This is a genomic window from Solibacillus sp. iso_87 (assembly GCF_056173085.1).
Genome location: NZ_CM149656.1, coordinates 1,475,584 through 1,590,926 on the forward strand (window position 1 = coordinate 1,475,584; position 115,343 = coordinate 1,590,926).

General features: G+C 36.8%; 107 protein-coding genes, 5 pseudogenes and 1 other annotated feature (2 of these 113 only partly in view). Of the genes and pseudogenes, 81 read left to right on the top strand and 31 right to left on the bottom strand.

Annotation, left to right across the window (positions count from 1 at the left end; all coding sequences use genetic code 11):
* From ltaS to argS, 8 genes and pseudogenes are all read left to right on the top strand, one after another.
* Window positions 1-1,467: the 3' portion of a lipoteichoic acid synthase gene (gene ltaS, locus AC0VXV_RS07240; protein ID WP_475530938.1), read on the top strand. It extends 435 nt beyond the left edge of the window; the window shows 1,467 of its 1,902 coding nt (coding positions 436-1,902); its start codon lies off the left edge, out of view; its stop codon occupies window positions 1,465-1,467.
* A 542-nt stretch (window positions 1,468-2,009) separates the two neighbouring features.
* Window positions 2,010-3,128 (top strand): thiolase family protein, encoded by a 1,119-nt coding sequence (locus AC0VXV_RS07245; protein ID WP_475530939.1) that lies wholly within the window; start codon window positions 2,010-2,012, stop codon window positions 3,126-3,128.
* Window positions 3,129-3,223: 95 nt separating this feature from the next.
* Window positions 3,224-4,398: pseudogene (locus tag AC0VXV_RS07250) on the top strand (acyl-CoA dehydrogenase family protein).
* A 176-nt stretch (window positions 4,399-4,574) separates the two neighbouring features.
* The gene (locus AC0VXV_RS07255; protein WP_475531414.1) at window positions 4,575-4,832 is read left to right on the top strand and encodes an AMP-binding enzyme; all 258 of its coding nucleotides are present in this window, start codon (window positions 4,575-4,577) and stop codon (window positions 4,830-4,832) included.
* 141 nt (window positions 4,833-4,973) lie between these two features.
* A complete protein-coding gene (locus AC0VXV_RS07260) occupies window positions 4,974-5,735 on the top strand; it encodes a 3-hydroxyacyl-CoA dehydrogenase (RefSeq protein ID WP_475530940.1) in 762 nt (253 codons plus the stop codon).
* Between the two features lie 12 nt (window positions 5,736-5,747).
* A complete protein-coding gene (locus AC0VXV_RS07265; RefSeq protein ID WP_475530941.1) occupies window positions 5,748-5,927 on the top strand; it encodes a hypothetical protein in 180 nt (59 codons plus the stop codon).
* Between the two features lie 169 nt (window positions 5,928-6,096).
* Complete coding sequence (yidC, locus tag AC0VXV_RS07270; protein WP_475530942.1) at window positions 6,097-6,858, top strand: membrane protein insertase YidC; 762 nt, start codon at window positions 6,097-6,099, stop codon at window positions 6,856-6,858.
* 423 nt (window positions 6,859-7,281) lie between these two features.
* Window positions 7,282-7,501, top strand: a binding site (T-box leader).
* A gap of 38 nt (window positions 7,502-7,539) precedes the next feature.
* Window positions 7,540-9,219 carry an arginine--tRNA ligase gene (gene argS, locus AC0VXV_RS07275; RefSeq protein WP_475530943.1) on the top strand — a complete coding sequence of 560 codons (1,680 nt, stop codon included), beginning with the start codon at window positions 7,540-7,542 and terminating at the stop codon, window positions 9,217-9,219.
* Window positions 9,220-9,314: 95 nt separating this feature from the next.
* Here argS and AC0VXV_RS07280 read toward each other — a convergent pair whose 3' ends face one another.
* The gene (locus tag AC0VXV_RS07280; RefSeq protein WP_475530944.1) at window positions 9,315-10,094 is read right to left on the bottom strand and encodes an alpha/beta fold hydrolase; all 780 of its coding nucleotides are present in this window, start codon (window positions 10,092-10,094) and stop codon (window positions 9,315-9,317) included.
* A gap of 207 nt (window positions 10,095-10,301) precedes the next feature.
* Between AC0VXV_RS07280 and AC0VXV_RS07285 the strand changes: the two genes are divergently transcribed.
* The 6 genes from AC0VXV_RS07285 to AC0VXV_RS07310 all read left to right on the top strand — a co-directional run bounded on the left by AC0VXV_RS07285 (window position 10,302) and on the right by AC0VXV_RS07310 (window position 15,741).
* A complete protein-coding gene (locus AC0VXV_RS07285) occupies window positions 10,302-11,156 on the top strand; it encodes an alpha/beta fold hydrolase (protein WP_475530945.1) in 855 nt (284 codons plus the stop codon).
* 68 nt (window positions 11,157-11,224) lie between these two features.
* Window positions 11,225-11,806 carry a GNAT family N-acetyltransferase gene (locus AC0VXV_RS07290; RefSeq protein ID WP_475530946.1) on the top strand — a complete coding sequence of 194 codons (582 nt, stop codon included), beginning with the start codon at window positions 11,225-11,227 and terminating at the stop codon, window positions 11,804-11,806.
* A 191-nt stretch (window positions 11,807-11,997) separates the two neighbouring features.
* Window positions 11,998-13,068 (top strand): 3'-5' exonuclease, encoded by a 1,071-nt coding sequence (locus AC0VXV_RS07295; protein ID WP_475530947.1) that lies wholly within the window; start codon window positions 11,998-12,000, stop codon window positions 13,066-13,068.
* A gap of 103 nt (window positions 13,069-13,171) precedes the next feature.
* The gene (gene coaW / locus AC0VXV_RS07300) at window positions 13,172-14,008 is read left to right on the top strand and encodes a type II pantothenate kinase (protein ID WP_475530948.1); all 837 of its coding nucleotides are present in this window, start codon (window positions 13,172-13,174) and stop codon (window positions 14,006-14,008) included.
* 138 nt (window positions 14,009-14,146) lie between these two features.
* Window positions 14,147-14,545 (top strand): MarR family winged helix-turn-helix transcriptional regulator, encoded by a 399-nt coding sequence (locus tag AC0VXV_RS07305; RefSeq protein WP_475530949.1) that lies wholly within the window; start codon window positions 14,147-14,149, stop codon window positions 14,543-14,545.
* A 5-nt stretch (window positions 14,546-14,550) separates the two neighbouring features.
* Complete coding sequence (locus tag AC0VXV_RS07310; protein ID WP_475530950.1) at window positions 14,551-15,741, top strand: MFS transporter; 1,191 nt, start codon at window positions 14,551-14,553, stop codon at window positions 15,739-15,741.
* Between the two features lie 153 nt (window positions 15,742-15,894).
* Here AC0VXV_RS07310 and AC0VXV_RS07315 read toward each other — a convergent pair whose 3' ends face one another.
* The gene (locus AC0VXV_RS07315; RefSeq protein ID WP_475530951.1) at window positions 15,895-16,284 is read right to left on the bottom strand and encodes a reverse transcriptase-like protein; all 390 of its coding nucleotides are present in this window, start codon (window positions 16,282-16,284) and stop codon (window positions 15,895-15,897) included.
* 111 nt (window positions 16,285-16,395) lie between these two features.
* On the opposite strand from AC0VXV_RS07315, the gene AC0VXV_RS07320 reads away from it, so the two are divergent.
* Window positions 16,396-16,590, top strand: a complete 195-nt coding sequence (locus AC0VXV_RS07320) for a zinc-finger domain-containing protein (protein WP_475530952.1) — start codon at window positions 16,396-16,398, stop codon at window positions 16,588-16,590.
* A 307-nt stretch (window positions 16,591-16,897) separates the two neighbouring features.
* On the opposite strand, the gene AC0VXV_RS07325 is transcribed toward AC0VXV_RS07320, so the two are convergent.
* Together AC0VXV_RS07325 and AC0VXV_RS07330 are read right to left on the bottom strand one after the other, a co-directional pair.
* Window positions 16,898-17,893, bottom strand: a complete 996-nt coding sequence (locus tag AC0VXV_RS07325) for a YecA family protein (RefSeq protein WP_475530953.1) — start codon at window positions 17,891-17,893, stop codon at window positions 16,898-16,900.
* 235 nt (window positions 17,894-18,128) lie between these two features.
* A complete protein-coding gene (locus AC0VXV_RS07330; protein ID WP_475530954.1) occupies window positions 18,129-19,028 on the bottom strand; it encodes a DMT family transporter in 900 nt (299 codons plus the stop codon).
* Between the two features lie 226 nt (window positions 19,029-19,254).
* On the opposite strand from AC0VXV_RS07330, the gene AC0VXV_RS07335 reads away from it, so the two are divergent.
* The 3 genes from AC0VXV_RS07335 to AC0VXV_RS07345 all read left to right on the top strand — a co-directional run bounded on the left by AC0VXV_RS07335 (window position 19,255) and on the right by AC0VXV_RS07345 (window position 21,695).
* Complete coding sequence (locus tag AC0VXV_RS07335) at window positions 19,255-20,127, top strand: LysR family transcriptional regulator (RefSeq protein ID WP_475530955.1); 873 nt, start codon at window positions 19,255-19,257, stop codon at window positions 20,125-20,127.
* Between the two features lie 14 nt (window positions 20,128-20,141).
* A complete protein-coding gene (locus AC0VXV_RS07340) occupies window positions 20,142-20,804 on the top strand; it encodes a phosphopantothenoylcysteine decarboxylase domain-containing protein (RefSeq protein ID WP_475530956.1) in 663 nt (220 codons plus the stop codon).
* A gap of 84 nt (window positions 20,805-20,888) precedes the next feature.
* Entirely contained in the window at window positions 20,889-21,695 is an 807-nt protein-coding gene (locus tag AC0VXV_RS07345) for a VOC family protein (protein WP_475530957.1), read from the top strand.
* Between the two features lie 43 nt (window positions 21,696-21,738).
* Here AC0VXV_RS07345 and AC0VXV_RS07350 read toward each other — a convergent pair whose 3' ends face one another.
* Entirely contained in the window at window positions 21,739-21,939 is a 201-nt protein-coding gene (locus tag AC0VXV_RS07350) for a cold-shock protein (RefSeq protein ID WP_340800858.1), read from the bottom strand.
* Window positions 21,940-22,129: 190 nt separating this feature from the next.
* Here AC0VXV_RS07350 and AC0VXV_RS07355 point away from each other — a divergent pair, with 190 nt between their 5' ends.
* Window positions 22,130-23,809 (top strand): formate--tetrahydrofolate ligase, encoded by a 1,680-nt coding sequence (locus tag AC0VXV_RS07355; protein ID WP_475530958.1) that lies wholly within the window; start codon window positions 22,130-22,132, stop codon window positions 23,807-23,809.
* 155 nt (window positions 23,810-23,964) lie between these two features.
* Here AC0VXV_RS07355 and AC0VXV_RS07360 read toward each other — a convergent pair whose 3' ends face one another.
* Complete coding sequence (locus tag AC0VXV_RS07360; protein ID WP_176142076.1) at window positions 23,965-24,117, bottom strand: hypothetical protein; 153 nt, start codon at window positions 24,115-24,117, stop codon at window positions 23,965-23,967.
* Window positions 24,118-24,395: 278 nt separating this feature from the next.
* Between AC0VXV_RS07360 and AC0VXV_RS07365 the strand changes: the two genes are divergently transcribed.
* The 4 genes from AC0VXV_RS07365 (at window position 24,396) to AC0VXV_RS07380 (ending at window position 29,379) form a co-directional block, all read left to right on the top strand.
* Window positions 24,396-25,028, top strand: coding sequence for an HD domain-containing protein (locus AC0VXV_RS07365; RefSeq protein ID WP_475530959.1), 633 nt, complete (start codon window positions 24,396-24,398; stop codon window positions 25,026-25,028).
* Window positions 25,025-26,911: an ABC-F family ATP-binding cassette domain-containing protein gene (locus AC0VXV_RS07370; protein ID WP_475530960.1), complete on the top strand. Its 1,887-nt coding sequence runs from the start codon at window positions 25,025-25,027 to the stop codon at window positions 26,909-26,911. Before AC0VXV_RS07365 ends, AC0VXV_RS07370 begins: the two co-directional genes overlap by 4 nt.
* A gap of 10 nt (window positions 26,912-26,921) precedes the next feature.
* Window positions 26,922-28,043 carry a virulence factor gene (locus AC0VXV_RS07375; protein ID WP_475530961.1) on the top strand — a complete coding sequence of 374 codons (1,122 nt, stop codon included), beginning with the start codon at window positions 26,922-26,924 and terminating at the stop codon, window positions 28,041-28,043.
* Between the two features lie 139 nt (window positions 28,044-28,182).
* Window positions 28,183-29,379: an aldehyde dehydrogenase gene (locus AC0VXV_RS07380; RefSeq protein ID WP_475530962.1), complete on the top strand. Its 1,197-nt coding sequence runs from the start codon at window positions 28,183-28,185 to the stop codon at window positions 29,377-29,379.
* A gap of 68 nt (window positions 29,380-29,447) precedes the next feature.
* Here AC0VXV_RS07380 and AC0VXV_RS07385 read toward each other — a convergent pair whose 3' ends face one another.
* The 3 genes from AC0VXV_RS07385 to proB form a co-directional block, all read right to left on the bottom strand.
* On the bottom strand, window positions 29,448-30,341 hold the full coding sequence (locus AC0VXV_RS07385; RefSeq protein ID WP_475530963.1) for a DMT family transporter: 894 nt from the start codon (window positions 30,339-30,341) through the stop codon (window positions 29,448-29,450).
* A gap of 172 nt (window positions 30,342-30,513) precedes the next feature.
* Window positions 30,514-31,779, bottom strand: coding sequence for a glutamate-5-semialdehyde dehydrogenase (locus AC0VXV_RS07390; RefSeq protein WP_475530964.1), 1,266 nt, complete (start codon window positions 31,777-31,779; stop codon window positions 30,514-30,516).
* Between the two features lie 13 nt (window positions 31,780-31,792).
* Window positions 31,793-32,875, bottom strand: coding sequence for a glutamate 5-kinase (gene proB, locus AC0VXV_RS07395; protein ID WP_475530965.1), 1,083 nt, complete (start codon window positions 32,873-32,875; stop codon window positions 31,793-31,795).
* Between the two features lie 625 nt (window positions 32,876-33,500).
* Between proB and AC0VXV_RS07400 the strand changes: the two genes are divergently transcribed.
* Window positions 33,501-33,977, top strand: a complete 477-nt coding sequence (locus tag AC0VXV_RS07400; RefSeq protein ID WP_475530966.1) for a sigma-70 family RNA polymerase sigma factor — start codon at window positions 33,501-33,503, stop codon at window positions 33,975-33,977.
* Between the two features lie 60 nt (window positions 33,978-34,037).
* Here the strand turns inward: AC0VXV_RS07400 and AC0VXV_RS07405 are convergent, their stop codons facing one another.
* Entirely contained in the window at window positions 34,038-34,430 is a 393-nt protein-coding gene (locus AC0VXV_RS07405) for a glucosamine 6-phosphate synthetase (protein ID WP_475530967.1), read from the bottom strand.
* 262 nt (window positions 34,431-34,692) lie between these two features.
* Here AC0VXV_RS07405 and AC0VXV_RS07410 point away from each other — a divergent pair, with 262 nt between their 5' ends.
* From AC0VXV_RS07410 to AC0VXV_RS07425, 4 genes and pseudogenes are all read left to right on the top strand, one after another.
* The gene (locus AC0VXV_RS07410; protein ID WP_475531415.1) at window positions 34,693-35,388 is read left to right on the top strand and encodes a Type 1 glutamine amidotransferase-like domain-containing protein; all 696 of its coding nucleotides are present in this window, start codon (window positions 34,693-34,695) and stop codon (window positions 35,386-35,388) included.
* A gap of 43 nt (window positions 35,389-35,431) precedes the next feature.
* Window positions 35,432-35,956 (top strand): annotated as a pseudogene (locus tag AC0VXV_RS07415) (P-loop nucleotide/nucleoside kinase family protein).
* Window positions 35,957-35,992: 36 nt separating this feature from the next.
* Window positions 35,993-36,355 carry a hypothetical protein gene (locus AC0VXV_RS07420; protein WP_475530968.1) on the top strand — a complete coding sequence of 121 codons (363 nt, stop codon included), beginning with the start codon at window positions 35,993-35,995 and terminating at the stop codon, window positions 36,353-36,355.
* Window positions 36,356-36,427: 72 nt separating this feature from the next.
* On the top strand, window positions 36,428-36,787 hold the full coding sequence (locus tag AC0VXV_RS07425) for a Clp protease ClpB (protein WP_475530969.1): 360 nt from the start codon (window positions 36,428-36,430) through the stop codon (window positions 36,785-36,787).
* A gap of 73 nt (window positions 36,788-36,860) precedes the next feature.
* Here the strand turns inward: AC0VXV_RS07425 and AC0VXV_RS07430 are convergent, their stop codons facing one another.
* Complete coding sequence (locus AC0VXV_RS07430; RefSeq protein ID WP_475530970.1) at window positions 36,861-39,035, bottom strand: DNA topoisomerase III; 2,175 nt, start codon at window positions 39,033-39,035, stop codon at window positions 36,861-36,863.
* Window positions 39,036-39,421: 386 nt separating this feature from the next.
* Here AC0VXV_RS07430 and AC0VXV_RS07435 point away from each other — a divergent pair, with 386 nt between their 5' ends.
* From AC0VXV_RS07435 to AC0VXV_RS07460, 6 genes are all read left to right on the top strand, one after another.
* Window positions 39,422-40,783, top strand: a complete 1,362-nt coding sequence (locus AC0VXV_RS07435; RefSeq protein ID WP_475530971.1) for an aspartate kinase — start codon at window positions 39,422-39,424, stop codon at window positions 40,781-40,783.
* A gap of 115 nt (window positions 40,784-40,898) precedes the next feature.
* Window positions 40,899-41,549, top strand: a complete 651-nt coding sequence (locus AC0VXV_RS07440) for a DsbA family oxidoreductase (RefSeq protein ID WP_475530972.1) — start codon at window positions 40,899-40,901, stop codon at window positions 41,547-41,549.
* A 30-nt stretch (window positions 41,550-41,579) separates the two neighbouring features.
* Window positions 41,580-43,358 carry a glycerophosphoryl diester phosphodiesterase membrane domain-containing protein gene (locus AC0VXV_RS07445; protein ID WP_475530973.1) on the top strand — a complete coding sequence of 593 codons (1,779 nt, stop codon included), beginning with the start codon at window positions 41,580-41,582 and terminating at the stop codon, window positions 43,356-43,358.
* A gap of 10 nt (window positions 43,359-43,368) precedes the next feature.
* Window positions 43,369-43,899, top strand: a complete 531-nt coding sequence (locus AC0VXV_RS07450; RefSeq protein WP_475530974.1) for a tubby C-terminal domain-like protein — start codon at window positions 43,369-43,371, stop codon at window positions 43,897-43,899.
* Window positions 43,900-43,911: 12 nt separating this feature from the next.
* Entirely contained in the window at window positions 43,912-44,166 is a 255-nt protein-coding gene (locus AC0VXV_RS07455; RefSeq protein WP_079526108.1) for a thymidylate synthase, read from the top strand.
* Window positions 44,167-44,270: 104 nt separating this feature from the next.
* Window positions 44,271-44,528 carry a hypothetical protein gene (locus AC0VXV_RS07460; protein ID WP_475530975.1) on the top strand — a complete coding sequence of 86 codons (258 nt, stop codon included), beginning with the start codon at window positions 44,271-44,273 and terminating at the stop codon, window positions 44,526-44,528.
* A 56-nt stretch (window positions 44,529-44,584) separates the two neighbouring features.
* Here the strand turns inward: AC0VXV_RS07460 and AC0VXV_RS07465 are convergent, their stop codons facing one another.
* The gene (locus AC0VXV_RS07465) at window positions 44,585-44,776 is read right to left on the bottom strand and encodes a hypothetical protein (protein ID WP_475530976.1); all 192 of its coding nucleotides are present in this window, start codon (window positions 44,774-44,776) and stop codon (window positions 44,585-44,587) included.
* A gap of 160 nt (window positions 44,777-44,936) precedes the next feature.
* Between AC0VXV_RS07465 and AC0VXV_RS07470 the strand changes: the two genes are divergently transcribed.
* From AC0VXV_RS07470 to AC0VXV_RS07480, 3 genes are all read left to right on the top strand, one after another.
* A complete protein-coding gene (locus tag AC0VXV_RS07470) occupies window positions 44,937-47,153 on the top strand; it encodes a YcdB/YcdC domain-containing protein (RefSeq protein ID WP_475530977.1) in 2,217 nt (738 codons plus the stop codon).
* A gap of 182 nt (window positions 47,154-47,335) precedes the next feature.
* Window positions 47,336-47,809: an IS200/IS605 family transposase gene (gene tnpA / locus AC0VXV_RS07475; protein WP_475529517.1), complete on the top strand. Its 474-nt coding sequence runs from the start codon at window positions 47,336-47,338 to the stop codon at window positions 47,807-47,809.
* Window positions 47,810-48,117: 308 nt separating this feature from the next.
* On the top strand, window positions 48,118-48,546 hold the full coding sequence (locus tag AC0VXV_RS07480; RefSeq protein ID WP_475530978.1) for a homoserine dehydrogenase: 429 nt from the start codon (window positions 48,118-48,120) through the stop codon (window positions 48,544-48,546).
* 135 nt (window positions 48,547-48,681) lie between these two features.
* Here the strand turns inward: AC0VXV_RS07480 and AC0VXV_RS07485 are convergent, their stop codons facing one another.
* Entirely contained in the window at window positions 48,682-50,028 is a 1,347-nt protein-coding gene (locus tag AC0VXV_RS07485) for an MATE family efflux transporter (protein ID WP_475530979.1), read from the bottom strand.
* 323 nt (window positions 50,029-50,351) lie between these two features.
* On the opposite strand from AC0VXV_RS07485, the gene AC0VXV_RS07490 reads away from it, so the two are divergent.
* A complete protein-coding gene (locus AC0VXV_RS07490; RefSeq protein ID WP_475530980.1) occupies window positions 50,352-50,942 on the top strand; it encodes a 3D domain-containing protein in 591 nt (196 codons plus the stop codon).
* 265 nt (window positions 50,943-51,207) lie between these two features.
* Here the strand turns inward: AC0VXV_RS07490 and AC0VXV_RS07495 are convergent, their stop codons facing one another.
* On the bottom strand, window positions 51,208-51,468 hold the full coding sequence (locus AC0VXV_RS07495; RefSeq protein ID WP_475530981.1) for a hypothetical protein: 261 nt from the start codon (window positions 51,466-51,468) through the stop codon (window positions 51,208-51,210).
* A 112-nt stretch (window positions 51,469-51,580) separates the two neighbouring features.
* On the opposite strand from AC0VXV_RS07495, the gene AC0VXV_RS07500 reads away from it, so the two are divergent.
* On the top strand, window positions 51,581-51,913 hold the full coding sequence (locus AC0VXV_RS07500; RefSeq protein ID WP_475530982.1) for a redox protein: 333 nt from the start codon (window positions 51,581-51,583) through the stop codon (window positions 51,911-51,913).
* 51 nt (window positions 51,914-51,964) lie between these two features.
* Window positions 51,965-52,174 carry a hypothetical protein gene (locus AC0VXV_RS07505; RefSeq protein WP_350480999.1) on the top strand — a complete coding sequence of 70 codons (210 nt, stop codon included), beginning with the start codon at window positions 51,965-51,967 and terminating at the stop codon, window positions 52,172-52,174.
* 113 nt (window positions 52,175-52,287) lie between these two features.
* Here AC0VXV_RS07505 and AC0VXV_RS07510 read toward each other — a convergent pair whose 3' ends face one another.
* On the bottom strand, window positions 52,288-53,580 hold the full coding sequence (locus AC0VXV_RS07510) for an MFS transporter (protein ID WP_475530983.1): 1,293 nt from the start codon (window positions 53,578-53,580) through the stop codon (window positions 52,288-52,290).
* A gap of 190 nt (window positions 53,581-53,770) precedes the next feature.
* On the opposite strand from AC0VXV_RS07510, the gene AC0VXV_RS07515 reads away from it, so the two are divergent.
* The gene (locus AC0VXV_RS07515) at window positions 53,771-55,021 is read left to right on the top strand and encodes a helix-turn-helix domain-containing protein (RefSeq protein ID WP_475530984.1); all 1,251 of its coding nucleotides are present in this window, start codon (window positions 53,771-53,773) and stop codon (window positions 55,019-55,021) included.
* Window positions 55,022-55,078: 57 nt separating this feature from the next.
* Here the strand turns inward: AC0VXV_RS07515 and AC0VXV_RS07520 are convergent, their stop codons facing one another.
* On the bottom strand, window positions 55,079-55,498 hold the full coding sequence (locus tag AC0VXV_RS07520) for a hypothetical protein (protein WP_475530985.1): 420 nt from the start codon (window positions 55,496-55,498) through the stop codon (window positions 55,079-55,081).
* Between the two features lie 164 nt (window positions 55,499-55,662).
* Between AC0VXV_RS07520 and AC0VXV_RS07525 the strand changes: the two genes are divergently transcribed.
* Window positions 55,663-56,637 (top strand): alpha/beta hydrolase, encoded by a 975-nt coding sequence (locus AC0VXV_RS07525; protein ID WP_475530986.1) that lies wholly within the window; start codon window positions 55,663-55,665, stop codon window positions 56,635-56,637.
* Window positions 56,638-56,718: 81 nt separating this feature from the next.
* Here AC0VXV_RS07525 and AC0VXV_RS07530 read toward each other — a convergent pair.
* Window positions 56,719-57,917: pseudogene (locus tag AC0VXV_RS07530) on the bottom strand (aminotransferase-like domain-containing protein).
* A 145-nt stretch (window positions 57,918-58,062) separates the two neighbouring features.
* Here AC0VXV_RS07530 and AC0VXV_RS07535 point away from each other — a divergent pair.
* From AC0VXV_RS07535 to AC0VXV_RS07560, 6 genes and pseudogenes are all read left to right on the top strand, one after another.
* A pseudogene (locus tag AC0VXV_RS07535) lies at window positions 58,063-58,936 on the top strand (DMT family transporter).
* Window positions 58,937-59,146: 210 nt separating this feature from the next.
* Window positions 59,147-59,815, top strand: a complete 669-nt coding sequence (locus AC0VXV_RS07540) for a response regulator transcription factor (RefSeq protein ID WP_475530987.1) — start codon at window positions 59,147-59,149, stop codon at window positions 59,813-59,815.
* On the top strand, window positions 59,812-60,825 hold the full coding sequence (locus AC0VXV_RS07545; protein WP_475530988.1) for a sensor histidine kinase: 1,014 nt from the start codon (window positions 59,812-59,814) through the stop codon (window positions 60,823-60,825). Before AC0VXV_RS07540 ends, AC0VXV_RS07545 begins: the two co-directional genes overlap by 4 nt.
* Window positions 60,826-61,169: 344 nt before the next feature.
* On the top strand, window positions 61,170-61,586 hold the full coding sequence (locus AC0VXV_RS07550; RefSeq protein ID WP_475530989.1) for a hypothetical protein: 417 nt from the start codon (window positions 61,170-61,172) through the stop codon (window positions 61,584-61,586).
* A gap of 20 nt (window positions 61,587-61,606) precedes the next feature.
* Window positions 61,607-62,374, top strand: a complete 768-nt coding sequence (locus AC0VXV_RS07555) for an ABC transporter ATP-binding protein (protein WP_475530990.1) — start codon at window positions 61,607-61,609, stop codon at window positions 62,372-62,374.
* Window positions 62,364-64,373, top strand: a complete 2,010-nt coding sequence (locus tag AC0VXV_RS07560) for an ABC transporter permease (RefSeq protein ID WP_475530991.1) — start codon at window positions 62,364-62,366, stop codon at window positions 64,371-64,373. Before AC0VXV_RS07555 ends, AC0VXV_RS07560 begins: the two co-directional genes overlap by 11 nt.
* Before the next feature lie 79 nt (window positions 64,374-64,452).
* Here the strand turns inward: AC0VXV_RS07560 and AC0VXV_RS07565 are convergent, their stop codons facing one another.
* A complete protein-coding gene (locus AC0VXV_RS07565; protein WP_475530992.1) occupies window positions 64,453-66,153 on the bottom strand; it encodes a M3 family oligoendopeptidase in 1,701 nt (566 codons plus the stop codon).
* A gap of 188 nt (window positions 66,154-66,341) precedes the next feature.
* Between AC0VXV_RS07565 and AC0VXV_RS07570 the strand changes: the two genes are divergently transcribed.
* The 5 genes and pseudogenes from AC0VXV_RS07570 to epsC all read left to right on the top strand — a co-directional run bounded on the left by AC0VXV_RS07570 (window position 66,342) and on the right by epsC (window position 69,476).
* Window positions 66,342-66,656, top strand: a complete 315-nt coding sequence (locus tag AC0VXV_RS07570; protein WP_475530993.1) for an ArsR/SmtB family transcription factor — start codon at window positions 66,342-66,344, stop codon at window positions 66,654-66,656.
* 67 nt (window positions 66,657-66,723) lie between these two features.
* Window positions 66,724-66,978 (top strand): annotated as a pseudogene (locus tag AC0VXV_RS07575) (ArsB/NhaD family transporter); the annotation flags it as partial.
* 14 nt (window positions 66,979-66,992) lie between these two features.
* Complete coding sequence (arsC, locus tag AC0VXV_RS07580; RefSeq protein WP_475530994.1) at window positions 66,993-67,418, top strand: arsenate reductase (thioredoxin); 426 nt, start codon at window positions 66,993-66,995, stop codon at window positions 67,416-67,418.
* Window positions 67,419-67,460: 42 nt separating this feature from the next.
* Complete coding sequence (locus tag AC0VXV_RS07585) at window positions 67,461-68,417, top strand: arsenic resistance protein (RefSeq protein WP_475530995.1); 957 nt, start codon at window positions 67,461-67,463, stop codon at window positions 68,415-68,417.
* A 129-nt stretch (window positions 68,418-68,546) separates the two neighbouring features.
* Window positions 68,547-69,476, top strand: a complete 930-nt coding sequence (gene epsC / locus AC0VXV_RS07590; protein WP_475530996.1) for a serine O-acetyltransferase EpsC — start codon at window positions 68,547-68,549, stop codon at window positions 69,474-69,476.
* A 155-nt stretch (window positions 69,477-69,631) separates the two neighbouring features.
* Here epsC and rsiV read toward each other — a convergent pair whose 3' ends face one another.
* Both rsiV and AC0VXV_RS07600 read right to left on the bottom strand, forming a co-directional pair.
* Entirely contained in the window at window positions 69,632-70,504 is an 873-nt protein-coding gene (gene rsiV / locus AC0VXV_RS07595; protein WP_475530997.1) for an anti-sigma-V factor RsiV, read from the bottom strand.
* Window positions 70,497-70,994, bottom strand: coding sequence for a sigma-70 family RNA polymerase sigma factor (locus AC0VXV_RS07600; RefSeq protein WP_475530998.1), 498 nt, complete (start codon window positions 70,992-70,994; stop codon window positions 70,497-70,499). Before AC0VXV_RS07600 ends, rsiV begins: the two co-directional genes overlap by 8 nt.
* Before the next feature lie 281 nt (window positions 70,995-71,275).
* On the opposite strand from AC0VXV_RS07600, the gene AC0VXV_RS07605 reads away from it, so the two are divergent.
* The 3 genes from AC0VXV_RS07605 to AC0VXV_RS07615 all read left to right on the top strand — a co-directional run bounded on the left by AC0VXV_RS07605 (window position 71,276) and on the right by AC0VXV_RS07615 (window position 73,644).
* Complete coding sequence (locus tag AC0VXV_RS07605; protein ID WP_475530999.1) at window positions 71,276-71,803, top strand: YceI family protein; 528 nt, start codon at window positions 71,276-71,278, stop codon at window positions 71,801-71,803.
* Window positions 71,804-71,992: 189 nt separating this feature from the next.
* A complete protein-coding gene (locus AC0VXV_RS07610; RefSeq protein ID WP_475531000.1) occupies window positions 71,993-72,586 on the top strand; it encodes an NADPH-dependent FMN reductase in 594 nt (197 codons plus the stop codon).
* 119 nt (window positions 72,587-72,705) lie between these two features.
* Window positions 72,706-73,644, top strand: coding sequence for a ring-cleaving dioxygenase (locus AC0VXV_RS07615; RefSeq protein ID WP_475531001.1), 939 nt, complete (start codon window positions 72,706-72,708; stop codon window positions 73,642-73,644).
* Window positions 73,645-73,699: 55 nt separating this feature from the next.
* On the opposite strand, the gene AC0VXV_RS07620 is transcribed toward AC0VXV_RS07615, so the two are convergent.
* A complete protein-coding gene (locus tag AC0VXV_RS07620) occupies window positions 73,700-74,215 on the bottom strand; it encodes an N-acetyltransferase family protein (RefSeq protein ID WP_475531002.1) in 516 nt (171 codons plus the stop codon).
* A 100-nt stretch (window positions 74,216-74,315) separates the two neighbouring features.
* Here AC0VXV_RS07620 and AC0VXV_RS07625 point away from each other — a divergent pair, with 100 nt between their 5' ends.
* The 3 genes from AC0VXV_RS07625 to AC0VXV_RS07635 all read left to right on the top strand — a co-directional run bounded on the left by AC0VXV_RS07625 (window position 74,316) and on the right by AC0VXV_RS07635 (window position 77,073).
* Entirely contained in the window at window positions 74,316-75,644 is a 1,329-nt protein-coding gene (locus AC0VXV_RS07625) for an amidohydrolase family protein (protein ID WP_475531003.1), read from the top strand.
* 105 nt (window positions 75,645-75,749) lie between these two features.
* Complete coding sequence (locus AC0VXV_RS07630; RefSeq protein WP_475531004.1) at window positions 75,750-76,229, top strand: DUF2243 domain-containing protein; 480 nt, start codon at window positions 75,750-75,752, stop codon at window positions 76,227-76,229.
* Complete coding sequence (locus AC0VXV_RS07635; protein WP_475531005.1) at window positions 76,222-77,073, top strand: cytochrome c oxidase assembly protein; 852 nt, start codon at window positions 76,222-76,224, stop codon at window positions 77,071-77,073. The genes AC0VXV_RS07630 and AC0VXV_RS07635 overlap by 8 nt, the downstream gene beginning before the upstream one ends.
* A 94-nt stretch (window positions 77,074-77,167) precedes the next feature.
* Here the strand turns inward: AC0VXV_RS07635 and AC0VXV_RS07640 are convergent, their stop codons facing one another.
* Window positions 77,168-78,706 carry a glycine betaine uptake BCCT transporter gene (locus AC0VXV_RS07640; RefSeq protein WP_475531006.1) on the bottom strand — a complete coding sequence of 513 codons (1,539 nt, stop codon included), beginning with the start codon at window positions 78,704-78,706 and terminating at the stop codon, window positions 77,168-77,170.
* 254 nt (window positions 78,707-78,960) lie between these two features.
* On the opposite strand from AC0VXV_RS07640, the gene AC0VXV_RS07645 reads away from it, so the two are divergent.
* The 4 genes from AC0VXV_RS07645 to AC0VXV_RS07660 are packed head-to-tail and all read left to right on the top strand — an operon-like array spanning window position 78,961 to window position 83,465.
* Window positions 78,961-80,499, top strand: coding sequence for a spore germination protein (locus AC0VXV_RS07645; RefSeq protein ID WP_475531007.1), 1,539 nt, complete (start codon window positions 78,961-78,963; stop codon window positions 80,497-80,499).
* Complete coding sequence (locus AC0VXV_RS07650; RefSeq protein ID WP_475531008.1) at window positions 80,496-81,542, top strand: GerAB/ArcD/ProY family transporter; 1,047 nt, start codon at window positions 80,496-80,498, stop codon at window positions 81,540-81,542. The genes AC0VXV_RS07645 and AC0VXV_RS07650 overlap by 4 nt, the downstream gene beginning before the upstream one ends.
* A complete protein-coding gene (locus tag AC0VXV_RS07655; protein WP_475531416.1) occupies window positions 81,542-82,582 on the top strand; it encodes a Ger(x)C family spore germination protein in 1,041 nt (346 codons plus the stop codon). The genes AC0VXV_RS07650 and AC0VXV_RS07655 overlap by 1 nt, the downstream gene beginning before the upstream one ends.
* Window positions 82,583-82,628: 46 nt before the next feature.
* On the top strand, window positions 82,629-83,465 hold the full coding sequence (locus AC0VXV_RS07660; RefSeq protein ID WP_475531009.1) for an MBL fold metallo-hydrolase: 837 nt from the start codon (window positions 82,629-82,631) through the stop codon (window positions 83,463-83,465).
* A gap of 100 nt (window positions 83,466-83,565) precedes the next feature.
* Here the strand turns inward: AC0VXV_RS07660 and AC0VXV_RS07665 are convergent, their stop codons facing one another.
* The gene (locus tag AC0VXV_RS07665) at window positions 83,566-84,423 is read right to left on the bottom strand and encodes a manganese catalase family protein (RefSeq protein ID WP_350480114.1); all 858 of its coding nucleotides are present in this window, start codon (window positions 84,421-84,423) and stop codon (window positions 83,566-83,568) included.
* Between the two features lie 253 nt (window positions 84,424-84,676).
* On the opposite strand from AC0VXV_RS07665, the gene AC0VXV_RS07670 reads away from it, so the two are divergent.
* Together AC0VXV_RS07670 and AC0VXV_RS07675 are read left to right on the top strand one after the other, a co-directional pair.
* The gene (locus tag AC0VXV_RS07670) at window positions 84,677-86,671 is read left to right on the top strand and encodes a catalase (protein ID WP_475531010.1); all 1,995 of its coding nucleotides are present in this window, start codon (window positions 84,677-84,679) and stop codon (window positions 86,669-86,671) included.
* Between the two features lie 330 nt (window positions 86,672-87,001).
* A complete protein-coding gene (locus AC0VXV_RS07675; protein ID WP_475531011.1) occupies window positions 87,002-88,057 on the top strand; it encodes a YkvI family membrane protein in 1,056 nt (351 codons plus the stop codon).
* 79 nt (window positions 88,058-88,136) lie between these two features.
* On the opposite strand, the gene AC0VXV_RS07680 is transcribed toward AC0VXV_RS07675, so the two are convergent.
* The 3 genes from AC0VXV_RS07680 to AC0VXV_RS07690 are packed head-to-tail and all read right to left on the bottom strand — an operon-like array spanning window position 88,137 to window position 91,183.
* A complete protein-coding gene (locus AC0VXV_RS07680) occupies window positions 88,137-89,696 on the bottom strand; it encodes a YndJ family protein (protein WP_475531012.1) in 1,560 nt (519 codons plus the stop codon).
* The gene (locus AC0VXV_RS07685; protein ID WP_475531013.1) at window positions 89,665-90,273 is read right to left on the bottom strand and encodes a DUF4166 domain-containing protein; all 609 of its coding nucleotides are present in this window, start codon (window positions 90,271-90,273) and stop codon (window positions 89,665-89,667) included. Before AC0VXV_RS07685 ends, AC0VXV_RS07680 begins: the two co-directional genes overlap by 32 nt.
* Before the next feature lies 1 nt (window position 90,274).
* Window positions 90,275-91,183 (bottom strand): DoxX-like family protein, encoded by a 909-nt coding sequence (locus AC0VXV_RS07690; RefSeq protein ID WP_475531014.1) that lies wholly within the window; start codon window positions 91,181-91,183, stop codon window positions 90,275-90,277.
* A 183-nt stretch (window positions 91,184-91,366) separates the two neighbouring features.
* On the opposite strand from AC0VXV_RS07690, the gene AC0VXV_RS07695 reads away from it, so the two are divergent.
* The 4 genes from AC0VXV_RS07695 to AC0VXV_RS07710 all read left to right on the top strand — a co-directional run bounded on the left by AC0VXV_RS07695 (window position 91,367) and on the right by AC0VXV_RS07710 (window position 93,586).
* Entirely contained in the window at window positions 91,367-91,999 is a 633-nt protein-coding gene (locus AC0VXV_RS07695; protein WP_475531015.1) for a hypothetical protein, read from the top strand.
* Between the two features lie 101 nt (window positions 92,000-92,100).
* Window positions 92,101-92,748, top strand: coding sequence for a DNA alkylation repair protein (locus AC0VXV_RS07700; protein WP_475531016.1), 648 nt, complete (start codon window positions 92,101-92,103; stop codon window positions 92,746-92,748).
* A 29-nt stretch (window positions 92,749-92,777) separates the two neighbouring features.
* Window positions 92,778-93,155, top strand: coding sequence for a peptidylprolyl isomerase (locus AC0VXV_RS07705; protein WP_475531017.1), 378 nt, complete (start codon window positions 92,778-92,780; stop codon window positions 93,153-93,155).
* A 29-nt stretch (window positions 93,156-93,184) separates the two neighbouring features.
* Window positions 93,185-93,586, top strand: a complete 402-nt coding sequence (locus AC0VXV_RS07710) for a hypothetical protein (RefSeq protein ID WP_475531018.1) — start codon at window positions 93,185-93,187, stop codon at window positions 93,584-93,586.
* A gap of 124 nt (window positions 93,587-93,710) precedes the next feature.
* Here the strand turns inward: AC0VXV_RS07710 and AC0VXV_RS07715 are convergent, their stop codons facing one another.
* On the bottom strand, window positions 93,711-94,997 hold the full coding sequence (locus AC0VXV_RS07715) for an alkaline phosphatase family protein (protein ID WP_475531019.1): 1,287 nt from the start codon (window positions 94,995-94,997) through the stop codon (window positions 93,711-93,713).
* A 4-nt stretch (window positions 94,998-95,001) separates the two neighbouring features.
* A complete protein-coding gene (locus AC0VXV_RS07720; protein WP_475531020.1) occupies window positions 95,002-96,249 on the bottom strand; it encodes an MFS transporter in 1,248 nt (415 codons plus the stop codon).
* A 155-nt stretch (window positions 96,250-96,404) separates the two neighbouring features.
* On the opposite strand from AC0VXV_RS07720, the gene AC0VXV_RS07725 reads away from it, so the two are divergent.
* From AC0VXV_RS07725 to AC0VXV_RS07735, 3 genes are all read left to right on the top strand, one after another.
* The gene (locus AC0VXV_RS07725; protein WP_475531021.1) at window positions 96,405-97,577 is read left to right on the top strand and encodes an MDR family MFS transporter; all 1,173 of its coding nucleotides are present in this window, start codon (window positions 96,405-96,407) and stop codon (window positions 97,575-97,577) included.
* A gap of 174 nt (window positions 97,578-97,751) precedes the next feature.
* Window positions 97,752-98,417 (top strand): metal-dependent hydrolase, encoded by a 666-nt coding sequence (locus AC0VXV_RS07730; RefSeq protein ID WP_475531022.1) that lies wholly within the window; start codon window positions 97,752-97,754, stop codon window positions 98,415-98,417.
* A 164-nt stretch (window positions 98,418-98,581) separates the two neighbouring features.
* Window positions 98,582-99,577 (top strand): diguanylate cyclase domain-containing protein, encoded by a 996-nt coding sequence (locus AC0VXV_RS07735; RefSeq protein WP_475531023.1) that lies wholly within the window; start codon window positions 98,582-98,584, stop codon window positions 99,575-99,577.
* Window positions 99,578-99,816: 239 nt separating this feature from the next.
* Here the strand turns inward: AC0VXV_RS07735 and AC0VXV_RS07740 are convergent, their stop codons facing one another.
* Window positions 99,817-100,674 carry an XRE family transcriptional regulator gene (locus tag AC0VXV_RS07740; RefSeq protein WP_475531024.1) on the bottom strand — a complete coding sequence of 286 codons (858 nt, stop codon included), beginning with the start codon at window positions 100,672-100,674 and terminating at the stop codon, window positions 99,817-99,819.
* A 440-nt stretch (window positions 100,675-101,114) separates the two neighbouring features.
* On the opposite strand from AC0VXV_RS07740, the gene AC0VXV_RS07745 reads away from it, so the two are divergent.
* The 4 genes from AC0VXV_RS07745 (at window position 101,115) to AC0VXV_RS07760 (ending at window position 103,234) form a co-directional block, all read left to right on the top strand.
* Entirely contained in the window at window positions 101,115-101,666 is a 552-nt protein-coding gene (locus AC0VXV_RS07745; RefSeq protein WP_475531025.1) for a sigma factor-like helix-turn-helix DNA-binding protein, read from the top strand.
* Window positions 101,659-101,826: a YvrJ family protein gene (locus AC0VXV_RS07750; protein ID WP_475531026.1), complete on the top strand. Its 168-nt coding sequence runs from the start codon at window positions 101,659-101,661 to the stop codon at window positions 101,824-101,826. The genes AC0VXV_RS07745 and AC0VXV_RS07750 overlap by 8 nt, the downstream gene beginning before the upstream one ends.
* Window positions 101,827-101,840: 14 nt before the next feature.
* Window positions 101,841-102,026 (top strand): hypothetical protein, encoded by a 186-nt coding sequence (locus tag AC0VXV_RS07755; RefSeq protein WP_475531027.1) that lies wholly within the window; start codon window positions 101,841-101,843, stop codon window positions 102,024-102,026.
* A 626-nt stretch (window positions 102,027-102,652) separates the two neighbouring features.
* Window positions 102,653-103,234: a hypothetical protein gene (locus AC0VXV_RS07760; RefSeq protein WP_475531028.1), complete on the top strand. Its 582-nt coding sequence runs from the start codon at window positions 102,653-102,655 to the stop codon at window positions 103,232-103,234.
* Between the two features lie 578 nt (window positions 103,235-103,812).
* Here the strand turns inward: AC0VXV_RS07760 and AC0VXV_RS07765 are convergent.
* Window positions 103,813-105,654: a sensor domain-containing protein gene (locus AC0VXV_RS07765; protein WP_475531029.1), complete on the bottom strand. Its 1,842-nt coding sequence runs from the start codon at window positions 105,652-105,654 to the stop codon at window positions 103,813-103,815.
* A gap of 752 nt (window positions 105,655-106,406) precedes the next feature.
* On the opposite strand from AC0VXV_RS07765, the gene AC0VXV_RS07770 reads away from it, so the two are divergent.
* From AC0VXV_RS07770 to AC0VXV_RS07790, 5 genes are all read left to right on the top strand, one after another.
* Window positions 106,407-108,395, top strand: coding sequence for a methyl-accepting chemotaxis protein (locus AC0VXV_RS07770; protein ID WP_475531030.1), 1,989 nt, complete (start codon window positions 106,407-106,409; stop codon window positions 108,393-108,395).
* Between the two features lie 229 nt (window positions 108,396-108,624).
* The gene (locus AC0VXV_RS07775; protein ID WP_475531031.1) at window positions 108,625-109,107 is read left to right on the top strand and encodes a DUF2975 domain-containing protein; all 483 of its coding nucleotides are present in this window, start codon (window positions 108,625-108,627) and stop codon (window positions 109,105-109,107) included.
* Window positions 109,108-109,118: 11 nt separating this feature from the next.
* A complete protein-coding gene (locus tag AC0VXV_RS07780) occupies window positions 109,119-109,334 on the top strand; it encodes a helix-turn-helix domain-containing protein (RefSeq protein WP_475531032.1) in 216 nt (71 codons plus the stop codon).
* A gap of 48 nt (window positions 109,335-109,382) precedes the next feature.
* Window positions 109,383-110,630: a DUF4153 domain-containing protein gene (locus AC0VXV_RS07785; protein ID WP_475531033.1), complete on the top strand. Its 1,248-nt coding sequence runs from the start codon at window positions 109,383-109,385 to the stop codon at window positions 110,628-110,630.
* Between the two features lie 228 nt (window positions 110,631-110,858).
* Window positions 110,859-114,026 carry an ATP-binding cassette domain-containing protein gene (locus tag AC0VXV_RS07790; RefSeq protein ID WP_475531034.1) on the top strand — a complete coding sequence of 1,056 codons (3,168 nt, stop codon included), beginning with the start codon at window positions 110,859-110,861 and terminating at the stop codon, window positions 114,024-114,026.
* 75 nt (window positions 114,027-114,101) lie between these two features.
* Here AC0VXV_RS07790 and AC0VXV_RS07795 read toward each other — a convergent pair whose 3' ends face one another.
* A protein-coding gene (locus tag AC0VXV_RS07795) for a serine hydrolase domain-containing protein (protein WP_475531035.1) crosses the window boundary here: on the bottom strand, window positions 114,102-115,343 show its 3' portion. It continues 576 nt past the right edge of the window; 1,242 of the gene's 1,818 nt are visible here — the last part of the coding sequence; its start codon lies off the right edge, out of view; it ends in the stop codon at window positions 114,102-114,104.

Genomic DNA, 115,343 nt, shown 5'->3' on the forward strand with positions numbered 1-115,343 from the left:
AAAATTAATTTCCAATCCGGCAAAGTCGGATTTAAAATGCCAGCAGCTGTTATAGCAGCAGCAATTGTATTATCAATTGTCAACTTGCAATTAGCGGAAGCTGACCGCCCGGATTTATTGAGCCGTGGCTTTGACCGCAGTTATATCGTGAAATATTTAGGTATGTACAATTATACAATTTATGATTCTGTTAAAACGTTTGAAGCATCTTCAGAACGTGCTTCAGCAGACAGCAGTGATATTGCGGAAATTATTAACTTTACAAATTCATTTTCAGCCCAGCCAAACGAGAAGTACTTTGGTAAAGCAAAAGATATGAATGTGATTTATTTGCATCTGGAATCCATGCAATCATTTTTAATCGATTATGAGCTTGAAGGCGAAGAAGTAACACCGTTTTTAAATTCATTAGTTAAAAATGAAAACACAATGTATTTCGATAACTTTTATCATCAAACAGCGCAGGGGAAAACTTCTGATGCTGAATTTATGTTAGAGAATTCATTATTCGGTTTGCCACAAGGTTCAGCCTTTATAACGAAAGGTCAAAATACGTTTGAAGCCGCACCATCGTTATTAAAAGACTATGGCTATACGTCAGCAGTGTTCCACGGAAATAACGGCAGCTTCTGGAACCGAAATATTATTTACAACCAATTTGGCTATGACGAATTTTTTGACGAAGCTTCGTATGATACTTCTGATTCGAAAAATATGGCAGAGTACGGTTTAATGGATAAACCATTTTTCGAGCAGTCGGAAAGCTTGCTGGAAACATTGCCGCAACCATTCTATACAAAATTCATTACGGTTGCCCATCACTTCCCATATAAGATTGACCAGGATTTAGCGACGATCGGTAAGGCGACAACAGGTGATGCGAGTGTCGATAATTATTTCCAGACAGCTCGATATGCCGACGAAGCGATTGAACAGTTCTTTTCATATTTAAAAGAATCCGGTCTTTATGAAAATACAATGATTGTGATGTACGGAGACCATTACGGAATTTCTGATAACCACAATAAAGCGATGGAACAAATTATTGGTGAAGAAGTTACACCTGTTGTAAATGCAGATTTACAGCGTGTGCCGTTATTTATTCATGTACCGGGAATGGAAGGCGGCGTTAACCATACGTACGGTGGCCAAATAGACCTCCTTCCGACAGTACTGCATTTACTTGGTGTTGAAACGAAAAACAATATCCATTTTGGGACAGACCTGCTTTCTGAGGAGCATAGCGAAATCGTTCCGTTTAGAAACGGTAACTTTGTCAGCCCGACGATCTATTCATTGGATGGCAAATACTATGATCAGAAAACTGGCGAAGAGCTTGATGAATCAAAAGTGGAAACAGCAGATAAATTAAAAGCGTTGGTAGAAGAAAAACTTCATTATTCCGATAAAGTTGTAAATGGAGATTTATTGCGCTTCCATTCCAAAGACGGAAGCATAAAAGAGTAAGTAGAACAGTTTAAAAATGGATATATTTTCTCAGGCATCAGGCATCATCTAATTTGATTATTTCAAATGGATGATGCCTTTTTATTATGGCTTGAAAAATAATTAACAAGGATCCAGATGAAGAAAATACTTTTCAAAATACACCGAAATAGTCAAGGAACTCTTTCTCTTTCATAATAAATTTCTAACAGGTATGGAAATCGGTTTATATATACAACCGTGCATTTATCCTGTTGATTATCTTCTGAAGTGATGTATTAATTTATACTGATATTTTTAATGAAAACGTAGATTGCTATTAAAGCAATAACAATTAAAGTAGTGAGGGTGAATTTTACTATTTAAAAGTACTAATTTGGTGAGAATATTTTCACTGCATTATCTATATAAATTATGAGACAGATAAATAACTGCTTAATAAGTTGTAATCTTTTTGTATAAGCAACATATAGTGTTTTTTGGGAAAGCGAAGTGTTTTAGAGTTTTTAGTAGGCGATCTAAATGATTCGCCAACACCCAATTTATTAAGGGGGAATGAGTGAATGAGAGAAGCCGTAATCGTCGCTGCAACACGAACACCAGTAGGCAGAAGAAATGGTGTATTAGCAGAAGTACGGGCAGATGATTTAGCTGCAGATGTACTGGAGGATGTAGTAAAACGCGCGGGAATAGAAAAGGCCCTTGTGGAGGATGTTATTTTTGGCTGTGTTACCCAAACATTGGAGCAAGGTGGAAATATCGCACGTATTGCTGCATTGATGGCAGGCTTTCCGATCGAAGTGCCCGGTGTAACGATTGACCGGCAGTGCGGCTCGAGTTTACAGGCAGTTCATTTTGCGGCACAAGCGATTATAGCAGGCGACATGGATATTGTTATCGCAGGTGGTATTGAAAGCATGAGCCGTGTACCGATGGCAGCAAATATGGAGGGCACGCGCGAAAGTGACCGTATTAAAAAATACGAGTTGATTCACCAAGGGTTATCCGCAGAGCGTATTGCTGAACAATGGCAGCTAACAGAGCAGGAAGTTAATGAATATTCTGTGCTGAGCCAGCAACGCGCCATTCAGGCAATTGAAGCAGGCTATTTTGATGATGAGATTGTAGCAATCGGTGATGTAGATACAGATGAAGGCCCAAGACCGGGAACAACCGTCGAAGTTCTGCAAGGCTTACGAAAGCTGTTTAAAGAAGACGGATTTATTTCTGCAGGAACTTCATCACAAATGAGCGATGGTGCATCAGCAGTACTCATTATGTCGAGTGAAAAAGCGCAGGAACTTGGTTTGAAACCTATGGCGAAAATCATCGCGCGTACTGTCGTAGGTTCTGACCCGACACTTATGCTGACAGGTCCAATTGAAGCGACAAAACGTGTTCTTGAAAAGGCAAATTTAACGATTGATGATATGGATACGTATGAAGTGAATGAAGCCTTTGCACCTGTACCGATTGTTTGGGCAAAAGAGCTTGGCGCGGATTTGGAAAAACTGAATCCTGACGGTGGTGCGATTGCGTTAGGTCATCCGCTTGGCGCAACGGGAACAAAATTATTAACTACGATGATTTACCGCATGGAGCGTAATAACCAGCGCTATGGCTTGCTTGCGATTTGTGAAGGAATGGGCATGGCTAATGCAACAATTATTGAGAGACTTTAAATAGAACTCTATTCATATTTTATAAAATTACGAAAAGATGTAATCGCTTTCAATTTGTAAGATGTTGAAAATATGACGAAGAGAGAGTGAAATAAATGAATAAAACATTGGCGAAATCTAGAAAAGGGTCCCGTACGTTATTTAATAATGATCATATTATGTTCCGGGAATCTCTAAGAAAATTTGTGGAAAAAGAGATTGAACCTTATTTTACACAATGGGAGCATGACCGCATCGTTCCGCGTGAACTATGGACAAAGTTAGGCAGCCAAGGATTTTTATGTCCGAGTGTAGAGGAAAAGTACGGCGGAATGGGCCTGGACTTTATTTTTAATATTGTTTTATCTGAAGAATTATCAAAAGTCGGTGGGGTTTAAGTGGCATTGGACTGCATAGTAATGTCGTAACGCCGTATATCACTTCATTTGGAACAGAAGAACAGAAGCTGAAGTATCTTCCGAAGTTTGTAAGCGGTGAATGGATTTCAGCCATTGCAATGACAGAACCGGGTGCTGGTTCTGATTTACAGATAATGACGACAACTGCAATTAAAGATGGCTCCGACTACATTGTGAACGGCCAAAAAACCTTCATTACGAACGGAATTCTTTCCGATGTCATCATCATCGCATGTAAAACAGATCCAAAAGCGGTACCTGCACATAACGGGGTAAGCTTACTGATTGTTGAAAGAGGAATGGAAGGTTTCTCCCGCGGCAGAAAATTAGACAAGGTTGGCATGCATAGCCAGGATACAGCAGAACTTATTTTTGAAAATGTACGAGTACCTGCTGAAAATCTTCTTGGTGAAGAAGGAAAAGGTTTCTTGTATTTAATGCAAAAATTGCAGCAAGAACGTCTTCTTACAGCAGTAGGGGCTATTACCGCTGCAAAAGATATGCTCGACTTAACGCTACAATATGTAAAAGAGAGGGAAGCGTTTGGTAAACCGATTGGTAAATTCCAAAATACACAATTTACACTGGCTGAAATAGCGACACAAGTAAAAATCGGCCAAACATTTGTGGATGATTTGATCATACGTCATATAGAAGGACAGGATATTGTGACGGAAGTATCAATGGCCAAATGGTGGATAACAGATATGGCGCGGAAAATTTCGGTTGAATGTATGCAATTGCATGGCGGCTATGGTTATATGGAAGAATAGAAGATTGCGAGACGTTTCCGCGATATTGCAGTTACACCAATTTTTTCCGGTTCCAATGAAATTATGAAAGTCATTATTGCCAAAAATTTAGGATTGTAATGAATCCGAAATTACTCATCAAGTTAAAGCACATGATTCGTACTATGAATTTCGGCTGGTTGTATAAAGGGGACATGGCGTACCGCGATGAAGAAGGCTATCACTTTATCGTTGACTGAAATAAATACATTATCATTCGGGGCGGATTTAATATTTACCCAAGGGAAATAGAGGAACTGCTGTATCAGCATCCGGCTATCGTAGAATGCTCTGTGATCGGCAGACCGGATCCGGTTTTTGGTGAAAAGACGGTTGCGTATGTCGTAACGAAAGACGTCGAACTTACAGATATCCGAGACTACTGCAAAGTAAAACTTGCCGAATACAAAGTACCGGATTATGTAAGTTTTATCGAAGAAATTCCGAAGTCGGGAACAGGTAAGATTTTAAAGACAGCACTGAAAAACTTGGATAAGAATGCACTGCCTAAATAAGAAGCGGTCGGTTGGTCGGAGTTCTTAAACTTCAGTACATGAACTAGAACTCAGATCATGCCGGTATGGACGGGTCGCGAATTGCTTATCCAAAAATGGCAAATAGGTTAAAGATTGAACACGAATAAGGAGAGATTAATAATGAATTTTGACCAAAAGGCAATTATCGTTACGGGTGGAGGATCAGGGTTAGGTGAAGCGACTGCACGAAAGATTGCAGCTGCTGGAGGCTATCCGATCATTTTGGACTTAAATGAAGAAAAGGGTCAAGCGGTTGCTGATGAAATAAATGGCCTATTTTATAAAACGAATGTTGTGAAGGAAGAAGACGTACAGGCAGCGATTAACGGTGCTGTAGAAAAGTACGGTTCGATCCAAGGTGTTGTAAACTGTGCCGGTCTTGGTACTTCGACACGTGTAGTAGGCAGAAAAGGTATATTTCCATTAGATGAATTTAACTTTATTATTCAAGTTAATTTAGTCGGTACATTTAATGTCATCCGTTTAGCGGCAGCTGCCATAACGACAAATGAACCGAATGAACACGGGGAACGCGGGGTTATTGTAAATACAGCTTCTGTAGCGGCATTCGATGGGCAAATCGGTCAGGCTGCCTATTCTGCATCTAAAAGTGGAATTGTAGGGATGACATTGCCGATCGCAAGGGATCTGGCAAGCTATGGCATCCGAGTTATGACGATTGCACCGGGGATTTTCGATACACCTTTAATGAACAGTGCACCTCAAGCGCTTAAGGAAGCGTTAGGAAAACAAATTCCATTCCCATCCCGTTTAGGTGAAGCGGATGAATATGCGCATTTAGTAAAGGCCATTTTTGAAAATCCAATGTTAAACGGTGAAACGATTCGGCTCGATGGTGCGATTCGCATGGCCCCACGATAAAGAGGATAACGGATGAACCTTGAAACAATGACGATAGAAAAGTTAGATTACGGAATACACGTTGTAACACTTAATAACCCGCCAGCCAATACATTAAATGCGGGAATTCAACAGGACTCATTGCAACTGATTGAAGTAGTCGAGAAACATCAGGCAATCCGGGCCATAGGGAGCCTGTTAAAGAAATCATAGGGAAGGGTGACTTCCTGAAACAGGGGAATAGATTGAAATATGTAAATAAAATTAAGTTTTATTACGTTCATATTAAAAAAACTTAACTTTTATAAGAGTAATTACTGTTCTTTTTTTGAAAAATATTTTAAGATATAAACGAATTACAAGATTGTTGAGCAGGTGAACTATGAAAAACTTAAAACTTAGCGTTTTCCTTCTAACTGTTCCACTTTTACTGGCAGGCTGTGAAAGTGTTGAAAACAAAGAAGGCTTCTTCTATTCAACATTTGTACGTCCGATGGATTGGACGTTAAACACATTTGGTGAATTATTTAACGGCAGTTATGGTTTAGCTATTATTGCTATTATTTTAATTATTCGTCTCGTACTAATGCCGTTTATGCTTAAAACTTACCGCAGTCAAGCTACAATGAAAGTGAAAATGGATTTAGTCCGTCCGCAAATGGAGGATATCCAGACACGTTTAAAAGCAGCAAAAACTCCGGAAGAAAGAATGACGGTTCAGCAGGAAATGATGTCGCTCTACAAAGAACATAATATTAATCCGTTAAATATGGGCTGCCTACCAGCGCTTATACAAATGCCGATTATTATGGGCTTATACTATGCTATTTTGTATTCGACTGAAATTAAAACACATTCATTCCTATGGTTTGACCTTGGCTCTACAGATATTTGGATGACTGCCATTGCAGGTGTCGTTTATTTTGTACAAGCAAAAGTATCGCTTCAAACCGTACCAGAAGCTCAGAAGAATCAAATGAAACTGATGATTTACGTATCACCTATTATGATTGTCATTATTTCATTGTCTTCGATGGCTGCACTCCCACTGTACTGGGCAGTCGGAGGGTTATTCTTAATTGTTCAAACCTTTATTGGACGCAAATTTTTCTCAAACATCCCTGAAACTAAGGGAAATGAATAAATGTAAGTTATGCCGCTGCTAAAGGCTTACTGAACTAAAACTACTGAGACGATGATTTCAGTAGTTTTTTTATGCTTTCCCTCATGGTAGAGCAATTTTCTAATAAACTAGCGGATTGTTCTAATATATTTTAAAAAGTTCTAATAAAATCCTTATCTTCTAATATATTTGTCAATTGTTCGAATAAGTGGTTGAGATCTTCTATCACAAGCATCTTCTAATAAACGTATCAATTATTATAATATCGGTTATAAGAGGTTTAGGAACCCCCGTTTAGTAAAGGAAAATTTGAGTTACCTTCATTTATTTCCAATGATTTTCTAAAATAAAATCGCTATTGTCTAATATTCGTCTCAGATTATCTAATAATCACAGGAATTATATTGACAATAGTCACCTTTAATGGATATAATTCAATAAATTTAAAATTCGATGAAAAAGACAGTAATTTACAGATGTTTTGGAAAGCGAGCTGGGGATTGGTGTGAGCCTGGTGCAAAATATGTAAATGAAGCGCACTTTGGAGAAGCGGTCTGAACATGAGTAGGATCTGCCGGGGAATCACCTCGTTAAAAATGGAAAGTGGTCACAATTTGTGGCAACTAGAGTGGTACCACGGGAATTCGAAGCTCTCGTCTCTATTTTTAGAGACGGGGGCTTTTTATATTGGGAGGGGATAACATGTATAAAAAAATTGCATCAATTATTCAAGAGGCTTTGCCACAAAAAATAATAACAAATGATGAAATTGAACAACTACTGGAAAAGCCAAAGTATCAGCATTTAGGGGATGTAGCTTTTCCATGCTTTATGCTTGCTAAAACATTAAAGAAATCACCGAACGTTATCGCTAAGGAAATATGCGAAAGGATTAAAAGTGAGCTCATACAGGAAGTACAAGTTGTTGGAGGCTATAAAAATATATTTTTAAATAAGCTGCAAGTGACGAGAGACGTCATTACCCAAATAATGGTAGCTCCAGAGTCATACGGACAACAAGAAACACAGCAAAAGAACATAGTAATCGATTATTCATCACCGAATATTGCAAAGCCATTCTCCATGGGACATCTTCGATCTACTGTAATTGGCAATGCTCTTGCAAATATTGCAGAAAAAAACGGATACAGTGTCGTTCGGATAAATCATCTTGGCGACTGGGGTACTCAGTTTGGTAAATTAATTGTCGCATTCCAATTGTGGGGAGATAAAGAACGAGTTGAACAAGCACCTATTGAAGAGCTTTTAAAGCTATATGTGAAGTTCCATGATGAAGCAGAATCAAATGAAAAACTAAATGAGGAAGCGAGATCAGCTTTTAAAGCGATCGAAGATAAGGAGCCTCAGGCAATGGAATTATGGACTTGGTTTAAAAGTGCCTCTTTACAAGAATTTAAGCAGATTTATGATCAGCTTCATATCGAGTTTGATACGTATGAGGGGGAAGCCTTTTATAATGACAAAATGCAGTATGTTGTTGATGAATTAAATAAGAAGCAATTACTTGCCGAGTCGGATGGCGCAAACGTTGTTGAGCTTGAAGACATGCCACCTTGTTTAATAACAAAACAGGACGGTGCAACATTATATGCAACCCGTGATTTAGCCGCAGCATTTTATAGAAAGGCGCATTATGAACCATCCCAAGTTTTCTATGTAGTAGGGAATGAACAAACACTGCATTTCAAACAAGTGTTTCAAGTAATTTCGAAAATGGGTTATTCTTGGTCGGAAAATCTGAAGCATGTATCATTCGGAATGATGTTGAAAGACGGAAAAAAGATGTCGACTCGTAAAGGTAGAGTCATTTTATTGAAGGACGTATTAAAAGAAGCAGTGGAAACAGCAACCAGAAATATAGAGGAAAAAAATCCAACGTTAAATAATAAACAAACTGTTGCTGAGCAAGTAGGAATTGGCGCGGTAATATTTAATGATTTAAAAAACTTCCGTTTAAACGATATCGAATTTTCTTTAACTCAAATGTTGAATTTTGAAGGCGAAACAGGTCCATATGTACAATACACTCATGCCCGTATCCATTCAATTTTAGAAAAGGCAAAATATAAAGCCAATAAGGAAATACCCGTAAAAGTATTAGAAGATTCGGCTTGGGCTGTGATTCAGCTGTTGCAACAATATCCACAAGTGGTTACAGACAGTTTCAAACAAGTGGATCCTTCCTTAATTGCGAAATATGTATTGCAATTAGCACGGATGTTCAACAAATATTATGCAAATACAAAGATATTAGTAGAAGATGAGTTGCGGGAAAACCGTTTGCAGTTATGTTTTACAGTAGCAACCGTATTAAAGGATGGTTTGAAGTTACTAGGAATCCAATCACCGGAAAGTATGTAATTAGAAAAAGGCTAGTTGGAGACCATTATTCAAAACAAAAGGATGCGCTAAGGAAATCCTTTTGTTTGTTTATGGTCGATGCAAATTCAATATTTTTAACTGATAACTTTACATTCTTTTAGTACTTTACCTTCATTGATCCATATTTCAACCATGTGGTTAAAGAAATCTGGCATTGCTAAAGATACACCATGTCCGACTTCAGGTAAAATAACACCATTACAATTTGAATTGGCTTTTACAATATCTTTTGCAGATTTTTTCATAATAGCTTTTTCCTTTTCACCTACTGTAACCAATATTTTTGCGGATGCCTTTCTAAAGTCTTCAGGTATTGTAAAGGACATGTTTTCTTCAAGTACTCTAGCAAGGGTGTCTAACTTTATTTGACAACTTTCTTCATAATATTTCTTAAAATTGTCTTTACTTATATACATTGACTTTGCTTGAAGTTTAGAGAACGATTTCTTTTTTATTAATGGAAACGTTAATCTAAGGGCAGGTTTTATTAATTTTTTAATATGAGAAAGGGGTCTGACAGCAGCACTATTTATAATTGCAACATCAACTAATTCTGGTTTTAAGCTTAATAATTTGATAGTTACTTGTGCACCTAAAGAAAAACCAATTAGAATTATTTTCTTACCACCGGCTTTTGCTTCTATTAATTTAATTATCTCTTCTGCACTTCTTTTTATAGAAAAGTGAATTTCATTATTGTTTAACCCATGTTCAGGCAGGTTTGGAACTATGCAATGATAATGAGTAAAATATTGAATTTGTCTATCCCACATCCAATTGCTTACTCCGCCGCCGTGTAAAAAAATTATGAGAGAAGCACTTTTATTACCGTATTCTTGATAATGTAATGACAATTAGTTCAACCCTTTTCTTTATAACAATTTATTTCTTACTATTTAATAATTCTTCCAATGTTTTATAAAAACCTTCACATTAGTGTTATTCAAAGTAATTTATCAATATTACTAAAGAAAAATAGTTAAAATATTGAATCGCCATTGTATCCCCTCATTAACTATGCGAAAATTTATTAGAATATTGGAAAAATAGGGAGTGGGACTATGTGGGAACAGCAGCTAATTGAAACAACGCGAGGAATATTCGAAGTTTTTACAAAAGGCGAGGGGAAACCGCTCTGTGTGACGCATTTATACAGTGAATATAATGCAAATGGAAATCGGTTTGCGGAAATGTTTGTCCCGTATTATAAAGTGCATTTAGTGAATTTGCGTGGCTGTGGAAAATCAACGGATGATGTTTCTTTTTTTAATTATGGCATGCAGGATAGCGTAGAAGATCTGGAGGCAATCCGTAAAGCATTGGATTATGTTGCATGGGGGTTTGCAGGACATTCAACAGGGGGGATGCTAGCATTAAACTATGCAATTTTACACCCGGCAAGTGTGGAATTTATTGTAGCGGGCGGTCTTTGTGCTTCTGCAGAATACATGCATCATCCTGCAAGCATTTACTGCAAGGAAAATCCTAACAATAAAAGGATTCTTGAGATTTTAGCGATGCTGGGTGATCCATTATCAACAATCGAACAAAGAAGAGCTGGCTCTAAGGAATGGGCGCTTATGTCGTTATATAAAGAACAAAGCTATGACAATATGATAAGCCGTCCAAATAGCGGGAAAACCGTTTCGAAAAGATTGGATTATTTTTCATATAAAGAACTGCCAGACTTCGATTTGCGACCGCAATTACCAACAGTGAAAACGAAAGCTTATATATATGGCGGTTTATACGATGCGCAATGTCCATATGAATTTGCAGTGGAAGCAGCAGATTTATTGGCGAATGCCACATTGACGACCTTTGCTGAAAGTAATCACCACCCGCTTATTGAGGAAGAAGAAAAGTTCACGGAATTTGTGCGGAATCTATCTCAAGTTCATTCTATACAAAACTGAAATAGGAGTCGTTGACGAACGACTATTTATAATTGCTGAAATATGATTTAGTGAAAAGGGAGAATTATATGAAAGAAATACTATTAGAAAATGAAATCATCAAATTAAGACCAGTCCAATTAAGTGATATCGAAGCAATCACATATGCCGCGAATGATGATGGGATTTGGGAGCATATGTCGGTGACGTTGCTTTCAAAAGAAGCGGTGCAAAACTATATCGAAAATGCGATTAAAGAGCGTGAAAAAGGTATTTCGTATATGTTTGCAATCATCGATAAAAAAACAGATAAAATTGTAGGCTGTACATCTTTTCTTGATATTTCATTTCCCCATAAACGGCTGGAGATAGGGGCGACTTGGTATAATCCGAGTGTTTGGCGTTCTGCGATTAATACAAATTGCAAGTTTCTATTGTTCCAATATTGTTTTGAAGTACTTAAATTAAATCGTATTCAAATTAAAACAGGGCACGAAAACTACCGTTCACAAAAAGCCATTGAACGTATTGGCGCAGTGAAAGAAGGAGTTTTGCGTAATCATATGATTCGAAAAGAAGGAATCATTCGTCATACCGTTATGTATAGTGTCATTTTGGAAGATTGGGAAAAACTTAAAGCTATGTTCATCGAACGTTTATTAGATTATTGAAAATTTGTAGGTGAATTTATGGCATTGATAAGAATTTATAAGAAAATCACATTTTTTCAAGCCTTTTAACACGAATTGTGTGGAATAAACGAACATTATCGTGTCATATCCTATATTTTCATATACAATGAGAGAGGTTAATCTTTAATAGGAAGATCATATCCTGTTAAATTTAGATAGATTCGGTGTAGGTGAAAAATTTGGGACGAACGAAAACATATATAAGTATAGATATAGAAGCCGCCCTTATACGCGGTAAGCAGTATATTATTGAAATTGGTGCGGTTAAATGGTTACCGGATGGTACGACAGAAACGTTTACTCAGCTAATTCAGCCATATAAATTCAAAAAGCTGAATGCGCATATTCAAAAGCTGACAGGTATCACTACAGAACAGCTAATTGATGCGCCTTCTTTTAAAGAAGCTTTTAATAAGTTTAAACACTGGTGTAAGCAGGATTATGTATTTTTGACATTTGGTGAATTTGATCGGAAAGTGCTTGAAGAAGAGCTGTCGCGTAATTACATAAAAAATGATTGCTTATATCCGATGATCGATTTTCAGCAAAAATATATGATTGCTAATGGTTTAAAAGAGCAACCTTCATTAGGAGGGTTAATGGCGCAGCTTGGATTGGAAAACGAAACACAGCACCGTGCTTTAGCCGATGCGGCAAGTCTGCTCTCAATCTTTGTTAAGGTTGATGGAGACCAGCTCATTGAACAGCAGCAAACGAATGATTTTATTTTATTACTGACTAATTTTCGAATGCTGGAAACGACATACGAACTTGTCATTTCTGCAACGAATTGCAAAATCGAGGATGATCGGATAACGATTGAATCAATGAAAACTTTTCGTGATGAGCTTCCTTTTACTGTTCAAATGATAGAACGTCAAGGGGAAGATGGGGAAACAACGACAATGGAAAAGATTTCGATTAAACCGAATGCGCAGGCGAAACAGTTCTTGCAGCAAATTTCCGAGAATATGAACGGTAAAATTTTAATTTCACGAACGGCATTACGTTCAATGTCAAAAATATTGAAATTACATCAAGTAACTTTACCGAAAACTGAAGTAATGACATTAGTAAATTTATTGAAAAAAGAAGAGATTATTGCAAGATTTAATTTGGATGATGAACCAACCAATACATATGAGGCAAGGGTTCTGCGTTTGCTTAATAAGTATGAGCAAATGTTTGTTACTGAGTTTTATAAACGTGCATTAATCGAGAAAAATATAATACAAGTATAATAAATTCTCCATTTTTAGGAGAATTTTTTCTTTAATGCCGACTCCTATTACGTTATGATAGGGGGGGACGAATCACTCGTGGGATAATAAAGGAGATTAATTTATGTCAGCATGGATTGGAATTGATACAGGGGGTACGTTAACAAAGCTTGCCTATTTAGATGAACATCAGGAGCTTAAATTAACGGTCTTTCCATCTAACGAAATGCATTTAGTAAAAGAATGGTTGGAAACTCATCCTCAAGTTGAAGAAATCGGCTTAACTGGAGGACGCACAGAGCAATTGCTGGACGTCTTGAAAACAATGAAGTCGATTGAATATATTGTTGAATTTGAAGCAACTTTAAAAGGTGTGCGCTATTTGCTGGAGAAAGAAGGCCACACAATTGATCAAAGTATTATTACTAATATCGGTACAGGCACATCGATTCACTATATGGATGGCTATATACATGCCAGAGTTGGCGGTACAGGAGTTGGAGGAGGTACTTTAATCGGACTTTCGACAATCATGACCGGAATTTCAGATTTTGATGAAATTAAAGCAAACGCTTTCAAAGGGAAGCGAGAAGGCATTGATTTGCTTGTAAAAGATATTTATCAAGGTATGGATACGCCGATTGACGGTAATTTAACTGCAAGTAATTTTGGGAAGGTCGGTATTACCGATCAACGTGAATTTGAACAAAATAATGTACTTGCAACAACACAAGGGCTAATCGGTGAAGTAATATCCACATTAAGTATCCAGCTTGCCGTACAATATGAGACGGAGCATATCGTTTATATCGGCTCAACGCTAATCGACAATGAACAGCTTGTAAAAGTGATTGAACATTATACTATATTGAAAAAACATAAACCTATTTTCTTGAAGGATTGCGGATTTTCCGGTGCGATTGGTGCATTGTTAAATATTCGTGAGCACAGCAGAAGATAAAGGGAAGCATTTAGGCTAGCAACATAGTTTAAATGCTTCTTTTTTGCCGTTTTTATCTCAATTACTTTACACAGAATTTTAATAGGCGTAAAATAGTGAAAGTAAATTATTTAGTTAGGTAAATAAGGAGAGATTGCGATGAATCCGTTATTTCATATACTTTTTCAGCAAAATCGTTATTTAGTAAAACAGTTAAATGATGTTTTAAAACAACATGGACTATTCAGCTCACAATGGACGGTTCTTTTTTTATTGCATCAAAACGGGCCGATGACACTTACAGCAATATGGAAATACCTAGATGTGGAAGCGCCGACTGTTACGCGAACCGTCACTCGTCTGGAGACACTTGGTTGGGTGGAAAGGGTTCAAGGAGCGGATAAACGGGAAAAAATGATTGATTTAACGACCAAAGCAATGGAACAATTTCCTCAAATTGAAGCATCTGTCGTTTCGTTCGAGCGAAAAATGGCTGAGCATCTAACAGAGGAAGAACAGGCGCTCCTTATTCAATTACTAAAAAAGATGGAAGGTTAGAATAAATGGAGCTTCAAGAACAAACAAATAAAATTTTTACGAAACGATTTATAAGTCTATTCTTTACGAATATGTCGATATTTCTTGTGTTTTACGGATTAATTACAACATTGCCATTATATGCAATCGGTGAATTAGGGAAATCGGATGACGATTCGGGATTGCTCGTAACTGTATTTTTAATTTCGGCGATTATTGTTCGTCCTTTCAGTGGAAAACTGTTGGATCTTTTTGGCAAGAAGCGTTTGCTAATTATCAGTCTTATACTATATTTTGCATGCACGGTATTATACTTATTTTTTAAACCATTTCTGCTTTTACTGGCGCTTCGTTTTTTCCAGGGAATATGGTTTAGTATTGCAACAACAGCATCAGGCTCTTTAGCTGCCGATATTGTACCAAAAAGACGTAAGGGAGCAGGATTGGGCTATTTTGCAATGTCCACAAATTTAGCTGTTGTATTCGGTCCTTTTATCGGTTTGCTCATTATTCAATATTCAGGATTTGATGTGTTGTTTATCGCCTTATCTGTCTTTGTGGCGATAGGCAGTTTGCTGGCATTAACTATTCAGACGAATGATTTGTCAAAACCAGTCGTGGCAGACCGCAGCTTTAAATTTTCATTTAATGATTTATTTGAACGAAGTGCATTGCCGCTTGCCGCACTCGCTAGCTTAGTCGCGTTTTCTTATGCGAGTGTTTTATCGTTCTTATCGCTTTATGCGGAACAGAAAGATTTACTGAGTGTTGCCAGCTATTTCTTTGCGGTATTTGCTGTTGCGATGATTTCAATTCGTCCATTCACAGGGAAAATCTATGATACAATGGGCGCGAAATTTGTTATTATTCCGTCGTTCTTTATTTTTGCATTAGGTTTGATTATTCTTGGCAATGCAGATCAGGAAATTCCGTTCTTATTATCGGCAATCTTCATCGGTGCAGGTTACGGTACGTTAACAACAAGTTTCCAGTCACTATGTATTCAAGCAACGACAATCCAGCGCAGCGGCTACGCTACGGCCACTTATTTTACGCTGTTTGACATAGGGATTGCTATTGGTTCGTATTTATTAGGGATGGTAGCTGTGAATCTTGGCTATGAATATGTGTATTACATTGCGGCATTCATAATAGTTGTCGTATTCGCATTGTATATGCTGTTGCTCAATCGTCAAAAACATAAAACAGAACAATAAGAAAAACGATTCATCATTCCATTAGTGGGATAGATGGATCGTTTTTTGCCACAATTAGTTTTAGGAGTTTTCGGTTAGAAGATGGATCAAATAGGGATTGTGGAAAGAAAATTATATTTACCGCTTCCGAACTTTCCAGTGAAGTGCATGTATCTAAGTATTTTTTAAAATTGCTCCACGGGCAAGAACATCCGCTGCTTTGTTTTCTTTATCGGGAATCCACTTTATGAAAAATAGGTCAAATTGTTCGATTAAAGCGAGTGCCTGCTCTAAATAAGGTTTGAATTCCTCGTTTTTCACATATGCTTTGTCGATTGAGCTTACGACAATTTTTGAATCAGAGCGCATTGAAACAAACGTTGAACCGATTTTCAAAGCTTCTTCCAAACCACGTAAAAGGGCAATAAATTCGGCCTGATGATTGTTTGTAATGCCGATTGGTTCACTGATTTTTACATGCTGTCCTTCACCTTTTATAAATATTCCAATCCCGCTAGGTCCGGGATTGCCGGCACTGGCGCCATCTATATAGACTTCTAACATAATTTCGCTCCTTTTATGTTCTGTTCGTTTAAGTATAACAAATACATGTAAGTTGGAGAAAATAAAAAAATAGCGTACAATAGTAAAACAAATTATCGGGAGGTACATGACTTGAATAAAGTAGATGTTATGAAAGATATTGATGAATTAATGGATATGTACTGCGCTGATTGTCTAGTCATTCAGGACCTTCGCAAAGAACGCGGTAAACATGGTGCACACCGTTTCTGCATTGAATCTTGTACAGTAGGGGAACAGCTTCAGTTTCTTGGTAAAGAAATAATGAAAGTTTCCGAAAAAAAATAATTTTAGAACATTCATCTTACTATTGAATAATAATGTTTTTTTGATATAATGATTAAGTATTTCTTATTTACCTAGTATAAATCTCTGGTACAGATTTATTTCTAACTGGTAAATGACTTCAGCGGAGTGGTTACCGTTGAAAAATTTCTTCATTTTTATAACCTTTCTATTGCTGAAAAGGGAGAGACAACTTGTAATGTGTAGCGCATAACTACTATATTACAAGTTGTTTTTTATTGTCTTATTTAGAATCAGCGCAAATAAAAAAGCTATTTTCGACGTCTCGAAAGTAGCTTTTTTGCTTTTATTAACTATTAACAAGTTGCTTTTCATTATAGAAAGCATTTAATTCTTGATAATATTTATTTAAAGAGGATGGGGAAACACTGAAGCTTTCGCCGATTTCTTTTACAGTGAATTTTTGATCGAATAAATCGTTATCCTGACCGAATCTTACTGCACCGGCAGCAATAGCGCCTGCCTTACGTGCTGTAGGCTGTTTTTCGACTAAGTAGTCTTCAACCATTGCTACGAAGCTCTCGTTATTGATCGCTTTTTCCGCCATAAATGCTTTTAACTGTTCTACGACTTCCTGCTCGAAAGGTGTAAACTCTTCGCCTTCATAGCCATTTTCAACTAGGCCTTCCCATAATAATAAATGGTTTTCTTTTGTGAATTGCTCAACAGGTAAACGGCTTGCTTTGTAAGCTTCTGTAAACTGTTCAAAAGAAATCGCATGTTCTTTATGGAAGAAGATTAGTGTAGAGACAGCTAATACGTGGTTTTCCTTGTTTGAACCATCAGGTAATAAAAAGGCGAACACACGCATTCCTAGAGGGATTGATTTGTGGCTTTCACGCTGAATATGATATGTTGTGCCAGTTAATGCAGAGATAGCTGTAAAGTAATTATCTTTCACATCTTCAACAGTTCCGATGAAGAAAATCGGCTGTTCCCATGATTTCAATAATTCGATCATAGATGGGCGAAGCACTTTTTTAGCTGTTTTTGCTAAAAAGTTCTGCCAAATATCAGGTCGTTGATGGAAGAAATATTCGTCCAAAGCAACGGCTTCCACTAATTCCTTGTGTAGTTTCTTTTCTAATTTCGGTGCCCAATTTCGAACCAATTCCATAAATTCACGGATATCTTTTCGTTCTGGGTAATTACTATAGAAAGTTTGTAATACGTTTTCAATCTCTTCCTGGAAAACGTTTTGTGAAGTTACTTGATTTTTTCCTTCACAACATTTTTTGTATTTTTTTCCACTACCGCATAGACATGGGTCATTACGTCCAATCATTGTAACACTTCCTTTAATACAACTTTTAAATACTAATGTCGCAGTATTGCTACTAATAATAATAACGTCAGATTGTTATTATGAAAACTGATTATGTTTTTAGAACTATCAGAAAAAATTGTTGCATTTTACATTATATTAAACTTTACTTAAAAATAGAACAATAATAGAGTTAATTCTATCAATAATCTAAAAAAAAAGAGACATGGCACGCTCGATGCGATGTCTCTTCCTATTATAACGTAGTTTCAGAGTGAGTAGGTGCTGGGATTTTTTTCATTGCTATAAATTGTTCGAGTTGAGCAACAGTATTCCCGATTAAAATAAATGCGCCACCAATCACAAGTTGTGCAGTTAATCCTTCCCCTAGGAAAAGCATCGCGAATATGGCTGCAAAAATAGGTTCAAGAGAAAAAATCAGTCCTGTATGTGTAGGGGAAGTGTATTGTTGTACAACAGCTTGCGCGATAAAGCAAAACGCGGTACAAATAATACCTAATCCAAGTACAGCTATCCAACTAGAAGAATTGGATGGGAACATTGGAGATTCGAACATCATGGTGAACACTGCTCCAAACAAGCCGGCAATACCTAACTGATAAACTCCATAAGAAATGGATTCAACATTTTTAGTAAACTTACTATTTAATATTAAATAGATTGAATAGCAAACTGCTGCGGTCGCAACTAAAAGATCTCCAGTCTGGAACGTCATAGAGTCTTTCATTGTTAAAACGGTAATTCCAATCATTGTAGCAACAACGGCGAAGCTTACTGCTCGTGAAGGAAGCCTTTTTTCAATAAAGCTCGTCATGATTGGTACTAATACAACTGTTAAACTAAGTATAAAGCCTGCATTACCAGCTGAAGTCGTTTTAAGACCTAACAGAGATAAGGCAAAAATCGTAAACAATAAGAAGCCTTGAACCGATGCATATAAAATCGTTTTGATATTCACACGCAACATCTTCGGTAGAAAGATTAGCCCTGCAATGATAAATGCGATTAAGCATCGAAGTGCTACAACATTAAAAGCTTCCAGACTTTCCAGGCCCATGACCATAAACGTATAGGATAGCCCCCAAAACATTGTAACAATCACCATTAAAATATTTGCTTTACCTTGTAAACTCAAAGATGTCACCACATTTCTAAAAAGTAAGTTTTAAATAATAAGTAAAAATATGTAATGTAATAAAAATTTAACTATAAGATTAATAGATTTAAAATGCGTTATCATCTACAAATCCGATCTGTTATAAAACAGTATAAACAGGAAGTTGTGATTAGTAAAACGAATGTTTATAATGAATGATATGAAAATAATTCATGTTTAAAATTGAGTAGTGGAGTGAATTATCATGAGTTTAGTGAAGTATGAGATTTTAAATAAAGTGGCGGAAGTACATAGCTTTACAAAAGCGGCGTCGGTTTTAGGACTTACACAATCAGCCGTAAGTCATGCAGTTTCAAGTTTGGAAAAGGAATTTGGATTTAATTTAATTCATCGTAACCGTACAGGAGTAACATTGACAGAAGACGGTACAAAAATGCTTTATGAAATGCGCAAAGTATTATTGGCGGAAGAACATCTGCAACAGACCGCGTCGAATATTTTAGGGGTAAGCCAGGGGACAGTGCGAATTGGGCTAATATCGACGATTTCTACACATTGGATGCCGAACATCATACATATTATGGATTCAGAATATCCGGGCATTCGCATTGAATTGCGTGAAGGGGATTACTATGAAATTGAACAGTGGCTATTACAAGGTGAAGTCGACTGTGGATTTTTAAACCGGACAAGCTCTAAACAGTTCGAATTTATACCGCTAAAAAGGGATCCTCTGTTATGTATTGTGTCGTCGCATAGTCCGCTATATGATAGAGCAGAGATCGATTTATTTGAAATTGAAGAAACGCCGATTATAATGCCTTCTTATAAAGGGACAAATGATGTTATGACAACATTTGAAAAATATGGTGTATTTCCGAATATACGTTTTGAACTTTATGACGAAAAGGCCATCGTATCAATGGTGGAACATAATCTAGGCATTAGCATACTGCCTGAAATGGCGATTTCGATGCTGCCGGATACTGTTAAAGCACTGCCTCTTGTACAGGACAGTTACCGAATCCTCGGGCTGTCGACAAAGCAGAAGCTTTCACCGGCATCGCAAAAATTTGTGGAAATATTAAAACAGTGGCTGGAAAACGAAGAACAGTAAAAGGGGAAACAACTATGCTAACAGGAAAAAAAGTTTTAATAACGAGTGGCGGAACATTCGAAAAATGGGATAATGTTCGCGGCCATACGAATTTATCAAAAGGAACGATGGGGTGCTATTTAGCGGAAGCAGCACTTGAAAAAGGTGCAAACGTCATTTATATGCATGGTGTATTTACACAGCTGCCGGAACATCAAAACGAGATGCAGCTCATAAAATTTGAAGGAATCGAGGATTTAGGCGACAAGTTAAAAACAATTCTTGAGTGCGAGCAAATCGATTATGTCATTATGGCTGTGGCCGGCTCTGACTGGCTTATTGACAAAGTGTTCGATCAGCAAGGTAATGAATTGACTGAAAAAGGGAAAATGCCATCTGATGAACCTCCAATTATCCATTTTAAAAAAGCGCCGAAAATATTGGCGCAAATTAAAAACTGGTCGCCGGAAACGACATTAATCGGCTTTAAACTGGAAGCAACAGAAGATGAATCGTTTTTATTGAAAAGAGCTTCTGCAAGAATGGAGACTGCAAACGCGGATTATATGGTCGCAAATAGCTCCAAATCTTTGTACGGTGCAATGGAGGCCCATTATATTATTCATAAATCCGGGGAGACAGTTAAAATCGACGGAAAAATGGCAGCTGCAACTGCATTAATTAATGTCATATCTTAAATAAAGTTTGCTCATTTTTCAATTGCCTGTATATGTTATAATTTAGAATATTTAATCTATTTAATATTGAAAAGAGGTTGAAGCATGTACCAGTTCGATCATCTCGTCCATTTTGTCCCATATCCAGAACAGACATTGTTAAAACTCCAAGAAGAAGGTCTCCACGTTGTCCCGGGAGGAAGTCATGAAGCGTGGGGTACATATAATACACTAAGCTATTTTGATTTGGCTTATATTGAATTGATCGGCATTGAAAATGAGGAAAAGTTTCAGGAAGCAGCCAAAAAGAAGTATTCATTACATGCGAGCTATAAAGAAAATCGCCGACGTGACGGATTGACGCGTTTTGCGGTTCGTACAACGACAATCGAAGAAGATGCGAAGTTATTCGCAAAAGCCGGTTTGGAAGTAGTTGGACCGGAACGCTATTCCAGAAAACGGGAAGATGGATCTGAAGTAAGCTGGCAACTGCTTTATATTGGTCACCCGAAATCGAAAATTGAATTCCCTTTTTTCATTCAATGGGATGAAGCAGATACAATTCGGCGTAAAGAACTAACGGACCGTGGTATTATAGCAAAACATCCTTTAGGGGATTTAACGCTCCAAGCTGTCCATTTTGTTGTTCCGAATTTTGATGCCGTGGAACAAGTTGCCCAATTATGTGGTGCGACCATTTTAAAAAAGGAAAATCAGGAAGAGAATGTTGAGTATTCGATTATTCTGCTCGATGAAGTGAAGCTTATATTTGTCAAGCCAGTCGGTGAAGGAGTCGCTTGGAATTATATGCTCGAACATGGCTATGGCATAAAAAAGGTTGTCATTTCAGGTGCGACGGAGCAAAAGCAATTTACAATCGATGGCGCACAATACGAAGTAAATAAAAAATAAAAAAAGGCTGTAAACGACTAAAACATTTCGTTTACAGCTTTGTCTATTTTTTTATAACATTCGCTGCCTGCGGACCCCGGATGCCATCGACTAAATCGAATTCAACCACTTGTCCTTCATCCAGTGAACGAAATCCTTCCTCTTGTATGCCAGTAAAGTGTACAAAAACATCTTCACCATTCGTAGATTCTATAAATCCATAACCTTTTTCATTATCAAACCATTTTACAGTGCCTTGGTGCATCCGCTTTCTCCTCCGATACTGTCAAAATCAATTGATGAAACATAAAGATTCCAGAATATTACGAATAAACTATATACTATACGTATGATAACTGTCAATAATTTGTCGATTTAACTCACTTTTTATATTTATTAATTCAGATAAAACAGACTATAATAAAGTGATTACATATAAGAAAGCAGGGCGAAGCATGACAACTACTACGAAGAAACCATTAACAGATATTGAAATAGCCAATCAAGCGACAATGAAGCCGATTTTGGAAATTGCTGAGAATGCAAACATTCCGTTAGATGCGGTTGAACAATACGGTCGCTATAAAGCAAAAATTGATACAAGTAAAATTAGTGGTGAAGCAACGGCAAACGTGGTGCTTGTAACAGCGATTAGCCCTACACCAGCAGGAGAAGGAAAATCAACGGTAACAATCGGTTTGGCGGATGCATTGCATCAATTGGATAAGCGAGTAATGGTCGCTTTACGGGAGCCTTCATTAGGACCGGTAATGGGTGTAAAAGGCGGCGCTACTGGCGGCGGATATGCACAAGTATTGCCGATGGAGCAAATCAATTTGCATTTCAATGGCGATTTCCATGCGATCACGACTGCAAACAATGCATTATCTGCATTGATTGACAATCATATCCATCAAGGAAATGCATTGAATATTGATCCGAGACGAATTGTCTGGAAACGTGTACTGGACTTAAATGACCGTGCATTGCGTCATGTAACAGTTGGTTTAGGTGGCCCGATGCAAGGTGTGCCTCGTGAGGACGGATTCGATATTACAGTCGCTTCTGAAATTATGGCCATTTTCTGTTTAGCAACAGGCATGAAAGATTTGAAACAGCGTTTGGCTCGGATTGTAATTGGTTATACGTACGATCGAAAACCGGTAACTGTTGGTGACTTACAAGTAGAAGGAGCACTCGCTCTTATTTTAAAGGAAGCGATGAATCCTAACTTGGTTCAAACAATTGAAGGTACACCCGCGTTAATTCATGGCGGTCCGTTTGCCAATATTGCCCATGGGTGCAACTCGATTACTGCAACTCAAACAGCCCGTAAACTTGCGGATATCGTTGTAACAGAAGCAGGGTTCGGTTCTGATTTAGGTGCGGAGAAGTTTTTAAATATTAAAGCACGCGAAGCAGGATTTAAACCGAGCGCTGTCGTTATTGTTGCGACAATCCGCGCACTGAAAATGCATGGCGGTGTAGCAAAAGCTAACTTAGTGGAAGAAAATGTGGAAGCCTTAAAACAAGGGATTTCCAATTTAGCTCAGCATGTAGCCAATGTCCGGAACTTTGGACTGGAGCCGGTAATTGCTTTGAACCGATTTATTACGGATACGGAACAGGAACTGAAAGCTGTTTTACAATGGGCGGAAGCGAATGAAGTTCGGATTGCCCGTACGAATGTATGGGAAGAAGGCGGTAAAGGCGGTATTGAGCTTGCTGAAAAAGTTCTCGAAGTAATTGAACAGCCAAATACTTTCCAACATATATATGATCTGCAAGAAACAGTGGAACAAAAATTAACGAAGATTGTACAGCAGGTGTATGGCGGTGCAGGTGTACAATTAACGGATGCTGCGAGAAAACAGTTAGCAGTCATCGAAAAAAATGGTTGGGACACTTTACCGATTTGTATGGCGAAGACACAATATTCATTATCAGATCAACCAAGCTTAGTAGGCCGACCAACCGATTTCGTTGTGACAATTCGTGAAATTCTTCCGAAGTTAGGTGCGGGATTCCTCGTATGCTTAACAGGAGATATTATGACGATGCCAGGCTTGCCAAAACAGCCGGCAGCACTAAATATGGATGTGGCCGAAGACGGAAGTGCACTCGGATTATTTTAATATGAACAATATTTAGCGACCGACAATATTTTTGTCTGAGGACAAAAACGCCGGAGCGATTAATAAAAGTAAAAGAAACGTATTCGTTTGATAATTCATTCGAATACGTTTCTTTTATTTGCATTGAAAACTTTGTTGAAATTTACGTTCGTACATTAAAACATGATTTGTAGAAGGTTAGTAGCAATCATAAAAGTTGCACTTAGTCCGTATGCAACCGATCCAATTAAAATTGGTGAAATAACAATTAGACCTTTACGTTGGCTATCGTTCATATTTGGTGCTACAGCTTGCATCATTCTTTGCATAATTAACACTCCTTTTTTCTGTTTTATGTGTTCTTATTGCTATTATATGATGCGAATTTGTAAAATACAAGCATTTAGTTCACATTTTAGACAAAAATTATCTTTGAATAATTACTGATACTTGATTTTTTGAATGAAAGTTGCTATATGAAGGGGGTTGCCATAAGAGTTTGAAAGACCGAATCTTTTAGCAATAATTATGTCAAATAACTGAAGTCTTCTTGCTTCTCATGGTAATATGATTATGTAAACTCTAACAAGAAAATGGTGAAGGTAACATGTCTGAAATAATCGTACGATGTGAACAATTAGTAAAAGAAATTTATGAAACGATGGATGCAAGCCATGATTTTCAACATATTGAGCGTGTCTATCAAAACGCTATGACAATACTTAAGTCCGAGCCTTTAGCAGATGAAAAAATCGTAAGTTTAGCTGTGCTGCTGCATGATGTCAGTGACGAAAAATATGCTGCGGATAAACAGCAGGAGCAACGGATTTTGGATGAACTTGATTTAACGGAAGAGGAAAAACAGCATATCCGAACAGTCATTGCAGAGGTTTCATTTAATGGGGGCAACGAACGGAATATTACAACAGTAGAATCAAAAATCGTTCGGGATGCAGACCGTTTGGATGCTATTGGTGCGGTAGGGATTGCGCGTACGTTCGCTTACGGTGGTGCGAAGGGGCGCAAGCTGTATGATGATGCAGAAGAAGTGCGTTTAAATATGACGAAAGAACAATATCGTAGTCAATCCACAGCATCTGTTACGCACTTTTATGAGAAGCTTTTATTATTGAAGGATTTAATGGTAACGGCGAAAGGACGCGAAATGGCTGAAGAACGTCATGCCTTTATGGTACAATTTTTAGAGCAGTTAAAAAAAGAAAGAGACGGGATTTCATGAGTCATTTAATCGTATCAAATTTAACAAAAACAGTAGGCGATAAAACGCTATTTCAAAATATCGAATTTACCATTAATGAAGGCGAACGTGCAGGCTTAATCGGGATAAACGGAACAGGAAAATCAACTTTATTATCGATTATCGCAAAAAAACAAGATGCGGATACAGTGGAATTTGACCATCCGAATAAGTACCGCATTGCCTATTTGGAACAAGATCCGCAGTTTCAGCAAAATTTAACGGTTTTACAAGCGGTATTTAGCGGAGATTCACCGATATTACAGTTAAACCGTGCCTATGAAGAGGCGGTTGCGGCATTGTCTCAAAATCCGCAATCTGAAAAGCTGCAAAATGAACTATTTCGTTTACAGCAGCAAATGGATACGGAAAACGCCTGGGACGTCAATGCATTGACAAAGCAAGCATTAACGAAGCTTGGAATCGATATGTTTGACCAGCAAGTAACAAGCCTTTCTGGTGGTCAGCAAAAACGTGTTGCATTGGCAAAAGTATTAATCGAACCGGCAGACTTGTATTTACTGGACGAGCCAACGAACCATTTGGATGTTACATCGACAGAATGGCTGCAAGAAATGGTGTCACGCCTAAAAGGGGCGGTTATCTTTATTACCCATGACCGTTATTTCCTCGATGAAACCGCGACACATATATATGAATTGGCAGATAAAACGTTGTACCGCCATACAGGATCTTATGGTGATTTTCTTGAAGCACGGGCAATTCGTGAAGAAATGAATGCTGCATCACAGGCCAAATTACGAAATCGTTATCGCTCAGAACTAAAATGGATTCGTCGCGGGGCAAAAGCGCGAACAACAAAGCAAAAGGCACGTATTCAGCGTTTCGAAACATTGGATGAATCTATCGATCGTTCGAATGACCAGTCTGATCTAGAACTGGGTCTGGCAACAACGCGTTTAGGAAAAAAAGTGTTGGAATCAGATGGAATTTCCAAAGCTTACGGAGACCGGATTATTATTCAGGATTTTGAATTTTTACTTCAGCACGGGGACCGTATTGGCATAATCGGAGCAAATGGGTATGGGAAATCAACACTCCTTAACATGCTTGCAGGTGAAATTGAACCGGATAAAGGCGAGGTAATTGTCGGATCAACAGTTAAACGTCTTCATTTCAAGCAGGCACTGCCAGCAATGAATGAAAATGCACGAATGATCGATTATATTCGTGAAGCTTCAAATGATATTACCGATTCTGACGGGGTTCGTTACTCTGCATCGCAAATGCTCGAACGTTTTTTATTCCCGCTTAATACACACGGTACACCGATCAGCAAGTTATCGGGCGGGGAACGCAAAAGACTTCACTTGCTTCGCCTATTGATGGAACAGCCAAACGTTTTGCTTTTAGATGAGCCGACGAATGATTTGGATATCGAAACATTAGGTGTTCTTGAAGATTTTATCGAAAACTTCCCTGGTGTTGTTATTACAATCAGTCACGATCGCTTCTTCTTGGATCGTATTGCGAAAAAGCTATGGATTTTGGACGGAAAAGGCGGCGTATCGGAAAGCTTGGATGTCTATACCGATTATTTAGCAAAACGCGAGTCGGAGCTGCAACAGGAAGCGAAAGAAATGAAGCAGGAAAAGCCGAAAGTTGAAAAGCAGAAATCAGAAAAGAAAAAGCTATCCTTTAAAGAGCAGAAAGAATGGGAAACTATTGCTGATACAATTGCTCAAGTTGAAGAAAAAATTATGACGGCAGAAGACGAAATTTCAACAGCTGGTTCGGACTTTACAAAACTTCAGCAACTGACATCCGATTTAGAAAATCTAAATCAGGAATATGAACAATTAATCGAGCGCTGGAGCTATTTAGACGAAATTGCAAATGGATAGGAGCACAACAATGAAAATTTTATCAATTGAACCCACACCAAGTCCAAATTCAATGAAAGTAATTATCGATCAGGATTTACCATTTGGTAAAAGTTTTAATTATACGAAAGACAATATTGGTGAAGCTTCACCTGAACTGCAAGCGATCTTTGCGGTAGAAGGGGTAAAGGGCATTTATCATGTATCGAATTTCCTGGCAATTGAACGAAACGCAAAATTTGCGTGGGAAAATATTTTGGCGGATATTCGCCGCGCAATTGGCGGAGAGGCAACTGAAAGCACGGAATATGAGATGAATGAGCATTATGGGGAAGTAAATGTTCATGTTCAAATGTACAAAGCGATTCCATTACAGATCAAAGCATTCGACGGTGAAGGGGAAGTGCGAATAAGCGCAGGTGACCGTTTCACAACAGCTTTTAAACGTCTGCAATTCAGTGTAACTGACGAAAATTATATTTTTGAACGAAAATGGGTCGACTTCGGTGTTCGCTATGGCGATAAAGAACAAGTTGTACAAGAAGTGCTAAAAGAGGTGGATGCACTATATCCGCAAGATCGTGTTGAAACAATTGTTCAATCGGCAAATGAACAAGTTGTCACAGCAGCTAAAGATCGTAAAGAAGTGACGTTAGAGCAATATGAGCAAGTTGAAGATTGGCAACAACGCTTCCAGTTGTTAGATCAATTACCGGATCCGGAAGTGAAAGATATTCCGTTGTTCGAAAAAGCGCTGGAAGACGAGCAAATGTCTATCCGTCGACTTGCAACCGTATATTTAGGGATGATTGAAGATGTCGCGGTTGTACCTGCTTTAACGAAGGCATTGAATGATAAAAGTGCAGCCGTTCGCCGTACAGCGGGTGACTGTATGAGTGATTTAGGGTTACCTGAGTTTGAGCCGGCGATGATCGCTGCATTAGGTGACAAAAATAAACTTGTCCGCTGGCGTGCGGCAATGTACTTGTATGAAGTAGGTACGGAGCAGGCAATTGACGTATTAAGAACAGCGAGCGAAGATAAAGAATTCGAAGTAAAGCTGCAGGCAAAAATGGCACTTGCACGTATTGAAGGCGGTGAAGAGGCAAAAGGTTCTGTGTGGAAACAAATGACAGAAAGCCGTAAAGCTTAAAATTTATGCTGCTAACGAAAATAATCGTTAGCAGTTTTTTTATATTAAATAAACATGATTAAATTATTTTTTTATCGGATGGTATAATTTGAGAAAATGGTATATATTTAGGAGTATAATAAAGAAAGGTGGGTCCATAATGGAGGAGCTATTGTTGAAAAATCCTTGCTCATTAAGTGATGAGCGTAAAGAGGCACTGTTAGATTTACTTTACTCCGAACATTGTAATGACTCCATACTATTAAAAAGTGATGATTTATATTTGTTTTTTCATGATATTTGGTCACTTTTTGAAATTGGGGAAAAGTACGAAAGCGAAATTGTAGAAGAAGATATTAGGCTGAAAGAATGGCGAATTTTCATATTGGAATTTTTCTCAGCTCGAAATTTAGAAAAATTGCACTTTGAGTACTTAACGAATCCCTCTGTAAAAAAATTTTTTGTAGCACTATACATATGGAAAAAAATTAAAAAAGATTATTTTTATGTTATGCGTAAAGTTTTAAAAATCGAAAAATTAAAAACTGACTATGAAAAGGAATTTGCTGATAGTCAAGATACTAGAGATATTTATCATGAAATCTATTTAAAAATACAAAGCTACTGGTATATGAATTTATTTAAATTCAATTCCATTTATGACAGGATTCTCGAAGAAGTACTAGAAGAAACGAGAGCGGTTGAACTGCTTTTCGGGGACAGGATATGGGAAACAATCAGCAATGTTAATTTAAGAAAATTTATGAGTTATATCGAATCAAGGCACTTTTCCGAAGTTTTATATTGGAAATCCAAATTTCAGACAGAACAATTTTTAAAAATTGGTCTCGATCCGAACAGTACATATGTATTTTGTGTTCAAAAAGATATATCGATGAAACGTAGCCTTACGTTACAAAATGGATTGGCATTGGCTGTTTCGGAATTTTCACAAAAACATGAACACAATTTTGTTTTTTTATCATTCATAAAAGCAATCGATCAGGAAATGATTACACATAAAGAGACGATAGATTTTAATCATTACTTCGAGCTGGATAAATCATTCGGACTTAAAACGGAACCGATTAATTATAAAGGCGTTATCAATTATGCCTTTACGATGTTAAAGTTAGAATTATCTCATAGCAATAGCGGTAAAATCTATTTACTCTGCAATGAATTACTATTTAACGATTTTCCTAATGAAGAAGATTGGATATCAGCCGTTACGCATTACAAAAAGTTGAAAAAGATTGAAATTGTCGTAATCTATATGGGCGATAATACGAAACTCCAGAAAATATGGTTCGCAGATAAAATACTGATACCAAAACAGCTGGCTCAGTTTAAATAGAAAAAATAAACTCTAAATAGTGCGGATTCATACCGCTCTTATTTAGAGTTTATTTCGTTTTATATAGTTTATTGTGAACTACTTGTTTTTAGCTTTTTCCCAGTTTGTTCAGGAGCGAAAACGGTGTACAAAATACTTCCGAAAATCAGGACGATTCCGAGAACCTGCAATAAACTTGGTCGGAATGAAAGCAATACAGCATCCAATAATATCGCTACTACGGGATCGACAAATACGAGTACCGAAACGATGACAGTAGGAAGATCTCGAACACTGTCAAAAAATAAATAGTAGACAAACCCTGTATGAATTAAGCCTGTACCAATTATGTATAGCCAGTTTGTATTCGTTAAACCTTCAAATGCTGCAAAATCGCAAAATGGGAGCAACATTAAGATACCTACTATTGTTTGGATAAACGTAAGAGCATAGGATGACATACCGTGAATCGTTTTACTCGTAAACATTGTCAGCGCATAGCAAAAAGCCGAAAGAAGCGCCCATATAAATCCTGAATTCATAAATTGCGAGACGCTTGTAAAGCTCTCAATACCGATAATGAGAATACTACCGAAAAAGCAAATAACGGTTGCACAAATGGCACCTATCCCCATTTTCTCCGCCAAAAATACCGAACCTAAAATTAATACAAAAATCGGGGCCAAATTGTAAATTGAAATGGCGATAGAAATCGACATAACTTCGAACGCTTTAAATAAAAACACCCAGTTTAATACAAGAAATATACCGCATATAACCGTTTTCATTACTTCGCTTTTGTTCCAAACTTCAGTTTTATGACCGCCTGTAAAAAACCATAATCCGCCTAAAAAGATTGTCGCACAAATACAGCGAACAAAAACGAGCTCTACTGCAGGCAAGCCGGTTTGCGTAGTAAAGAAACCGATAGAGCCGAAAATAGCCATGGAAAGAGTAAGTTTAAGCATTGAGCGTGCATTCATATGGTGAACCTGCTTTCTTTATCCCGCAGTAACGGGTAGTAATTTATCTGCCTTGAAAGCAAAGCGGCAGAGGCAAAACTCCCGCATTCAGACTGTAGCAGGGCGTATAGGGTAGGCGGGAGATTAACTATCCGTAAAAGCCCGATTGGTTTCACTTTATAGAAGGTGAGTACTATTTGCGAATTTGACCGTTGCCGTGAATATAGTATTTTGTTGATGTTAATGCTGGTAAACCCATCGGACCGCGAGCATGAAGCTTTTGAGTTGAAATACCGATTTCTGCACCATATCCGAACTCAAAGCCATCCGTAAAGCGTGTCGATGCATTATGATACACTGCTGCCGCATCAACTGAATTTAAGAAGATTTCAGCGTTTTGCATATTGTCGGTAATAATAGCTTCCGAATGATTTGTTCCGAAATGATTAATGTGATGTACCGCTTCCAATACATCTTCGACTACTTTTACGCTTAATGTCAGAGCCAGAAATTCTTCAGCGTAATGCTCTTTTGTGGCCTCAATTGCTTCTGACAATACAGTACAAATATTTTCATCTCCATAGATTTTTATTCCAAGTTCATCCTGTAAGTAATGCAAAACTTCTGTACCATGATTTTTGAAAAATTCCTGATGAATTAATAAACTCTCCGCTGCATTGCATACAGATAAACGCTGTGTTTTCGCATTCTTTACAATGGATTTTGCCATCTCAAAATTAGCGAATTCGTCCAAATAAATATGGCAATTTCCGGCACCGGTTTCAAGTACAGGAACCGTCGATTCACGTACGACTAAATCAATCAGTTTTTTCCCTCCGCGCGGAATTAGCACATCCAAGTAATCAGTCAACGTAAATAAAGTTTTCGCTGTTTCACGGCTCGTATCTTCGATAAGCAAAACGGAATCTTTCGGGTAGTCGACAGCTTCCAATGCGCGGTGAATCGATGCAACGAGTGCAATATTTGAATATTTTGCAGATGAGCTGCCACGTAAAAGTACTGCATTACCGGTTTTAATTGAAAGAGTTGCTGCATCAATCGTAACATTCGGGCGTGCTTCATAGATCATGCCAATTACTCCTAAAGGTACACGCTTTTTAGTAATTTGAAGGCCATTTTCTTTCGTAATTTGTTCGACTACTTCACCGACAGGATCCTCTAATTCAATTAGCTGCATGATTGCATCGCTCATCGCTTGAATGCGGTTTTCATTCAGTAAAATGCGGTCCAGTGTCGCTTGATCTAGTCCGTTCGTTTTTCCATCAGTAATATCTTTGTCGTTCTCTGTAAGTAATATGTCCATATCGGCAAGAAGTTGGTGTGCAATACTTCTTAATGCTTCATTCTTTTCTTCTGTCGATTTGATATTCGTTAAATAGCTTGCCTTTTTTGCACGCTTGCCTTTTTCAACAACTTCATTTGCAATTGTTTTTGTCATAATAATAACCTCCTTAAATTTTGACCCATTGATTACGATGAATAACTTCAATCGGGTAATGCATGAGCTCTGTCGTCCGTTTACCCATCGCATGCTCCAATTCAGCTGAAGAATAAAGAATTTCTCCACGACCGATACATGTATGTCTGTCAAAAACTTCTACAACATCGCCTTTTTCAAATTGTCCTTCATAGGCATATACACCGGCTGGCAGTAAACTTTTTCCTCCATACTGCAATGCTCGGACCGCACCCTCGTCAATAAAAATCTTTCCGGAAGATTTTGAGAGCTGGACCCACTGTTTATTTGTAGGAACATACTTTTCATTGCGTTCAAAATACGTACCGTCACCGTTGTTTACAAGGATTTCAGTTAGTTTTGTATGGCCTGAGCCTGTGCCGATAAAAACTTCAACACCTGTATTAATCGCATAATTGGCTGCAGCCAGCTTGGACTGCATGCCGCCTGTACCGACTTTTGAACCTGATCCTGTAGCAAAGAGAAGCATTTCTTCTGTAATTTTTTCTATGCGATCAATTCGAATGGCATCTGCGTTTGTTAATGGGTTTGCCGTATAAAGCCCGTTGACATCCGTTAAAATAATTAACTGATCTGCATGAACAAGACCACTTACTAAAGCGGAAAGCATGTCATTATCGCCAAAAGTCAATTCAGCAACAGATACAGTATCATTTTCATTTATAATCGGGATTATTGAACGCTCCAATAACTCTGTTAATGTTTCATAAGCATTTCTGTAACGTTGCTTATCGTTAAAATCAGAGCGAGTTAGTAAGATTTGGGCGGACGTCTCATTATAAGTGGCAAATTCATCTGCATACGCTTGTATTAATATGCTTTGACCAACTGCAGCGGCCGCTTGTTTTCCTTTTAGCGTAATCGGTCGAGAAGGGTAGCCGAGCTTTTTGAAACCTGCTGCTACTGCGCCTGAAGAGACTAAAATAACTTCATTACCTGCTTGTTTCAATGTAGCAATGGCAGAAACATGATCATGAAATTTTTCATGATCAAGCTCCCCTTTATTATTCGTTAATGAACTGCTTCCGATTTTTACTACAACACGTTTTCTTTCCACCCAAAATCCTCCTCGATAAAAATATTGAATTATCCCGCCATACGATGTTGGTCACACAAGTGTTGTTACAGGATGTAACGGTTTTAACTTGTGTTTTTCCAATAGTAAGGAATGTAAAAAAACTATTGATAGACTTTAATACATAAAAAAGCACATTTCATTCCTATTGTTTAGGACGAAATGTGCTGTTTCCGTGGTACCACCTAAATTGAATGCCAATACTTGCATTCCACTTCATTTCATAACGCTGAGACTGCGCCTATTTTTGTAGGAGCTGTTGAAGTAGGTTCGGCAGGTTTTGCTATGCCATTCTTTCAGCCTGTGGAATGTGCTCTCTTGTATAGCCAATTGCTACGTACTCGTCTTCAATATGCCTTTATATTTTCTAATAGCATGCATGATAGCACGTTTTTTGTCAATATCGTTAAGTCTGATTTATTTGAAAACTATGCGAAAAACTCCTTTTTGGACCAATTTACCGCATAAAAGTGTGAATTTTACGACTATTTTCTATGCAAATTTAATTTTTCATGATAAATCCGTACTTTGTTTCTTTTTCAGCTATTTTTTAAATTTGTAGTACCTAGGAATAATTAGTTGTGCACAGCTTAAAGGATTTGGAATAATGCAGGATGTAGAACAGATTATTTTTGACAATGAAACATTAATAAAAAAAGTCATCTATAAACTGAAAATTTATCGAGATTTAGATGAATACATGCAAGTAGGGAGGATCGCTTTATGGAAGGCATTGCAGAATTTCGATGATACTAAAGGGGATTTTGCGATGTTTGCTTACATGACCGTAAAATATGCTATCATTCGAGCACTATCCAAAGCGAATCACGTCTCCGAGCATGAACTAGCGGTGGAAGAAAACATAATTATTGTTAATTCGCAGCAACACAACTTTGTTACATCAAGTTTGGAATGGCCGGAATGGTTTGAGGAATTAAATAAAGATGAGCAATTTCTGTTGATCGCGTTGTATGAAAAAGAGCTTTCGATAAAGGAGATTGCTGACAAGTATAAGCTGAGTTATGAAACATTAAAGAAAAGACGTCAACGATTATTTTCTAAGTTAAGGGGTTTGTTAATATAGTTCAAAGTTTTTGGGTTACAAAAAAAGTGGAAGCTTATTAAGTTTCCACTTTATAATATCTTATTGAATTGTATTCAAAAACTCTGTTCGCTGCTCTTCGGATTGCTGTTCGCCATTAACAAGCATTGCCCCTATACGGTAATCTGTTTGTCCTTTTTCAACAACATACTGTAAATTAACAGGCTGTACTTTGTTATCAATTTTGCATTTACCTTTAAATTCCACGACATGCTCCATCATTTTTGTTTGGAAATATTCCCAGCGGCTTTCTTCACAATAGTTTTTGAGGGCTTCTTCTATTGTAATATCGCTATTTTCCATGACGGGTGTAGCATGAACATATGTAATGTAGTCATTATCTGTTACGGCTTTTTGTGGACCGAAAAAGTAAAAGAATACACCAATTACCCCGATTGGTATGATCCAAAATATCGTCCGCTTTCTTTTCTCCATGAAATAAATCCCCCTTTTTGTATCATTAGTATAACATTGGAATGTTAATATTTTCTACATTGGGATAATAATTATCTCGAAAGAGGGGTACTGTTAACATGCAGCTCGCGGAAGCAATTACGGTCAGTCTAATATGAATATAAGTAAATTTGCTAGTTAACCCAAGGATTTTCGCGAACTTTATAGAATATTAATAATTAAGTTAAAAATGTGATGGCTATAATAAATACTCTTCATAAATGAAAGGAGTACACAAATGAAAATGAGACAAATAATTGCGATGGGCGGCGGGGGCTTCTCAATGGAACCTGATAACCCGTTATTGGATCGTTATATTTTAAAACAGACGGAATCGGAAAAACCGAAAATCTGTTTCCTTCCTACAGCTAGTGGAGATTCTGAACAATACATATCCAGGTTCTATAATTTTTTTAATAAACAAAATTGCGACCCATCACATTTATCTCTCTATAACCCTCCATCTCGGGATTTGGAAAATTTTATTTTAGAGAAAGACATTTTATATGTTGGTGGGGGAAACACGAAAAACCTTTTAGCTTTGTGGAAGGATTGGGGATTAGACAGTATTTTAAGGAAAGCTTGGGAGGAGGGGGTTATTCTAGCCGGGTTAAGTGCAGGGGCTATCTGTTGGTTTGAACAGGGGGTGACAGATTCCTTTGGGGATGGACTTGAACCAATAACCTGTTTGGGATTGTTAAAGGGGAGTAATTGTCCGCATTACGATGGAGAAACGGAAAGAAGGCCTGCATATCATAAACTGATTGAGTCCAATAAAATACAATCAGGAATTGCTGTTGAGGATGGTGTTGCAATTCATTTTAAAGGGCAGGAAATCCATAAAATTGTAAGTTCCAGACCTGATGCTAAGGCGTACAGTGTATTTTTGGAAAAGGGCATAATTGAGAGGGAGCTCCCTGCAGAATATTTGGGTACTTAATGTAGACCAGTCAATAAAATTTCGGAAAAGTGAGTTGTTAAAAATGTTTTTCGTACAAATGTCCGGATTCCCGGAGTCCGGCAAGTCGACGCTTTCTCGACAAATTGCAAAGAATACAGGGGCTGTCATAATAGATCATGACATTGTAAAATCTTCGTTATTAACGTCATTTGAGGAAATTTCAATAGAGAATAAACTTGTTAGTAAGGTTGCCTATAATGTTGATTGGTCTTTAGTGGAATTTCATTTATCACAAGGGCAAAATGTCGTTTTAGATAGTCCTTGTCTTTATCAGGAAATGGTGTCTCGAGGCATAAGTTTATCATAAAAGTATAATGCCAATTACAAATACGTAGAGTGTTATCTGAATGATTTTCAGGAAATTAATAATAGATTAAAAAGTCGAAATAGAATGGTTAGTCAAATTGAAGCGGCCAGCTCAGAAGAAACATTTAAATTTACCATTGAAAACAGTAAGAAACCAAATGAAGGTTCATATATCGTTATAGATACTAAAGAACCTTTAGAGAGATACATAGATCAGGTGATTAGTTATATCAAGGAGTAAGCCATACTGAAATCTGCACATTATGGAGGTGTTGTATTGAAACTCGTTAGTCCGAAAGTAGGAATTTTAATTTTGTTTAGTGTTACTCTTTTATCTGCCTGCATACAAAAAGATTATGTGTTTTTTGGTGAAAGTGAAAATTGGAGAGTCCAATATACAGTGACAGATGATAGTGAATGCAATTCTACGAAAGGCTATATAAAATACCTAGGTAACGATCCGATGCCGGAGCAATTGGAGTTTAGTGTTGATAATATAGAAGGGGCTTCCATTTCTTTAGATGAAAATGGCATGTTTTTTCTGCCTTATGGCTGTTCGAATGCAACGGAAGGATCAGAGCTCAAAACGATAATAAAATGGGATAATCATTCCGAAACAATCCAATTGCCTTTAAAATAATATGATAATAGATGCTTTTTCAAGGAGAAAAATAGCGTTTTTTCAAATTGTATTTGAGTAGGAGGCACTGATTTGAGACAATCAACACATTTAATTGGTGTAGTACTGTTGGGGTTATCCATCTTAACAGCTGCTTTTATATTAAGTAATACATCTTCGAACACAACTAATATTAATGAAAGTTCAGAAAGTGCCATTAGTTCAATACCTGATTTAATGACAATAACCCAGCTTGCTGAATATCTTCAAATAAGCGAACAATCAATTGAAATTATTATATCGCATGATGATTGGCAAAGGGAAGGATTAAGCAGCTATGATACTTATCAGTTTATCCCGTACCTTTTGCTCGATAACCAGAAAAGATTCATTAAAACTGAAATAGATGCATGGTTAAAATACAGGAATGATAACAAGTTAAATTATGATTAATGAAAAGAAAAATCACCCCGAAGTTAAATGTTCGACGCTAACTTTCGGGGTGTTATCTTTTGAAGGGAGTTGATTACTTTGTATTTGTAAACTTGAAGCTTGCCTTTCGTTCCTTCTCATCCCAAATGAGGTGGGCGTTGAAGATTTTACCGCCTTTTTTAAATCCTTTAATCAATTCTGTTTCACCGGCAGCTAATAATTTCTTGAGATTCGTTTGCGTAATTGTTTTTCCTAGTATTTTTTTGGAAACCGAGAATTTACAGCTGGCTTTTTTGTAATTCGAACAGCCGTAAAAAGTACCGTGATCGACAATGGATCCATCACAAAGAATGCATTTCCCGACAACTGTTTTTTCTTTCTTATACTTTTTAGTATAGGGATTGTTTTCGGTTATTTTCTCCACATCATTTTGATTGAATGCCCATTCTTTTTCCCGCTCACCGGCATCTACGATCAATTTATCTGCCAGTTTTTTTACCTGTTCCATAAATACTTGTGGAGAAGCATTCCCTTCACCAATTTCAGAAAGGCGTTGCTCCCATTTAGCTGTCATTGATGCGGACGTTAAAATGCTTTCACCTAGTGCCTCAATGAGCAGCATTCCTTTCGTCGTTGCAAACACTTGGTTTTTCCTCACTTCGATATAATTTCGATCTTTCAGTGTCCCGATAATTCCGGCGCGTGTAGCTTCCGTGCCTAATCCTTCTGTTTTCGATAAAACTTTTTCCAGTTCCGCATCTTCCAAATGTTTGCCTGCAGTTTTCATGACTGTAATTAAATTACCTTCCGAATAGCGGTTAGGTGGTTGGGTTTCACCTTTCTTTACATTCGCTTTTACAACTGTCCCTTGCTCATTTTCCTGAAGAAGGGGGAGCAGTTCATCTTTGTCAGCACTATCTTTTGAATGATGAATCACTTTGCGCCAACCTTCCTCCAGCAGCACTTTTCCTTTGGAAATGAATTCCGCGCGCTTATCGACAAGTGAGTGAATTGTTGTATAGGAGAATACGGCATTATTATAATGGGCCGCAATTACTTGCCTTGCGACTAAATCATAAATTTTGGCTTCCTCGGCACTGAGCTTTGCCATATTCGGGACTTGCTCAGTAATAATAATGGCATGGTGGTCCGTTACCTTTTTTTCATTTACAAATCTTCTGTTGTTCATAAGTGAAGTTGAAGGCGGCGGTAACAGATTTTTATATTGCTCCAATTTGCTTAACTGTCCAAGAATCGCCGGTAAAGTTTTCGCTTCCTCGTTCGTCAAAAATTGTGAATCCGATCTTGGATAGGAAACGACACCTTTCAAATAAAGCTTCTGCAAAATATCGAGCGTCATTTGCGGTGAAAATTTAAAAGCTTTGTTGGCTGTTGCCTGTAGTGCAGAAAGATTGAACAAAAGGGGTGGTGCATATTCCTTCTTTTCTTTTTTGATATTTGTAATTTCCACATTTTTATTGAGGCAAAAGTTGGCTGCAGCAATTGCCTGGCGTTCTTCGAGAAGCCTTGATACGTTGTTTTTATGCCATTTTGCTTTTAATATTTTGCCGTTAAAATTGAATTCTGTTTCTACTTCCCAAAACGGTTCAGGTTTAAAGTTCGCAATTTCATGCTCCCGTTTTACGATGAGCGCTAATGTCGGTGTTTGTACTCTTCCAATGGAGAAAACATCTTTTACACCATTACGTTTAAGGAGCACCGTGTACAATCTGGATGTATTAATACCAATTAGCCAATCTGCACAAGAGCGGCTTAATGCTTCAAAATAAATATTCCTCGTTTTTTCTTCCGGCAATAAGTTTGCAAATCCGTTTTTCACCGCATTTTCCGTTAAAGAGGATATCCATAATCGTTTCATCGGTTTATTCACACCGCATACTTTTAAAATAGTACGTATAATGAGTTCGCCTTCGCGCCCAGCATCTCCGCCAATAATAACTTCCCGAATATCGGGCCTTTTCACGAGTGTTTTTATAATATTGAACTGCTTATATTTTGTTTTTGTTACTTTATATTCGAAACGATCTGGAATAATCGGCAATGCTTCCAACTTCCATTTCTTCCAGGAAGCGTTGTATTCTTCCGGAGCCTTCAATTCACAAAGGTGACCGATCGCCCATGTAATGAGAGCACCTTCCGGAAAGTATGTGTTTGGCTTAACTTCAAAATAACCAGCCTTTTTAGTGAATGAAAATGGAGCAGCCAATTTTGCTGCCTGATCTGGTTTTTCTGCAATTACTATTTTCATATATCCTTCTCCTACTAATAATAATTACAACTCCTATTGTAATAATTATAGATTAATTTACAGCCGAATGGGGGAACAAAACATTTATTCATTACTATGGATTGTCGGGAAGGTTGTTTAATTATTTTGTCACTTCATTTGCCTAACGCGCTACAATTATTTTTTTATTGTAAAAATGCTATAAAATTGAACAAATAAATATCATTTTTTATAAAAATCTCATATAATATATTGACAAAATGACGAATTATTCGTATTTTGACTAAATAGATTAATGAATTTACTGAATAGTCTTGACTGAAATAGGATAAATTTGTACACTGTGTAAAGTCAAATGTTTTTTCGGTGAGTACAAATATCAATTTTGAGAGTAAGGATATGATGAGATGATAGTATGTAAATTTGGCGGCACATCTGTCGCGAGTGCAGAACAAATCAAAAAAGTAGCAAGCATTGTGAAGTCTAATCCTGAAAGAAAGATTGTCGCTGTTTCTGCGCCTGGTAAGCGTTCAAGTGATGATATTAAAGTGACGGATTTATTAATAGATTTAGCAAACACCGTGATTAATAAAGGCGATGTTGAATCAAAAATTAAGGCTGTAGTAAATCGTTACCGAAATATCGCTGAAGATCTTGGTTTAGACAATACAATTTCAGATATTATTGAACAGGATATACGCGGGCGTGTGACAGAAAATTGGTCAGACAAAGACTTATTCTTAGATAATATAAAAGCTAGCGGTGAAGATAACAACGCAAAACTTATTGCGTGTTATTTTAATGCAATTGGCATGCCGGCAAAATATGTAAGTCCAAAAGATAAGTTAATTTTAAATGACTTCCCGGAACGTACGTATGCACTTCCAGAAGCATACGAAAACTTAAGTGTATTGAAAAATACAGAGGAGATTATTATTTTCCCTGGATTCTTCGGTTATACAAAAGCAGGCGTATTACGTACATTTGACCGTGGTGGATCGGATATTACAGGTTCAATTTTAGCGTCTGCCGTTGGGGCAAAGCTGTATGAGAACTTTACGGATGTGGACTGTGTGTTCGCTGCAAATCCTAAAGTCGTTAATGATCCAGTCGATATTAAAGAAATTACGTATCGCGAAATGCGTGAATTATCGTATGCCGGTTTTTCCGTATTCCATGATGAAGCACTAATGCCGGTTTATAAACAAGGTATTCCGGTCAATATTAAAAACACAAATAACCCTTCTGCATCCGGGACGTTAATTTTACCAACTCGTCCGGCAACAAATCGTCCGGTTACAGGGATCTCGGCGGATAGTGGTTTTTCAATTCTATATGTATCAAAATATTTAATGAATCGAGAAGTTGGCTTTGGCCGCAAGCTTCTTCAAATTATTGAAGAAGAAAACATTTCTTATGAGCACACACCATCTGGTTTAGACGATATTTCAGTAATTATGCGTTCAAGCCAGCTGACACCTGAAATTGAAGAGCGTATCGTAAAACGTGTAAAGACAGAATTATGTGCAGATGACGTTCAATTCAGCCATAACTTTTCAATGATTGTCATCGTAGGAGAAGGCATGCGCCATAATACTGGCCTGGCAGCACGTGCTGCAACTGCTATTTCTGCAACAGGTGCGAATATTGAAATGATTAATCAAGGTTCATCGGAAGTTAGTCTTGTGTTTGGTGTTCGTTCGGAATTTGAAGATCAAATCTTAAAGGGACTTTATGAAGAGTTTTTTGCAACAATTACTTCGTTTTAGATAATATTTAGTCGAATCCATGTTGGGTTCGGCTTTTTTCTTTGGAATTTTGGGTAATGTAATAAAAAAGCCATAGAATAGAGGGATAAGTACATAAATATAAGGGGGAGACAATATGAAAATAGAAATTTTTTCCGATTTCGCTTGTCCGTTTTGTTATATCGCGAAAACGAAATTATTCCAAGCAATTAACCAGTTAAATATAGGCGAGGAAACGGAAGTCGTTTATAGGGCATTTGAACTAAATCCTGCAGCTTCAAAGTCGGAAGCGATATCTTATGTCGACACAATCTTTAAAAAGAAAAACAATGATCTTCGTAAAACGGAAGAATTTATGGAAGCGTTGGAGATGCATGCAAAGGAAGCAGGAGTCAAATTCAACTTGGATAAGGTAGTGCTGGCCAATACAAAAAATGCTCATCGTTTATCTAAGCTCGCAAAGCTGTATGAAAAAGAACTGGAATTTGTAGATAGTGTTATGGAACATTTTTTTTCAGAAGGTCTTAATTTAAATGACACGGAGGCACTGTTAGGCATTTGCGAACAGATTGGCATTGACCGGAACATGGCACAGAAAATAATAAACGAACAACAATTCACTGAAGAGTTATTGCTGGATCGATATGATGCACAGCAGCTGCAAATATCGAGTGTACCTTTTTTCGTTTTTGAAGATCATTACGGAATCAGAGGGGTGGAGCCAATAGAAGTATTTACAGCTACATTGCTTCAAACGAAGGAATATATAAAGAAAAACCAAAAATAGAGATAGAATTTACTAGTCGGAGGAAGTCTTGTGGATAGAATTAAACGAGTTATTAAACTGATTTTCAGAAATCTATATTATTATCGAGTCGATTATATACGGACGTTTGCGATATTACGGATTGTGCAGGCATTTATTCTATTGCCGCTCATTTGGCTGATAACAGCGATTGTCATGGATATCACAGGGGTGCAGGTAATTACGCAAGACAGTATCCTTTATTTACTGACACATCCGTTTGCTTTATTTGGAATAGGGATCATTCTATTTATCGGAATAGTATTCATCTATTATGAATTAGGATTTTTAATACTACTTGCATACTATCAGCAGCGTGCCATTCCATATACATGGAAAGAGCTCTTAAAACGATTAAATCAGAAGGTTGTCTATTTTATCAGCTTGCAGACCGTACTGATTGTCATATACCTACTATTATTAATACCGCTTATTTCATCTTTATTACCAGTTTCACTGATCCAAAATATAAATGTACCAAGCTTTATTATAGATGAACTTTTAAACTCTCGTAATGGCACGATTTTATATGTTGTGCTAATAATTATATTGAGTTTTATAGGCTTACGCTTTATTTTTACTTGGCCATTTTTTACGGTTTACCAAGAGGTTACAATATTTAAAGCATTAAAGATGAGCTGGCAGTTTTCGAAAAGAAAACTAATTGAGACGGTCGGAATGATCGGGCTTATAGTTATCGTCAATTTAACGCTTTTATTGTTCGCGTTATTTATAATATTGACACCGCTATTTATCATTGAAAGTTTTAAACCGAGCTGGGGACTTGTAACCGCAAGCTTTACGTTGACACTTGCACAGGGCGTTATCATCCTGTTTTTTACAATATTGCAAGTTTTCTTTACTCAGTTACTTGTGATGGTAGCATTTCAGTTAACACGCCATAAGCCGTTAATTGTTCAGGAAGAACCATTTAGAGAAACGATTCGTCAATGGACCTTTATTATTGTCGTCTTCGCGTTTTTCCTTGTAAGCGGTTTTAATTTGATCAATTTGGAAAAAACGATTTACGAGCCAGATACCAAAATTGTATCCCATCGAGGATTTATGGATGGTGGTGTGGAAAACACAGTGAAGGCGATTGGGGCGGCAAAAGAAGCGGAAGCGGATTTAGTGGAAATCGATATTCAGCAAACGAAGGATGGGGAGTTCGTTGTTTATCATGATAAAACTTTATCACGTTTGGCAGGCGAAGATGATATTGTCTATGATTTAACGCTGAATGAATTAGTCACAACAACTGTTTTGGCAGATGGGTTCAGCGACACGATCGCTTCATTTGAGGAAGTGCTTGAAATGAGTCGTGATTTAAATATAAAATTGCTTATTGAGCTGAAAACACATGGTTTTGAAACAGAAGACTTTCTACAGCGCTTTGTTGATCAGCTTGATGAATATGATGCCTTGGATTATCATTATGTTCAATCACCTGATTTACCGACAATGGAATTGCTGGAAGAACTGGAACCCCGGATTCATACCGGTCATGTGTACTCTATCGCATACGGTAAGTTACCAGAATCAAATGCCGACTTTATTTCAGTAGAGCAGTCTTTTGCGACAAAAAATATTCAGTATCAGGTTGAAAAGCGCGGGATGGAGTTGTTCGTCTGGACGATTAATGATGAGTCGGATATGCAGAAATTTTATGAGAAAAATGTAAATGGCGTCATTACCGACCATCCGGATGAGGCACTTTCTAAACGTGAAAAATTTGACAAAAAGCAAAATTTTTTACAACGGATACTCAATAAAATTAAGATTATTTATTAAGGGGAAATCAATGCAGACTTATACGTACGAAGTATTAGGGGATATAAAATCCACGGAACAACAGCCAGTTTACAATGAAGCGGGGGAGCAAATTCTAAAAGTTCAGCGTATTTATGATAACGGTTTGAAAAAACTGCTGGATGGTTATTTCGATCACCGCTATTTTTTGAAATACGCAGTGCTTCGTAATGATGGACAATCATTGTTCGAAGTGAAAAAGATTTTCAGACGCGGGAAAGTGTGGTTTGAAGGGAAAGATCTTGCTGTAAAAGAAAAATATATCATTAATTATGAAAACTGGCGTATAGGCGTTCCCGAACTTTTTATTTCCAGCGACAAATTTAAAATGAAAATTGATAAAGAAATGGAAGACTGGTCCAACTTTATTATAAATGACGTGGTTATCGCAAGGTGGCTTGCTGTTTATAATGAACAGTCAGATATGTTTTCGGTTAAGCTGGTTGTTTGGGATGAAGCACCGATACAGGACCCGGCGTTTTACATTGCCATTGCGCAGGCGACACTATTTATAGGGGTATAGGAGAGTAAAAAGATGAATGTTGTGTTTGTATTAACAGAAACGGCTGAAGAAGTATTGCAAATGGTCAGTAACGATGTTGCGGGACTGCTCGCTGCTGTAAAAGGCGAAAGTGTTTCGTTCCCGTTTGGCAGCTATCAGTATGACAGCCACACATTGGATCATTATTTACTGGAAAATGGTACATATCAGCAAGAGCTTGTCATTTATTTAAAGCCAGAGCAGAAAAATAATGAAACGATTTTGCCATTACCAAAAATGCAGGATTAACGTAGCTAATTTGCATCAATTATATACACGTTCCACCTAAATAAAGGAAATTAAATTCACTTGTCGAATGTAATTGTTGAATACATGTTGGCAGGTGAATTTTTTTGCGGCAGCTAAATCTATTTAATCTGGAATTTGAACAGCATCAGCCGAAGTTTCAATTGATGGATAGTGTAAAGGTAATTTTAATCGATGAACAATTGGATAGTGAAACCTATCATTATCGCAAATTTTATGAAGCCCATATTATCAATAAAGTAGGGGAAATAACAAACATTCATATATGTACAGCTGGAATCATTACCTATGAAGTGGATATATACGGAACAAAATATTATTTGCTAGAAGAGGAACTTACTTAAATAATGAATATGCGAACGGAAAAATACCGAGTACTTAAAGTGGTACTCGGTATTTTCTATTTATTCTTCCTTTCAAGTTTTATACCGATAATACGGATGACGATGCCGATTAGGATAAATATCCATCCGATGCCGATAAATACATAATTCAATGTTTGGTTAGTGTTAGGTAGGATGCCAAACAAACCTAAACAAACGACTATAATGCCGGAAAATGATACAAGCATTCCTGCTGTTACAATATTCACGAACTTCACCTCTGAAAGATTCTATCATGACTCACTATTTAACACAATCTCCCCATCAATCATTGGATAAAAAGGAATAATTTAATTAAATAGCCAATATATTGAAACTATTGCCGATAATAAGGCGTATAATAAGGAGAACATAAAAGGAGGAATTGAAATGAAAAAATGGACAACCGCTTTAGGCATGTCGATTGTTTCTCTAGGATTGCTTGCCAGTCCTGCTCTTGCAGAGGCTTCTGTTAACCCGAAAGAAGAAAGGGTACCCATCTATGTGGCGATGACGGATGAAAGTGTAACAAAAGAACAGCTGATTCAAATTTTAAAGACGAAATTACCGGAGATGTTTGCTACATACTCTGACAGTGATTTCCAGATGACATCGATGAGTTATCATTATGCCGATGATTTGACAACGCGCTACGAGTTAACATTCCAGAAAAAAGTTAATAAACAAATGGAAGGCGGTAATGTCTCCTTCAGATCGGACAATCTTGAAATAGAGCATTTATATTTCACTCCTGCCAATTTGAAGGATGCTTTATTCCCTGGAAAAATAACGGAAGAACAAGGACGTAAAATTGCGGAGGATTTCGTTAAAAAGGTTGCTTCATCATCCAATTACGTATTATCCAATGAAACACCAAGTTACTTTAGCGGCTTAATTACGGAACCGATTACGTATAACTACAGCTTCACTTCAACTGAAAAAAATATCCCGATCCAGGATCAGTCGATTGTAGTGAGTGTACTTGGCGATGGCAAAATCCAGTATTTCACACAGATGAGTCCGAATCAAAAACGTATGTCGTTTGAAGAGACGACAAATGTAGTTTCAAAAGAAGCCGCTTTAGAAAAGATGAAGGATCAATTGAATTTAACATTGCAATACTCGATTGATTATTTGTCAACATCTTCTAAACCTTCAGTAAAACTTGTATACTTGCCAGCGCCAAATGTAATTGGACTGCATGCAACATCGAACAAATGGGCAACAACTACGGGCAAGGAGGACTCTTTAAGTGGCAAGGCAGCACTACAACCGCTTGCTCCTAAGCAATTAAAAGCACCATCACCAATTACAATTGACGACGCAAAGGAAATTGCAAAACAGTTAGTAGAAAGCCAGGGGAACACAACTAAATTCACGATCGATCATGCTTATGAACATGAAATGAATGACCAAGCCGTAATCAGTGTTTCTTATTCGTACCGTTACCGTAACGGTTCATTCGGTTCATCGATCGAATTCAATAAAAATACAGGGGAACTCATCTCTTACTCTGACTTCTATAATCCAATGCCGTTTGAAGATGATGAAACGGAAAACACAGTACCAAGACTGGATAAAGATAAAGTCCTTGCAGCAGCGGAAAAATATGTGAAGGAACTTGCTCCTACATCTGTACATGAATATGCAAAGGCAAATACAGATCCGGTTTATGATAAAGAATCGAAAGTGCACTATGTAAATTTCCCGCGAATTAAAAATGGACTGATTGTAAATGGTGACAGTCTATCGGTGACAATTGACGATGAAGGGAAATTAAAATCATTCTACCGCTATCCATTAGATATTGAGGAATGGCCAGATGCTGCTGCTTCAGTTTCAAGCGAAGAGGCGAAGAAACTATTTGCTGATGCATTGGATGTTAAGCTAGTTTACCATAGACTGCAAAACGAAGATGGGCAATACGAGCTCGTTTATGTGCCGACAGTTAATGGACAAGAGTACTACCAGATCGATGCCAACAGTGGCGAGATTGTCAGTCCATATGCACGAACTGAAAAAGCGAAAGTCACTCATCCGACTGCCGAAAAGGAACTGAACTATTTAATCCAGGCTGGCGCAATTGAAGTGAAGGATCCAAAAACTTTCAATGCGGATACGGCCATTTCGCAAGGGCAGGCGCTACAAACAATTATAAAATCCATCACTTATTTCTATGAAGATTATTATGCATATCGCCAGGAGCAGCCACCAGTGTCGTTCGAAGATATCAATCCGGATCACCCATACTATAATGTAGTGGAAACCGCAACTCGTTTAGGCATTTTAAATCCGCTTGAAGACGAATTGAACATTGACCAAAAAGTAACGAATGAGCAATTAGCCGTTTGGTACATCCGTGCACTTGGACTTGAACAAGCAGCAAAGCATCGGGATATTTATCAGTTAACGATTAAAGATGCGGCTGATGTCGATCCGGAAAAAATCGGATATGTTGCGATTTCCCATGTGTTAGGACTTCAAGGTGCGGAACAATCGATGTTCTTACCGAAAAAGGAAGTAACATATGCACAGCTGGCGAAATCTATTATTGAACTTGCTTACGAAATTGCAGAAAAGCGCAATAGTGGTTCGTATTACTACTAAGCCCTATAATAATTTTAAACTCGTGAAGTTTTTAAAGACTTCACGGGTTTTTTTATGGAAACGAAAACCCCCTGCTATGCGGGGGGTTCTAAAAAGCTTTTAGCTATGGACAAAAAAAATACTCCAGTCGTACAATAAAATCAGGTCTGGTCAACCGATTACGTACGAAAGGAGCTCCAATATTGGATAATAAAAGTTTAGCACATACAACATGGAATTGTAAGTATCACATTGTGTTTGCGCCAAAATACAGAAGAAGAATAATCTACGGAAAAATAAAAGCGGACATCGGTAAAATATTACGTCAACTGTGTGAAAGAAAAGGCGTAGAAATCATTGAAGCTACAGCTTGTCCTGATCATATACATATGTTAGTGAGTATTCCACCGAAGCTTAGTGTATCTGCGTTTGTAGGGTATCTCAAAGGGAAAAGCAGTTTAATGATATTCGATCGACATGCAAATTTGAAATATAAATATGGAAACCGAAAATTTTGGTGTCGAGGATATTATGTGGATACAGTAGGGCGAAACCGAAAAGTCATTCAGGAATATATAAAAAATCAATTGCAGGAAGATATCCTAGAGGATCAAATGACGATGAAAGAATTCATTGACCCATTCACAGGGGAAGAATTAAATCGAAGAAAAAAATAAGTACACCGCTTTAGCGGTAGTCGGAAAAGTAGTGCGGTTGGCAGACCTTTCAGAGCGTCTTTAGACGTGGGCCAGTACCCCAGCGTTTCACGCGCAGAGAAAACCACCAGTTCAACTGGTGGTTTTTATTATATTTTTTTCAAAAAATAAGGAATATATGTTCTCTTTTGTGCAATAGTTAGTGGTTTAACTGTACCGACTTGTGATAAAATAATTTAAAGTGCTAAACTGAAAAAAATCGCGATAATTTTTTTGAAACGTTGTAAGATAGTACAAGTAACGAATCAATAATGGAAGTTGGGAAAAGAATGCAAAAAAATAAATATCGAATTCATAGTAATGTTCTTTTTGAAATTGCGCAAAGCCGTTCATTCACAGAAAAGGATAATATCGATGAACGCTTTGATGAAGAGGGAAAAATTAAATTGTTAAGTGACCGTGCTGGAGCGGACTTATCACTTTCTATTGTAAAAACTGAAGATGGGATCGCTTATTCAGTTAAATGGGACGACTCTGAAGAAGTTTTCAAAGGTTGGAACATGGCATGGGAAGAATTTATTTGGTGCTTAGGTGTTGTCAACAAACCACTTGAAGATGCGGCAAAAAAAGCAGCTGAAGAAGCAAAACGTCGTGCAGCTGAAGAAGCATTGCTAGCAGAAGAAAATACAGAGCTTGATGAAGCTGTAGCAGAAGAAGCTTCAACTGAAGAGGCATCAACTGAAGAATCATCTAAATAATCGAAAAAACGCCTTCACAAAAAAATTGCGGAAGGCGTTTTTTCGATTATACCGTGCAACTGTAAGAGCTAATGGTTTCTGACAGCAAAAAAACATCCAGCTCCTCTTTCGGAGTAACTGGATGTTTCAGCATGCCTATTTATCTGAACTAACAATCGCATAGCGTTCCCATTTACGACTGCGCCAGCGGAAAATAACGAGGACTGCACGGATCCATTCATCACATGCAATAGCTAACCATACACCGACAAGACCTAAATCCAGAACGAAGACGAATAAATAACCTAGCGATAAACCGATGACAATCATAGAAACAAATCCAATACGGACAGGGTAAGCGGCATCCCCTGAAGCACGCAATGAGTTAATGATTGTAATGTTGATCGTACGTCCTGTCTCCAGGAAAATACTTAATAACAGTACACTTGCCCCGATTTTAATAATTTCTTCGTTATCAGTAAAGAGGCCCATGAACGGTTCTCTAAAGAGGATGATGATGACGACCATTGACAATGTAAAAATTAACGCAGATTTCACACCAAACCATACTTTATTATAGGCAAGTTCTTTCTCGCCTGCCCCGACATACCGGCCGACCAAAATAGCAGTTGCCATCCCGATAGCCATTGCGAAAAGATAAGTAAACATCGAGATATTCACGGCATACTGACGGGCAGACAATGCCTCAGCTCCAATAAATGTTACATAATAGAGAAGGACGATTTGATTTGTCTGGTAGAGCACCTGCTCAAGCGCAGATGGAATCCCGATTTTTAAGATTTTGGAAATATAGTTTTTCGACAATCTATAATAATCTGCCCATTCGATACGAACTTCTAATGCCTGGTATAAAAGCCAGAAAAATACAGCCGCGGCGAGCACACGACTAATAACAGAAGATATCGCTGCACCTTCCACACCAAGTTCCGGCATTCCGAATTTACCAAAGATTAAAATATAGTTTAAAACAACGTGCACAATATTCATTGCAAGCGACACATACATCGTTTGTTTCGTCCAGCCCTGCACACGAATAATTGAAGACATGGAAGTAATTAAAGCCTGAACGAATATAAAACCTCCGACTATGACTAAATAGCTTTGCGCTGCTTCCAATACAGCACCTTGCAGATTCATCATCTTCATTAAAACATCGGAAAACAAAATAAATAACCCGCTGATAACTAAACCGACGAGTAGATTGAGTGTTACCGATAATGCTGCGATTTGTGATGCTTCTGCAATTAGGCGAGACCCTAAATATTGAGAAACAACAATTGATGCACCTGTACCGATTACCCCCAATAATAAAATTGCTATTTGTATATATTGATTGGCTGTTCCTACGCCTGCTACTGCATCATCCGATACAGCACTTAACATAAATGTATCCGCTAACCCCATCAGCATAAATAGGAACAACTCTAAAAATAATGGCCAAGTTAACTTAAATAAACTTAATTCCTTCGTGCTTTTTTCCAATCAGTTCACTCTTTCTATTGTTTAAATCAAAACAAAAAATATATTAGCATAAATTGTTACTGTAGGATAGTTTTTTTCTCATAGGTTTAAAAAGGGTAAAAAGTCATGAGAAAATTGTAAAAAAATAGGGCGTATCGAGTTGAAATATTAAATTAATTCAGATATTTGTAATATGTTCTCGACATAATTCGACTTTTTGTTATCGAATTGTAATATAGGCGGCATGAAGCTGTCATCTTAATGAAATGTTGAAAGGTTATGCTAGTTCATGTTGAATCAAAAAGATTTTTCACGACACTTTTTCTGGAGGGAAATATTCAAGTATGATCAAGAAAGTAGTAGCATTAATTGCGGTTATGATCGCAAGCACATTTATTTTTGTAGGAACGTCAGAGGCAGCTTCACATACAATTAAAAAAGGCGAGAATTTAACAATGCTTGCGAAGAAATATGATACATCAGTAAAAGAACTCATGGCATTGAATGATTTAAAGACAACAAAAGTACAAATTAAACAAGTCCTTAAATTACCAAGCCATATTAAAAATAAACCTGCTGTAAAGAAATCAGCTATAAAGAAAACAACAACAAAAAAATCTGCTACACATCCATCTAATGTAAAAAATACGATTAAAATGTCAGCAACAGCCTACACTGCTAATTGCAAAGGCTGTTCCGGTATTACGAAAACCGGGTTGAACTTACGTAAAAACCCTAGTTTGAAGGTTATTGCAGTTGACCCGAAAATCATTCCACTTGGCTCTAAAGTTTGGGTGGAAGGCTATGGAATTGCAGTTGCAGGTGATATTGGCAGTGCCATTAAAGGAAAAAAAATCGATCTCTTTATGAGTAAAAAATCGACAGCTAAAAATTGGGGACGAAAAACAGTCACAGTTAAAATTTTAAAATCATAAAACAAAGCTTATTGCGATGAAATCATTACTTCCCGCAATAGGTTTTTTTCATTTTAAGTTATAATAATAAAAGATTTTGCGGAAGGAATGGATTAGAAATGTTTTTTTATGAGACAACTTGCCGATATTGCCGGAAGCCATTCAAATTAATGGAAGGCACTAAAAAATATCAGCAATTTAAGGTAAATCGACAGGCGAGCATAAGTTGTGATGATTGTGAACGACGGATTGAAGCAGATTCAAGAAAGTATTTGTTTAATCGTGATTAGGGAGTACCCATCATTTTTCTTATTTGCCGAAGTTCGCGAATTAATTTATCAATTTCATTTTGCATTTGCTTAAAATCAGATTCATTACCGTTACCATTGGATGGTTGCTGTCCGTTTTGTTCCTCAACCAGCTTTAACGCAATACCGGCAGAAATCATAGAAAGTACATCGCCGATTGTCGTAACGGCAGTACCTGCGTAGGCAAGCCTGGCGGCGATTACTTCCAAAGAAGGTGTAGCATCCATATCCTTTTTCAATTGTATTCCTCCTATTCTTAGGCAGATCCCTTACCTTATGTATATACGCTTGAAAGGTTTTCATTACAGGTTTCACTGTGTTTTGTAACGATATAAAAGGAGTTGGTTAGTCATGGATGGCAAAAAGGTAGAAATTGAATGTAGAAATTGTCATGAACAAATGACAATAGATTTTTCAACAGATAGTTTTTCATCGCAATTACAAATATTTAACGGGAAAAAACAACAAAAAAGAACATTTATTAAAGAGTGTCCGAATTGCCATACAGTCAACTCTGTCACGAGCGATAAAAAAGAGGAGTGGGGCAATCGGAAAGGACCGAATATTAAGCTGTATATGTTTTCCGGATTTTTTGGTTGCTTAGGATTTATCGTTGCTGGTCTCCTTTTACTTTATTTTGCGTTTCAAGGATTCAGTTTTGTGGTAGATTGGTTATTTAATTAAGGAAATAATAAACTTTCGTGCTATAATAAATAGCTTGTGGAGGTGTAGTTAATGTCAAAAAAGTGGACAATTCATTCGATTCGCGAATATGTAGAAAAGAATACAGATACAAAATTATTATCAACAGATTTTAAAGGTTTTTCACAAAAATTAGATTTCCAATGTGCTTGTGGGAACACATTCCAAAAACCTTGGAAAAAGTTCAAAGAAAACAAGCAGCAAAAATGTGAAGTGTGCCAGCCACCGAAAGAATCACGCTAATAGAATAATCGATTTGTATGGAACGTCAAAACGCTGTCTAGTTCATTGCTAGACAGCGTTTTAAATAAAAAGAGCTAACATAGAATATTAGCTCTAATTCGAGAGAAAACATATTATTCAGTTATTGGTTCTGTTTCTAACTTCACCTTTTTCAGTTCAGGATGAGCCATTTCTAATATTGAAGGGCGAAGTAATAATAGAACGATACCAATTAAAATCAGCCCGCTTACGATTAAAATATATTGTGCGGGAATGAATTCATATAAAACTCCAAAAACTAGTGTCCCGACAGGCATAGCACTCATCGCCATCATTTCGATTATCCCAAAAACACGGCCCCGGTACTCTTCTTCAATTGAAGTTTGCATCAACACGCCAAGAGGGGTATTTGTAATAACGCCCAATGCTCCGAATAAAAACATGATGATTAAATAATAGACGAAATTCATCATTGCAGAAAATGTTATCATGAGCGGCAGTGCCGATAAAATGACAACAACAGAAGAGCCGAACACGGATCGTTTAACTGTAAGTAAAGGAAATTTGACGTTTGCTCTTGATGCAAAATAAACAGATGTAACTAAAACCCCGATTGCACCACCAGCCTCTGTAAAACCGATGTATTCTGGATCTAACTTCAAAATCGTCAATAAAATATAATCACCGCCAACATTGATTGCTGTGAAAAATAAGTTTATCCAAAGCGCAGTCCATAAAATTGCTTTTATAATCGGTTTTGAATTGACATAGCGAAAGCCGGCTTTGAAGCTTTCAAACATCGATTCTTTTTCAGCATTCTCATTTACTGTTTCTTTCTTATAAAGAACAAAATTCATCGTAGATTCCAACATAAGTGTTATTACAGAAGCGCAGATGAAGATTATGAGGAACATTTCCATCGATACAAAACCAAATAACATCCCGCCGAAAATCGGTCCGCCAATCCCTGAAATAGAATAGGACAACTGATTAAAGCTCATTGCCTTTTGAAGTCGAGCTTCGTCGACAAGATTGGCAATCGAAGCTGAAAATGCCACACCTGAAAATGTACTGAAAATACTATTGAACACTGTTGCGATATATATTGCGATTAAAGATAATCCAAATTCATGCGTGTAAAGCAATAAGCCGCTTACTGTCAGGATAACTCCGGCTTGCCCGCTGAGTACAAGCCACTTTCTTGGTAAACGATCCCCTAAGAGACCTGCAATCGGTGACATAATTGTTCGCGGCAAGTAGCTTAAAATAATATTTGTCGCAAAGCTAAGCGAAGAGCCTGTCATCGATAAAATATACATACTGATTCCAAAGCTGTAAACATGTGATCCAAGCGCACCAATCATTTTGCTTATTAGAAACGTGTATAAATGATACGTTGCTTTTTTTAATTTTTGCTGTTCATTCATAAACAAAACCCCTTTGTTTAATATAATTAAACTTATTATATGGCGGGTTTTTTTAAAATGCAATACAAATGTTTAATTAAATTAAATGATTTTAGAGTATTAATTTGGCGTTTAATTAAAATGTTTAATCAGGTTAAAATATTCGCCTTTTATATGATTTTTGGTAAACTGTATTTAATGAGGTGACGACGTGTTAAATATTGGTGCCAAAATAAAAGAACTAAGAAAAGAGCGTAAAATGACGCTTGCCCAAGTAGCGGGGGACCGAATTACAAAAGGGATGCTCAGTCTGATTGAAAACGGGAAGGCACAGCCATCTATGGAAAGCCTTCAGCATATTGCAAAACAGCTCGATATCGATGTATCTGAGCTCATGCAAACCGAAAATCATCAGCAAATGAAAGATTTATACCGGGATGTTGAAATAAAACGTTTCGCTCTTAATAAGGAGCATGATGATAAAAAAATAAACGAAAAAGTTCTCGAACTGTACCATCTCATCCATCCATTTTATGAAAACGGCAGTCTTAAAGGGGCAACTTTTGAGGAAGTACGCATTTACGAAGTGTATTTAACAATGCGCTACTTTGCGAAAATGGATTTATCTGAAAAACCTTTTGCCAAGTTAATCAAAATGTATGAGCAAGTGCATGGCTACTCAAAAATTTTGAAGATTTATGCCCGCATGGGGAACATTAAGTTTCTGGAAAATGATTATGTGGAAGGGCTTCGCTATTTACATGAAGGGGAAAAGTACATCGAGAAATACGGTGATTTGATAGACGACCTTGAAAAACTCGATTTATACTATAACATTACGGTTTCATATGCAGCGCTGAATGATGATCAGCAAATGGAGAATTACTTGGAAAGAGCATTAAAATTAGCAAAAGAAAAGAAAATCGTTTATCGGTTAAATGATTTTTACCGCTTTTTGTTTTTCATTCACTGTTCAAAAGAAGAAGGGGAAAAGGCTGCATATTATTTAAAGAAAATCCGAGCATTTGCAGAAATTATGGAAGACCCGAATGAAACACTCATGGAGCAGCTTGTAACGCTTCTTTATACAAATCAAATCGAAAAAGATTACGAGAAAACGGTTGTGACCCGATTTGAAAATAATTTTGTTTTAGAAGGCTTTTCATACAACGCAGATATTTTCTTTAGTGGCCAATATGGCTATGCCTACTACATGCTTGAGCGTTATGAAGAAGCATTGCAAACTTTAAAAGATATCGAAATAATAGAATACAATCAGCACCCGCTTGATTTGTCAATGATGTATATGGCGTTTGCTGTAAGGGCATTATGCTATTTCAAACGAGGGGACAAAGAAAACGCAAAGCGTGATATTTTATATGCTATGGATGGTGTGAAAGATTTGAAAGTCACAAGAGAAATCCAGTTCATTATCGATGCATATGAGGGAATAATGAAATAATACAAGGACACGGATAATCATTAAGATTTCCGTGTTTTTCTTCGTTATTAATTTAAATTACTCCACTTGTTTCAAAATATATTCCACACCATATTCATCTACAAGAACATGTTCTTTAAACTTCATAAATTCCATTGAAAAGCCCTCAATTAAAATAGTGTATATATCATTTTTTGTTGTAATTTTTACGTCATCGTATTCTTCAAATACAGTATCACCAGCTTTTTTCCCCTGATCGATTAAGAAATCAGTCATGATGGATTCACTGTTTTCTATACTATAAGGGAGCCGCCCTGTAATAAGCATGTGATGATCGTATAAGTAAATTTGATATTCATTGTTCGCAAAAGAGTATCCATGTAAGTCCTTCGCTCCCACCTTTAACTCGGAATGATAGCCGTTCATCCCTTCTGAACAACCTGCTAAGCTTAAAGATAGTAACAAAATAAGACTAGTGAAGAATAAATATTTTTTCATAGAGATCACCCGTTTATGTGTATTAACTAATTTACGATTTATTATGGAAAAAGTTTCAAATTTTGTTTTAAGCAGCAATTTTCAACGTTACTGAGTTCTATTCATTTAATTAAACGAATAAATTAGTAGGGTGAGTTTAATTTTTGAGACATGGAGGAATGAAGATGATCAAACGAGTAAATCCAGAATTTTTAGCCGGTTTAGAATCATTTACTGACTTTGATTTTAAAGTAGAACACTTGGAAGCAATGCGTGAAGGTATGGCACAAGCAGTACAGCCTTTAACGAGCACTGAAACAGTGGATATTATTAATAAAACAATTACTGGCATTGATGATAATGAAATTCGCGTACGTATTTATAAACCAGCCCATCAAGACCAAGAATTACCGGTTTTACTTTGGATCCATGGCGGGGGGTATGTATTGGGCAGCATTGAAGATAATGATCATCTTTGTGTACAAGTTGTAGAAACTGCTAACTGTGTCGTCGTTTCCGTTGATTACCGTTTAGCACCGGAATATCCGTATCCTGCACCGCTTGAAGATTGCTACAGTGCACTTGCATGGATTGCAGATAATGCAGAAGAACTGCAAGTCGATAAAAACCGTATTGGCGTAGCTGGGGCAAGTGCCGGTGGTGGTTTGACAGCTGGTTTAACATTGCTAGCGCGTGACCGTGAGTATCCTTCAATTTGTTTCCAAATGCCGCTTTACCCGATGATTAATGACGGCAATGATACACCTTCTGCGAACGAAATTACGGAAGGCATGATATGGAACCAAAAAACGAATGATTTTGGCTGGAAATGCTATTTAGGCGATTTGCACGGGCATGATGAAGTACCGATTTATGCTGCACCGGCAAGAGCGGAGGATTATCGTAATCTTCCATATACGTATACATGTGTAGGTCAATTGGATCCTTTCCGTGACGAAACAATTACGTATGTATCTAAACTGGCACAGGCAGGTGTTGATGTGGAATTCCATTTATATCCTGGCGCATACCATGGATTTGAATCATTGAATCCTCAGTCAGAACTTGCTCGCAAAGTGATTAAAGAATATGTGAATGCGATTAAAGTAGGCTTTGACCGCGTGAAAGCAAGTGCTGATCAAGTGGAAGAAGTAAAATAAATTGATTTAGGAAATGCTCGGTTCTAAATTGAACCGAGCATTTTTATTTTGAACAGTGTAATTGAATTTAAAGATACACTTTCAACGAGAGCGGATTATAATTCCGTTTTTCATACAGGTATACAGGTCGATTATCAGAGCGGCTAATTGCTGAATCCCGAGATGGATTTTGTTTTCATCTACTTGTGAAATACTTAGGCGAATTGCTTTCTGTCTGTTTTCGCTTAAGAACATTCTCGAAACATTATCTACATAAATATGTTTTTCATGCAGCATGTATATCAATTTATCGACATCAATACCGGAATTCAGGAAGATAGTGAGATAAAAACCGCTTGTGGACTTTGTAAATTGTACATAGGAGGGGAAATACAATGAACAAGCCTCTAATAATAGATTCATTTTAGTTGAATATAATTTTTTCACTTTTTCTAAATGGTATTGAAACATCTGCACTGAATTTACTGTGCACAAAGGAAGAAATCATTTTTTCAGGGAGAACCACTGTTGCGATTCGGAGACCCGGCAAAAATAATTTGGAAAAACTCTTAACATAAATGATTCTTTCATTAGGTTCATATGCAAACAAAGGATCGGACTTTAAATCTGTATCAAGTTCTGCCAAGAAATCATCTTCTACGATATATACATCGTATTTTTCTGCTAGAGCAACGATTTTTTTCTTTTCCGCATTAGTGTAATGATGTCCTAATGGATTGTGGCATCTTGGAATGATGTAAAAGAATTTAATGTTAGCGGTGTGAAATAACTTCTCCAGTTTTTCAAAATCGATACCTTCCATTGTCACTTCTATTCCGAAAGTTGTAATTCCGTTTACCTGTAAGGCATCAATCATCCCAAAATATGTAGGCTGCTCAATTAATACATTCTTTTTCCCGTTTGGAAACGGCATGGCTGAAAGAATATGGAGTGCCTGCTGTGAACCGGATGTAATGACAAGTCGCTCGGGTTTCGCAAATACTTGTAAATGTTGCAAATACTTCGCAAGCTCCTTACGTAAAGAAAAAAGACCCTGTTGATTACTATAAGTAAATAATTGTTCTTTATAATGATCGATTGCCTGGTTAATGCAATGTTGGAAATCTTCATACGGCATTATCCTTTTATCCGGACCAGCCGATAAGAAATCAATATCACTTTTCTTATCGTTAAATGTTCGAAAATCGTCTGATTGAAGGTAACTTACTTCCTGTCTTTAAGTTCTCATCCACAATTTGTTGTTTGACCCATTCCAAAATGCCAATATATTTAGTTGTCATCTAGTTCTCCTTTGCTATCTGTCCTATGACAGACGGGAAATTCTCTTATTTTAAAAAGAGCCAATCTCCAATACAATCTGTTTAATAGCTTAATTGCATTAACTAATTATGGAATATTTTTTTACGACTTTGAAGGGGGAATGAAATGGAGATCAGTATGAAAAAAGGGATGCTATTAGGTTTTATTGGTATCGTTTGTTTCAGTTTTACATTACCGGCTACAAGCATTGCTGTCCCTTATTTTGGTGAGACAATTGTCGGGTTGGGTAGGACAGTTATTGCAGCAATTATTGTCGGGACAGTATTTATTGTGAAAAAACAAACAATACCAAGTAAAGAACAATCTAAAAGTTTACTAATCGTCGCTGTTGGAGCTGTACTGGCTTTTCCGTTATTAACAACTTATGCGATGAAGTCATTGCCTGTTTCACATGGTGCAATTGAATTGGCTTTACTCTGGCTTTGCGATGTGGCGAGGAGGTGAAAGACCTTCGAAACGCTATTGGATTGCGAGTGCAACCGGGGCAATATCAGTCATTATTTATGCTATCTAATTAGGGGTAGGACAGTTGCATAAAGGAGACTTTGCGCTGATCGCAGCGGTCATTTTACTTGGATTAAGTTATGCGGAAGGCGGCAAACTTTCAAAAGAACTTGGTAGCTGGCAAGTAATTGCTTGGGCTATTTTAATTGGTGCACCATTTTTTATTATCCCTGTAGGGCTTGGCTTATCTGACAGTATGCTGCAGGCACCTATCGAAGCTTGGATCAGTTTGTTCTATTTAGGGATAGTCAGTCAGTTTTTAGCTTATGTAGCATGGTATGGTGGTATGTCTTTAGGAGGTATAGCGAGGGTAGGGCAGATTCAATACTTGCAGCCTTTTTTTATGATCGGTTTTTCTGTATTATTTTTAGGAGAATCGATCACTTGGATCACAATTGGTTTAGCTATGATCGTTGTGCTTTGCGTAATAGAAGGGAAAAATACTGACAGTAGATCAAGCTTGGAACAGAAATAGAGGGATAGGCAAAATTTATAGAGCATCTAAAGAATGATTTCCTTGTTGGATTTCATTCTTTAATATGTGATGAGAAAGGGTAAAAACGATTTTTGTTGAAGTTAATCACATAGCTCTATCTGTACATATGTTTGTGATAAATGTTTAAGCATGGTATAAGTGTAAATGAATTTTAAACTGGGAATCCAAACGTTATAAGGATGTGAACGTATGTCAAAAATCGTTATTATAGAAGATACGGAAACGATAAGAGAAGAATTGAAAACCTTTTTAATCACATATGGATTTGAGGCAATTGCACCGGCAAACTTTGAAAATATTATTCAGGAAACGCTAAACGAAGCACCGGACCTTATTTTGCTGGACATTAACTTACCCATATATGATGGTTACTATATTTGCAGAGAAATAAGAAAGCAATCGGATGTGCCGATTATCGTTGTGACGAGCAGGGATAACGAGATGGATGAACTGATGAGTATGAATTTAGGTGCGGATGATTTTATTACAAAGCCGTATAACACTCAAATTCTTTTGGCTCGAATTGAAACCATTTTAAGAAGAGTCCAAGGGTCGAGTATGCGGGATACTCTTGTTTATAATGACTTAAAGCTCAATTTATCCAACGGTTCTGTTACTTATAAAGGGGAGAAGGCAGAGCTCACTAAAAATGAAATCAAAATACTTTCCTGTCTTTATAAAAACAAAGGGAAAATCGTATCAAGGGACGATCTCATGGATTTTATGTGGAATGCAGATGTCTTTGTAGATGATAATAACTTATCGGTCAATGTCACGAGATTAAGAAAAAAACTGGAAGCGTTAGGTATGGAGAAAAATATCGAAACAAGACGCGGATTAGGATATATACTTCCATGACACTAAAGGAATTTGTTAAAGACAGAACAGTTTTCCTTCTCATTAATTTTATCTTATTTATCATGATTGGCGGCATTATGATACTTGTCGGGATGAACGTCCAAACAGTTTTTCTTATTTTCTGTATTTGGTTTTTCCCTCTCATCATCTATGTATTGATCGAATATTTTAAGCAGAAAACTTTTTATAACGAATTAACTTGCATTATTGACAATTTAGATCAGAAATACCTGCTGCCGGAAGTTATGAAAGAACCTGAAACTATGGAAGAAAAGGCATTGTATGAGGTATTGCGTCAGGCAAACAAAGATATGCATGAGCATGTAAAGAGTTACCGGGATCGGGAAAATGAGTACAGAGAATATATTGAAACATGGATCCATGAAATTAAAACACCCATTGCCTCAACACGGCTGATCATTGAAAATAATCAAAATAACGTTACCCGAAATATAAAAGAGGAAGTAAAGAAGATTGAAGAATATATTGAGCAGGTTCTCTATTATTCAAGAAGTAGCAATGTGAGCAAGGATTATCTCATAAAAGAGGTTTCTTTAGTTGACCTTGTAAGAAGTGTTATAAAGAGAAATTCAAGGGACTTTATTAGTAAAGGGATTTCAATTGATCTTGAAAAAGTTGAAGGGACCGTTTTCAGTGATGTAAAATGGCTGGAGTTTATTTTAAATCAGCTGATCGGAAATGCAATTAAGTATATTCGTGAACGTGATGGAAAGGTAATTATCCATACGGTCAGAAATGAAAATAATATCGTCCTTACGATTGAGGATAACGGTATAGGGATTACTGAAAAGGATTTATATCGGGTTTTTGAAAAGGGGTTTACCGGGGAAAATGGACGGAAATTCGGAAAGTCAACCGGTATCGGGCTTTATCTATGTAAAAAACTCGCAGATCAGCTTGGCCTAGGTCTTACAATTACGTCAAAAATGGGCGAAGGAACAAAGGCGAGTATTATTTTCCCTTTAGGCGGTGTGAACTTCATGCAGTAATTCAACATAGAATAGCGGATTTATAGAGATTGTACATTACAATAGCTATAAATCCGTTTTTCAATTTTTAGGGAATCATTATCGCATTGTAAATCCCTTAAACTAAAATTTTATTTGCGTCTAGGCTAAAGCGCCAACTCCTTGGCCATTTCGGCCCCTCGTGCAAAAGTGATGGTACGTTTACTTTTGCGTCGGGACCTCCAATGGCTGGCGGAGTTAATCGGGCGCTTTAGCGCTTTTGTTTATAATCTTGCAAAAATGTCATTCTAATAAAATATAAACCAATATGTCTTCCCAATACCAATTGATAAGATACAGTTAGAAATCAATTAGGGGGAATAAAAATGAAAAAAGCAATTCCAATAGTATTAGGAATCTTTCTGTTAGGTCTTGGGATTTTCCTGGTGTATGAATATGCGACAGAACCAAAAATTGTAGAGGGCGTCATGGCAAAAACGATCGATGAAAAGGGCAAACCTTCTGATATAACAAATACGTTTACACCAGGTGAAAAAATATATTTTTCCGCAAAGAGAAATCGATTCTGGATTAATGAAGCAGAAGTTGTTTGGTATAAAGGTGAAATTAAAAAAGCGAATCGATTTTTCGTGGAGGAAGAAGTAACTGTAAACGATGCGAAATATTTTACTACCGAGCTATCTGTTCCGGAAGGTCTTGAAGAGGGACATTACGGCGTCACGATATATGTAAAAGGGAAAAAAATTATGGAAACACATGCCGAATTTGATGTAAAAAAATAGATGTACCTTGGAGGAAAAGTATGCAACCGATATTAAGTGTAGAAAAAATTGAAAAATATTACGGAAACAAAGGCAATATTACAAAAGCGATTGATAATATTAGCTTTAAAGTAAATGAAGGTGAATTTTTAGGGATCATGGGTCCTTCAGGTAGCGGAAAGACAACGCTCCTAAATTGTATTTCGACAATTGATCATGTTACAACTGGCAAAATTATTATCAATAATCAAGACATTACGATGTTAAAGAAGAAAGGGCTTGAAGCATTCAGACGTGACGAGTTAGGTTTTATCTTTCAGGATTTTAATCTGCTGGATACGCTGACAGCTTATGAAAACATCGCTTTGGCGCTGACAATTCAAAAAAGAGGGGCAATGGAAGTCGATCAACTCATTAAAGCCGTTGCGGAAAAGCTTGATATTTCCGGAATCCTTAACAAGTTCCCATTTCAACTGTCAGGGGGGCAAAAACAAAGGGTCGCATGTGCAAGAGCGATTGTAACTGAGCCTTCTCTCATCCTAGCTGATGAACCAACGGGTGCACTTGATTCAAAATCATCACGATTACTGTTGGATTCCTTTGAAAAACTGAATAAAGAATACCAGTCAACAATTTTGATGGTTACCCATGACTCGTTTACTGCAAGTTATGCCAATAGAATATTGTTTATAAAAGATGGTCGTATCTTTAATGAGCTCGTGCGGGGTAATGATACGAGAAAGGAATTCTTCAATAAAATCATTGAAGTTGTGACTTTACTTGGAGGCGATGTCGGCAATGTTCTCTAAAATCGCATTCAATAATGTTAAAAGAAGCTTTAAAGATTATTCAATCTATTTTCTCACATTGACTTTAGGAGTATGTATATTCTACAGTTTCAACTCTCTTGACTCGCAGCAAGCTATTCAGGAAATGAACAAAAATAGTGTTTTTCGTGAATCATTAGAATTACTTATGTCTGGAACATCAGTGTTTGTATCAGTTGTTCTTGGAGGTTTGATTGTATATGCCAATAATTTTTTGATCAAAAAACGGAAAAGAGAACTTGGCTTATATATGACATTAGGTATGTCAAAAGGGAAAATCTCGAGAATTTTAATTGTCGAAACTCTCCTGATCGGTGTAGTTTCTTTAATTGCTGGAATTGGACTAGGAATCATTGTATCGCAGGGCCTGTCGGTGCTGACGGCAAACATCTTGTCTATGGATCTTGATAAATATAAGTTTGTTTTCTCACTTGGCGCCATGATCAAATCGATTATTTATTTTGGAATCATCTATTTACTTGTCATGATTTTCAACCAGTATACGATTTCCAAATACAAACTGATCGATATGTTGAATGCTTCAAAGCGTAATGAAGAAGTTAAGCTGAAAAATTCTTTTGTATCAGTGCTAACCTTTATTTTATCATTAGCATTTCTAGTATTTGCCTATATAAGAATTCTTAAAACAGGTTTAAATGCTGAAGATTCAGAGCTGATAATTACCGTATTAATAGGCGTATTCGGAACGCTTTTATTCTTTTTCAGCCTTTCGAGCTTCTTTATCCATATTGTGAAAAAGAACAAAAAATACTATTTGAAAGATATAAATATTTTTGTATTAAGACAAATAAACAATAAGATCACTACGAACTTCCTTTCTATGACAATTATCTGTCTAATGCTTTTTTTAACAATCTCACTCATTTTTACTGCTTTTGATTTAAAAGGAACGATTGATAATAATTCAGAAAAAAACTTGCCTTTTGATGCTTCGGCTTTTCTCGTAGCTGACCAAGACGAAGAGGATCCTGCTGTGAATGATATCGAAGTCTATTTAAACAATATTGATTTTACATTTGAACAATATGAAAAACACGTCTTTTTTGATGAATACCTTCTTGATTTAAAGATCGAGGACCTGTTATCAAAGTATTTAAGCGACGAGGAACAGATTGCTATACAGGAAAATTACTTGTATGGTCCGGTATCTGCAATAAAAATATCGGATTATAATGCAATTCTTGATCTGAAGGGGCAAGAGGCTGTTGATCTGAAAGACGATGAGGTACTTGTTGTCTCAAGCTATGGCGAGATACTTCAAGCTTTGCCTGAGTATATGAAAAATGAAGAAAATATTGTAATTGAGGACAAAGCATATACAATAAAAAATGATGTGGCTATTGAAGAAAATATAAGAATTAACAAGGGCAGTAAATTCTTTTATCTTATCATTCCTGATAATTTTACAGGAAACCTTCAACTAGAGTTCACAAGTTTTAACGTATTATATGAAGATCGCTACTTTGAAAAATCAGAAGAGAAGTTTTCTAACTTGTTTAATGATCTTGAAGAAAATAAATATAGAAATATAAATCCGGCATTGGTCATCGGAAGTACAATAGATCAATTTAAAGAGCGAGAAAATGGTTCAGCGGCATTATTTCTATTCCTTGGCCTGTTTTTAGGGCTCATCTTTATTATATCGAGCGCGGCTGTTATGGCATTGCAGCAGTTATCTGACGCAAGTGACAGCTTGGAACGCTATATATCACTGAAGAAAATCGGTGTCACGGATAAAATGATAAACGGGGCTATATTAAAACAATGTCTCATCTATTTTATACTCCCTTTAGGTCTGGCTGTCATTCATTCCATTGTCGGAATCAAGGCGGTCAGTGGAATGTTCCATTTCAACTATGAAAGCATACTAATCAGTTCAGTGATCCTTGTTATCATTTATGTCGGGTATTTCTATGCAACATATGTCGGTGTGAAGAACATAGTTAAAGGCAGTAAATAGGTAACAAAATGATTATAAATAAAAGAAGAACGAATTCCCATATAAAGGGAATTCGTTCGTTTCATATTGTTCATACCGGTTAAGAATTAATATCTTGAATAATTTTTTCCAAGAATTCACCCATTCGTTTTACAGTTGACTCTGAAAAGTCAAAATCAACTCCGGTTTCTTTATAAATTGCTGCAATGGATTGATTGTAATCGGCACTTGCACCTTTTTTATAAAATTCGACAGCTTGCTGAGGATTCTTTTGATAATTTTCAAGTAATTGGAGAGCACCGAGCATTGACATCGAGTATTCAATATCATAGAAAGGATATTGAATAAAGTGCAGCGTACCGATCCAGCTCATGCCAATTTCTTCTTCAAAACCAGTAGTATCGACTGGGTTCAAGCCGTAACGTTTTGAAATTTCATAGAACTTTTCATCACGTTCCTCCGCAGTATGCTGTGGATTTGTATACATCCAGTGCTGGAAAAGGTCTCCTGACAATGGACCGAATAACATCGTAAATGCCCGTCTCAGCTCTTCACGTTGTGCGCTTTTGAATTCCTCTTCTTCGGGATAAAATAGATCAAACTTATCCAATAATAACAATTCCATTCCGTGTGAATACAATTCAGCTACTTCAGCCCGCCACTGGAATTCTTCAATAGGGCCTTGTTCCGAAGCTTGGAGGTAACCATTCACCGCATGGCCCATTTCGTGAATTAATGCAATGAGCGAGAAAAAGGAAGGACTAAAGTTTGCAAAAACGAATGTATCCCCGGATACAGGTAAAGGGACACAGAAGCCACCCGGACTTTTACCTTTACGGTCTCCAAGATCAAGCAATTCATTTGCTCTCATGTACTCCAAACGATCTGAAAAATACGGGTCGGTCTTTCCTAACATTTCAGCTACACCGTCCAAAAGTGCGGATGTTTCAGCGTAAGGCGGACTTTTCAGCAGTTTTGCGGTGTTATCCCATGGGCGATATGTATCGACACCAAGTTTAGACTTAAAAACATCTGCAAGCCTGTTCCAAGCCGGAATAATATGCTTTTCAACATTTTCATGAAAGTCATAACAATCCCCGATACTGTACTCACGGTTTTTTGCGACAAAAATATAATCACGGTAATTATCAAAGCCCGCATTGATTGCGATTTGGTGGCGTAGCTGAACGAGCTCATCCATAAGAGCATCCGTTTCAGGTTTAATTTGACGGTAGGCAGCTCTAATTAAACGATAAGCTTTTTCCCGAACGCTTCTGTCCAAATTATCTAGCTGTGATTCGATAAACGGGAAAGGTTTTTCTTCTCCGTCCCATTCAACTGTCAGTCCGCCCATAATTTCACTATACTTTGTGCTTAGTTCTTGTTCCTGTACAAACAGCGGGATATTTTCTTCTCTAAACAAATTCGCTTTTGATTCTCTAAAACGTCGCATTAAGCCGTAACGCTTTTCATCTAATTCATTGAAATAAGGTGATTCACAGCATTTTTCATTTAGTTTTGCCTCGTATTTCATTAACAGAGGCTGAATGACTTGCTGATCGTGAAGGTAAGTTGATTTAATAGCAGGATCTTCTGTATTTCGGTAGAAGTCGACCAGGTGGCCTGTCAACGCTTCTTCAATTTCAAAGCGTAACTTCTTTTCATCCTCAATCCAATTCTCCAGATCAGTTATAGATTCAATTGAAACATCAAGTAAACGTTGAACCTGGGCTTCAATTCCTTCGACATCTTTCAAATCAGTTAATTCCTTATAATAGTTAATACTTTTCGCTTGAGACATAAATAGTTCTCCCTTTACCTTCAGATTATTTTGACTAATGAATTAATTATATTATAGTTTGCTACCGATTCATTCTATTTTTTGAAAAATATGCGCAATAAAATTGATTCTATAAATAAGTGCTTGCTTATATAGCATCCTACTTATAATATAAGTAAATTCTTATATAGTGATGGAGGCAGGGAAAAGTGGAAATCGAGTTGATGGAAAAACAGTTAAAAGCGGTTGCTGATATAAATCGTTTGAAAATACTTTCGTGCTTGAAAAAGGGTGAAGTTTGCGTTTGTGATTTCACAGATGTTTTGAATATTTCCCAGCCTGCTGTCAGCCAACATTTACGAAAGTTAAAAGAGGCGGGCATTATTGCCGAGCGGAAAGTCGGTACGTGGAAGCATTATCGCATTCATGAACAACAAACCAAATTGATGCATAATATTCTTGCCACAATTGAAGAGCAGCCGACTTGTGATTGTAAAATTGGCGGGACATGTATGGAGGAATAAATTTTGAGTTTATTTGTTATAGCGGCTCTTATTTTTATTGTACGCTCATTTTAGTAATTTGGCAGCCTCACTGGCGATTGCGGAACCATCGACAAGCGGAACAATACGGGAAGCCCTTGTTTATGCCAAAATCATTGGTTCTGAGTTGGGTCCAAAGATTACACCGATTGGATCACTTGCAACATTAGTTTGGTTATATGTATTGTCACAAAGAGGTGTGAAAATTCCTTTGGGTACTTACTATAAAACAGGAATTGTTTTGACGGTCCCAATTTTGTTCTTCACATTAATCGGACTTTACATAACATTATTACTTTATTAAAAGGGGTTATTGAGATGACGAAGAAAATTCTATATTTCTTAAGTACGGGAAACTCATGTCGTTCACAAATGGCTGATGGCTGGGCGAAGATGCTTTTACCGGAAGAATGGGAAGTCTATTCTGCGCGAATTGAAACACATGGTGTTAACTCAAATGCTATTAAAGCAATGAATGAGGTCGGGATCAATATATCTCATTTTACATCGGACTTAATTGACGAAGAAATCCTAAACAATGCTACGTTAGTTGTAACATTTTGCGGGGATGCGGCAGATAAATGTCCGGTCACTCCACCGGCTGTACGCCGTGAGCATTGGGGGTTTGAAGATCCCGCGAAAGCAATAGGATCAGCGGATGAAAAATGGCTTGTTTTCCAGCATGTTCGTGATGCCATTGGAGCACGTATTGAGCAGTTTGTAAATGAAGAAATAAAAGGATAACATGTTCTCGATGGAAATCAATCGGATAAAGGAGTTTTTGTCATGTTTTCAAGAGATCAACTGGAAAAGAACCAAGTAACAATATATATCATAACTATATTATTGTCAGGATTTATAGGATTGAATTTTTCGCAGTTCCAAAGTCAACTGGAAAATTTAATCCCGATTTTCCTTGGAATCTTAATGTACAGTATGTTTGTTCTAATTCCTTTTGCTGCTTTGAAAGAATCTTTTTCAAACCTGCGCTTCTTTTGCGCACTCTGTATAGTCAATTTTATTATAGTACCGATTGTCGTATGGGGGCTTACGTTCTTTATTTCAGATTATCCGCCGCTATTATTAGGTATTTATCTAGTTTTACTTAGCCCATGCATTGATTACGTCATTGTATTTACAGCGCTTGGCAAGGGGAATGAAAAAGCGATGCTCAGTGCAACACCTTTTTTATTTGTTGCACAAATGCTGTTACTGCCTTTTTATTTATGGCTGTTTATCGGCGAACAGGCGGCAAATGTAGTAGAGGTCGCTCCATTTGTTGAAGCGTTTGTCTCGTTTATTGTCATACCATTAGTTTTTGCGCTAATCGTACAGTTTTTATCAAAAGAGGGCAGTCGTGTTTATGAAGTGTCTTCCTGGCTTCCGGTACCATTTATGGCTTTAACTCTTTTTGTAATAGTTGCTTCACAAATTGGCAAATTGGCGGGTTCATTTGAATGGATTTTAAAAGTGATACCCATTTACATAGCATTTATGATCATTATGCCTTTTACCTCAAAGTTGGTCGGGAAATGGCTGAAGCTCGATATCCGGACAGGTCGTGCACTAATCTTTAGCGGATCAACACGTAATTCACTTGTTGTATTACCGTTTGCACTTGCAATGCCTGAAGAAATCCGTTCGCTCGTTGTGGCGATTATTGTAACCCAGACAATTGTTGAGATTATAGGGGAACTTATGTATATTCGCATTATTCCGCAATTTGTCTTGCGTGATAAATAGAGGATAAGCTCTTTACTGGCTATTGCTCCTAGGCTGCTTTACAATTTTGAAAAGAAGGACCAAACTGCGCGTTTTGTGTAGTATAATCTTCATTACTATGTATTTTAAATAGAAAAGGAGAGTTTTAACATGAAAATCGAGGACTGGTTAAATAAAGAAACATCAACAATCGCAAATAAGTTAATCGACTATAACAAAAAACATATTGAAGTTGAAAAATCGATTGGATTCACTGGCCGTGATCAAATCCATCATATATTGGATAGTTTTTATGAGGTTTTCTTCCCGACGATTTACAATCAAGGTGTTGTCGATGAAACACGTACACTGATGAAACTGAATAATAACCTTCGTCAGTCAGCATTGGATTTGCGTGATATTATCGAAAAAGTATTAGTCTACCAAAACTTTGATAATTGTGATGGCCAATGCCGAGAAAAAGCGGATCATGTTGTGATGAGCCTAATGGACCGTTTCCCGGATATCCGTGAAACGATTCAAACAGATATCCAGGCTGCTTATAACGGAGATCCGGCTGCCACATCAACAGAAGAAATCATGTTAAGCTACCCGTCGATCCGTGCTGTATTTATCCACCGTATCGCACATGAACTATATAAAATGGATGTAACAATCGTTCCACGTATCATGTCTGAATATGCACACCAGTTAACAGGAATCGATATTCATCCAGGGGCGAAGATTGGCCATTCTTTTTTCATTGACCATGGTACAGGTGTCGTTGTTGGAGAAACGTGCACAATCGGCAACAATGTTAAAATCTATCAAGGTGTGACATTAGGTGCTTTAAGTTTCCCGCTTGATGAAAACGGAAACCCGATTAAAGGTGTAAAACGTCATCCGAATATTGAGGATAATGTTGTCATCTACGCCGGTGCTACAATTTTAGGCGGGAAAACGACAATTGGCCATGACACAGTGCTTGGCAGTAATATTTGGCTGACATATTCGGTTCCGCCATATTCACGTGTCTATAATTCGCAGCCATCACCGAATATTAGCAATAGTAAAGAAGTTGTTATTGAATACGAAATTTAATGGGAAAATATAAGTCTAGCTAATGGATGGGGCATATTTGGGAAAATAACTTCATCCCGTTTTTAGAAAGTTCTATATCGTGGATAGCCGATTTTATGGCTATAGAAGACAATAAGCAGGTGTAGCCATTTAAAAGGATACACCTGCTTATTTCATTACTTAATATATATATTGCTTACAAGCACGTCCTGAAGCAGCTTTGTTGGAATTTCAACAGTGACGAGTCCCATATATCCTGGAGCTATTTCATATTCATCAAACGACATCACAAGTTTACCAGCTTCGGTAATATAGAAGTTTTGGTCAGGCGTAATGCCTTCAAACACACCGAATGATTCATCATGAAACTCTGTTCCACCAATCCAATACATGTCAGACCCTTCTGTTTCAATCATTCTATTGCGCAGTTCTTCCTCTACATAGCGATTAATAATTTCGATGTAGCGATCATCTTTAAACAGACTTGGTAATGTAATAACTGTTTCAGCATTTTTATCAATCGTCGTATACTTCATAACAGTAGAAGATGATGCAACAATGACTTCTACATACCGTCCAAATGACAATATTTCATCTGTATCCGTTTCAATAACATAGCCGCTATTTAGTGACATATTTCCAGCTTCCATTTCCTCTATATCTGCCTTAAATTGCTCATAAAGTGTTTTACCTTCCTCGGCGTATTCTTCATTCAATGCCTCGATGTCAGCAGATGAACCCGAAATTTGAGGTACTTGAATTTCTGCAGTATAAGCATCTTTTTCCATTTCATATTTAGTAAATGTAAGTACTTGTACGACTTGACCGATAACTGGTACATCCGCCAAGCTTTTTGCCATTGCTGGATTTGTATTCAGGCCTACTGTAAATAGTACTACCGCCGCAGCAACTGATGTTAAAAAAATGGGCAGTTTACGTTTGTTCTTCTTAGGAGGATACTGCAGATTCTTTTCGATTAACGATTCTAGCTCCTTTGGAATTGGTATATTGTTATATTGTTCTTTTAAATTTTTTAACTTGTCATTCATTGCTCGGATTCTCCTCCGTCTCTAGCTCAATTTTTAATAGCTTTAATGCTTTATAAAGCCTGGATTTCGCGGTGCTTAGAGGAATCGCCAAAATATGCGCGACGTCTTCGATTTTCAAATCCTCAAAATAACGCAGCACGACTACCTCACGCAACTGCAGAGGTAAATGATGCAAAGCCTGCTGTAAATCAAGATTGCAATATGTATCTTGCTCTGATAATTGCAGTAAAGAATCGTCTCCAATGAGCTCGATCCGCTTTTGTTTGCGCAGTAAATCAATTGCCGTCCGCACTAAAATCGTATAAAACCAGCTTTTCAATTGATCCCGATTTGTCAGTCTTTCAAGTGCGAGCCAACCTTTTTGAATGCTGTCCTGCACCACATCGAGCGCATCCTGCTCGTTTTTTGTATAGCTATACGCGAGTCTATATAGCGAATTTTGCTGGGTACGGATAAATGTAATAAATGCATCTTCTAATTCTTCCATCATTCCTTGAAGCTCCTTTTTTACTCTGTCGACAATTATAAGACGACGGTATGTGGTTGGAAAGTTTAAAAAGAGTGAAATTTTTTATATAAAAAAGCATTCTAGCCGAGATAAGTGATAACAATCATTAAAACACAAATTAAATTTATTAAAAAAATTAAATAAATCCTCTTGACGTTGAGTAAAACCTTTGTTATATTTATCTCAAGTTCGAGATATTTAATTTCGAAATTTTATTTTGAGGATATATCTTGAAATCGAGATAAATTGGAGGAGAATATAAAATGTCAACATTTACAGTCGATCAAACACACTCAACAATTGGTTTTGAAGTTAAACACATGATGGTATCAAAAGTTAAAGGTCAATTCATTAACTATACGGCAAACGTGGAAGCGGCAGACTTAACGGATTTAACTACTGCATCAATCAACTTTGAACTGGATGTAGCAAGTATTAATACGAACAACGAAGATCGCGATAACCACTTGAAATCATCAGACTTCTTCAGCGCAGAAGAGTTTGGAAAAATCAAGTTTACCGCAACAAACATTGAAAAAGATGGCGATGACTATAAAGTGACTGGTGACTTAACGATTAAAGACGTTACAAAACCGGTAACATTTGATGTTGAATACGGTGGTAAAGGTACGAACCCATGGGGCGTAGAAGTATATGGTTTTGAAGCAGAAACAAAAATCAACCGTGAAGATTTCGGTTTAACATGGAATGCTGCTTTAGAAACAGGCGGCGTACTAGTAGGGAAAGATATCAAAATTAAAGTAGAGTTAGAATTAAACCCTGCTGCGTAAGTATTCATAAGGATAAATTGTCAGCAAAACGGCAATAATGATTTACGTTACTGATAAGAATGCATAAAAGTACAAAATTAAAATTTGAGGCAGAAACTTCAGTTATTTATCCATACTTATACAAATATATAAAAGCCTCAAAGTTTTAATTGATATCTTGAATTCAAGGTAATTGAAGGAGTGTAAGAAATGGGATTCATCAGTAAACTATTCGGAAATAAGAAAATGGAGGAAATTAAAGTGGAAAAATTAAACATCGGTATTATTTTAGGATCAACTCGTGAAGGTCGTGTAAGCCCTCAAGTCGGTGCATGGGTAAAAGAAATCGCAGATAAACGTGGCGATGCAAATTATACAATCATTGATATTGCTGATTTCAAATTACCATTACTAGGAGAACCGGGTGGAGATGCGTCAGGTGCTGCAGGCTGGTCTGAAGCAATCGCAAAACAAGACGGATTTGTATTCATTGTTCAAGAATATAACCATTCTATAACAGGCGCACTTAAAAATGCCTTAGACTACCTACGTGATGAGTGGAACAATAAAGCAGCGGGTATCGTATCTTACGGTTCTGTTGGCGGAGCACGTGCAGCTGAACATTTACGCGGTATTTTAGGTGAATTACTTGTCGCGGATGTGCGTGTACACCCAGCTTTATCATTATTCACTGATTTCGAAAACGGTACAACTTTCAAGCCTAAAGATGTGCAGGCAGATTCAGTAAACCAAATGCTGGACCAAGTAATTCCATGGTCAAAAGCTTTAAAAACAATTCGTTAATTAATTTATCAGTTCTAGCACATGTTATTGCATGTGCTAGATTTATTACATAAAAATTGGACAGAGTGTTTTAACAAATGGAATGTTGTGTTCAGTTTTTACGAATGGAGGAAATGAATATGAAAAAACATACAACGGGAATTCATCACATTACAGCAATCGTCGGTCATCCTCAGGAAAATGTCGATTTCTATGCGGGTGTTCTTGGATTACGTCTTGTAAAGAAAACAGTCAATTTTGATGACCCTGAAACATATCATTTATATTTCGGAAATGAAGGCGGGGAGCCAGGGACAATTATTACATTCTTTCCTTGGCCTGCAGCATATAAAGGCAGAATCGGCGATGGTCAAGTTGGTGTGACGACATACGTTGTACCAGTGGGAGCAATGGATTTCTGGAAAGAACGCTTAACAAAGTTCAATATACTGTATAATGAAGAAACAAGATTTGGAGAAAGCTATTTACAATTTGATGATCCGCATGGTTTGCATCTCGAAATTGTCGCACGTGATGGGGGTTCTCAAAATGGCTGGACGTTTGGTGGAATAACAGCTGATGTAGCAATTAAAGGCTTTGGCGGTGCAATTTTATATTCATCACAGCCGGAAGAAACCGTCAATACATTAGTAGACGTGATGGGACTAGTTGAGATTGCCCGTGAAGGAGACTATGTAAGATTAAAAGCAACAGCATCAATCGGCAATATTGTAGATGTAAAAATGACAGTCGGCAATCGTGGAGCAATGGGTGTCGGAACGGTACATCATATTGCATGGCGTGCAGACGACGATCAAGATCATAAAGAATGGCAACAATACGTGATGGATAAAGGTCAGCATGTAACGGACATAAAAGACCGTCATTACTTCAATGCCATTTACTTCCGTGAGTCAGGAGAGATTTTATTTGAAATCGCGACAGATCCACCAGGATTTGCGCATGATGAGTCGTCGGAAACAATGGGCGAGCAGCTAAAATTGCCGGTACAATATGAAGATTACCGTGACCGTTTGGAAAATTCGCTGTTCCCGATTAAAGTTAGAGCGTTAGATTAGTAGTGTGATAATGAAAAGGGGTTACTCAGTTTTACTTGAGTAACCCCTTTTATAATTAAAGCAATTTCGCCATGTATAGTTCATTTACATATTGTCCGTCAATCAGTAAAGAATTTCTTTTCACGCCTTCAACTTCAAACCCCATTTTCTTATAAAGATGGACAGCTTGTTCATTATACTCAATGACCGTTAACTCCAGGCGGTGGAGCTGCGACTTTTTTGCCCATTGAATCATATAGTCAAACAAAGCGGTACCAATTCCTTTACCGCGACTTTTACTATAAACACCGACAGCAATTTGTGCCCTGTGGGAAGTGCGGGATAACGTTTCCGCTTTCAATAGGAGATATCCTAAAATTTCATCCTCATGCTCTGCGATAAAGAAACCGGATATATGTGTCTGATTTATGGAATTTATTAATTTGCTTAAAGAAGCGGGCGCCATGTTTCTTTCATCCGGTGCAAAGAGCATTAATCCTGATTGTTCCGCATCTTTCATCACTGCGAGTATTTGTGATGTATCACTTTCGTTCGCTTTTCTGATTATACTTTTTTTGCCGATTTGGTTCATCCAATTCACCTCATTCTTATTGTAATAAAATTATATCATTTCCAGAATATTTAAATTAAACTAAAATTAAGATAGCGATAAACTTTAAAGGGGTCTGAAAATGAAACTATTAAAAGACGGGTTTGTAGTAAATATGGAAACAGGTGAGTTTACTAGGCAGGATGTTTATATTGAAAATAATAAAATAGTAAAAGTTGCGCCTAATCTTCAAATGGATAATGTTGAAGTAATGGATTGTACGAATAAATGGCTAATTCCAGGATTGATTGATATGCATGTCCATATAAAAAAACACTTTGCCAATTACTTTACTGCAGCAGGTATTACAACGGTTCGGAATACTGCAGGAAGCATTATTGAACTTAAACCATTTATCGATGCGAATGGAAGTGAATTGGAGCCGCGCGTTATTTCTGCAGATCGTATGATTGACGGTCCCCCAGGCTTATGGGGAGATGATACTGCCTATAACATCAATGTCGACAATGCAGAACTTGCAAAACAGGAAGTGGACAGGCAAGTAGAGCTTGGGGCACATTTTATTAAAGTTTACGGCTGGCTTGATCCTGAATATATGAAAGTAGTTGTTGATGAAGCACGTAAACACAATCTGGAAGTAAGCAGTGATTTAATTCATTCCAAAAAAGTGGATGCACTTCATGCAGCGCATATAGGGATTGATTGGCTGGAACATTGTTCTGGTATTATTCAAGCAATGTACCCACAGTGGGCGATGGATTCTCCTAAAGAAATCTGGGATACAATTCCGTGGGAGCAGCCCGATGAAGAATTAATAGAAAGTGTATGTAGACAATTGTTGATAAAGGATATTAAGCTTTGTCCAACAATAGTATTATATGACCAAATGCAATTAGCAGATCAATATTGGACAACGAAACATGAAGTTGTTCATCATATTGAAAACAGTGAGTACTTATTTAAGTATTGGCAACAAGCTGCACAGGCAAAGCAAGGACAGAATACGTTAGGTATTCAAACGAAAACAATTCAAAAAATTGCCTATACCTATTATAAAATGGGCGGCACTGTCGTGACTGGTACAGATACCCCTGCAGGAATCTTTACATATCCGGGCTTTGCATTACATCGGGAGCTTCAGTTGTTTGTTGATGCTGGATTTACACCATTGGAAGCCCTTCAGCAAGCTACAATTAATGCAGCGAAAGCTTTAAAAGTAGCGGATTTAGGAGATATAAAAGAAGGTTTTACTGCGGATATATTAGTACTGAATGAAAATCCTCTTAGCGATATTGAAAATACAATGAAAATCGATCGGATAGTAAAGGACGGGAACCTGTATTCGATTCCTGGGCTGCTTGAAAATATTCCGACTGAGCAAGAGATGAACGATTATATGAAAGAAGTGATTAAAACTTTCGAAGAACAAGGATTAAATGCAGGAAATTAGGTTTATTCAATATGTTAAGAGGGGAACTTCTATTATCGAATATGTTGTGATGTATTTGGAGAGATTAGATGTAAGTAATTACACGTAAAGGGGCTCTGAATTGACATGAGAAATAACAACGACATAGAAGTTTCACGCCGGAACATGTGGTCAGGAATCTTGTTTGGCGTCGGTTTGATTGCCTTTATTGATGAAACCGTATTTCACCAGCTGTTAAGATGGCATCATTTTTACGACAAATCGACTACAGATATCGGTTTAATCTCGGATGGTATTTTTCATGCCTTCAGCTGGTTTGCTACGATAGCAGGGTTATTTTTATTTGCTGATCTGCGTCGGAGAAATGGTCTGATCTTGCAACGATGGCTTGGCGGCGTATTATTAGGGGTTGGTGTATTCCAATTGTATGACGGCATCATTCAACATAAATGGATGCGAATTCACCAAATTCGATACGTGGACAATGTCATTGTGTACGATATTGTGTGGAATGTCGGTGCTCTGATTATTTTACTCATCGGTATTTATCTATTATTCCGCACATCAAAAAACAGTACTTTAAAAGAGAAGACTGCAAATGAATAGCCTACACTTGCTGCATAGTCATGGACATAGTGCTATGAATCATTCAGTACCTGGAATAAACCTTCAATTATTGCTCGGGGTCGTTTTCATATTTTTATTGGCAGCATATATTATCGCAGTCAACAAAACGAATCAGCGCTATAAAAAATGGCCCATTTTCCGTACAATTTGCTGGACAATGGGTATGGTTATTGCACTCGCTGCAGTTGTCGGTCCGTTGGCAAACAGTGCGCATTCAAACTTTACGGCACATATGGTAAGCCACTTATTATTAAGTATGGTCGCACCAATTTTTATGGCAATTGCCAAGCCGATGACCTTGCTGCTCAGATCAGCAAACACAACATTAGCACGTAAGCTGACGTCCATTTTAAAAAGTCGCTTGTTAAAATTCGTTTCGCATCCGATTACTGCCGCTGTTTTAAATGTTGGCGGACTTTGGCTGCTATATACAACAGATTTGTTCGCTTACATGCATGACAATGCATTTGTCGCCTTATTTGTACATTTACATTTTTTCATTGCAGGCTATGTATTTACGATTTCAATTATTTATTTCGATCCGATCTACCATCAATATTCCTACCGTTTCCGGGCGGCAGTTTTAATCATTGCAATCGCTGGTCATGACATATTATCGAAGTATATGTATGCGAATCCGCCAGCAGGAATTACACAGCAAGAGGCGGAAATGGGAAGTATGGTCATGTACTATGCAGGGGACTGGATTGAAGTCGCCCTTATTATTATTTTCTGCTGGCAATGGTACAAATCAGTAAAGCCAGGCAGAAATGTTGCAGTGGAGTTCAATAAGAAGGAACAGGTTGCTCTACATGGAAAGTAAGGTAGTTGTTACGGCTAATCAACAATAGCATTAAAAATTTCTTCCAAATAAAAAAAGCGTCGCAAATCTGCGGCGCTTTTTCATTTGGAACATGTCAGCCCTCTTTTTTGTGAGCATTCGAAGGTGGCTGTTTTTTTGGTCGGATGTAGAGACCTAATTTCTTCCTCTCAGCCATTAATGATTTATAGAGCGAGAGTATCATCAGCAAAATAATAAACGAGAATGGGAAGGCGACTATTATCGCAGCATTCTGCAGTGCGGTCAGACCACCGGAGAACAATAAACTCGCCGCAATCGCAGCCTGTAAAATTCCCCAAATCAACTTAATTCTGAATGATGGATTCATCGAGCCAAATGTTGTTTGCATTCCTAGTACGAATGTAGCGGAATCGGCTGAAGTGATGAAGAATACTGCGACAAGTAAGAGCGCGATAATCGATAAAATAAAGCCGAATGGCATCTGATCAAATACACCGAATAAAAGCTGCTCTGTCGGTAAATCAACAAGCCCTTCATCTTTTGTTAAATATGTTTCAATCGCCGTCGTTCCAAACGTAGCAAACCAGAAAATACTAACAAGTGTTGGTGCTAAAATAACACCCATTAAAAATTCACGGATTGTTCGTCCTTTTGAAATTCGCGCAATGAAAATGCCGACAAATGGAGACCAGGACATCCACCATGCCCAATAGAAAATCGTCCAACCGTTAATCCAATCACGGCTGCCCGCATCACCCGGTTCCATACGTAAACTCATTTGTACGAAGTTTTGTAAATAACTGCCGAGTCCTGAAGTAAAGTCGTTCATGATGGCAACAGTAGGACCAATAAATAAAGTTAATATTAATAAGGCAGCTGCCAAATAGAGGTTCCAATTACTTAATAATTGGATTCCTTTATCAAGACCGGTTGAAGCGGAAATGATAAACAAGACCGTAACAATAACAATGATGATTAATTGAACAGTAAAGTTAATTGGAAGGTCAAATAAATAGGAAAGACCGCCATTTATTTGCTGTGCACCTAAACCAAGTGTTGTTGCAACACCGATTACTGTAGCGAAGACCGCGATAATATCAATTGTATATCCAATAGGACCCTTTGTTTTTTCACCGAAAAGAGGAAAAAGTGTGGAACTTATTAAACCGGGTGCACCTTTACGGAAATTGGAGTAGGCGAGTGCTAATGCTACTACACCATAAATGGCCCAAGCGGAAATTCCCCAATGGAAGAATGTGTATCGAAATGAATCTTTCAATGCTTGCTGGGAACCTTCAGGAGCCTGTGGGGAACTAATAGCAAAATGTGATAACGGCTCCGCTGCCCCCCAGAAAACTAAACCAATCCCCATTCCCGCACTAAATAGCATCGCAAACCACGATGCATTGCTGTAGTCCGGCCGGTCATTCGGCTTACCAAGACGTATGGCTCCAACAGGACTCAATATGAGGAAAATACAAAATGCAATAATAATTGCAACGACTAATAAATAATACCAGCCAAAATTATAAGTAAGTAAATTTTGAATGTTCTTGGTGACATTTTCTAAAGTTTGTGGAGCGATTACACCAACTAGTACAGCCAGCATTACTAAAGTAAATGAGCTCCAAAAAACAATGCCTACTTTTTTCATTTTATAACCTCCGTTCAGTGCCATATAAATGTATTACCCAGTTTGAAAAAAATAAACAAGTTTTATTAATTTTTTAGCCTAAAAATAGGGTGTGACTAGTTCAAATGGGATTTTAATAATTAAATCCGTTATTAAATAGTTATAAAAAATATTGCGTCGCTTTCTCTTTATATTACCCAAATTTCCCGACTTTAACTAAAGTGAATAACTCTTTTATAAATTTCCTATACTGTGACAAAAAGGGGGGAGTTGTGTTGACACAAACAATAGAAGTAAAGCAGGAAATTAAACGACTTAATAAGCAATTCCTCCATTCATCGGATTTCATAGTAAAAGAAATAGATTGGAATCAAGATGAAAAAGTGATTATATGCTATTATTCTTCGCTTGTAAATAAAAATGAAGTAGATAGAAACCTTTTTTTTCTAAAACAAATAAGCAAAACATCAGTTAAATCAAAAGAAAATAATAAACAGGAAAATTCCGATGAACAAAAAGGAGAACATAGCGAGTCAAATATTAACAGCGGAAATTTAATCTCAGAAAAATCAGAAAATGAAAATAAGTTTGTTCATGATGATTCTGTAACAATTACTACAGAGCAATATGATGAAAAAAAACTAATTAATTATGTTTGTGATGGAGAAACCATTATTATCTTGCTGCAATCAAGAAAAATGATTAGACTTAGTAGTCCTGAATTTGTACATGGTACACCAGACGAACCAGAAAATGAACAAATTTTGCGCGGATCACATGAAGGATTCGTTGAAAGTTTTGATGCAAACATATCGCTTATACGAAAACGTATAAGAAATAATAAGCTCGTTGTAAAAAAAATCATACTTGGAAAGAATACAAGGTCGGTTATTTACTATTATTATGTCGATGATTTAGTTGATAAAGAAGCGTTAAAAACCGTAGAAAATCGCTTAAATGCAATCGAAATTGACCAGCTTTATAGTATAGGACAACTAAATGATAATTTAGATGACCAAGTGTGGTCCCCATTTCCTCAACTTCTTAGTACCGAGCGACCAGATCGTGTTACTGCAAATATTTTGGAAGGCAAAATCGCCATCATGACAGATTTATCACCGACTGCACTAATCGGTCCAGTGACTTTTTTTTCATTTTATCAAACACCGGATGATTATAATTCGCGAGTGTTTGTAGGGACATTTTATCGGTTACTGCGGGGCTTTAGTCTTTTATCTGCTATTTTTTTGCCTGCATTTTATATTGCAATAATTAGTTTTCATTTTGAAGTGTTACCGCTAGAACTGGCAAATAAAATAAAGACGGATATTAATCAAATCCCTTATCGACCGTTAATAGAAGCAATGATAATGGAATTAACAATTGAATTGATTCGAGAGGCGAGTGTCCGTTTGCCGAAATCAATTGGACAGACTATTGGTATTGTAGGGGGGCTTGTCATTGGAGATGCGATTGTAAGTGCGGGACTGGTATCGAATTTAATGGTTATCGTCGTAGCATTTACAGCCATTTCAAGCTTTGTGGTCCCTTCCGTTGAGCTTAATTCAACAATTCGGTTGCTTCGCTTTCCGTTTATGTTCCTGGCTTCATTGTTCGGTTTTTATGGGATTGTTATAGGCACATTTATATTGGTGGTTCATTTATTAAATTTAAGTTCATTAAAACGACCATACTTATCGCCAATCGTTCCATTTGACCCAAAAGGATTTCTTAAGTTATTTTTCCGAAAACCTTATTACAAAGCGAAGAAGCAAGCAACAAGTTTTTCACCACAAAAGGATGACAAAGCATGACGATTAAATTGTCGAAAATACAGTTGTTTCTATTGATGTTCGTTATGCAAACGGGTTTTGTGTACACCTCTTTTCAAACTTCGATTATTGAGCATGGCAAGCGCGATGCAACGATTCAATTTATCTTAATTGCTCTTATCTTTTTTTTACAATTATTGTTTTTTGAACGGATGCATAAATACTTCTTTTTAAATAGTTTTACAAAAACACTCTACCTTTTATATTGGCTATTTTATATTGTTGCCTTCGTTATATATATAACGTATGTTTTAACGACATGGGCATTTCCAAATACACCAACGAGTGTAATAATATTCGTCTTTTTATCAGTATGCTTTTATGCAAGTATCAGTAGACCTGAAACAGCAGTCAATATTGGAGTCGTTTTGTTACCAATGCTCTTTCTATTTATAATTTTTATGATGGTTGCGATTCCGGATTTGTATGCAACGAATTTGCTGCCGCTATTTTATGATCGAGGGGGAACATGGTGGATGGGGTTTTTGTACTCCACCAGTGCATTTGGCGGGGCCGAAATGTATGTAATGCTTCGCAAGTATTTATTAAAAAATGAAAAGGTTAGCAAGAAAATACTGACATTATACTTTTTAGTTTTGACAGGATTCTACCTATTGTCCCTTACATTTACTTTGATGTTTTTTTCACTAGAGGAAATTAAGCGTATACCAGAACCAATTTTGTATATTCTGCACTCGGTAGAGGTTACATTTGTGAAAAGGCTTGATTTGTTCTTTGTTTATATTTGGCTTTCTTGGTCGTTGGTCACAATCGTAAATTATGTACTTGTAATGCGGCTGGTATATTTTGAAAAAAAACGTAAAGCCCCCATTTTACAACAGTTTATTTTTTTTGCGCTTATAGGTTTTACCGCTAATTTTCTTATTCGTTTCTCTGTATTAGATTTTATTAAGGATAACATTGTTTATATCAATTTTATATTTACGTTTCTGTTTCCAATTGTAATTATAATCGTAAATAAACTAAGGGGGCGAACTATATCCGAGTCCCATACATCATCTTAATATTTGCATCATTATTACTCGCTGGTTGCTGGGATGAAAGGCTCTATAAAAATTCATCAGTAGTATCTCTGACAGGATTCGAAGGTGAGATTGGCGATTTGACCGCATATTATGCCTATCCCGAAGCGACCACAGCTGAGATGAAAACTGTTTTGATTACTGGAAAGGGATTAACAACTCGAGATGTGAGAATGGACGCTGAGCTAAAAGTTGAGCAAACACTCGATTTATCTGGACTGGCGACAATTCTAATTTCAGAGGAGACAGCTAAAGGTAAATTGTATGAGTATTTAGATTCCTTTTTTCGTGATGCAAACAGTCCAATTTCTTCAAAAGTTGCAATTGTTCAAGGAGATTTAAAGCCATTTCTTGAAATAAGTGAGCAAAAGCAAACAACTGCAGGTGAATATTATGACCGACTTATTACTAGTCTGGAAGAGAATTCAATAGTTATTCCATATACTCTGCAAACAGCCGGTTCAATACTATTTGAAGATGCGCAGGATTTGGCTTTGCCGTATTTTAAAATGGATGAAGAAAATCGGCCGGTTGTCGACGGAATCGCACTTTTTTCTGAAGACTCTTTCACGGGTAATACATTGAGTACCAAGCAAGGCGTTTTACTGAATATCCTAAATAATTCGCTCGGTTTTGCTACCCGGATTTCTTATTTATATAACGATAGTCCAATAACCATTCGACAAATTAATAAATCCAAAAGAGATATAACCGTTTCCGGAAACAAAATAGAAATTACCGAAAAAATTGAAGTTGCCGTTTCGGAGTTTCCGCAAGATCAATTAAATGATGATCGTGTGAGAAAAGAACTTGAAAAATTCCTTACTGAAAAAATGGAGGAAGAAATGAATGAAGTAATGAAAAAACTGCAGGAAGCTAAATGTGATGCACTTGGACTTGGTAGACATGTCCGAGCTTTTCATCCGGATTTATTCATAAAAGATTGGAGCGACCATTTTTCTACGTTGGATATAAAAATCAATGTAAAGGTTGAGATTATGAAAACGGGTATATTAAAGTAATTGACAACAGAAGTCATAACTAAAATTTTTGAAGGATGGTGGTATTTTGAATAAAAATATGAATTACGGTGATGATTATAAATTTATTCCTGCTACATCTGTACAAAGTGGTGTGAGCCAGGAAGTATTGCCAGACTTGTATGCCCATACAAGTCAAATTGCAAACATTGTTTTTTACAGCATTCCTGGCAGCAACGACTTTGTTTTAATAGACGCTGGGATGCCGAAGAGTGCAGAAGAAATTATTTCTGTAGCGGAAAAAAGATTTGGCGAAAATGCAAAAGCGAAAGCTATTATATTGACACATGGACATTTTGATCATGTAGGCGCAATTATTGAACTTGTAGAACACTGGCAAGTACCGGTTTTCGCTCACAAGTTGGAGCTGCCGTATTTAACAGGTTTAGAAAATTATCCGGAGCCGGACCCAACTGTTGATAGCGGGTTAGTTGCTAAAATGTCTCCAATGTTCCCGAATGAAGCGATTGACTTAGGGGAATCTGTCCAGGAGCTTCCACCAGACGGAACCGTACCTTTCATGGAAGGATTTAAGTGGATTCATACACCGGGTCATACACCTGGACATGTTTCATTGTACAGAGAGCGTGATGGGGCACTTATTGCGGGTGATGCTTTTGTGACTGTCAAGCAGGAATCATTATATAAAGTATTTACCCAGGAAAAAGAAGTGAATGGACCACCAAAGTATTTGACGCCGGACTGGGCCGCCGCTTTTGATTCGGTAAAAAAGCTGGCAGCATTAAATCCTTCTGTAGCGGTTACAGGACATGGGGTTCCCATGAGCGGATCAGAGTTAACAGAGGGACTGCGTAGACTGGTCAATGATTTTGATCAAATAGCATTGCCAAATAATAAGAAATAATAAGTATGAAAAATCATCCGTTTACTCAGCTAATGAGCAAATGGATGATTTTTTGAAGTGTATAGATAGAGTGGGTCTGATGTAAATGCTCAAGCAGAAATTAATTATTCAAATCATATAACCCTGGGCTATGCTCATTTGGCATGTCCGGCATTAACGGCACCGGGAAACCTACTGGCGGGGGTGTTACCTGATATGTTCCACCATTACGGCTTGGGGATTGTCCTTGAAGAATTTCACCAATTCTTGTCGGGTCCAGACGGAAGTTAAATTGACAGTTATGATAACCCATATCAACAAATTTACGACATTCAGGATATTTGTTTATATCATAATTCGGTACCGGAAATAGTTTGCCCCAGTTTACACCTAATGTTTCGAGTGCTTTTGCGAAAGCGTTTTGATGGGCATTATCACGAACAATCAAAAATGCTAGCGTTTCACGGAACGTTTGGTTTGAGCTCATTTCATAAATTCGAGTTTTTTGCAGTACACCTGTAGATTCCAATACGAGGTTATTCAGTAAATCGGCGATGAGGTTGCCGTGTGAGTAAACCCATGATCCGTTCCATGGATTTCCTGCTGCGTCTACAGGCAATGATGCTTGTGCACCCATAATAAAATGGTGGGGATTTGCATGGCGGACCGCTTCATCCAATGGGGATTGGTCCATCCCATTATTACCGGGAGCAGATGACTCTCCGGAATCGTTCAATAGTTGATTGATGGTATTTTGAACAAGCTCAACGTGGGCAATTTCTTCTAAGAAAATACCGCGCAGCAAGTCTCTAAATTGAGTATCTTTACCTCGAAAATTTGAACTTTGGAAGAAAAATTGCATCATTGTGCGCATCTCCCCATAATGTCCGCCTAAGATTTCCTGTAAAACTCGGGCGGCTGCCGGATCTGGTTTGTCCGGTTTTATAATATTGATCAGTTCTTCTTTGTAGTAGTACATAGTTTCCCTCACTTCTTTTTGGTATTTCATAAAGAATGCATTTTTCACATCCTTTAGAAAGTATTATGTTCAATTAAAAAGAAGACATGCCAATTTTTTTATTAATTAAAGTTAGAAGTTACTAACTTTTAAGAATAAAACTTTTAAGATTATAAGGACTACTTTTCGGAGAATAGGGTAGAAAAGTAACAGAGATGGTTGAGTGTAACTAATCTTGTGAAACTTGCTATTTTTGGAATGAGGAGGATGTAAATTGGAGAAAAACAATAAAAAAGTCGAGCAATTGAAACAGTTTACTACGAAAGATGAAGGTCAGCCGCTAACAACGAATCATGGATTAAAGTTAACGAACGACGAGCATTCATTAACGATAGGTGAACGTGGCCCAACAATAATGGAGGACTTTCATTTTCGTGAAAAAATGACCCACTTTGACCATGAACGTATTCCGGAACGAGTTGTACATGCACGAGGTTCAGGGGCTCATGGGATATTTGAAAGTTATGGTGATGCATCAGATATAACGATGGCTCATTTTTTAGGAGAGAAAGGTCGCCAAACACCTGTCTTTGTTCGATTTTCAACAGTAGCAGGATCACGAGGTTCAGCTGAAACAGTTCGAGATGTACGAGGATTTGCTACGAAGTTTTATACGGAAGAAGGAAATTATGATTTAGTAGGAAACAATATCCCAATTTTCTTCATTCAAGATGCCATTAAATTCCCGGATTTAATCCATGCCGTAAAACCGGAACCACATAATGAAATTCCTCAAGCGCAAAGTGCCCATGATACATTTTGGGATTTTGTCGTAAGCAATGAAGAGACCGCACATATGACAATGTGGAAAATGTCTGACCGAGCAATTCCAAGAAGTTTCCGCATGATGGAAGGGTTTGGTGTGAATACTTTCCGTTTTGTTAACGCCAAAGGGGAAGCCCACTTCGTAAAATTCCATTGGAAACCTGTATACGGTGCTCATTCTTTAGTATGGGATGAAGCTCAAAAAATTGCTGGTAAAGATCCGGACTTTAATCGCCGTGACCTTTTCGATAATATAGAAGCCGGAAATTATCCGGAATATGAACTTGCTGTTCAGTTAATTCCACAAGAAGATGAATTCAAATTTGATTTTGATATTTTAGATCCGACAAAAATTTGGCCGGAAGAATTGATTCCGCTTCGCAAACTCGGAAAAATGACATTAAATCGAAATACGGATAACTTCTTTGCAGAAACGGAACAAATAGCATTCCATGTAGGACATGTTGTACCGGGAATCGATTTTTCAAACGATCCTTTATTACAAGGACGCTTATTCTCTTACACAGATACACAACTGATTCGATTAGGCGGACCAAATTTCCATGAGTTGCCGATCAATCGTCCTGTTTGCCCATTCCATAATAATCAACGAGACGGCTATGGACGTATGACGATCAATAAAGGCCGTGTTGCATACGGGAAAAACAGTTTACAAAATAATACACCGCATGTTGTGACGCAAAAAGAAGGCGGCTATGCTCATTACCAGGAAAAAATCGAAGGACGCAAAGTACGTGCTCGAAGCTTATCGTTTGAAGATCATTATAGCCAAGCGCGTCAATTCTGGTTAAGTCAAACGGATGTAGAAAAACAGCATATTATAAATGCTTTCAGTTTTGAACTGGGGAAAGTAGAAACAATCGAAATCCGCAAAGCAGCAGTCGATATGTTTGCTCGTGTCGACCGTGCAATGGCTGAGCAAATTGCACAAAATATCGGTGTTACACCACCAGATGAATCAATCCAGCAAGTTGCAGATCAACAGCCATCCGATGCTGTGAGTATCTTAAAAAATCAGGTACCATTCTTAAAATCGAAAAAAGTCGGTATTATTGTAGATACAAACAGCAATTTGGAAGAACTGATTACTCCTTTGGAAAACGAAGGCGTTACAGTTGAGTTGATTAGCGATAAGCAAGGAAGAATAGGTGAGCGTGAAATTGATCACACGCTGGAAACTGCGTCTCCTGTACTTTATGATGGTCTAATTATTGCTGCAACTTTCGATAGTGTTGTGCCTAAACGAAAAGTACAACGATTTGCTGATGAAATTTTCAACCATTATAAAGCATTAGGGTATGCTTCAGCTGAAATTTTAGATAAAGACTATGCTAATGCACCTGGTGTCGTAGCAGGTATTTCAGAATTTGTGGGTGCATTGAAAAAAGGACGCCACTTTGACCGAACAGATGCAACTGGTTGAATTCTTCTTTTAAAGTTTAATAATTACAAACTCCAAAATACATTTTTCTCCTTTTGAGAAAAATGTTTTTTTATTGAACTATATTTCAATCTATATCTCTATTTTCCTACTCAATTAATAAAAAATGAATATTTGGAATAATAAAATATCGTAATAATAGTGTGCTATAATATAAAAATTGTAGTTAATTTAATATGGTGAGGAGGGATATTTAGGGAGAAATCTGAAAAAGGCTATAATAAATGAAGAATTCAAAATGGAGAACTTAGCCTTAGTAATTATTTTAAGAAAATACATATTGATCGAAGGATTAAAAGGGGAGTTAGACGTGTGAAAAATATATTGAAAATTGGAAGCGCATTTATTGGCGTGATTGTAGGTGCAGGATTTGCTTCAGGGCAAGAAATACTGCAATACTTTACGAGCTTTGGAATACTCGGGATATTTGGAGCCATTTTATCAACGGTACTATTTTCAGGCATTGGTATGCTTTTAGTATGGCTTGGCAGTTATACAAAAACGACATCACATAAAGATGTTATCTACAGAATTAGCGGGCGATATCTTGGAACTGTAATTGATTTTATTCTTATTTTCACGTTGTTTGGCGTAGGTGTCGTTATGCTAGCTGGTGCAGGTTCAAACTTAAATCAACAGTTTGGGTTACCGGTCTTTGTAGGTACGACTCTTATGACAATACTCGTATTATTAACAGGGTTTTTGAAAGTAAATCGGGTCGTTTCCATTATAGGTAGCATTACGCCGATTCTCATTGTTTTTGTTATATTTATTGCGATTTACAGTTTTTTAACGATGACTGGTACTTTTACATCGTTGAACGACGCAGCGCAAGCAACACCGACTACTTTACCAAACTGGTTTATTTCCAGTATTAATTATGTTTCATTTAACATTGCAGTTGGAGCTTCGATGTCGATTGTAATGGGCGGAGCTGAAAAAAATCCAAAAACAGCAGCGTTAGGCGGATTAGTTGGAGGACTTGTTTTAGGAATACTTATTCTATTAATTCATTTAGCTATTTTCACGAAAATCGAAGAAGTTGGCTCATTGGACATGCCAATGCTAGGAATTGTAAGTAATTTATCGCCAACACTAGGTATTATCATGTCATTAGTTATATTTGGCATGATTTATAATACAGCGGTTGGAATGTTCTTTTCTTTCTCAGCACGTTTTGCGGAATCGGGGACACAGAAATTTAAAACATTCTTTACGATTACAATGATTGTTGGCTATTTGGCAAGTTATGTAGGCTTTACTGGTCTAGTTAGTTATTTTTATCCTCTAATCGGTTATTTGGGAATCATCCTTATTCTTGCTTTAGTGGCTGCGCCATTTATTATTAAGAGACAAAAAGCACGATAATTTTAGATGAATGAATAAGGCATTATAAAGTAAAGCTACCATTTTCTTTTTTAGGAAATGGTAGCTTTTTTGCTGTATCTTAACTAGTAGTTTTTTTCTGTATGTAGTAATCAATATGTAAAAACTTCATACCAAACAGTGTCATTTGATGGGTTGCGATAAGGGTTCCTTGTTGTTCCTCAATCACAAAATACTCATGTAACGGCAGTCTGAATATATAAGAACCGATTGCCAAATACGTACCGGCATCGCCTTGTCCATCACTTGTTAAGTAAAGTGCGCGATCTTTTACAGATAGCTGCAGTATACCGTGCATTGAAGAGAAGGGCAGAGGCAAAGCAATATTCATATAGGTCTTGGAAGCATCATGATGCTTCGAGTAAATCGCATTAAATACCGGCTCACCATTGATGGACCTTTGCCAAACGCGCGGTTTTTCTCGGCCGTCATTTTGCGGATCAACTTGCCAAATTTCACCGTCCATCACAATCGTTTTTGAAGAGAACGGTAAATTCAATTGTCCCATTTTCCTGCTAATGAACTGATACACAAAAGCAAAAGGTTTAAACCATGTAGTCCATTGAACAGACGCTTTTAATTTAAATTGTGTAGTACGTTCATAAAACTCACTAACTAATTCAGGAATCTCTTCTTTATTAACATAAGACGCCATATCATCGACCAATCCACTTGCCGGTTTGTTTGTTGGTGAAAATCGCCCGCGAATTTTACTTAGTGGGAATGTATAGTTGTGATGCCTTGACGGTGGCAGCAATAAGCTCCATGCGATCACTACAGAGATACCAAATCCTATACAATTTAAAAGACCATGGAAGTCCAGCATATCCGGAATATCTACAAGATTCATTCCTGATAAATTGCTGTATGCGTATAAAAACGACCAAATAATTGTAAAGCATAATGTCAGAAATGCCAGGCGAATGAAGAAACGCTGCACACGCGGCAATGGCCATTTCATTACAAAAAAGCTAATGCTGAAAATGGCGAGTACATATAAGCTAACCGAAATGATTTCAACGATTCTTGAAAAAGTGATCCCGACTGCCACCAGCATTGGTCCTGCTGCGATGACCGCACAGCAAAACTTGAAATAACGGGTCATATGAAGACGCCCGATCAAACCGACTGTAATGCATAGTAGAAAGGCGGAATAATGAAAATGAATAGCGGTAAGCCATGTAATAATCGGACTGAACCCTGTATTCAGTTGCAGATGGAATGCCAAAAACCACAGTCCACCCATCATAATATAAATTAGACCAATATCTATCATCATTTCAGCTGTATTGACAAAGCCTCTTCTTAAAAAACGGTTAATCCCATGGAAGGCAACAATTAGCGTACTTAGTAAATAAGTTAGTACACAAAGCAGGATGAGGAAATCGTTTTGTGTAAAATACAGTATTGTAACTGCAAACTGACCGGTTGCAATAATGAATCTTTGCCAATTTTTCAGCAAAACTAACTGTTCCAGCATGACTGGTACAAAGATAAGTTGAGCTAGCGACAAATAATAATACATAGATGTTGGTTCGTTAAATAATAGAAGCCAAGCCATGCAAACAAGGCCAAAGATTGTTAAAGGTCTACTGAGCACATGGCGTAAATTGACCAGCATACATCATCATCCTTCCAATGAAATCATTATAAATGGAGACATGAACCGTATACACATCCAGAACATCATTATAACCTTCCGTTACAACAACTCGGCCTGTCAGTTTCTTTGGCAAGCCAACTTCTTTCTGACCGATTACGGCACGCTGATCTGCGGAACGTATCATTAAGGAACCGTCCTTTGTAACATCCATTTTTAATTCGGAGTAGAACAATGCCGGATCACCTAAATAATCTTTTACGATTTGCCGTTCCAAATCGACTGTCATCGTCGCATTGAACTTGCGTGTTGCCAGTGGAAAATGGAATGTACGCTCCCAATAGACTTCGGCTTCCTTTTCATTGTTCATTCTTGCGGTATTCGTTATTGTAAAAGGGATTTCCTCGCCGTACTCAGGAAAAAGGAAGTTTGTTTTCGTAAAAAATTGATACATCGGTCGTAAAAAACGTGGTCCGGAATGAATGACTTGCATTGTTCCTTGTGCATGAAATGGCTGGCCAAATGGAAGGCGGTATCTTTCCTGCAGTTTTGGATGCAGCCTGTGAAAGTCTTTGACCAGCAATGTTTCGTAAATCATATTAAACACCTCTTTTTCGTTTGCAGAATCTTGCTGTCGGTAATTCCTTTGTCAGCAGTAGAGCAATAATTGAAGCAATCCATAAACCAATGTTAAATGTAACGACATTAAATGGGGCGGTTGCAACTGAAGGTGCAGCAATAATTGCGCTTAATGTCAGCAATGGGAAAAATAAAATTTGTGCCTTTATCAGCAGCGGTTGCAATTTCGGTATCAAAAAAAGTATTCCGATGATTATTTCCAAAATACCTACCCAAATAATGACCGATGATGCTTGACCAAACGTTAGCGGTGACAATTTCATTAGCATATCAATTTCAAGCGGATGCTTTATCAACACTTTCGGAATGAGACCTTGGTAGAACCATGTAAAACTGAACAGGAAGCAGAGTAAATAATAGCTGAAAAATCGCCGGTATTGGGTAGCCGGTTTTTCTCCGATTTCAATCCATCTTGCCAGTACATTAAAACTAAGTGCAGTTGCCCAACCGATAACAGGGCGGAACAGCAGATCGAATAATTGTCCTATTCGACCGAACCGGGCGTCGTAATCATACTGGGTCAGAAAGGTTACATGGTCGCCATTCGGAATATACTGCCAATAGCCGCGACCTTCCTTGATCGGGGAAATCAGTTGCGGTGTCCCGAAATGGAGAGATGAGGTTTTAACACCACTTGCTTTCTCATGTGTTCCTTTACTTTCACCCCAACCTGCTACTGACAGGCCTGGCATTATTTTAGTTGTATATGTAAAAGTTTGAGGCGCGTCCTCATGCTGTTTTTCATTGTAGGTGATGGATGTAAAACGTAAATCCCATTGTTCATGCAGATCGGGCTGCTGTGTATAATGCCATACTTCTTCAATCGAGCTGTCTATTACGGTTTCCACATAAATCGGCTTTTTCTTCAAGACATTCAGCTCCTCTATCAAAATTTAAAAAATGTATTCTACTCATTCATCATACCTTAATATTTCTTCTGTGATTAGTCAGAATTTAAAGTGAATGAATTTGCAGAATAAATGTTAATCTCTTACATTATCAAGTATTATAAGAATGGATAGATCAAGTAACCGATTTTAAGGGAGGAAGTAATGGACTTTATTTTAGATAATAAGTGGTTTTTCCTTATTACAGCAGAAGTTGTTTTCTGGGTATGTGCGATTGCTTTTTTGCTCTTGCGCTACTGGTTTCAGCTGAAAAAGCTGAGTTTATTCGTTTTTGTAATTTTTATTGTGAATGATTTATGGATTGCACTTTTGGCTTATCTCGATTATCAGCGAACAGGTGAATTTTCGATTTATCAAATTATCATCGTCATCATTATTGTATACGCGATGACATTCGGAAAATCTGACTTTAAAAAACTCGATGCCTTTATTAAAAGGTGGGTGGCTAAAAGACGCGGAGAGCCGATGGATGAATCACTCCAACCTGTTAAACTGTATGGTAAGGCTTATGCATTACAAGAATGGAAGCAATTTGCGGGGCATTTCGTAGTTTTTGTCCTGGTTCACATCGGATTTGTTATTGCAGTCGGGTTTTCAGATAGTTTGCAGCTAACGCCCCTTAAAGATTTATTCGGAATGTGGTTCGATGGTGAGAACAGTAAATTCCCTTTTGACAATGAAGGAATCAATAAATTCAGTCAGGTATGGCTGCTTATTCTTGCCATTGATTTTGTAATTACATTATCGTATACATTATTTCCGAAAAAGAATTCATAAACGTGATAATTTAAATTCTCTGAACCAAACATATTGAATAGAAACAATATGTTTGGTTCTTTTTAATAAGAAACCATTCTTTAGTAAAGGAGCTATATAAAATGAGTGAAATCAATCGGTCTTCAAAAGCAGAAAATGTCCTATTTTTGATTAATAGTCAAACTAAGCTAGGCGACTTACGCAAAATTGCCAAAGATATAAAAAAAGATCATGAATTGGCAATGGTATTGTGGTCAACTGAGGCGTATTTGCCAAGATTATTGGCAATTTTAATTATGGATAAAAAACTTCTTTCACAAGAGGTGCTAAATAAACTTGATCAAGATATGCAGACACACCCTTTTGATGAGCGAAATAATTTAATGGATTGGTTAATGGCAAATCAGCTCATGAAAGGCAAGAAAACAATTTCATTGATGGAGTCATGGGAAAACAGCGGATCTGCTCTTCAAAGGCGAGCTTTCTGGTATTATCAGGCACGACTAAGATGGACGGGACAAACACCGCCTGATAATACAGCAGAATTGCTTTATAAAATAGAAGCGAATATTAGCAAAGAAGAACCGGAAGTTCAATGGGCTATGAATCTTACGGCAGGCTGGATCGGTGTATACGATGAAAAGTATCGTGCACGTTGTATTGAACTTGGTAAGAATATAGGTCTTTACAAAGACGAGAAAGTAGCAAAAGGCTGTACGCCCAGCTATTTACCGGAGTTTATTGCGATGGAAGTTAACAAAAGACTATAACGAGGTCTAATTAAGGAAGGGGACTTAACTTGAGAAAACTATTATCGTTAATGTTAGTTTCAGCAATAATATTTGTGGCTTGTAGCTCATCGGAATTGAATATTACGGAAGTGAAAAAAATTCCTCCAAAAGTACAAGAGAGTATTGATGCCGATTACACATTGCAGCTGGTTAATGACAGTAAAAGCGATGTGAAGTATATTATATTTCAATCTGCCGGATCAGTAACAGCTGAACTTGAAGAGAGAGAAAACATATTAGATGTAAAATTGGATACCGAAAACGAAGATAATAGCGAGTTAAAACAATATGTCTATAAAATTACTCGTGGTGATGCAAAATATGACACAATTAATGTAAAAATAAACGGCCAAGATACACCTATAGGTAATTCCACAGGTTTTTAAAAAGACGGTTAGGTTTGATGGAGGAAATTTTGAAGAAATTATTAGTAGTGTTTGTTATACTAATTTCATTTTTTATTGTAAGGGGATTTAATAGTAATCCTCTTCATCAAATTAGAGCGGATTACTTCGATATCGGTTTTGGACAGAGCTTGTATGAGGGCTATAACAAAGTAGATAAAAAAACGGTCCAGTCACTTGTGAAGGCTTACAATCAAATTGAAGATAGTGGACAGACAAACGAGGAAATTGATTATGATAAGGCGGTAACGGTCCATTTTATTTATAATGACCAAATATCAGGGGCTTTTGTGATCGATGATAAGGGGATTTTCCATCTGGGAGATAGTTCTGGAAATTATCAAATCCATGCAAATAATGATATTTATGAAAAAGCTTTAGAGATATATAAAGAAGTAAAGGAAAAACATTAAATTTTCGTGTTAGAGCCTTTATAAATCAAAACTATAACTATGAAATAAAAATCCCTTTTGAGTTTAAGCAATCAAAAGGGATTTTCTATATAAATTTTTTTAATAGAGGGGTTAAGTGGCAATATTATTGCTTAAAAATTTCAGTCAAAGCTCTGCCATCTGTATTACCAAAGTCCAAATCTAAAATATGCGCAATTGTCGGACCGATATCAATGACACAAGCTTCACCAATGTCAGAACCGGCTATAACACCATTGCCGGAAATAATCAGGTTGCTCGTATAATGGGGTTTGTTTGGGGAGTAGCCGTGTGTCGCATACTTTTTGCCGAGTGCATGTAAGTCTACAACAGCCTCCTGTAAATGGTCGTCTTCAAACGCATAGCCTTCTTTCGCTTCAATCATATAGCGGAACTGACTAGCTACATGAAACTCCTGCAATTCCTGAGTATATATAATGGCTTCGATTCCGTAAGATTCTTTCCGTACAGCATCCTGTAAAATGGTAAGGGCTATTTGTTCTGCTTCCGCATCACCTGGCTGTACATGTAAATAAGCGGCTCCACCTGCACCTTGAACATATGCGCGCCATTGCCATTTTCCGTTTTCCTCATAAATAAGACCTTCTTCGTATAAAATCCGATTCAAATACACTTTGTACTGAACATCAAGCTGACTATGGTCTCCGACGATCATAAAAGTCGTTTCTGCATAAATATCCGCATCTTTTGTCGCCTGGACGAGTTCTCCAATCCGGCGATCCATCCGTTCAATGACTTCTTCAATATGAGGTCCTTTTGTTCCATGTAAATGCTTCGTATCATCGAGGTCAATTAAGTGCATTAAAAGTAGGTTCGGCTTTTTCTTTTTAATCGTATCTACTGCACATAGAGTTGTGAAGTCATCTAAATAAGGCTGCTGAATCCCTTGCCGAACTTTTCCGTACTTCATTTCCATCTGCATCGTAAACAATTTACTGCCGCTTTTCAATATTTTTAATGCCTGGTTTTCATTTTTGACCGCTTTTATTTCAGGGATATTAAAGTTAATATCGGCTTTTCCTGATACGGGCCATAAAAGACCGGCTGTTGTGAGTCCTTTTTTTCTTGCTGCTTCATATACAGTCGGAGCTTGGATATCACTGCGGAACCAGTGCCAGTTTTGATCGTTTTCAGGCACGAACGGCTGGAACGGATTATTATGGAAAACCCCATGCCGGTTTGGATAGACACCTGTCACATACGAACTGTGTATGACATAGGTGAGGGTAGGGTACACACTTTTTAATAAATTTGTGGATGCCCCTCGTTCAATCAGTTTTGCTAAATTCGGTTTCGATGCAGCACTTTCCCAATTATCTTTAGAAAAGGCATCATACGAAACGACAATTACATAATTACTTATTTTCTGCATTAGATCACCCTGCTAATTTAGTTTGTTTATGCGCATCTTTTGGCAGCATTAAAAAGACAATGAGCCCGATTATGAATAGAGGGATAATTGATAAAATACTATATCTGGCATCACCGGTCATTGTTGTTGTAAGCGCCATTAAAAAAGGACCGATAATCGCAGCAAATTTACCGAAAATATTATAGAACCCGAAAAATTCATTGGAGCGTTCTTTCGGAATAATTTTTCCGTAATAGGAACGGCTGAGTGCCTGAATCCCGCCTTGAGCAGACCCAATCATAATGCCTAAAATAAAAATATGCCACATTTCCGAAATGAAAAATGCTGCGATACAGGCAATGACATAAGTTGTAATCCCGACAATAATTAAAGCCCGTGTAGAATATTTTTTTGCCAGTGATCCATAAAGCAGGGCAAAAGGAAACGCTACAATTTGAATAACGAGTAGAATGGCCAAAAGCATAAAGGTATTTAGCCCGTCGGAGCCTAAAACACTTGTCGCGTACGGAACAACCATTTTTATAATTGTATCTACACCATCGATATAGCAGAAATAAGCGATTAAAAACATGAATACTATTTTATAGTCTTTAATATTTAAAAAGGTTTGACCTAATCGTTTGAAACTATTGCCGATCGGATTTGGTTCGGGTTCTATATAGTGACGCTGTTTGACGTCTTTAATCATCGGAATCGTCAGTAATCCCCACCATAGCGCGGTAATACAAAATCCGATTTGATAACCGATCGCTGCATCCATCCCCATAATTAAGATGACGACTAAACTAATCCCAAATGGAATGACACTTGAAATATAGCCGAAAGCAAAGCCGGAAGATGATACTTTATCCATTTTCTCATCTGTCGTTACATCGACTAAGAAAGAATCATAGAAAATATTGGCGCCGGCAAAACCGATACATGAAAGAATGTACATGATGATTAAGAGCTGCCATTGCCCACTATCCGGTGAAATAAATGTAAAGGAAAGAGTAGAAATAATTCCGACGAACGCAAAAAATGTGAAGAAACGTTTTTTCTTGTCCTTATAATCAGCAAAGGCTCCTAAAATAGGACTAAGAACGGCGACAAGTATACTTGCGAGTGAATTGAAATAGCCTAAATCCATGTTGTTCACACCTTGAAACATCCCAAAGACAATAGGGAAAAGGGCGGTAGTGATTGCAATGGAATAAGCAGAATTCCCGCAGTCGTATAAAATCCAGGACTTTTCTTCTTTTGTCAGCTTCACTTACATAAAACCTCCCAACCTACTATTTTCAGTCATTATACCATTATCTTGAAATTGATAAGTAAAACCATACAGAAATTTCATATTAAAGAAATATTCTTTACGCAAACTCTGTATAATGGAAGTTATCTCTAAAAATTTACAGGAGGCGAGCTATGACAAGGATTTTTAACTATTTTCATCCACTTGTATGGATTATATTAAGTGGGACAGTTTTTGTACGGACTGCGAGCTTTATGGCAATCCCGTTTTTAGCTTTATATTTACATAATGAACTTCAAGCTTCGCCTTTATTAATCGGGGTTACAATTGGGATTGCCCCTCTATTTTCAACATTCGGCGGATTAATCGGCGGCTATTTAACCGATCGTTTCGGTCGAAAAGCGGTTATTATTATTACGGTCTTAATATGGAGCCTTACATTCGCTGGGTTTGCGTTAGCTTCTTCAGCTGTTTACTTTGTCGTGTTAAATGCGCTGAATGGGCTATGCCGTTCATTTTTTGAACCGGGTACTCAAGCGCTGATGATTGATTTTACGGAAGATGCAAAAAAAAGACGGTTATTTTCCGTACGCTACACGGCCATTAATATTGCGGCTGTTATGGGTCCATTACTCGGTGTATGGGTCGCTAGCTTATCAAGCCCAGCGACACCGTTTATGATTACCGGCATAATGTATGCGTTGTATGGCATATTTTTACTCGTCGTGTTAAATCGCTATGAAATGAAGCAAAAAAGACTTAGTTCAAAACAGCAAATCCGAACAGTACTACAAGCGGTTATCCATGACCAAAAACTGTTGCTGTTTATCGCGGGAGGTATATTGATTACAGTCGGTTATTCCCAGTTCAACTCGACACTTCCGCAATTCATTAACATGAATGTGGAGGATGGGGTGAAGCTCTTTTCCTATGTGATCGTCGCAAATTCCATTACAGTACTGGCTTTTCAGCTGCCTTTAACTGTTTTCAGTGAAAAAATTTCAATTTACAGTTCGCTGAAAATCGGCGTCGTCATTTTTGCGGTTGGATTATTTCTGTTTGGTGTTTCCGATAGTTCTTGGATGTTCATTGCGAGTATGATTGTGTTTTCGGTCGGTGAGATTTTCTGTTTCCCGATGATGAATGCAGTTATTGAGGAGATTGCACCTGAGGATCAGAAAGGGACGTATCTTGGTGCATCACAGTTTAAAAATATAGGAGGGTTTATCGGACCCATTATCGGTGGCTGGCTGTTAACGGTTTATATAGATTATATGTTTGCGATTATTTCATTAATCATGCTTTGCAGTATTTTTATATATAACCGCGCTCAAAAGCTGACTTGAAATGTTGGATTATCGGTAAGTAATAAAACAAAAGGGCTACTCATAAAGTGAAGCAGGTTCCTATAATGAAAAAACTTGATTAATAGAACTTCGTTAAGTACAATGAACAATTTGAATACGTAAGAAGTTCGCGGTAAATTCCGTTAGAAGACTTTACAACAAAGAGGTGACAACATGAAAGGTCGAACACATTTAACAATCGGTTTAGGAATCGGGGCAGTGGCATCTGTGAGTCAAGCACCTGAAATGATCCCGGTCATTTTAGCTGTATCCGCTGTGGCTTCGCTTGCTCCAGATCTGGACGGAAACAATCTGTTGAATAAACATGTAACGAAAACGGCGAAACAAATAAAAAAGGGTGGACAAATGGCCGGCGGAATCATAATGATTCTGTCCTTGGCAGCCTACATGAATCTTTTGCCTTTTTTGGATGGTGAATGGTTTACCCAACAGAATAAACTGCTGTTTTTAGCATTGGGCGCCATTATTATCGCATTGTCCATGAGAAGTCAGGAAACGTTGAAAAACATTTTAATGACGATTTTAAGTTTATTCCTTCTGTATTATGCGATTACAGATGAGCTGTGGTGGCTCGTACTGTTTGCAGTATACATAGGTGCAGCTGGATGGTTCCCGCATCGGGGGTTAACACATACAATTTGGGCAGTGGTCTTTTGGGCATACATGTCCCAGCTGCTGGAAGTAAGTACGGGCGCGGAAAATTTAGCGATTATATCAACTATGGCTTATTTATCTCATATTTTAGGCGATATGATGACGAAAAAAGGGGTTAAATTCCTTGCCCCGCTTACGAATAAAGTATTTAAAATAAGAATATAGATTTTAGGAGAGGTCTTTCATCAGTTTCAATAAACTGTCGGGAGATCTTTTCTTTTTTAGTTAATTATTATTCAACTGCATCGAAATCTGCCATAAGCTATAATAAATTAAGTTATTATAATTTTTTTTGCCCAATACGGATGTTAGAGGAAGGTGAAATATCATTGAAATGCATCGCAGAAATTCATCGCAGAAATTCATTATTGCTTCTATTAATAAGTATTTTTTATTTTACACAAATTATAATTAATATTTTCATTGAAGGAATAGCGAGTATATTTCCTCCAGCAATCTTTTTTGGAGTATTTGGGCTCATCATAATATTGCTGATTCAAAAAAAAGTGAACGAAAAATTTACAATGTATGTAATGATCGGCAGTATGTATATTTATTTTTATTACCTGCTTAACGAATCACCGTATTTAGTAAATTATTTCTTCATGTGGCTCGCACTTCCGTTAAGTGCCATTTATCAACAGATAAAAGCCGTTTTGATGGCAGGGGTCGCGTCGATTATTCTTACATTCTATTCATTTTTTTACCTTCACGATGAAATTTTTCCGAACGTCATAAAGGAAGACTTTATTTATTTAGTACTGTTTGGAATATTTATTACCATTTTCCTCATTGTTTTCATTCTTAAAGTGAGGGAGGCCAACGACAAGTTACAGGACTTAGCTTACCACGATCCTTTAACCGGAGCCGCAAACCGTTTAATGCTTAAGGAAAAGTTTGATTTGATGAAGCATGAAAATGTCGACTCAGTTGCATTATTGTTCCTTGATATGAACGGCTTCAAAAAAATAAATGATACATATGGCCATGAAGTTGGGGATCAATTATTGCAGATTATTGTTTTAAGGATAGATGGGGTATTGAGAGAGACGGACTTACTTTGCCGGTTAGGTGGAGATGAATTTGTCATATTAACGGCTAATATTAATCAGCCGATAGTAAAAAAAATTACTGAAAGAATAAAATCTGTACTTGAGAAACCAATGATTTTAGATCAACATATAATTAATGTCTCGGCAAGTATTGGATCGTACTATTCGACGGGAGTTTTAGATGCAAATTTAGACAAGATGATTAAAGAAGCCGATCGAGCGATGTATAAAGAGAAAGAATTTAAAGATTTGCTGGACGATACAACCAACTAATACTAAATCAAAAGCCGTTCAAATTTGAACGGCTTTATTTTGGGTCTGCTTCTTAGCCGTCGATCTCCGTAACGGAGGACGCTAGGACACGTTGCCAATACGAAATAGCGTTGCCAAAGATGGATAATCTAAGATACTTCTCTGATTCCGCTACGCTCTGCAACGATAGGCGAATCCAGCAATTGCACTCGACGCCTTCACTCCAAACAACTAATTTCATTCCTCATTTTAAAACTAAATTAATTTGAGTAATTTGCGACTTCTGCCTTTAAAATAGATAGCAAATCGATCTCGTCTAAAACTTCCAACATATTCATCCCTTTATTTTGCCAATATAATCCGCAATGACCCAAATTATTTAAACAAATACCTTTACGTATATAACATATGGACAGATTAATAAAAAGTTTTTCTATTTTACATAGTTCGATTGAGTTTTCTAATTGTTTTAAAGCCAAATTATAATCCCGATTTTTTAGATATAACAAAGATAGATTAATTAAAAAGTTTATTTTTATACGGTTTATATTTTGGAAGTTTTTATATTTTTCAATATGCCGAAAAGCGAATTTTTTCATTTCGACAGCTGTTTCAATTGGAAAAATATAAAGTATAGAATTTAGTAAAAAGATATCGGACAAGTACAAATTGTCTCTGCGGGATAATTCCGTCCAAATGGGCTCGGCAAGTAATTTCGCATTATGAATGTTGTTAGTGTTGGCTAATATTGTTAAACTTTTTATAATGATAAATATTTTATTAATAAGTTTATCCTCCGGAAATTCCTTTAAGTATGAAATACAACTCCTCTGTAATTGCAATAAATTTTCCGAATTATTATATGATTGATTATAAAAATTGTTAATAATTTCATCCCTTAAAGGCATGGTATAACCATTATCAATATATCTAAATTCTTCATATGAAGTTTCTATTCGTACTAGAAATTCACTTAAGGTTGAATGTTTAATATCTTTATTTTCCCCTAGTTCAAATTTGGAGAAATTACCTTGTGTACAAATATTGCTGGATACATATTTCTGTGAAAATCCTTTGCCAACTCTAATTTTTTTTAATGTTTTCCCGTAATTATTCATAATACCCTCCAAATATTCATTTACTAATATTATAAGTTGGGAGAGTGTAATTTATGTAAAATAAGTAAAAAAGGGGGGTGAGAAAATGATTGAATTAATTATTATCGCTCTGGATTTATGGATAGTAGGAATTGGTGGAGGATAAAAAGATATTTTCACAGTAACAGTAACATTTGGTGAAAAAAATTGGTGGCACCAGTCGTAATAAGATTCCAACTCCTAAGTCTGGTGCTCCTCTTTAATAGTCTAATGTATCGTATATTTTGGAGATTACAATCGTTAAAAGTAATTTTAATATCCCTATAACTTTATTTTTTGGTTGTATTATTCTTTAGAAATTCCCCTATATATAGTAAGGGATAAGCATTCTATTCGATCTTTTTAATTAAAAACGAACAGAGGTTCATGTTTTATGACTAAAAAGATAAGGGGTATGACGAATGAAGATTTTAAATCCTGATGTCGTGAATAGTAATGTGTTTAAAAGGTTTTTAGAGATTGAAGAATATAACAAACTGTATAATGCGTACTTACAGGAGCCAACAAGTACTAATGCGGATTCTTTAAATGAACAATTTAAATATTTTGAAAAACTGATTATACGGATCGCCTATATAAAAAAAGCAATTATATATGAATCCAGAAAATTTGATTCAAAGGTAAGAGAGTACAATAAAAAATATGAATTAAATTTGGATGCACCTATTAATGAAAGCCTGGCAATGGTAGACACAGTACAAGATGAAAATTCTTTTATACAATTTGAAAGCATTTTTGAGAATGACTTAGAGAGCTTGTTGAGTGATGAAATGTTAATAACTTTGCTAAAACGTTTAAATACTAAGCAAAAACAAGTTTTGTATTATCGGTATGTAAACGAGTTAACTGAGAAGGAAATTGCGAAGATTTACAATGTATCACAACAAGCTATTTCTAAGATGATTCATAAATCAATAAATATATTAAGAGAAGGGAGGGAGGGGAATGATTGAGGGCCAACTTTTTCAAATATTAGGGAATTTCGGATTTCCAATTACCATTGCGATTTATTTATTAATGAGATTCGAAGGCAAAATTGATTCATTGCGAAATTCAATTGACTTATTATCGAACGACCTCACTAAGACAAACCATGAAAGGAATAAAAAATAGAGGGGAGGTTAACTATGGTCGAGCAATTTGATCCAAATGAAATTATTCAAGTATTAAATAGAATTGAACCTATCATTTCTTATTCTTCACAGCAAACGAGAATGGAAAATCGGGATGACCTTAAGCAGCACCTTTATGAAGTTACCATTAAAACTTTAAAAAATACGGTTTTTGTACAACCAAAAGGATTGTTTAAATGAATAGAATAGTTGGCGAGGCATTTTGATATCTAAGGAGTTAGTTGCATCTTTGGATTATTAAAATGCCTTTTTAATTTATGTTGGCTTGGATGTTGTAAAGAAACCCCCTGGTATTACAAAATTGTTAAAATGCCTGATACATAATAAATAAGTTGTTTTGCCGGATAATCTCTACTATTTGGAAGCTTTTCTAACTATAAAATTTTTATCGGTAATAATAGGGAGAAAAATGTCTTTATTGTTCAGACAATTTTTACTGTTTCGTGATATATGTAAAATAAATTCAACAAGTTATCCAGTAAAGGAAATTACATGAAATATCCTAGAGTACAAATATGAAAGCGTAATCATTTTATTAAAATAACTTGATTTTGGCTGAATAAATTATTTCGCATGTTGCAAAATTCGAAAAATTCGTAACAGAGGCATCAACTCTTTTAATCAGAGTAAAACAATATCGTAATATAATTTTGTTGTATTCTAGATAGGCAGTAGATGGTGCTGCCAAAAAATTGAGGAATCATTTTACTCGGTTCAATCAGAGGTGAAACGATCAATACCGGGATCAGAGAAAATTTCATCCTATCAGTACAAAGTGCAAAATACGAATTAGGAGCGATTAAGTAATGAATAAAAAACAAATGGACTCTAAAACAGCAAATAAAAATTTTTCTAAGAAAGTAGCGCCACTAGTAATGTCAACATCATTTATAGCTGCATCATTTTTAGCGGCTGGTGCACCTATTTCTGCAGCGGAATTGGATGCAAAGGATGTTAATCCGGAAATTATTGAACACGCAAAAAATCATGGTCAGAAAGTGTCTGAATTTGCAAAGAGTCTACCAGGTTCCCCTGAAAAAGGGAAGCTTGTCAGCCAAGTTGCCCAGCAAAAAACCGAAACTACGGATGAATTAGAAGATAACGATAATATCAATGATACTACGAATGATGTTGTTGAAGATGGTGTAGCAGAAGTGCCGGAGTCATCGGCGACTGAAGATGATGTAACAGTAGATGCCCCAGCAGTTGATGATGATCGAGCTGAAGATGTAACGGAAGAACCGGAAGCACCAGTACCTGATGATGATCAGGCCGAGGAAGGTGAAACTGAAGAATCAGAAACACCGGTATCAGAAGAGGACCCAGCGGAAGATGTAACAGAAGACACTACAGCGCCAGTAACGGATGATGATCAGGCTTATAATTAAATGCACTAAAATGCAATAAATAATTCATGAGAATAGATGTAAATTTATAAAAAGGTGTACGGGTTTGGCTAAAATGCCTAATTTCTTCATAACTCAACAACTAAGTGGCAAATTTTGAAGCGACATCATATGTTGTTGCAATATATAATGATCTACTACGGATACCATACGAAGCGTATCCTCATAACATACCTGGCATACATATAGTTCCGCATAGCTACAATGTTTAAGGTACGAGTGTTCTTCAACAGTTGAGCAAAAAGTTCTGGTTCAGTAAGCTTACTCCCAAATTCTTTTCTGCTTTATTGATAAGGATAGCCGTAGTCCCGCTGAAGTGCGGTGATGCCATCGATGTACCAGGTCAGCTTGGCGTAACCTCCAGATAAAAATGTTGATAATAATATTTACTCCTCGAAATCATATCTACTTCTGCATTGCTATTTGTAGAAGATGCTGGATAAAGATTGATTTTTATAATTAAGTTCAAGAGGATTTAGCTGCTTTAACGCAATAACGCTGTCAGCAGTTGATACATTAAGAAACAGTGAGGAGGATTGTCCAACTGTCTTTTCTTATAACTATACCTTTAATTTCTTTAATAAAATTGACTCGATTTTGTCTGCAGCTAATGGTTTACTAAAGAGATACCCTTGTCCAAAATGACAGTTTAAGTTGATCAGTTCCTTAAGTTGCTCATCTGTTTCAATCCCTTCTGCAACCACTTTCAGTTGCAGGTTATTGCCGATATCGATAATCGTTTTTACCAATAGGTTATTTTTTCTATTACATAATAAACCCCTGATAAATGATTGATCAATTTTCAGAGTATCGACCGGTAATAAATTAATAAAATTGAGTGATGAGTAGCCAGTACCAAAATCATCTATAGAAATACCAACCCCCATATTTTTGAGAGAAGTTAATTGAGGAATAATAAGATCAAAATCCGCAATTAAACTTTCTGTAATCTCAATTTCAAAATGTTGAGGTACAATATTATGGGTTGTTAAACATTTCTCAATATAATCGACCAGCTCATTTTCTTTAAATTGCCTTTGTGAAACATTAACAGATACTTTAACTAAAGGATATCCGCTAGATTGCCATTGATTCATTTGATAAAGAACTTCATTAATAACCCAATTTCCAATGTCACTAATTAAGCCTGTTTCTTCAGCAATTGGAATAAATTCAACAGGTGAAACTATTCCTAGCAGTGGATTGTTCCATCTAGCAAGGGCCTCTAACCCTATTAAGGATGAATCAGCTAAATAACATTTAGGTTGATAATTAATAAAGAATTCACCATTAGAAATCGCTCTTCTTAATTCATTTTCGATTAATAAATTTCTTTCAAGCTGTTTTCTAATATCCTCATTAAAAAACTTATAAGTATTTTTACCTTCCATTTTGGCATGATACATTGCAATATCGGCCAACTCAATTAATTTTTCATAGTTATTTCCATGTTCAGATTTGCTACTTATTCCTATACTACAAGTTATGGATACTTCTTTTTCAAAAAATGAATATGGTTTTTTTAAGATGTTTATAATCTCAATAGCTAGGGATTCGGTATAACCATACTCACCATTTCGTACAATAACAATAAACTCATCTCCTCCAAGATGGTAAATTTTAATATGTTCATTTTGTATACCTAATAGCCTTTCAGCAACACTGATTAATAATTTGTCACCATAGTTATGACCAAGTGTATCATTCACTATTTTGAAACGATCTAAGTCGATAAATAGTATGCAAGTCTCGATTGACTCATTTTTAGTATTATCTAAATCTGATAATAGCTTCCTTCGATTAGGCAACTTTGTTAAATCATTATGTTCCGCTATATGTTCTAAATAATTGAGGTATTGCTGTTGTTCCGTTATATCGCGTATTACACATATCACTTTCTTGGATCCCTCAATATTAGAAATGAGCAGCTCTTGGGGAAATATTGATCCGTCCTTCCTTACCCCTTTTGCCTCTCCTTGCCATTTTCCATATTTACGTAACTGGGTAATGGCTTCATTCTTTAGTTGTTCAACCGTTTCTGGAGGGTAGCAATCCATCCAACTTTTAGTTAGAAATTCTTTTAGATTATATCCATATAGGTCTTGATGAGCTTTATTTACAAATTCAAACTCTCCTTTTTCATTTGTAATACCGATACCAAGTGATACAAAATCTAACGCAAATGTATAGTCAACTAAGGTTGTCTTAGTAGAACCCAATTCTTTTTTAGAAGCAACAAATTTATCAAGTTGATTTCCAAGCATCCATCCAATAATAACGTTTGTGCTAAAAACTATAATAGAGAGGGTAGTGCTTTGACCTAATTCTAAATTTGAAAATATAAAAAAATTGGCTATTACAAGTATGGCAGTAAGAGCTAACCTCCACGTATATTTCATCATTTTTTTCCTCCCTCTATAACTCAATTAATTATTATTTTTAAAACAAATCTAATCATTCAAAAAATCTAATTTTCAAGAACATTAAATTAAATCATTAATGGGGACAAAGGGGAAATTATACAAAATATCCCTATTTTTCTCTTTTGCAAACTATTACTATAAATATTTCCCCCTAAAAATGTACCTATGTATATAGGGAATTTACTTTGATATAGATATATTTTCCCATTTCCTATATTATAGTTTATTTTCAAATTATGTAAATGGTATTTTAATAAATTATTGCTACATTCCCATTTTTCTTACTAAACGAAAATTCACTCTACTTCTTTTTACCTTCATTCTTAAAGAATGTTTTCTTTTCTTATTAGGAGAAGAAAAAACCTTCTAACCGTTTGATTAGAAGGCAAAAACACTACAATAGTGTAATGTTTCTATGTCATTATGAACGCTTGCGTGCAAAATCATTATTTTGCTATTAAAGAATTAAGTGAAAAGGAATCTTTTCGACTAATTAATTAAAAGGCGTTCTTTTCTTTCTTAAGTCCCTTAGTACAGAGCCCAAGTCCTGAAACATATTTTTTCAGATGGGTTCTAAATAAAACATAAGGAGTAATTTCTAATTTTTGTTTTATTAAAAAAACTATCGCAATCTATATAAATATCAGTTAAAGTATTTAAAACTAATATAATTATAAAATTTTCAGATTAATTATGTCAGTAATTAAATTAAATTTATTAAGGAGTATAAAATGAATTTATCAGTAAAATGGAAGATTATTGGAATTGTTATTCTCATCGCTATTGTAGGTTTTGGTACATTAGCAACGGTGAGTACCGTCATTATTTCCAGTAAAACAGAGGAAACTGTAATAAATCAGAGTGAAACCATCGTCCAACAACTTTCGACTAATGTACAAACCGTTCTCGACAATTTCGGACGGTCATTACAAATGATTGCCCAATCGGATGAAATCGAAAACTATTATGAAAATAATACCGCCTTATTTGATGATGCGGATTCTCAATTACGAAAAGATTTTCAAACGTATTTAGGTACATTTTCTAATACATCAGGTATTTATACAGCAAACGCAGAAGGGGTCATGTATGAGCCACACTTTGATGAGGTAAAAGATATTAATGCGACGACAAGGCCTTGGTATACACTAGGCATGGAGAATCCTGATGTTGTCAGTTGGACCGAGCCATATCTAGATGCTGCAACAGGAGAATTCACGATTACAGGTGTAACGGGTATTAAAGTCGGCAATGAGGTTGTAGGTGTTCTGGCATCGGATATTTTGCTAACGGACTTAACACAAATGGTTGCTGCTATGGATCTTGGTTATAATGGATTTGGCATGATATTTGATAGTACGGGATTGGCAATTGCTCATCCGGATTTAGCTGGTGAAGATTTATCGGAAAATAGTTATATTGAGAAGTTGTTACAGAAGAAAGACCCTATGATTTTAAATGAATCCATCAATGGTGTTGATTCAATTATTATTTCCAATCATATACCGGGTGTTGATTGGACCGTGGCAGCACAGTATGAACAGTCAAATCTGAATAAAACAGCCAATGAAATTAGAGATATAATTATCTTAATTACGATTGCGATTTTAGCCATTACTTTTATTGTGCTATTCATCTTTATTTCGCGTGTTATCAAACCTCTTTATAAACTTGGTACACTAATGGGGAATGTAGCAGAAGGGGACTTAACGGTTCATATTGATGTCAAGGCAAAGGATGAAATTGGTCGGTTGGCGCACCATTTTAATTCGATGATTGGCGAAATGAAAAAAATTATTGGTGTTGTGAAAACTTCAGCTGATCAAGTTGATGAGCGTTCACAACATTTAAGTGCAATGGCAGAAGAGACGAGTGCTTCTTCTATACAAGTTTCGAAATCAGTCGGGGAAATTGCTATAAGCACAGTTAGTACCTCGGAACAAGCCGATATTGTAACAGAACAATCAGCAAGCCTAGGCGATAAAATTGAAAATATGAAATCTTTATCTAGCAAGGTTGAAGAATCTACTAGTGAGGCTGCTACCCTTAATCAAGAAGGACGCAAGCATATGGAGGAATTATTACAAAGCTTCTCAGGAAACCAGCTAGAACTAGAAGAAATGACACATGTCCTTTCCAAGCTTGAAGCCCAGACGATTTCAATTAGTTCCATTATGGATACAATTTCATCTATTTCCGCTCAAACGAATTTATTAGCTTTAAATGCTTCCATTGAAGCCGCGCGTGCTGGTGAACATGGTAAAGGATTCGCAGTAGTAGCAGAAGAAGTCCGTAAGTTGGCCGAACAATCAGCTAATGCTACGGAAACCGTAAAAATGACGATTACTGAACTTCAAAATTATTCGAATCAAGTAATTGTACCCATGAATAAAATGAAAGAATCATTTAATGAATCAAATGAAGTGGTTAATAAAACGAACGAAATGTTCGCACAGCTCACGGAATTAATTGATCATGTGAATGAATCCTTTATTGCGGTTCACGCTGAAATTGAAAGTGTTGATAAATATAAAGACCGTGTTATTAAAACAATTGAGGAAATGTCTATGAACTCTCAAAATTCGGCTGCAGCATGCGAAGAAGTTAGCGCGGCTACAGATGATCAATTACACGCAATTCAATCGGTAGCGGAGGCATCTCAGGAATTAAATCAGTTAAGCGCTGATTTAGCAGTTGCCGTTAACCGTTTTAAAGTTTAGAAGAATTAGTAAAGCATGCAGGCATCGGGTGTTTCTATAAACCCGATGCCTTTGTCTATGTTATATCGGATATTGCAACAGAGTTTGGAACGATTTGCTTTATAAAAAATCAAGGTGGTATTTTACGTACAGCTTAAGGTAAGTGAGAAAAAATCGATATAAATTTATTGATTTACGATAAAAGATGTAATAAAATCAGAAGTGAAAATAAATAAGTGAGGTGCGATTTATGGAAAAAGTAACTACGTTGTTTTTAAAAATTGCTGTTGTTTTTTTAGGGATTCCTGTTTTGGCGCTATGCATCTTTTTAGTACCGGAGCTGGCAAATGTAGCAGCAAAAATGCTTCCGGAGTTTGCTTTCGTAAAATATTATGTTTACATCGTTTTCGATGCTTCGGCAATTCCTTTTTTCTTTGCTTTATATCAGGCTTTCCTACTTTTACGCTATATCGACAATAATAAAGCGTTCTCTGATTTAGCTGTGAAACCTTTAAAGAAAATAAAATATTGTGCCATAATAATCAGTGTTTTGCATTTATTAGTTTTGCCGCTGTTTTATGTGTTTGCGGAATTGGATGACGCGCCGGGAGTTATCTTTGTCGGATTAATTGTTCCTTTTGCTTCATTGGTAATTGCAGTCTTTGCAGCCGTTCTTCAAAAACTTTTACAAGAAGCAATTAATATTAAATCTGAAAACGATTTAACGGTCTGAGGTGAATAACAATGGCAATTATAATTAATATTGATGTGATGTTGGCAAAAAGGAAAATGAGCGTAACAGAACTTTCGGAAAAGGTTGGGATCACGATGGCAAACCTTTCTATATTGAAAAATGGGAAGGCAAAAGCAGTTCGGTTAACAACATTAGAAGCCATTTGTAAGGCGTTGGATTGTCAGCCGGGAGATATATTAGAATACAAAAGTGATGAAGACATTTAACTATTACAGTGGGAATGTTGTATGACAATAATTAGGGGAGGGAAAGCAATGGAGAGTAATAATTTGGTTATAGAAAACATTAAAAAACCCGATGTACTTGAGAGAATGTATAGAAAAGACCCGAAAGCTTTTACAAAGTCATTCAAACAGGCTTGGGAACAAAACTCTGATTCTCCAATATTAAGTGTTTGGTATGAAAGATTGAATTTCAGCGAAAAGGAAAATACAAGAAATTTTACATCCTTTCAAAACGGATTTTTCTTCATGGGCATATTAGCGATCATGGCAGGGGTATGTACAAGAATTATATTCCATTTTGTCGAACAAGAAGCAATTGCTCCGATTAATCTGGCATTTGGTATTATTCCTTTTATTGCTGCCTACTTTGTTTACAAGAATAAACCTAAAAGAAGTGTCGTTTATTCGTTATTGGCAATGTTCTTAGTTTCAGGAATTTATCTGAATATGCTGCCATTAAATTTCAACGACGATAGCATTATTTTAGCGTATTTACATTTCCCGATTTTCTTATGGGTATTGTTAGGGCTTGCATATACAGGAAATGATTATTTAAATAGCAGTACAAGATTAGCTTATATTAAATTTAATTTAGAATATGGAGTTCTGTACGCCAGCATGGCAGTTAGCGGGATTTTTCTTGCATTATTAACGTTGCAGTTATTTAGCTTCATTGGCTTAGATATTGAGGACTTCTATTTTAGTAATATCGTTTTATTTGGGGCAGCGGCACTTGCAGTTGTAGGTGTACACCTCGTTTCAATGAATTTGAAGCTTGCCAAAAATGTAACCCCATTTATAGCAAAAATTTTTAGCCCGTTAGTATTAATCACTTTGCTTGTATACCTTGTAACGGTCATATCGGTCGGGAAAAATCCGTTTTTGGACCGCGATTTCCTGATCGCTTTCAACGGAATACTACTTGGCGTTCTGGCTGTTACAATATTCTCTATTACTGAGAAAGACTCTGACGATAAAAAGAGCATCTTCGACTATGTCAATTTCGCTTTAATCGTTGTCGCTCTTATCATTGACAGTGTCGCATTATCAGCCATCATGTTCAGACTTACTTCTTATGGTATTACACCTAATAGGGTTGCTGTTTTAGGGGTAAATATACTAATCTGTGCAAATCTACTATGGATTATGATTTCCTATATGCGTTATCTACAAAATAAATCCGGTCCAAACGCTATCCAAAATGCTGTTACAAAGTATTTGCCAGTATACGGATTATGGGCAGCTTTCGTTATATTTACATTTCCGATAATTTTTTAAGTAAAAGGTTGTTTAAAAATTTCCAATAGCTACATTCTATAAAGGTGTAGCGGGGATAGTCCAATTTCTCCTTCGCAATGATGGGGAAATTGGGCTTTTATTTTTGCTAATAGGTGTAGTAACATCTGAGTAATAGAAGGGGTGTTATGAAATAAAAAAGAGATAGTTTTATTAGAAATTTTGGAGCTCGGGAATATTAAATAAAAAGAATGGGTGCGATATAACAAAATGAAAATCAATCAACTAATTGCAAACAACATTTTTAATTTAGATACAGTAATACCAGTCGATAAATCGTTAGGGATTGCTGGTCTTTCTGGATCTGGTAAAACAACTTTTTGTCAAACGATCGGGGAAGAGTCCAAGAAACGACTAGTTTCATTATTGCCAAAATCCGAATATCAATATCTATTCCCTAATATAATGGAGACCAATTTTAGTGCTATTAAAATGGAAGAAATGCCTTTAGTACTTTTTCTCGGAAAGTCGTCTATATCCTCTAACCCACGTTCAACTATTGGTACACATACGGGCGTGTTTAAGGAGATTCGCGATATTTTTGCCGAAAAATTTGATCTATCTCCAGAAGTATTTTCGTTTAATAATGAACTAGGCTGGTGCTCTTCATGTAAAGGACGCGGCACGACTAAGAACATTGAATGCAAAATGTGTGAAGGGAAACGCTATAATCCCGAGGTTCTTCAAAAAAGAATCGAGTTATTTAATCAACCACATAATATAGCCGGTATTAACGACTTAAGTATTGAATCCATTTTTGCATTAAAAGAAGTGTTACATATTAGTGAAGGGAAACAACATATCCTTAAAAATCTTATCGATATGAACATTGGTTACTTAACGTTAAATCGTATAATGGGCACATTATCAGGGGGAGAATTAACGCGACTTTACTTGGCTGAATTTATGGCTACAAGTGAAAATACCGTTATTATCGTCGATGAAATCTCAGTAGGTCTTGATCATCAAACATTACTGAAAATTTTAGAGCAAATAAAACAACTAGGTTACAAAAACCAAATTTGGCTCATTGATCATTCAGACACAGTGCAAGATATTACGGGGGAGCAGCTGTTTTTTGGACCTGGCAGCGGGAAATACGGCGGAAAAATTGTAGAAGAATCTCCTCGCCCTAAACCAATCAATTATGAACTGAATAAGGCAATACCAACAGAATACTACCATTTTAAGAAGTTATTTAGCCGCAATATTCAGATGGCTGAAATTCAGATTCCTAAAAATAGAATCGTTACTTTTACGGGAGAATCGGGATGTGGTAAATCTACACTTGTCAATGAGTGTATAGCAAAAGATTTTCTGAATAGATATCCAAAAGATAAAATTGTAATGGTCGGGCAAAATCGGAACCAATCGATTACAAGCCGATCAACTGTAGCCACTTTTCTTGATATTAAAAGAAAAATAACGAAGTATAGTGAAGAAATTGAGGATATTTTTCAGCGCTCGATTGAAGATATTATTGAGGAATTGCCGGAAGGTGACATTACTCAAAAACGCTTGAGCCTGTTAATCAAACTTGGACTTGGTTATTTGACATTAGAAAGAAAAACACAGTCTTTATCAAATGGCGAATTCCAATGTGTCCATTTAGTATCCGAGCTGTTTGCCAATACTAAAAATCCACATACATTATTTATTTTTGATGAGCCTTCAAAAGGTTTGTCGCAAAATATTTTAAATCAGTTCATTGATAGTATAAGAGCCATACTTCAAGATGAATCTGTTTCGATCATAATGATTGAACACAATTCGTATATGCTGGCAAACTCCGATTTTATCGTTGATTTTGGAAAAAGAAAAATTGAACCAGTCGAACATCTAGATGTAATGAGTAATGCTGATTATTATAGCGTGCAAAACAGCACTGATAACGTACCGGAGCAAATTCCCTCAGCTATTAATAAACAAAATGGTATTCATTATTTAAGAGAAGATCATGTTGCCTATTTTAAAAATGCAGAAAATATTTATAAAGGTGGTATTCTAAAAAGTTTATCATCAATGGCCCGTTTAATTTATGGTGAATATGAGTCTGCTACAATAGCTCCAGTCATTGCTATAGATTTGGAACGTCAATTATATAGTCAATATAGCTTTCTGTATGAAATGGGTGGATTGATCAATCATATTGTAGCCGCGCATCCAACAAATAAAGATACGAAAAGCTTCGATTTCTATCATCAAGACAACCATTGTCCAAGCTGCTCAGGTCGCCGGGTTATTGAGAAATTTGATTTTGATGTTGTAGTTCAGGACAAGACTGCCCCATTTTGGGAGGGCTTATTGCATCCGGACGTGATGGAAGTATTGAAGTATTATAAATATTCAAAATTGGAATTTCTTTTTGAAGAAATCAAGAACGAACTCGGTCAGGATATAAGTAAAAGTTATAACGAGATGACAGAAGCCGAAAAGGACACTTTTTTATACGGTTATTGGGAAAATTCTTTCTATGATAAAGCGGACAAGGCAAGAAGAACATGGCAAGGCTTTAATCAAATTATAGGGATGTATATGTTCATTTCGAAATCACCTATTAAAGAACTTATGAAAGAATCGAAAGAAATGATTACTTGCCCGGTTTGTGAAGGCTCTGTGCTAAATCATCAGAAACAGCTAAAGTATGGCGATACAGATATTCGTGAGATTATGAAGCAGCCGCTTGATGAAATATTAAAAACAGTAGGTCCGTTACCGATCCTGGACAAATTAAAATCAGTCGTTGGTGGCAATATGGTTTTAACAGAAGATGTTTCTTTACTGCCGCGAGAAATCCAAGTGGCATTGAAATTATTTGAAATTGAAGTGGCAAGTTTTGCGCAATATGAAGTAGTTTTACAAAATGCCCTGCCTTTTTGGGACAGCATTCAAGGTAATATTGAGACCATCAGTAAAAATAACCGCGTAACCATTTGTGATTTTGACAATATCAATGAAATGAGAGAAACGATCATTGACAAGTATTTCACGAATGGAAAGTATAAAAAACTAACATATGTTTATGAAGCATTCGGTTACAAGAAGCTTGTTACGCAAATAAACAAAATTAAGAAAAGCAATCCCTGTCCTTTCTGTAAAGGTAAGAAAGCCCTCTCTGAAGATGGACTACACGATGGGGTCTCAAAATTAACAATTCCATGTATAAGCTGTAATGCAAGTGGCATTAATAATGAAGGTTTGAAGGAACTAGTAGAAGGGATACAAGTAAACACTTGGTTAACCGGACCGGTAAGTGAAATTGTTGATAACAGTCTCTATACAAAAGCAGTTGCAGAAATTCCTATTTTTAATCGAATTCGTGAGTTAAATAAAAAAGAGATGATGGCTGTCTATCAATGTCTTGAGGAGAAAAGTTAAAATAGTTCCAAAATTAAAGCAGATGACGAAGTAAATTCGTACATCTGCTTTTGTATGTTGAAGAAATAGTACAATTTAATAGTAAAGCTCCCAGCCAATAATTAAGATGACAAGAAGCAGCGCCGAAATACAAGAGAATGCATAGCGTATTTTTTGATAACGAGTTGTCGTTGTTTTTTTCAAACCTGCAAAAATGGCCACCAGACAAATGGCTGCGAATGCAATGTATGCATAGTTGACCCAAAAGTGAATTTTCAAGGTTGTATAAGAAGCGTAATTTAATGTTCTGTAAGCTAAAACAATTATGTTGATAAAAGGTATATTATTTGCTAAAAGCAATAGTAATTCCCATTTTTCAGCAGTAGTAGCTCGGACTGCTTTTTTTCGGTTTTTTATCTTTTTGATGAACAATATTAGTAAAACTATGAGTGTATATAGACCACTAAAAGCTACCGCTAAGCTACTGAACAGATTCATTATTATCATTTTTTGAGTGACAGGTAGAATATCACTTGTCGGCATTGAAATCTTGTTCACATTTCCATCATTCAACGTAACATGAAAATATACACGATAATCATCTAAAGATTTATATAAATATGGAGCGATTTGTTCAAGTTTCATCCCAAAAGCATCTATACTGTTTGCGTTTGTCGCTTCGAAATGACCAATACTAAGTGCACTGTACAGCTTGGTAAAACCTTTATAAGGTAGCCTTGCCATATAGTACTTTCCTTCAAGCTCCTGCGCATTCGGCATTGTCTGCTTGCCTTTTTCAGCAGAATACTCACCGAATATAAGTGTTGGTAAACCATAACTTAGTCCGGCTTCACCCGCCTGATTCGTGAAAACAATTACTCCCATATTTTCATTATTTGAAAAAGAGAAATTGCTTGAAAAACTATCTGTATTTCCTGCATGTTCCAATACATCAACTGTATATAATCCTTTCCAAAAACCATGTGCATTTCGAGGGAAGCCATCTTCATAAAAGTCACTAGTCGTCAGCATTTCATCCAATGTACGATTGTTTTGAAACAAAGGACTTTTTGCTCCATCTGCCGGCATAAGTGCCAGCATGAATTTAGCAGCATCCTTTACCGTGCCTATTGCACTTCCGGCTGGATATAAACCGATATAGATCCGTTCATTTTTCGAAATAGTAAACTCACCATCATTATTAACAATATAACCGTAAATTTCATCTCTTTTTGTAGCAACATTCGTGTTATCTTCCTGTGTCGGATGAATTGTTGTGTTCTTCATATCTAATACTGAAAAAATATGTTCATTCACATAATCATAAAAAGGCTGTTC

What these genes read in the sequence shown, in the direction of transcription:
- AC0VXV_RS07245 (WP_475530939.1), top strand. Translation starts at nt 2,010, where the DNA reads ATGAGAGAAGCCGTAATCGTCGCTGCAACACGAACACCAGTAGGCAGA.
- AC0VXV_RS07260 (WP_475530940.1), top strand. Translation starts at nt 4,974, where the DNA reads ATGAATTTTGACCAAAAGGCAATTATCGTTACGGGTGGAGGATCAGGG.
- AC0VXV_RS07265 (WP_475530941.1), top strand. Translation starts at nt 5,748, where the DNA reads ATGAACCTTGAAACAATGACGATAGAAAAGTTAGATTACGGAATACAC.
- yidC (WP_475530942.1), top strand. Translation starts at nt 6,097, where the DNA reads ATGAAAAACTTAAAACTTAGCGTTTTCCTTCTAACTGTTCCACTTTTA.
- argS (WP_475530943.1), top strand. Translation starts at nt 7,540, where the DNA reads ATGTATAAAAAAATTGCATCAATTATTCAAGAGGCTTTGCCACAAAAA.
- AC0VXV_RS07285 (WP_475530945.1), top strand. Translation starts at nt 10,302, where the DNA reads ATGTGGGAACAGCAGCTAATTGAAACAACGCGAGGAATATTCGAAGTT.
- AC0VXV_RS07290 (WP_475530946.1), top strand. Translation starts at nt 11,225, where the DNA reads ATGAAAGAAATACTATTAGAAAATGAAATCATCAAATTAAGACCAGTC.
- coaW (WP_475530948.1), top strand. Translation starts at nt 13,172, where the DNA reads ATGTCAGCATGGATTGGAATTGATACAGGGGGTACGTTAACAAAGCTT.
- AC0VXV_RS07305 (WP_475530949.1), top strand. Translation starts at nt 14,147, where the DNA reads ATGAATCCGTTATTTCATATACTTTTTCAGCAAAATCGTTATTTAGTA.
- AC0VXV_RS07310 (WP_475530950.1), top strand. Translation starts at nt 14,551, where the DNA reads ATGGAGCTTCAAGAACAAACAAATAAAATTTTTACGAAACGATTTATA.
- AC0VXV_RS07315 (WP_475530951.1), bottom strand. Translation starts at nt 16,284, where the DNA reads ATGTTAGAAGTCTATATAGATGGCGCCAGTGCCGGCAATCCCGGACCT.
- AC0VXV_RS07325 (WP_475530953.1), bottom strand. Translation starts at nt 17,893, where the DNA reads ATGATTGGACGTAATGACCCATGTCTATGCGGTAGTGGAAAAAAATAC.
- AC0VXV_RS07335 (WP_475530955.1), top strand. Translation starts at nt 19,255, where the DNA reads ATGAGTTTAGTGAAGTATGAGATTTTAAATAAAGTGGCGGAAGTACAT.
- AC0VXV_RS07340 (WP_475530956.1), top strand. Translation starts at nt 20,142, where the DNA reads ATGCTAACAGGAAAAAAAGTTTTAATAACGAGTGGCGGAACATTCGAA.
- AC0VXV_RS07345 (WP_475530957.1), top strand. Translation starts at nt 20,889, where the DNA reads ATGTACCAGTTCGATCATCTCGTCCATTTTGTCCCATATCCAGAACAG.
- AC0VXV_RS07350 (WP_340800858.1), bottom strand. Translation starts at nt 21,939, where the DNA reads ATGCACCAAGGCACTGTAAAATGGTTTGATAATGAAAAAGGTTATGGA.
- AC0VXV_RS07355 (WP_475530958.1), top strand. Translation starts at nt 22,130, where the DNA reads ATGACAACTACTACGAAGAAACCATTAACAGATATTGAAATAGCCAAT.
- AC0VXV_RS07360 (WP_176142076.1), bottom strand. Translation starts at nt 24,117, where the DNA reads ATGCAAAGAATGATGCAAGCTGTAGCACCAAATATGAACGATAGCCAA.
- AC0VXV_RS07365 (WP_475530959.1), top strand. Translation starts at nt 24,396, where the DNA reads ATGTCTGAAATAATCGTACGATGTGAACAATTAGTAAAAGAAATTTAT.
- AC0VXV_RS07370 (WP_475530960.1), top strand. Translation starts at nt 25,025, where the DNA reads ATGAGTCATTTAATCGTATCAAATTTAACAAAAACAGTAGGCGATAAA.
- AC0VXV_RS07375 (WP_475530961.1), top strand. Translation starts at nt 26,922, where the DNA reads ATGAAAATTTTATCAATTGAACCCACACCAAGTCCAAATTCAATGAAA.
- AC0VXV_RS07380 (WP_475530962.1), top strand. Translation starts at nt 28,183, where the DNA reads ATGGAGGAGCTATTGTTGAAAAATCCTTGCTCATTAAGTGATGAGCGT.
- AC0VXV_RS07385 (WP_475530963.1), bottom strand. Translation starts at nt 30,341, where the DNA reads ATGAATGCACGCTCAATGCTTAAACTTACTCTTTCCATGGCTATTTTC.
- AC0VXV_RS07390 (WP_475530964.1), bottom strand. Translation starts at nt 31,779, where the DNA reads ATGACAAAAACAATTGCAAATGAAGTTGTTGAAAAAGGCAAGCGTGCA.
- AC0VXV_RS07400 (WP_475530966.1), top strand. Translation starts at nt 33,501, where the DNA reads ATGCAGGATGTAGAACAGATTATTTTTGACAATGAAACATTAATAAAA.
- AC0VXV_RS07405 (WP_475530967.1), bottom strand. Translation starts at nt 34,430, where the DNA reads ATGGAGAAAAGAAAGCGGACGATATTTTGGATCATACCAATCGGGGTA.
- AC0VXV_RS07410 (WP_475531415.1), top strand. Translation starts at nt 34,693, where the DNA reads ATGAGACAAATAATTGCGATGGGCGGCGGGGGCTTCTCAATGGAACCT.
- AC0VXV_RS07430 (WP_475530970.1), bottom strand. Translation starts at nt 39,035, where the DNA reads ATGAAAATAGTAATTGCAGAAAAACCAGATCAGGCAGCAAAATTGGCT.
- AC0VXV_RS07435 (WP_475530971.1), top strand. Translation starts at nt 39,422, where the DNA reads ATGATAGTATGTAAATTTGGCGGCACATCTGTCGCGAGTGCAGAACAA.
- AC0VXV_RS07440 (WP_475530972.1), top strand. Translation starts at nt 40,899, where the DNA reads ATGAAAATAGAAATTTTTTCCGATTTCGCTTGTCCGTTTTGTTATATC.
- AC0VXV_RS07450 (WP_475530974.1), top strand. Translation starts at nt 43,369, where the DNA reads ATGCAGACTTATACGTACGAAGTATTAGGGGATATAAAATCCACGGAA.
- AC0VXV_RS07455 (WP_079526108.1), top strand. Translation starts at nt 43,912, where the DNA reads ATGAATGTTGTGTTTGTATTAACAGAAACGGCTGAAGAAGTATTGCAA.
- AC0VXV_RS07470 (WP_475530977.1), top strand. Translation starts at nt 44,937, where the DNA reads ATGAAAAAATGGACAACCGCTTTAGGCATGTCGATTGTTTCTCTAGGA.
- AC0VXV_RS07480 (WP_475530978.1), top strand. Translation starts at nt 48,118, where the DNA reads ATGCAAAAAAATAAATATCGAATTCATAGTAATGTTCTTTTTGAAATT.
- AC0VXV_RS07490 (WP_475530980.1), top strand. Translation starts at nt 50,352, where the DNA reads ATGATCAAGAAAGTAGTAGCATTAATTGCGGTTATGATCGCAAGCACA.
- AC0VXV_RS07500 (WP_475530982.1), top strand. Translation starts at nt 51,581, where the DNA reads ATGGATGGCAAAAAGGTAGAAATTGAATGTAGAAATTGTCATGAACAA.
- AC0VXV_RS07505 (WP_350480999.1), top strand. Translation starts at nt 51,965, where the DNA reads ATGTCAAAAAAGTGGACAATTCATTCGATTCGCGAATATGTAGAAAAG.
- AC0VXV_RS07510 (WP_475530983.1), bottom strand. Translation starts at nt 53,580, where the DNA reads ATGAATGAACAGCAAAAATTAAAAAAAGCAACGTATCATTTATACACG.
- AC0VXV_RS07520 (WP_475530985.1), bottom strand. Translation starts at nt 55,498, where the DNA reads ATGAAAAAATATTTATTCTTCACTAGTCTTATTTTGTTACTATCTTTA.
- AC0VXV_RS07525 (WP_475530986.1), top strand. Translation starts at nt 55,663, where the DNA reads ATGATCAAACGAGTAAATCCAGAATTTTTAGCCGGTTTAGAATCATTT.
- AC0VXV_RS07540 (WP_475530987.1), top strand. Translation starts at nt 59,147, where the DNA reads ATGTCAAAAATCGTTATTATAGAAGATACGGAAACGATAAGAGAAGAA.
- AC0VXV_RS07545 (WP_475530988.1), top strand. Translation starts at nt 59,812, where the DNA reads ATGACACTAAAGGAATTTGTTAAAGACAGAACAGTTTTCCTTCTCATT.
- AC0VXV_RS07550 (WP_475530989.1), top strand. Translation starts at nt 61,170, where the DNA reads ATGAAAAAAGCAATTCCAATAGTATTAGGAATCTTTCTGTTAGGTCTT.
- AC0VXV_RS07555 (WP_475530990.1), top strand. Translation starts at nt 61,607, where the DNA reads ATGCAACCGATATTAAGTGTAGAAAAAATTGAAAAATATTACGGAAAC.
- AC0VXV_RS07560 (WP_475530991.1), top strand. Translation starts at nt 62,364, where the DNA reads ATGTTCTCTAAAATCGCATTCAATAATGTTAAAAGAAGCTTTAAAGAT.
- AC0VXV_RS07565 (WP_475530992.1), bottom strand. Translation starts at nt 66,153, where the DNA reads ATGTCTCAAGCGAAAAGTATTAACTATTATAAGGAATTAACTGATTTG.
- arsC (WP_475530994.1), top strand. Translation starts at nt 66,993, where the DNA reads ATGACGAAGAAAATTCTATATTTCTTAAGTACGGGAAACTCATGTCGT.
- AC0VXV_RS07585 (WP_475530995.1), top strand. Translation starts at nt 67,461, where the DNA reads ATGTTTTCAAGAGATCAACTGGAAAAGAACCAAGTAACAATATATATC.
- epsC (WP_475530996.1), top strand. Translation starts at nt 68,547, where the DNA reads ATGAAAATCGAGGACTGGTTAAATAAAGAAACATCAACAATCGCAAAT.
- rsiV (WP_475530997.1), bottom strand. Translation starts at nt 70,504, where the DNA reads ATGAATGACAAGTTAAAAAATTTAAAAGAACAATATAACAATATACCA.
- AC0VXV_RS07600 (WP_475530998.1), bottom strand. Translation starts at nt 70,994, where the DNA reads ATGATGGAAGAATTAGAAGATGCATTTATTACATTTATCCGTACCCAG.
- AC0VXV_RS07605 (WP_475530999.1), top strand. Translation starts at nt 71,276, where the DNA reads ATGTCAACATTTACAGTCGATCAAACACACTCAACAATTGGTTTTGAA.
- AC0VXV_RS07610 (WP_475531000.1), top strand. Translation starts at nt 71,993, where the DNA reads ATGGGATTCATCAGTAAACTATTCGGAAATAAGAAAATGGAGGAAATT.
- AC0VXV_RS07615 (WP_475531001.1), top strand. Translation starts at nt 72,706, where the DNA reads ATGAAAAAACATACAACGGGAATTCATCACATTACAGCAATCGTCGGT.
- AC0VXV_RS07620 (WP_475531002.1), bottom strand. Translation starts at nt 74,215, where the DNA reads ATGAACCAAATCGGCAAAAAAAGTATAATCAGAAAAGCGAACGAAAGT.
- AC0VXV_RS07625 (WP_475531003.1), top strand. Translation starts at nt 74,316, where the DNA reads ATGAAACTATTAAAAGACGGGTTTGTAGTAAATATGGAAACAGGTGAG.
- AC0VXV_RS07630 (WP_475531004.1), top strand. Translation starts at nt 75,750, where the DNA reads ATGAGAAATAACAACGACATAGAAGTTTCACGCCGGAACATGTGGTCA.
- AC0VXV_RS07635 (WP_475531005.1), top strand. Translation starts at nt 76,222, where the DNA reads ATGAATAGCCTACACTTGCTGCATAGTCATGGACATAGTGCTATGAAT.
- AC0VXV_RS07640 (WP_475531006.1), bottom strand. Translation starts at nt 78,706, where the DNA reads ATGAAAAAAGTAGGCATTGTTTTTTGGAGCTCATTTACTTTAGTAATG.
- AC0VXV_RS07650 (WP_475531008.1), top strand. Translation starts at nt 80,496, where the DNA reads ATGACGATTAAATTGTCGAAAATACAGTTGTTTCTATTGATGTTCGTT.
- AC0VXV_RS07665 (WP_350480114.1), bottom strand. Translation starts at nt 84,423, where the DNA reads ATGTACTACTACAAAGAAGAACTGATCAATATTATAAAACCGGACAAA.
- AC0VXV_RS07680 (WP_475531012.1), bottom strand. Translation starts at nt 89,696, where the DNA reads ATGCTGGTCAATTTACGCCATGTGCTCAGTAGACCTTTAACAATCTTT.
- AC0VXV_RS07685 (WP_475531013.1), bottom strand. Translation starts at nt 90,273, where the DNA reads ATGATTTACGAAACATTGCTGGTCAAAGACTTTCACAGGCTGCATCCA.
- AC0VXV_RS07695 (WP_475531015.1), top strand. Translation starts at nt 91,367, where the DNA reads ATGGACTTTATTTTAGATAATAAGTGGTTTTTCCTTATTACAGCAGAA.
- AC0VXV_RS07700 (WP_475531016.1), top strand. Translation starts at nt 92,101, where the DNA reads ATGAGTGAAATCAATCGGTCTTCAAAAGCAGAAAATGTCCTATTTTTG.
- AC0VXV_RS07715 (WP_475531019.1), bottom strand. Translation starts at nt 94,997, where the DNA reads ATGCAGAAAATAAGTAATTATGTAATTGTCGTTTCGTATGATGCCTTT.
- AC0VXV_RS07725 (WP_475531021.1), top strand. Translation starts at nt 96,405, where the DNA reads ATGACAAGGATTTTTAACTATTTTCATCCACTTGTATGGATTATATTA.
- AC0VXV_RS07730 (WP_475531022.1), top strand. Translation starts at nt 97,752, where the DNA reads ATGAAAGGTCGAACACATTTAACAATCGGTTTAGGAATCGGGGCAGTG.
- AC0VXV_RS07740 (WP_475531024.1), bottom strand. Translation starts at nt 100,674, where the DNA reads ATGAATAATTACGGGAAAACATTAAAAAAAATTAGAGTTGGCAAAGGA.
- AC0VXV_RS07745 (WP_475531025.1), top strand. Translation starts at nt 101,115, where the DNA reads ATGAAGATTTTAAATCCTGATGTCGTGAATAGTAATGTGTTTAAAAGG.
- AC0VXV_RS07750 (WP_475531026.1), top strand. Translation starts at nt 101,659, where the DNA reads ATGATTGAGGGCCAACTTTTTCAAATATTAGGGAATTTCGGATTTCCA.
- AC0VXV_RS07755 (WP_475531027.1), top strand. Translation starts at nt 101,841, where the DNA reads ATGGTCGAGCAATTTGATCCAAATGAAATTATTCAAGTATTAAATAGA.
- AC0VXV_RS07760 (WP_475531028.1), top strand. Translation starts at nt 102,653, where the DNA reads ATGAATAAAAAACAAATGGACTCTAAAACAGCAAATAAAAATTTTTCT.
- AC0VXV_RS07765 (WP_475531029.1), bottom strand. Translation starts at nt 105,654, where the DNA reads ATGATGAAATATACGTGGAGGTTAGCTCTTACTGCCATACTTGTAATA.
- AC0VXV_RS07770 (WP_475531030.1), top strand. Translation starts at nt 106,407, where the DNA reads ATGAATTTATCAGTAAAATGGAAGATTATTGGAATTGTTATTCTCATC.
- AC0VXV_RS07775 (WP_475531031.1), top strand. Translation starts at nt 108,625, where the DNA reads ATGGAAAAAGTAACTACGTTGTTTTTAAAAATTGCTGTTGTTTTTTTA.
- AC0VXV_RS07780 (WP_475531032.1), top strand. Translation starts at nt 109,119, where the DNA reads ATGGCAATTATAATTAATATTGATGTGATGTTGGCAAAAAGGAAAATG.
- AC0VXV_RS07785 (WP_475531033.1), top strand. Translation starts at nt 109,383, where the DNA reads ATGGAGAGTAATAATTTGGTTATAGAAAACATTAAAAAACCCGATGTA.
- AC0VXV_RS07790 (WP_475531034.1), top strand. Translation starts at nt 110,859, where the DNA reads ATGAAAATCAATCAACTAATTGCAAACAACATTTTTAATTTAGATACA.